Annotated in this window: 89 protein-coding genes, 2 tRNA genes and 1 other RNA gene; 49 read left to right on the plus strand and 43 right to left on the minus strand. The window is 73.2% G+C overall.

All coding sequences use genetic code 11. The annotated features are described in order from the left end of the window. The first annotated feature begins 117 nt into the window (after positions 1–117). Complete coding sequence (locus ACERUJ_RS15660) at positions 118–1,284, plus strand: ArsA family ATPase (RefSeq protein WP_370249706.1); 1,167 nt, start codon at positions 118–120, stop codon at positions 1,282–1,284. A 45-nt stretch (positions 1,285–1,329) separates the two neighbouring features. On the opposite strand, the gene ACERUJ_RS15665 is transcribed toward ACERUJ_RS15660, so the two are convergent. Then, entirely contained in the window at positions 1,330–1,653 is a 324-nt protein-coding gene (locus ACERUJ_RS15665) for a WhiB family transcriptional regulator (RefSeq protein ID WP_370039834.1), read from the minus strand. A 198-nt stretch (positions 1,654–1,851) separates the two neighbouring features. On the opposite strand from ACERUJ_RS15665, the gene ACERUJ_RS15670 reads away from it, so the two are divergent. Beyond that, positions 1,852–4,224, plus strand: coding sequence for a penicillin-binding protein (locus ACERUJ_RS15670; RefSeq protein WP_370039833.1), 2,373 nt, complete (start codon positions 1,852–1,854; stop codon positions 4,222–4,224). Between the two features lie 111 nt (positions 4,225–4,335). On the opposite strand, the gene ACERUJ_RS15675 is transcribed toward ACERUJ_RS15670, so the two are convergent. Continuing rightward, positions 4,336–4,797, minus strand: a complete 462-nt coding sequence (locus tag ACERUJ_RS15675; protein ID WP_300382974.1) for a GatB/YqeY domain-containing protein — start codon at positions 4,795–4,797, stop codon at positions 4,336–4,338. Between the two features lie 26 nt (positions 4,798–4,823). Between ACERUJ_RS15675 and ACERUJ_RS15680 the strand changes: the two genes are divergently transcribed. The 3 genes from ACERUJ_RS15680 to ACERUJ_RS15690 all read left to right on the plus strand — a co-directional run bounded on the left by ACERUJ_RS15680 (position 4,824) and on the right by ACERUJ_RS15690 (position 6,819). Next, positions 4,824–5,771, plus strand: a complete 948-nt coding sequence (locus tag ACERUJ_RS15680) for a metallophosphoesterase (protein WP_370249708.1) — start codon at positions 4,824–4,826, stop codon at positions 5,769–5,771. 52 nt (positions 5,772–5,823) lie between these two features. After that, positions 5,824–5,897 (plus strand) — tRNA-Pro (locus tag ACERUJ_RS15685). A 124-nt stretch (positions 5,898–6,021) separates the two neighbouring features. Further along, positions 6,022–6,819 carry a hypothetical protein gene (locus ACERUJ_RS15690; protein WP_370074653.1) on the plus strand — a complete coding sequence of 266 codons (798 nt, stop codon included), beginning with the start codon at positions 6,022–6,024 and terminating at the stop codon, positions 6,817–6,819. 184 nt (positions 6,820–7,003) lie between these two features. Here ACERUJ_RS15690 and ACERUJ_RS15695 read toward each other — a convergent pair whose 3' ends face one another. From ACERUJ_RS15695 to ffs, 7 genes are all read right to left on the minus strand, one after another. Beyond that, positions 7,004–8,053, minus strand: coding sequence for an aspartate-semialdehyde dehydrogenase (locus tag ACERUJ_RS15695; protein ID WP_370249710.1), 1,050 nt, complete (start codon positions 8,051–8,053; stop codon positions 7,004–7,006). Continuing rightward, positions 8,053–9,330 (minus strand): aspartate kinase, encoded by a 1,278-nt coding sequence (locus ACERUJ_RS15700; protein ID WP_370249711.1) that lies wholly within the window; start codon positions 9,328–9,330, stop codon positions 8,053–8,055. Before ACERUJ_RS15700 ends, ACERUJ_RS15695 begins: the two co-directional genes overlap by 1 nt. A 147-nt stretch (positions 9,331–9,477) precedes the next feature. Beyond that, positions 9,478–10,080 (minus strand): DUF5063 domain-containing protein, encoded by a 603-nt coding sequence (locus ACERUJ_RS15705; protein WP_370249713.1) that lies wholly within the window; start codon positions 10,078–10,080, stop codon positions 9,478–9,480. Further along, positions 10,077–10,673 carry a recombination mediator RecR gene (gene recR, locus ACERUJ_RS15710; RefSeq protein WP_370249714.1) on the minus strand — a complete coding sequence of 199 codons (597 nt, stop codon included), beginning with the start codon at positions 10,671–10,673 and terminating at the stop codon, positions 10,077–10,079. The genes ACERUJ_RS15705 and recR overlap by 4 nt, the downstream gene beginning before the upstream one ends. Positions 10,674–10,859: 186 nt before the next feature. Then, a complete protein-coding gene (locus ACERUJ_RS15715; protein WP_370249716.1) occupies positions 10,860–11,213 on the minus strand; it encodes a YbaB/EbfC family nucleoid-associated protein in 354 nt (117 codons plus the stop codon). Between the two features lie 10 nt (positions 11,214–11,223). Then, positions 11,224–13,491, minus strand: coding sequence for a DNA polymerase III subunit gamma and tau (locus ACERUJ_RS15720; protein WP_370249717.1), 2,268 nt, complete (start codon positions 13,489–13,491; stop codon positions 11,224–11,226). A 93-nt stretch (positions 13,492–13,584) separates the two neighbouring features. Next, an RNA gene (ffs, locus tag ACERUJ_RS15725) (signal recognition particle sRNA small type) lies at positions 13,585–13,675 on the minus strand. 56 nt (positions 13,676–13,731) lie between these two features. Here ffs and ACERUJ_RS15730 point away from each other — a divergent pair. The 6 genes from ACERUJ_RS15730 (at position 13,732) to ACERUJ_RS15755 (ending at position 18,432) form a co-directional block, all read left to right on the plus strand. Then, a tRNA-Ser gene (locus tag ACERUJ_RS15730) sits at positions 13,732–13,819 on the plus strand. Positions 13,820–13,885: 66 nt separating this feature from the next. After that, complete coding sequence (locus tag ACERUJ_RS15735; protein WP_370249719.1) at positions 13,886–14,722, plus strand: SDR family NAD(P)-dependent oxidoreductase; 837 nt, start codon at positions 13,886–13,888, stop codon at positions 14,720–14,722. 90 nt (positions 14,723–14,812) lie between these two features. Then, positions 14,813–15,907, plus strand: coding sequence for a ferredoxin reductase (locus ACERUJ_RS15740; protein WP_370249721.1), 1,095 nt, complete (start codon positions 14,813–14,815; stop codon positions 15,905–15,907). A gap of 36 nt (positions 15,908–15,943) precedes the next feature. After that, positions 15,944–17,152 carry a fatty acid desaturase gene (locus ACERUJ_RS15745; protein WP_370249723.1) on the plus strand — a complete coding sequence of 403 codons (1,209 nt, stop codon included), beginning with the start codon at positions 15,944–15,946 and terminating at the stop codon, positions 17,150–17,152. A gap of 8 nt (positions 17,153–17,160) precedes the next feature. Beyond that, the gene (locus tag ACERUJ_RS15750) at positions 17,161–17,481 is read left to right on the plus strand and encodes a hypothetical protein (RefSeq protein WP_370249725.1); all 321 of its coding nucleotides are present in this window, start codon (positions 17,161–17,163) and stop codon (positions 17,479–17,481) included. Between the two features lie 90 nt (positions 17,482–17,571). Further along, positions 17,572–18,432, plus strand: coding sequence for a hypothetical protein (locus ACERUJ_RS15755; RefSeq protein ID WP_370249726.1), 861 nt, complete (start codon positions 17,572–17,574; stop codon positions 18,430–18,432). A 33-nt stretch (positions 18,433–18,465) separates the two neighbouring features. On the opposite strand, the gene ACERUJ_RS15760 is transcribed toward ACERUJ_RS15755, so the two are convergent. Continuing rightward, on the minus strand, positions 18,466–18,912 hold the full coding sequence (locus ACERUJ_RS15760) for a lasso peptide biosynthesis B2 protein (protein WP_370249727.1): 447 nt from the start codon (positions 18,910–18,912) through the stop codon (positions 18,466–18,468). Positions 18,913–18,931: 19 nt separating this feature from the next. Between ACERUJ_RS15760 and ACERUJ_RS15765 the strand changes: the two genes are divergently transcribed. From ACERUJ_RS15765 to ACERUJ_RS15790, 6 genes are all read left to right on the plus strand, one after another. Continuing rightward, positions 18,932–19,216 (plus strand): PqqD family peptide modification chaperone, encoded by a 285-nt coding sequence (locus ACERUJ_RS15765; protein WP_370249729.1) that lies wholly within the window; start codon positions 18,932–18,934, stop codon positions 19,214–19,216. A 4-nt stretch (positions 19,217–19,220) separates the two neighbouring features. Next, on the plus strand, positions 19,221–21,125 hold the full coding sequence (locus ACERUJ_RS15770; protein WP_370249730.1) for an asparagine synthase-related protein: 1,905 nt from the start codon (positions 19,221–19,223) through the stop codon (positions 21,123–21,125). Positions 21,126–21,213: 88 nt separating this feature from the next. Beyond that, positions 21,214–21,336 carry a hypothetical protein gene (locus ACERUJ_RS15775; RefSeq protein WP_370249732.1) on the plus strand — a complete coding sequence of 41 codons (123 nt, stop codon included), beginning with the start codon at positions 21,214–21,216 and terminating at the stop codon, positions 21,334–21,336. A gap of 86 nt (positions 21,337–21,422) precedes the next feature. Next, a complete protein-coding gene (locus ACERUJ_RS15780; protein WP_370249733.1) occupies positions 21,423–21,551 on the plus strand; it encodes a hypothetical protein in 129 nt (42 codons plus the stop codon). 80 nt (positions 21,552–21,631) lie between these two features. After that, the gene (locus ACERUJ_RS15785) at positions 21,632–22,204 is read left to right on the plus strand and encodes a hypothetical protein (protein WP_370249734.1); all 573 of its coding nucleotides are present in this window, start codon (positions 21,632–21,634) and stop codon (positions 22,202–22,204) included. Then, on the plus strand, positions 22,201–23,022 hold the full coding sequence (locus ACERUJ_RS15790; RefSeq protein ID WP_370249736.1) for a sulfotransferase domain-containing protein: 822 nt from the start codon (positions 22,201–22,203) through the stop codon (positions 23,020–23,022). The genes ACERUJ_RS15785 and ACERUJ_RS15790 overlap by 4 nt, the downstream gene beginning before the upstream one ends. Before the next feature lie 103 nt (positions 23,023–23,125). Here ACERUJ_RS15790 and pntB read toward each other — a convergent pair whose 3' ends face one another. From pntB to ACERUJ_RS15810, 4 genes are all read right to left on the minus strand, one after another. After that, positions 23,126–24,544 carry a Re/Si-specific NAD(P)(+) transhydrogenase subunit beta gene (gene pntB, locus ACERUJ_RS15795; protein WP_370249737.1) on the minus strand — a complete coding sequence of 473 codons (1,419 nt, stop codon included), beginning with the start codon at positions 24,542–24,544 and terminating at the stop codon, positions 23,126–23,128. A gap of 3 nt (positions 24,545–24,547) precedes the next feature. Beyond that, entirely contained in the window at positions 24,548–26,071 is a 1,524-nt protein-coding gene (locus tag ACERUJ_RS15800) for a Re/Si-specific NAD(P)(+) transhydrogenase subunit alpha (RefSeq protein WP_370249739.1), read from the minus strand. A gap of 468 nt (positions 26,072–26,539) precedes the next feature. Then, positions 26,540–27,139, minus strand: coding sequence for a hypothetical protein (locus ACERUJ_RS15805; RefSeq protein WP_370249740.1), 600 nt, complete (start codon positions 27,137–27,139; stop codon positions 26,540–26,542). Positions 27,140–27,267: 128 nt separating this feature from the next. Then, on the minus strand, positions 27,268–28,782 hold the full coding sequence (locus ACERUJ_RS15810) for a fused MFS/spermidine synthase (RefSeq protein WP_370249741.1): 1,515 nt from the start codon (positions 28,780–28,782) through the stop codon (positions 27,268–27,270). A gap of 79 nt (positions 28,783–28,861) precedes the next feature. Here ACERUJ_RS15810 and ACERUJ_RS15815 point away from each other — a divergent pair, with 79 nt between their 5' ends. Next, the gene (locus ACERUJ_RS15815; RefSeq protein ID WP_370249742.1) at positions 28,862–29,545 is read left to right on the plus strand and encodes a tyrosine-protein phosphatase; all 684 of its coding nucleotides are present in this window, start codon (positions 28,862–28,864) and stop codon (positions 29,543–29,545) included. 15 nt (positions 29,546–29,560) lie between these two features. Here the strand turns inward: ACERUJ_RS15815 and ACERUJ_RS15820 are convergent, their stop codons facing one another. After that, positions 29,561–30,208: a 3-oxoacid CoA-transferase subunit B gene (locus tag ACERUJ_RS15820; RefSeq protein ID WP_370249815.1), complete on the minus strand. Its 648-nt coding sequence runs from the start codon at positions 30,206–30,208 to the stop codon at positions 29,561–29,563. Positions 30,209–30,246: 38 nt separating this feature from the next. Beyond that, positions 30,247–30,909: a 3-oxoacid CoA-transferase subunit A gene (locus ACERUJ_RS15825; protein WP_370249744.1), complete on the minus strand. Its 663-nt coding sequence runs from the start codon at positions 30,907–30,909 to the stop codon at positions 30,247–30,249. Between the two features lie 95 nt (positions 30,910–31,004). On the opposite strand from ACERUJ_RS15825, the gene ACERUJ_RS15830 reads away from it, so the two are divergent. Beyond that, complete coding sequence (locus ACERUJ_RS15830) at positions 31,005–31,577, plus strand: RNA polymerase sigma factor (protein WP_370249745.1); 573 nt, start codon at positions 31,005–31,007, stop codon at positions 31,575–31,577. Continuing rightward, positions 31,574–32,224, plus strand: a complete 651-nt coding sequence (locus ACERUJ_RS15835) for a hypothetical protein (protein WP_370249746.1) — start codon at positions 31,574–31,576, stop codon at positions 32,222–32,224. The genes ACERUJ_RS15830 and ACERUJ_RS15835 overlap by 4 nt, the downstream gene beginning before the upstream one ends. A 194-nt stretch (positions 32,225–32,418) precedes the next feature. Here ACERUJ_RS15835 and ACERUJ_RS15840 read toward each other — a convergent pair whose 3' ends face one another. From ACERUJ_RS15840 to ACERUJ_RS15855, 4 genes are all read right to left on the minus strand, one after another. Further along, positions 32,419–33,924 (minus strand): MFS transporter, encoded by a 1,506-nt coding sequence (locus tag ACERUJ_RS15840; RefSeq protein ID WP_370249747.1) that lies wholly within the window; start codon positions 33,922–33,924, stop codon positions 32,419–32,421. 92 nt (positions 33,925–34,016) lie between these two features. After that, positions 34,017–34,451 (minus strand): SRPBCC family protein, encoded by a 435-nt coding sequence (locus ACERUJ_RS15845; protein WP_370249748.1) that lies wholly within the window; start codon positions 34,449–34,451, stop codon positions 34,017–34,019. A 102-nt stretch (positions 34,452–34,553) separates the two neighbouring features. Then, entirely contained in the window at positions 34,554–35,240 is a 687-nt protein-coding gene (locus tag ACERUJ_RS15850; protein WP_370249749.1) for a cache domain-containing protein, read from the minus strand. Between the two features lie 102 nt (positions 35,241–35,342). Further along, positions 35,343–36,119: a FadR/GntR family transcriptional regulator gene (locus ACERUJ_RS15855; RefSeq protein ID WP_370249751.1), complete on the minus strand. Its 777-nt coding sequence runs from the start codon at positions 36,117–36,119 to the stop codon at positions 35,343–35,345. A 121-nt stretch (positions 36,120–36,240) separates the two neighbouring features. Between ACERUJ_RS15855 and ACERUJ_RS15860 the strand changes: the two genes are divergently transcribed. The 5 genes from ACERUJ_RS15860 (at position 36,241) to ACERUJ_RS15880 (ending at position 41,841) form a co-directional block, all read left to right on the plus strand. Continuing rightward, positions 36,241–37,341: an ABC transporter ATP-binding protein gene (locus tag ACERUJ_RS15860; RefSeq protein ID WP_370249752.1), complete on the plus strand. Its 1,101-nt coding sequence runs from the start codon at positions 36,241–36,243 to the stop codon at positions 37,339–37,341. Between the two features lie 67 nt (positions 37,342–37,408). After that, positions 37,409–38,584 carry an ABC transporter substrate-binding protein gene (locus ACERUJ_RS15865; RefSeq protein WP_370249754.1) on the plus strand — a complete coding sequence of 392 codons (1,176 nt, stop codon included), beginning with the start codon at positions 37,409–37,411 and terminating at the stop codon, positions 38,582–38,584. A gap of 78 nt (positions 38,585–38,662) precedes the next feature. Further along, entirely contained in the window at positions 38,663–39,514 is an 852-nt protein-coding gene (locus tag ACERUJ_RS15870; RefSeq protein WP_370249817.1) for an ABC transporter permease, read from the plus strand. Positions 39,515–39,577: 63 nt separating this feature from the next. Then, positions 39,578–40,378, plus strand: a complete 801-nt coding sequence (locus ACERUJ_RS15875; protein ID WP_370249755.1) for an ABC transporter permease — start codon at positions 39,578–39,580, stop codon at positions 40,376–40,378. Between the two features lie 104 nt (positions 40,379–40,482). Further along, positions 40,483–41,841, plus strand: coding sequence for an NAD-dependent succinate-semialdehyde dehydrogenase (locus ACERUJ_RS15880; RefSeq protein ID WP_370249756.1), 1,359 nt, complete (start codon positions 40,483–40,485; stop codon positions 41,839–41,841). A gap of 121 nt (positions 41,842–41,962) precedes the next feature. On the opposite strand, the gene ACERUJ_RS15885 is transcribed toward ACERUJ_RS15880, so the two are convergent. After that, on the minus strand, positions 41,963–42,844 hold the full coding sequence (locus ACERUJ_RS15885) for a LysR family transcriptional regulator (RefSeq protein WP_370249757.1): 882 nt from the start codon (positions 42,842–42,844) through the stop codon (positions 41,963–41,965). 131 nt (positions 42,845–42,975) lie between these two features. Here ACERUJ_RS15885 and gabT point away from each other — a divergent pair, with 131 nt between their 5' ends. From gabT to ACERUJ_RS15920, 7 genes are all read left to right on the plus strand, one after another. Beyond that, the gene (gene gabT / locus ACERUJ_RS15890; protein ID WP_370249758.1) at positions 42,976–44,343 is read left to right on the plus strand and encodes a 4-aminobutyrate--2-oxoglutarate transaminase; all 1,368 of its coding nucleotides are present in this window, start codon (positions 42,976–42,978) and stop codon (positions 44,341–44,343) included. A 134-nt stretch (positions 44,344–44,477) separates the two neighbouring features. Next, the gene (locus tag ACERUJ_RS15895) at positions 44,478–45,860 is read left to right on the plus strand and encodes an NAD-dependent succinate-semialdehyde dehydrogenase (RefSeq protein ID WP_370249759.1); all 1,383 of its coding nucleotides are present in this window, start codon (positions 44,478–44,480) and stop codon (positions 45,858–45,860) included. A 9-nt stretch (positions 45,861–45,869) separates the two neighbouring features. Beyond that, positions 45,870–46,256: a hypothetical protein gene (locus ACERUJ_RS15900; RefSeq protein WP_370249760.1), complete on the plus strand. Its 387-nt coding sequence runs from the start codon at positions 45,870–45,872 to the stop codon at positions 46,254–46,256. A gap of 91 nt (positions 46,257–46,347) precedes the next feature. After that, complete coding sequence (locus ACERUJ_RS15905; protein ID WP_370249761.1) at positions 46,348–47,400, plus strand: adenylate/guanylate cyclase domain-containing protein; 1,053 nt, start codon at positions 46,348–46,350, stop codon at positions 47,398–47,400. Positions 47,401–47,407: 7 nt separating this feature from the next. Continuing rightward, complete coding sequence (locus tag ACERUJ_RS15910) at positions 47,408–47,911, plus strand: hypothetical protein (RefSeq protein ID WP_370249762.1); 504 nt, start codon at positions 47,408–47,410, stop codon at positions 47,909–47,911. A gap of 89 nt (positions 47,912–48,000) precedes the next feature. Continuing rightward, on the plus strand, positions 48,001–48,570 hold the full coding sequence (locus ACERUJ_RS15915; RefSeq protein ID WP_370249763.1) for a hypothetical protein: 570 nt from the start codon (positions 48,001–48,003) through the stop codon (positions 48,568–48,570). 92 nt (positions 48,571–48,662) lie between these two features. Continuing rightward, on the plus strand, positions 48,663–49,979 hold the full coding sequence (locus ACERUJ_RS15920; RefSeq protein ID WP_370249765.1) for a hypothetical protein: 1,317 nt from the start codon (positions 48,663–48,665) through the stop codon (positions 49,977–49,979). A 41-nt stretch (positions 49,980–50,020) separates the two neighbouring features. Here the strand turns inward: ACERUJ_RS15920 and ACERUJ_RS15925 are convergent, their stop codons facing one another. Beyond that, positions 50,021–50,479, minus strand: coding sequence for a MarR family winged helix-turn-helix transcriptional regulator (locus ACERUJ_RS15925; RefSeq protein ID WP_370249766.1), 459 nt, complete (start codon positions 50,477–50,479; stop codon positions 50,021–50,023). A 134-nt stretch (positions 50,480–50,613) separates the two neighbouring features. Between ACERUJ_RS15925 and ACERUJ_RS15930 the strand changes: the two genes are divergently transcribed. After that, the gene (locus ACERUJ_RS15930; RefSeq protein ID WP_370249768.1) at positions 50,614–50,949 is read left to right on the plus strand and encodes a rhodanese-like domain-containing protein; all 336 of its coding nucleotides are present in this window, start codon (positions 50,614–50,616) and stop codon (positions 50,947–50,949) included. A 61-nt stretch (positions 50,950–51,010) separates the two neighbouring features. Here ACERUJ_RS15930 and ppc read toward each other — a convergent pair whose 3' ends face one another. Together ppc and ACERUJ_RS15940 are read right to left on the minus strand one after the other, a co-directional pair. Continuing rightward, positions 51,011–53,815 (minus strand): phosphoenolpyruvate carboxylase, encoded by a 2,805-nt coding sequence (gene ppc / locus ACERUJ_RS15935; protein ID WP_370249769.1) that lies wholly within the window; start codon positions 53,813–53,815, stop codon positions 51,011–51,013. 140 nt (positions 53,816–53,955) lie between these two features. After that, complete coding sequence (locus ACERUJ_RS15940; RefSeq protein ID WP_370249770.1) at positions 53,956–54,720, minus strand: hypothetical protein; 765 nt, start codon at positions 54,718–54,720, stop codon at positions 53,956–53,958. Positions 54,721–54,770: 50 nt separating this feature from the next. Here ACERUJ_RS15940 and ACERUJ_RS15945 point away from each other — a divergent pair, with 50 nt between their 5' ends. Next, a complete protein-coding gene (locus ACERUJ_RS15945; RefSeq protein ID WP_370249771.1) occupies positions 54,771–55,382 on the plus strand; it encodes a TetR/AcrR family transcriptional regulator in 612 nt (203 codons plus the stop codon). A gap of 22 nt (positions 55,383–55,404) precedes the next feature. On the opposite strand, the gene ACERUJ_RS15950 is transcribed toward ACERUJ_RS15945, so the two are convergent. Genes ACERUJ_RS15950 through ACERUJ_RS15960 form a run of 3 tightly spaced genes read right to left on the minus strand, consistent with a single transcriptional unit; the run spans position 55,405 to position 58,852 of the window. After that, positions 55,405–56,490 carry a lipase family alpha/beta hydrolase gene (locus ACERUJ_RS15950; RefSeq protein ID WP_370249772.1) on the minus strand — a complete coding sequence of 362 codons (1,086 nt, stop codon included), beginning with the start codon at positions 56,488–56,490 and terminating at the stop codon, positions 55,405–55,407. Further along, positions 56,487–57,380 carry an SDR family oxidoreductase gene (locus ACERUJ_RS15955; protein ID WP_370249774.1) on the minus strand — a complete coding sequence of 298 codons (894 nt, stop codon included), beginning with the start codon at positions 57,378–57,380 and terminating at the stop codon, positions 56,487–56,489. The genes ACERUJ_RS15950 and ACERUJ_RS15955 overlap by 4 nt, the downstream gene beginning before the upstream one ends. Next, positions 57,377–58,852, minus strand: a complete 1,476-nt coding sequence (locus ACERUJ_RS15960) for a flavin-containing monooxygenase (RefSeq protein WP_370249775.1) — start codon at positions 58,850–58,852, stop codon at positions 57,377–57,379. The genes ACERUJ_RS15955 and ACERUJ_RS15960 overlap by 4 nt, the downstream gene beginning before the upstream one ends. A gap of 80 nt (positions 58,853–58,932) precedes the next feature. Between ACERUJ_RS15960 and ACERUJ_RS15965 the strand changes: the two genes are divergently transcribed. Beyond that, on the plus strand, positions 58,933–59,547 hold the full coding sequence (locus ACERUJ_RS15965; RefSeq protein WP_370249777.1) for a TetR/AcrR family transcriptional regulator: 615 nt from the start codon (positions 58,933–58,935) through the stop codon (positions 59,545–59,547). Between the two features lie 211 nt (positions 59,548–59,758). Here ACERUJ_RS15965 and ACERUJ_RS15970 read toward each other — a convergent pair whose 3' ends face one another. Together ACERUJ_RS15970 and ACERUJ_RS15975 are read right to left on the minus strand one after the other, a co-directional pair. Continuing rightward, positions 59,759–60,958, minus strand: coding sequence for a DUF222 domain-containing protein (locus tag ACERUJ_RS15970; protein ID WP_370249779.1), 1,200 nt, complete (start codon positions 60,956–60,958; stop codon positions 59,759–59,761). 125 nt (positions 60,959–61,083) lie between these two features. Beyond that, a complete protein-coding gene (locus tag ACERUJ_RS15975) occupies positions 61,084–61,899 on the minus strand; it encodes a hypothetical protein (RefSeq protein ID WP_370249781.1) in 816 nt (271 codons plus the stop codon). Between the two features lie 185 nt (positions 61,900–62,084). On the opposite strand from ACERUJ_RS15975, the gene ACERUJ_RS15980 reads away from it, so the two are divergent. From ACERUJ_RS15980 to ACERUJ_RS15995, 4 genes are all read left to right on the plus strand, one after another. Beyond that, positions 62,085–64,211, plus strand: coding sequence for an MMPL family transporter (locus ACERUJ_RS15980; protein WP_370249782.1), 2,127 nt, complete (start codon positions 62,085–62,087; stop codon positions 64,209–64,211). 54 nt (positions 64,212–64,265) lie between these two features. Further along, positions 64,266–65,504: a sensor histidine kinase gene (locus ACERUJ_RS15985; protein ID WP_370249783.1), complete on the plus strand. Its 1,239-nt coding sequence runs from the start codon at positions 64,266–64,268 to the stop codon at positions 65,502–65,504. Continuing rightward, positions 65,501–66,193, plus strand: coding sequence for a response regulator (locus ACERUJ_RS15990; RefSeq protein WP_370249784.1), 693 nt, complete (start codon positions 65,501–65,503; stop codon positions 66,191–66,193). The genes ACERUJ_RS15985 and ACERUJ_RS15990 overlap by 4 nt, the downstream gene beginning before the upstream one ends. A gap of 116 nt (positions 66,194–66,309) precedes the next feature. After that, complete coding sequence (locus tag ACERUJ_RS15995; RefSeq protein ID WP_370249785.1) at positions 66,310–66,999, plus strand: response regulator; 690 nt, start codon at positions 66,310–66,312, stop codon at positions 66,997–66,999. Positions 67,000–67,094: 95 nt separating this feature from the next. On the opposite strand, the gene ACERUJ_RS16000 is transcribed toward ACERUJ_RS15995, so the two are convergent. Then, positions 67,095–69,446, minus strand: a complete 2,352-nt coding sequence (locus tag ACERUJ_RS16000; RefSeq protein ID WP_370249818.1) for a hypothetical protein — start codon at positions 69,444–69,446, stop codon at positions 67,095–67,097. Positions 69,447–69,769: 323 nt separating this feature from the next. On the opposite strand from ACERUJ_RS16000, the gene ACERUJ_RS16005 reads away from it, so the two are divergent. After that, complete coding sequence (locus ACERUJ_RS16005) at positions 69,770–72,118, plus strand: ATP-binding protein (protein WP_370249819.1); 2,349 nt, start codon at positions 69,770–69,772, stop codon at positions 72,116–72,118. 38 nt (positions 72,119–72,156) lie between these two features. Next, the gene (locus ACERUJ_RS16010) at positions 72,157–74,556 is read left to right on the plus strand and encodes a sensor histidine kinase (protein ID WP_370249786.1); all 2,400 of its coding nucleotides are present in this window, start codon (positions 72,157–72,159) and stop codon (positions 74,554–74,556) included. Between the two features lie 24 nt (positions 74,557–74,580). Here the strand turns inward: ACERUJ_RS16010 and ACERUJ_RS16015 are convergent, their stop codons facing one another. Next, the gene (locus ACERUJ_RS16015) at positions 74,581–75,357 is read right to left on the minus strand and encodes a hypothetical protein (RefSeq protein WP_372715313.1); all 777 of its coding nucleotides are present in this window, start codon (positions 75,355–75,357) and stop codon (positions 74,581–74,583) included. Between the two features lie 212 nt (positions 75,358–75,569). On the opposite strand from ACERUJ_RS16015, the gene ACERUJ_RS16020 reads away from it, so the two are divergent. Further along, positions 75,570–76,103 (plus strand): TetR/AcrR family transcriptional regulator, encoded by a 534-nt coding sequence (locus ACERUJ_RS16020; RefSeq protein WP_370249789.1) that lies wholly within the window; start codon positions 75,570–75,572, stop codon positions 76,101–76,103. 70 nt (positions 76,104–76,173) lie between these two features. Here the strand turns inward: ACERUJ_RS16020 and ACERUJ_RS16025 are convergent, their stop codons facing one another. From ACERUJ_RS16025 to ACERUJ_RS16040, 4 genes are all read right to left on the minus strand, one after another. Then, a complete protein-coding gene (locus ACERUJ_RS16025) occupies positions 76,174–77,358 on the minus strand; it encodes a sulfotransferase (RefSeq protein ID WP_370249791.1) in 1,185 nt (394 codons plus the stop codon). Then, positions 77,355–78,425 carry a DUF1214 domain-containing protein gene (locus ACERUJ_RS16030; protein WP_370249792.1) on the minus strand — a complete coding sequence of 357 codons (1,071 nt, stop codon included), beginning with the start codon at positions 78,423–78,425 and terminating at the stop codon, positions 77,355–77,357. The genes ACERUJ_RS16025 and ACERUJ_RS16030 overlap by 4 nt, the downstream gene beginning before the upstream one ends. A 145-nt stretch (positions 78,426–78,570) precedes the next feature. After that, positions 78,571–79,059, minus strand: a complete 489-nt coding sequence (locus ACERUJ_RS16035) for a hypothetical protein (protein ID WP_370249793.1) — start codon at positions 79,057–79,059, stop codon at positions 78,571–78,573. Positions 79,060–79,061: 2 nt separating this feature from the next. Then, positions 79,062–79,592 carry a polymorphic toxin-type HINT domain-containing protein gene (locus ACERUJ_RS16040; protein WP_370249821.1) on the minus strand — a complete coding sequence of 177 codons (531 nt, stop codon included), beginning with the start codon at positions 79,590–79,592 and terminating at the stop codon, positions 79,062–79,064. A 428-nt stretch (positions 79,593–80,020) separates the two neighbouring features. Here ACERUJ_RS16040 and ACERUJ_RS16045 point away from each other — a divergent pair, with 428 nt between their 5' ends. Continuing rightward, positions 80,021–80,272, plus strand: a complete 252-nt coding sequence (locus tag ACERUJ_RS16045) for a hypothetical protein (protein ID WP_370249795.1) — start codon at positions 80,021–80,023, stop codon at positions 80,270–80,272. A gap of 172 nt (positions 80,273–80,444) precedes the next feature. After that, positions 80,445–80,693 carry a hypothetical protein gene (locus tag ACERUJ_RS16050; RefSeq protein WP_370249796.1) on the plus strand — a complete coding sequence of 83 codons (249 nt, stop codon included), beginning with the start codon at positions 80,445–80,447 and terminating at the stop codon, positions 80,691–80,693. Here ACERUJ_RS16050 and ACERUJ_RS16055 read toward each other — a convergent pair. Genes ACERUJ_RS16055 through ACERUJ_RS16070 form a run of 4 tightly spaced genes read right to left on the minus strand, consistent with a single transcriptional unit; the run spans position 80,666 to position 83,906 of the window. After that, the gene (locus ACERUJ_RS16055) at positions 80,666–81,376 is read right to left on the minus strand and encodes an SDR family oxidoreductase (protein ID WP_370249797.1); all 711 of its coding nucleotides are present in this window, start codon (positions 81,374–81,376) and stop codon (positions 80,666–80,668) included. The two genes, ACERUJ_RS16050 and ACERUJ_RS16055, sit on opposite strands and share 28 nt — an antisense overlap. A 51-nt stretch (positions 81,377–81,427) precedes the next feature. Beyond that, the gene (locus ACERUJ_RS16060; protein WP_370249798.1) at positions 81,428–82,294 is read right to left on the minus strand and encodes an alpha/beta fold hydrolase; all 867 of its coding nucleotides are present in this window, start codon (positions 82,292–82,294) and stop codon (positions 81,428–81,430) included. Then, a complete protein-coding gene (locus tag ACERUJ_RS16065; protein ID WP_370249800.1) occupies positions 82,291–83,283 on the minus strand; it encodes an NADP-dependent oxidoreductase in 993 nt (330 codons plus the stop codon). The genes ACERUJ_RS16060 and ACERUJ_RS16065 overlap by 4 nt, the downstream gene beginning before the upstream one ends. Beyond that, the gene (locus ACERUJ_RS16070; RefSeq protein ID WP_370249801.1) at positions 83,280–83,906 is read right to left on the minus strand and encodes a TetR/AcrR family transcriptional regulator; all 627 of its coding nucleotides are present in this window, start codon (positions 83,904–83,906) and stop codon (positions 83,280–83,282) included. Before ACERUJ_RS16070 ends, ACERUJ_RS16065 begins: the two co-directional genes overlap by 4 nt. Positions 83,907–83,997: 91 nt before the next feature. Between ACERUJ_RS16070 and ACERUJ_RS16075 the strand changes: the two genes are divergently transcribed. After that, positions 83,998–84,162: a hypothetical protein gene (locus tag ACERUJ_RS16075; RefSeq protein ID WP_370249802.1), complete on the plus strand. Its 165-nt coding sequence runs from the start codon at positions 83,998–84,000 to the stop codon at positions 84,160–84,162. A gap of 709 nt (positions 84,163–84,871) precedes the next feature. Here ACERUJ_RS16075 and ACERUJ_RS16080 read toward each other — a convergent pair. The 3 genes from ACERUJ_RS16080 to ACERUJ_RS16090 are packed head-to-tail and all read right to left on the minus strand — an operon-like array spanning position 84,872 to position 87,885. Then, positions 84,872–86,107 (minus strand): NAD(P)/FAD-dependent oxidoreductase, encoded by a 1,236-nt coding sequence (locus tag ACERUJ_RS16080; protein ID WP_370249823.1) that lies wholly within the window; start codon positions 86,105–86,107, stop codon positions 84,872–84,874. Between the two features lie 16 nt (positions 86,108–86,123). Beyond that, positions 86,124–87,527: a cytochrome P450 gene (locus ACERUJ_RS16085; RefSeq protein ID WP_370249803.1), complete on the minus strand. Its 1,404-nt coding sequence runs from the start codon at positions 87,525–87,527 to the stop codon at positions 86,124–86,126. 37 nt (positions 87,528–87,564) lie between these two features. Further along, complete coding sequence (locus tag ACERUJ_RS16090; protein ID WP_370249805.1) at positions 87,565–87,885, minus strand: 2Fe-2S iron-sulfur cluster-binding protein; 321 nt, start codon at positions 87,883–87,885, stop codon at positions 87,565–87,567. A 310-nt stretch (positions 87,886–88,195) separates the two neighbouring features. Between ACERUJ_RS16090 and ACERUJ_RS16095 the strand changes: the two genes are divergently transcribed. The 4 genes from ACERUJ_RS16095 to phaZ are packed head-to-tail and all read left to right on the plus strand — an operon-like array spanning position 88,196 to position 94,064. Next, the gene (locus ACERUJ_RS16095; RefSeq protein ID WP_370249807.1) at positions 88,196–89,920 is read left to right on the plus strand and encodes an aldehyde dehydrogenase family protein; all 1,725 of its coding nucleotides are present in this window, start codon (positions 88,196–88,198) and stop codon (positions 89,918–89,920) included. 26 nt (positions 89,921–89,946) lie between these two features. Next, positions 89,947–91,491: a GMC family oxidoreductase gene (locus tag ACERUJ_RS16100; protein ID WP_370249809.1), complete on the plus strand. Its 1,545-nt coding sequence runs from the start codon at positions 89,947–89,949 to the stop codon at positions 91,489–91,491. A gap of 28 nt (positions 91,492–91,519) precedes the next feature. Then, on the plus strand, positions 91,520–93,253 hold the full coding sequence (locus ACERUJ_RS16105) for a PHA/PHB synthase family protein (protein ID WP_372715314.1): 1,734 nt from the start codon (positions 91,520–91,522) through the stop codon (positions 93,251–93,253). Then, positions 93,237–94,064: a poly(3-hydroxyalkanoate) depolymerase gene (gene phaZ, locus ACERUJ_RS16110; protein ID WP_370249811.1), complete on the plus strand. Its 828-nt coding sequence runs from the start codon at positions 93,237–93,239 to the stop codon at positions 94,062–94,064. Before ACERUJ_RS16105 ends, phaZ begins: the two co-directional genes overlap by 17 nt. A 65-nt stretch (positions 94,065–94,129) precedes the next feature. Here the strand turns inward: phaZ and ACERUJ_RS16115 are convergent. Further along, positions 94,130–94,478, minus strand: a 349-nt coding sequence (locus tag ACERUJ_RS16115) for an acyl-CoA dehydrogenase family protein (protein WP_370249813.1), incomplete at its 5' end; no start/stop codon positions are given.

Consider the following 94,478-nt stretch of genomic DNA (forward strand, 5'->3'; position numbering starts at 1 on the left):
GACGTACGAGCTCGAGCGGCTCGCCGGCGGCATCGACCTCGGCGGGCTCTACGACCTCGCGGCGACGCTGCGCGACCAGGGGCGGGCCTGAGCCCCGCGAGCCCCCGCCAGGGGCGGGTGGGGCCGCTGGCGGCCCACCCCGGCGAGTCGCCGGCGCTGGACGTCGACGCGCTCATCGACGACCCGCAGACGCGCATCATCGTCTGCTGCGGCTCCGGCGGGGTCGGCAAGACGACCACGTCGGCCGCGCTGGCCCTCCGGGCCGCCGAGCGCGGCCGCAAGGTCGTGGTGCTGACCATCGACCCGGCCCGCCGACTCGCGCAGTCGATGGGCATCGAGGAGCTCGACAACACCCCGCGCCCCGTCGCCGACGTCGACGCCACGGCCGGCGGCAGCCTCGACGCGATGATGCTGGACATGAAGTCGACCTTCGACGAGGTCGTGCTCAGCCAGGCCACGCCGGAGAAGGCGAGGGCCATCCTGGAGAACCCCTTCTACATCGTGCTCTCGACGTCCTTCGCGGGGACGCAGGAGTACATGGCGATGGAGAAGCTCGGCCAGATCCACGCCGACGCGCAGGAGCGGGGCAGCTACGACCTGATCGTCGTCGACACCCCACCGTCGCGCTCGGCCCTGGACTTCCTCGACGCCCCCGAGCGGCTCTCCAGCTTCCTCGACGGCCGCTTCATCCGGCTGATGCTGGCACCGGCCAAGGGGCCGGCCAAGCTGATGACCGCCGGGCTCGGCCTGGTCACCGGGGCACTGACCAAGGTGCTCGGCGCCCAGGTCCTCACCGACCTGCAGACCTTCGTCGCCGCGCTCGACACGGTCTTCGGTGGCTTCCGGACCCGCGCGCAGCGCACCTACGCGCTGCTGCAGGCCCCGGGCACGGCGTTCGTCGTCGTGGCGGCGCCGGAGCCGGACGCGCTGCGCGAGGCGGCGTACTTCGTCGAGCGGTTGAACGGCGACCGGATGCCGCTGGCCGGGCTCGTGGTGAACCGGGCCAGCCCCGAGCCGCGCGGGAAGCTCTCCGCCGAGGAGGCGCTGGCCGCCGCCGAGCGGATCGAGGCGCGCCGGGGGGCCGGTGCGACCGGCGAGCTCACCGCCGGACTGCTGCGGCTGCACGCCGACCGGATGCGCAGCCTGGCCCGTGAGGCCGCGCTGCGCGCCCGCTTCACCGCGGCGCACCCGGGGGTGGCCACGGCCGTGGTGCCGGCGCTGGCCAGCGACGTGCACGACCTGCGCGGTCTGCGCAGGGGCGGCGAACTGCTCGCGCGCCGCTGAGGCGGGCGAGCGTCAGCCGCCGATCAGGCGGTGATCAGCCTGCGATCAGGCGGAACGGACCGCGCGGACCGGCGCGGCGGCGGGCGCCGGGGCCTGCTGGCCCGGCGTCTGCGTGCGCGCGGTCTCGAGCACCTGGCGCCAGGAGGCGTTCGGGCGGCGACGCAGCAGCGCACGGCGCTCCCGCTCGGTCATGCCGCCCCAGACACCCCACTCGATCTGGTTGTCCAGTGCCTCCGCGAGACACTCGGTGCGCACCGGGCAGCCCTGACAGACCTGCTTGGCCTTGTTCTGCTCGGCACCTCGAACGAACAGCTGATCCGGCGACGCCGAATTGCACGCGGCGCGCGGAGTCCAGTCCTCAACCCACATGATGATGTCCCCACATCTTGTTGTGGAGGCAGGAAATGCGTCCCCATGACGTCTGCCCCCATGTCCCTGCAACAAAGTTAAGTCGTGTCACAGATCTCAGGCAGACACGTTCAGCCCAAGTCGTATGGCCCGAAATGACTAGTCCGGGCTGACCACGGCGGATCGGGGTGGTAGGGGCGCTCCCGTACCCTGGGCGCCATGTCGGAGCGTCCCACGAGCACCCGCGTCCTCTCCCACCTGGGGGTGATGGTCGTCGTCTCGGCCGTCCTCGGGGTGCTGGTGGCCGGTCTGGCCATCCCGTTCGCCGGAGTGGTGGGCGTCAGCGCCCGCAACGTCGCCGACACGATGGACAACCTGCCCGAGGAGCTGGAGACCGAGCAGCTCTCGCAGCGCTCGACGATCCTCGACGTCGACGGCAACGTGCTGGCCACCCTCTACGACCAGAACCGTGTCGAGGTCCCGCTGACGCAGGTCTCGCGCAAGATGGTCAAGGCGATCGTGGCCGTGGAGGACGCGCGGTTCTACCAGCACGGCGCCCTGGACCTGCAGGGCACGATCCGCGCCTTCATCACCAACACCGCCCAGAGCGGCACGGTGCAGGGTGGCTCCTCGATCACCCAGCAGCTGGTCAAGCAGACGTTGGTCAACCAGGCCGCCACCGACGAGGAGCGCGCCGCCGCCACCGACGACACCTACGCGCGCAAGCTCAAGGAGCTGCGCTACGCCGTGGCCCTGGAGCAGAACCACACCAAGGACTGGATCCTCGAGCGCTACCTCAACATCGCCTACTTCGGCGACGGCGCCTACGGCATCCAGTCCGCGGCCAAGCACTTCTTCAACACCAACGCCAGCAAGCTCAACGTCCTGCAGTCCGCGACGCTCGCCGGCCTGGTGCGCAACCCCGAGGGGTACGACCCCACCGACAACCCCGAGCGCGCGCTGCAGCGCCGCAACGTCGTGCTGCAGCGGATGAACGACGTCGGCATCCTCAACTCCAAGCGCGTCGAGCGCCTGCAGTCCAAGCCGCTGAAGCTGGACGTGCAGAAGTTCAGCAACGGCTGCGTGTTCTCCGCCGCGCCCTTCTTCTGCGACTACGTCATCCAGTGGCTGCTCAAGGACGACGCGCTCGGCAAGAACAAGAAGGAGCGCCGCAGCCTCCTCAACACCGGCGGCCTGACGATCCGCACCACCCTCGACCTCGACTACCAGCGGGGCGCTGACGCCGCGGTGCGCGACCGGGTCTACCAGCGCGACAACGCCATCGGCGCCCTGGCGATGGTCGAGCCCGGCACCGGCGACGTCCGCGCCCTGGCGCAGTCCCGGCCCATGGGCGCCGACAAGGCCGCGGGCCAGACCTACCTCAACTACACCGTGCCGAAGAAGTACGGCGACTCCGGCGGGTTCCAGCCGGGCTCGACGTTCAAGGCGTTCGTGCTGGCAGCCGCGGTGGAGCAGGGCATCCCGCTCAACACCCAGATCCAGGCGCCCGAGACCCGCACGTTCAAGCAGAACGAGTTCAAGGTCTGCAACGGGCAGAACTTCTCCAACCCCGCCGACTACCCGGTCAGCAACTCCACCAGCTCGGGCAACTTCAACCTCTACCAGGGCACCCAGCTCTCGGTGAACACCTTCTACATCGCCCTCTCGCAGCGGGTCGGGCTGTGCAAGCCCTTCACGCTCGCCAAGCAGATGGGCATCGTGGGGCTGAAGGGCAAGGAGGGCGCCGACCGCTGGATGGTGCCGTCCTTCGCACTGGGGGTCGCCTCGGTGAGCCCCTTGGAGATGGCCGAGGCCTACGCGACCTTCGCCGAGCGCGGCCTGCACTGCACCTCGCGACCGGTCACGTCGATCGAGGACATGGCCGGCAACACGCTCAAGGAGTACCCCACCAAGTGCCGCCAGGTGATGGAGAACTCCACCGCCGACGCCGTCAACGACGTGCTGCGCGGCGTCATCGAGCCCGGCGGCTTCGCCTCGTCCTGGCAGCTCGACAGCCCGGCCGCAGGCAAGACCGGCACCACCCAGGACGGCAAGTCCGTGTGGTTCGTCGGCTACACCCCGACCATGGCCGCCGCGGCGATGATCGCCGGCGCCAACCAGTCCGGCACCCCGATCAGCCTCACCGGCCAGACCGTCGGGCCCAACTACATCTCCTCGGCCTCCGGCTCGGGCTTCGCGGCGCCGATCTGGGGCACCGCGATGCGCAACGTCATGGGCGAGCTCCCGAACGAGGACTTCGTCGCCCCTGATGCCTCCGACGTGGCTGGCGTGCCCACCACGGTCCCGTCCGTGGCCGGGCTCAGCGTCGAGGGCGCCACCCGTCAGCTCGAGGACGCCGGGTTCGTCGTCTCCTACGGCGGCTACGTCAACAGCGGGTACGCCGAGGGGCTGGTCGCCTACTCCTCACCCGGTGGTGGCGCGGTCGTGCCCTCAAGCTCCTCGATCACGCTCTACCAGTCCAACGGGCGCCCGCCGAAGCCCCCGAAGACCAACAACAACGGCGGGAACAACAACGGCAACGGCAACGGGCGGGGCAACGGCCGCGGGAACGGCCGCGGCAACAACCGCTGACCGACCGGCCCTCCGCCCACCACGCGAGTGGAGTGCCACGCGTGAACCACGTTCACGCGTGCGCGCTCCAGCGAGCGGATCTCGGCAGGGAGGAGGGCCGTGTGACGCGCCTCAGGCGCCGAGCTGGCGGCGTACCTCCGCAGCGACGGCGCCGCCATCGGCGCGACCCTTCACCTGGGGCTGCACGACGCCCATGACCCTGCCCATCGCCTTCATGCCCTCGGCCTTCGCGCCGGTGGACTCGATGGCAGCGGTCACGATGTCGGCGACCTCGGCCTCGGAGAGCTGCTCGGGGAGGTACTCCGCGATCACCTCGGCCTCGGCCCGCTCCCGCTCGGCGCTCTCGGCGCGGCCGCCGTCGGCGAAGGCGGTCGCGGCCTCGCGACGCTTCTTGGTCTCGCTGGTGAGCACACCGATGACCTCGTCGTCGGAGAGGGTCTTGGCGGTCTTGCCGGCGACCTCGGCGTTGGTGACAGCGGCCAGCACCATCCGCAGCGTGGAGGAGCGCAGCTCGTCGCGGGCCTTCATGGCGGTGGTGAGGTCGGCGCGGAGTCGGTCCTTGAGGCTGCTCATGTGGGTCATTGTGGCAGCCTGAGGTCGTGGCCCTCACCCCGGTTTCCGCCCTCGGCAGGGCGACCACCCGCCTCGCGGCCGGTGCGCTGGTCGCGGGCGCCGCGACGACGGCGTACGCCGCGTGGGAGGCGCGCCACTACGTGCTGCGCGAGCGGACGCTGCCGGTGCTGCCGGCGGGGGCGCGGCCGCTGCGGGTGCTGCACCTGACCGACCTGCACATGACGCCCGGTCAGCGGGCCAAGCAGGAGTGGCTCGCAGGGCTGGCCGGACTGCGCCCCGACCTGGTGGTCGACACCGGTGACAACCTCGCCCACCGCGACGCCGTCCCGGTGGTCACCGACGCGCTCGGGCCGCTGCTGGACGTGCCCGGGGTCTTCGTCCACGGCAGCAACGACTACTTCGAGCCGTCCTTCCGCAACCCCTTCGCCTACCTGCTGCCCGACACCGGCAAACGGCACACCGACGTCCCCGAGCTGCCCTGGCGCGAGCTGTCGCGGACCTTCACCGACGCGGGCTGGCTGGACCTCACCAACACCCGTGGCCGGGTGCGCGTCGGCGACCTGGACCTCGCGTTCACCGGCGTCGACGACCCGCACCTGGGCTACGACCGGCTCGACGAGGTCGCCGGCCCGGCCGACCCGGAGGCGGACGTCCGGCTGGGGGTCACGCACGCGCCGTACCTGCGGGTGCTGGACGCGTTCGCCCAGGACGGGTACGACGCCGTCCTGGCCGGCCACACCCACGGCGGCCAGGTGTGCCTGCCGGGCGGGCGGGCCCTGGCCACCAACTGCGACCTGGAGCCGGCGAGGGCCCGTGGGGTGCACCGCCACCCGGCCGACTCGGCCCCCGGTGAGCCCGGCTCGACCTGGATGCACGTGGGCGCCGGGTTGGGCACGTCCCCCTACGCGCGCATCCGCGTCGCCTGCCGTCCGGAGGCGGTCCTGCTGACGCTGGTCCCGATTGGGGAGGGCTGAGGGGCCTCGGCTATGCTCCCTCGCGGACGTGGCCCCGTGGGGTCGCTCCGATCGGGCTGTGGCGCAGCTTGGTAGCGCGCCTCGTTCGGGACGAGGAGGCCGCAGGTTCAAATCCTGTCAGCCCGACAGCAGGGCCCGGATCCGCTCCAGGATCCGGGCCCTCGTGCTGTCCCGGGGGCGCCCGCGTCGGCGCCGGTCCAGGGTGTGCGTCCTGCTGGAATCGTGTGGCGGCCGTGACATGATTCGGCCCATGCCAGACGACCAGCGGCCCGACGACGCACCCTCCCTCGAGGCACCCAGCCTCGGGAGGCTGTTCGGTCGTCGCAAGGGCAAGGCGGCCGACGAGACGCCCGACGCCCAGCCGAGCGCCCACCACACGCCTGTCCCCGAGTCGCGCGCCGACGAGACGAGCACTCAGGCGGCGAGCACAGCGGCGACCAGCACTCGGGCGACCAGCACAGCGGCCCGGGACGACAGCCCGGAGGAGACCGTGGTCCTGGAGGCCGCTCCGGCCCCGACCCCGCCCGCCGCCCCGCCCGTCGAGGAGCCCGCCGTTGGTGCCCCCGCTCCTGCCGCGGCCGCTCCCGCCCCGGCGGCCACGGCGCCGGCACCCGAGCCGCAGCCCGTCCCCGCGCCGACCCCGAAGGCGCCCCGCGCCCCCCTGTCGATCGACGGTCGCGTCGCGGCCGGCATCACCGGTCTGGTGGTCGGTCTCCTGGTCGTCCTGCTCACCGCCGGCTCGCTGCGGCTGTGCGAGAGCGTCCGCGGGGTCTCCACCTGCGGCGGCGGTCCCGGTTTCACCCTGCTCGTGGCCGTGATGGTCGCCATGGTGCTGCTCGGCGGAACCCTGCTGCGCCTGGCGCGCGTGCCGGACCCGATGAGCACCAGCTTCCTGGCCGTGGGCCTGACCTGCGTGCTCTCGCTGCTGTTCCTGGTCGACGTGCTGCAGGAGTGGTGGATGGTCATCGTCATCCCCGTGATGACCGTCGCGACCTTCCTGCTCTCGCACTGGGTCACCACCAGCGTCATCGAGCCCGCGGAGGGCTGAGCACCGCCGAAGCGTCACTCGCGCACGGCCCTACCGTCACTCGCGCCCGGCCCAACCGTCCCTCACGCACGCGCGAGGAGTCGCTCGCGCACGCGCGCCAGCGCCCCGCGGCCAGGCGCCAGCGACCTCTCGGCCGTGCGCCAGCGACCTCTCGGCCGTGCGTGGGTGACGGCTCGGCGGTGGGTCAGGCCCGGGAGGCTGCCACGAGCTCGGCGATCTGCACGGTGTTGAGGGCGGCGCCCTTGCGCAGGTTGTCGTTGCTGATGAACAGCGCGAGACCGCGGCCGCCGTCGACGCCCTCGTCGGCGCGGATGCGACCGACGTACGACGGGTCCTTGCCGGCTGCCTGGAGCGGGGTCGGGATGTCGGTCAGCTCGACGCCGGGGGCGTCCGCGAGCAGCTCGGCAGCCCGCTCGGGCGAGATCGCCCGCTCGAACTCGGCGTTGATCGCCAGCGAGTGACCGGTGAACACCGGGACGCGCACGCAGATGCCGGACACCTTGAGCTCGGGGATGCCGAGGATCTTGCGGGACTCGTTGCGGAGCTTCTGCTCCTCGTCGGTCTCATTGAGTCCGTCGTCGACCAGGTTGCCGGCGAACGGCAGCACGTTGTGGGCGATCGTGCGCTGGTAGACCCCCGGCTCGGGGAAGGCGACGGCCTCGCCGTCGTAGGCCAGCTCGCGGGCCTTCTCCCCGGCGGCCTCGATGCCGGTGGCGAGCTCCTCGACGCCGGCGACGCCGGAGCCGGAGACGGCCTGGTACGTCGAGGCGACCAGGCGCACGAGCCCGGCCTCGTCGTGCAGCGGCTTGAGCACCGGCATCGCGGCCATGGTGGTGCAGTTGGGGTTGGCGATGATGTTCTGCTTCTCGCCGGTGAACGCCTGCCCGATGTGGTCGGGGTTCACCTCGGCCACGACGAGCGGGATGTCGGGGTCCTTGCGGAAGGCCGAGGAGTTGTCCACCACCACGACGCCGGCCTCGGCGAAGCGGGGCACCAGCGCGCGGGACGTGGTGGCGCCAGCGGAGAACAGCGCGATGTCCAGCCCGGACGGGTCGGCGGTGGCGGCGTCCTCGACGACGACGTCGCGCCCGGCGTAGGTCAGCACCGTGCCGGCCGAGCGGGCGGAGGCGAAGAACCGGATCTCGTCGGCCGGGAAGTCGCGCTGCTCCAGGATCTGACGCATCGCCACGCCCACCTGGCCCGTCGCTCCGACGATGCCGATACGCGCGCCCATCAGCGGCCGGTCCCGCCGTAGACGACGGCCTCGATCTCGTCCGAACCGAGGTCGAAGGCGGCGTGGGCGGCGTTGACCGCCTCCTGCACCTGCGACTCCGAGACGATGACGGAGACGCGGATCTCGGAGGTGGAGATCATCTCGATGTTCACCCCGGCCTCGGACAGCGCCTCGAAGAAGCGGGCGGAGATACCGGGCGCGGAGCTCATGCCGGCACCGACGATGGAGACCTTGCCGACGTTGTCGTCGTAGACCAGGCGCTCGAAGCCGACGGTCTCCTGCAGCGGGGAGAGGGCGGCCATGGCCCGCTGGCCCTCGCCCTGGGGCAGAGTGAAGGAGATGTCGGTGAGGCTCGTGGCGGCCGCGGAGACGTTCTGCACGATCATGTCGATGTTGATCTCGCCGTCGGCGACGGCGCGGAAGATCGCGGCCGCCTCGCCGACCTTGTCGGGCACGCCGACGACCGTGATCTTGGCCTGGCTGCGGTCGTGCGCGACGCCGGTGATGATGGCTGCTTCCATGGAACCCTCCAGGTTGACGTCCTCGCTGCGCACCACCCAGGTGCCCTCCTTGTCGGAGAAGGAGGAGCGGACGTGAATCGGCATGTCGTAGCGGCGGGCGTACTCCACGCACCGCAGGTGCAGGATCTTGGCGCCCTGCGCGGCCATCTCCAGAGTCTCCTCGTAGGAGATCCGCGGCACCTTGCGGGCGCGGGGCTCGATGCGCGGGTCGGCGGTGAAGATGCCGTCGACGTCGGAGTAGATCTCGCAGACGTCGGCCTTGAGCGCCACCGCGAGCGCGACGGCGGTGGTGTCGGAGCCGCCGCGGCCCAGGGTGGTGATGTCCTTGGTGGTCTGGCTGACGCCCTGGAAGCCGGCGACGATCGCGATCGCGCCCTCGTCGATGGCGGCCTCGATGCGACCCGGGGTCACGTCGATGATCTTGGCCCGGCCGTGGGCGGCGTCGGTGATGACGCCGGCCTGGGAGCCGGTGAACGAGCGGGCCTCGTGCCCCAGGCTCTGGATGGCCATCGCGAGCACCGCCATCGAGATGCGCTCACCGGCGGTGAGGAGCATGTCGAGCTCGCGGGCCGGCGGCAGCGGGGAGACCTCGTTGGCGAGGTCGATCAGCTCGTCGGTGGTGTCGCCCATCGCCGAGACCACGACCACCACCTGGTGGCCCTGCTTCTTGGTGGCGACGATGCGTTGGGCGACGCGCTTGACGCCGGCCGCATCGGCGACCGACGATCCGCCGTACTTCTGCACGACAATGCCCACCGGGCTCACTCCTGGGGTCTGTTCGACGACGTGGTGGTGCTGCGCGCCTCAGTCTAGGTGCGCGGGGTCACCCCGACGCGCCTGGTTTCCCGCGCTGGGACGCGGCCGAGGTGCTGCCGGGGTGCGGCCGGGGTGCTGCCGGCCGGCTCAGGCCGGGCGCTCCTCCAGCACGGCCTCGGCCACCTCGAGCTGCTCCAGCTCGGCCTGCTCCAGCTCCTGGGGGCGCTCGACGTCGAGCCGGTCGTGGGCCACGACCGAGAGCAGGGCGTTGAGGACGGCGCCGGCGAGGTTGCCCCACGAGCTGACGTAGGAGAACTGCCACCACCACAGCGCCTCGGCGACGTCGCCCTGCCGGAAGTGGCGCAGGCCGTTCTCGAGGTCGGTGGCGATGCTGGTGAGGTCGTCGGAGAGCTGGCTGGCCACGACCTCGGGCACGTAGGGGTCGAAGACGAAGCTGTAGGTGTCGACGTTGCCGAGCATCTCGGCCAGCCGCATCCGCATGTCGTCGACGTCGGCCTCGGGGCCGACGTCGGGCTGGTACTCCTGGCGCGGCGTGAAGTCCTGCTGCACGCCCAGCCGGGCGCCGGTGAGCAGGACCTGGCTGATCTCGAGCAGCAGCAGGCTGATGGCCCGCCCGGGCTCGGCCTCGCGGGCGATCTCGCGCAGGGACAGCAGGAAGGCCGCCACCGAGTCGGCGATCTGCTGTGCGAAGTCCTCGGCGTCGGATTGGAGCGCCTCGATCTGGGTCATCCCGCGGTCTGCCTTCCTGCGAACGCTCGGCCGAGCGTGACTTCGTCGGCGTACTCGAGGTCGCCGCCTACCGGGAGTCCACTCGCCAGACGCGTGACGCGCAAGCCCAGAGGGCTGAGCTGCCGCGTGAGATACGTCGCGGTGGCCTCGCCCTCGAGGTTGGGATCGGTGGCGAGGATGACCTCCGCGATCTGGGCGTCGGAGAGCCTGCCCATCAGCTCGCGGATGCGCAGCTGGTCCGGGCCGACGCCGTCGATCGGGCTGATCGCGCCCCCGAGGACGTGGTAGCGGCCCTTGAACTCACGGGTGCGCTCGATGGCCACGACGTCCTTGTACTCCTCCACCACGCACAGCACGGTGGGGTCGCGGCGCGGGTCGCGGCAGATGCGGCACTGCTCCTCGGAGGAGACGTTGAAGCAGATCGCGCAGAACTGGACCTTGGCCTTGACCTCGATCAGCACCTGCGCGAGCCGCTGCACGTCGGCCGGCTCGGCCTGCAGCAGGTGGAACGCGATGCGCTGGGCGCTCTTCGGACCGACGCCCGGGAGACGACCCAGCTCGTCGATCAGGTCCTGGACGACGCCTTCGTACACGCCCCCACCCTAGGGGCCCGCCCCGACAACGCGTGCTCACCCGGCCGGGGTGCACCGACGGTTTGCTCGGTTGGCCGAGCAAACCGTCGTTTCCGCGCCCCGGCAAGGGACTTCGGCGACAGTTTGCTCGGTTGGCCGAGCAAACTGTCGGTCCCGGAGCCGCGGGCGGGGTTGGGAAGGAGAACGTCAGCCGAGGCCGGGGAGACCGCCGCCGGCGAGGGGGCCGAGCGCCTGGGCGGCGGCGTCGTCGGCCTTGCCCTTGGCCTCGCGGTAGGCGGCCACGATCATGTCGCCGAGCTCGGCGAGGGACTCGGCATCGTCGCCGTCGACCGTGCCGGGGGTGACGTCGATGCCGAGCAGCTCGCCGGTGCCGTTGACCCGCACCGTGACCGCACCCGCGACCGAGCCCTCGAGGACGGCGTCGGCCAGGGCGTCCTGGGCGGCCTGCAGCTGCTCCTGCATGGCCTGGGCCTGCTGGAGGAGCGCGTTCATGTCGAGGCCGCCGGCACCGCCGAGGGCGTCGAAGGGGTTCTGGGTCATGGGGACATCCTCACTGGTGGGGGATCTCGTCGATCATCTGGGCCCCGAGCTCGCGCTGCAGCAGCTCGTCGACGCCGAGGGCGGCGGACTCGGCGTCGTCGTCGTCGGGGCTGGCGGCGGCGTCGGCAGCCGCCGCGAGGGCCGCGGGGTCGGCGACCTCGCCCGCCTGGTGGGCGCGGGCCGCGGCGCGCGCCGCGTCGGCCCGCGACGCCGCGCGGGGCGCCGACGGACCCGTGGCGTCGGGACCCTCCTCACTCATCCAGGCCGGGGGCTCGTCGGGCGGCGGCGGCGCGTCGTCGGCCCAGGAGGGTGCGGCCGGTGCGGCCGGGGCTGCCGGGGCGGGGGGTGCGGCCGGAGCAGGTGCGGCGGGGGCAGGTGCGGCGGGGGCGGCGGGGGCGGCGGGAGCCGTGCGGGCCGGCGGGGTGCGGGCGCCGGGGTCGGCGCCGGGATCGACGATCGCGACGATCCGCCAGCTGCGGCCGATCACGTCGATGGCCGCCTGCCGCACGATCTCGCCGCTGCCGCCGGCGTCGAAGGAGTCGCGCGCGCCGGAGTTGGCGAAGCCGAGGGTGAGCGTGGAGTCGTCGACCGCCACGACCTGCGCGTTCTGCGTGAGGTGGATCCAGGTCATCCGGCGCATCGCCTTGGTGGCCTCGATGACGTCGGGCCAGAGCCGGCGGACGTCGACCAGGCTCAGCGCCCCCGGCGCCCCGCTGGCCGCCGGCTGGGCTGGGGCCGCGGCCGCCGGCGCAGGGGCAGGCGCGGGCTGGACCGCAGGTGCGGCAGCAGGCGGCACGGGCGCCGGGGCGCTCGCCCCGGGACGTGGAGGCGCGGGGACGACGTCGTCGGCGGGCACCGAGGCCGCCGGACGCGGCGGGGCGGGCACGACGTCGTCGGCGACCGGCGCGACGGATGCGGCGGGCCGCGGGGGCGCGGGGACGGCGCCGTCGGCGGCCACGCTCGGCGCGACCGGGGCGGCCGCGGGAGCCGGCGCGACCGCGACCGGGGTGGGCTCGGGGGTGGCCGGCAGCACGGGGGCGGGTGCGGTGGCGGCCGAGGCGGGCACCGGGGGCGCCGCGACGGCGGGCGCGGCCGCGGACGGCACGCCGGTGATGGACATCCGCCGCTCGATCCGGTCGAGCCGGGCCAGTACGCCCTCGGTGGCGTGGTCGGCGCCGGGCAGCAGCACCCGGGCACAGATGAGTTCGAGCAGCAGCCGCGGGGCGGTGGCGCCGCGCATCTCGGTGAGCCCGGCGGCCACGAGGTCGGCGGCGCGGCTGAGGTCGGAGCGGCCGAAGCGGGCGGCCTGGGCGACCAACCGCTCCCCCTGGTCGACCGAGACGTCGATGAGGCCGGTGGTGGGAGCGTCCGGCACGGCCGCGACGATCACGAGGTCGCGCAGCCGACGGAGCAGGTCCTCGGTGAACCGGCGCGGGTCCTGACCGGTCTCGATGACCTTGTCGACCGCCCCGAACACCGCACCCCCGTCGCCGGCGGCGAAGGCGTCGACGACCTCGTCGAGCAGGGTGTCGGGGGTGTAGCCGAGCAGTCCACTGGCGAGGTCGTAGGTGACGCCGGCCGGTCCCGCGCCGCCGAGCAGCTGGTCGAGCACCGAGAGGGTGTCGCGGGCCGACCCCGCACCGGCACGCACCACCAGCGGCAGCGCGGCGGGCTCGATCTGCACACCCTCCCGCTGGCACAGCTCGGTGAGGTAGGACGACAGCAGCCGCGGCGGGATGAGGCGGAAGGGGTAGTGGTGGGTGCGGGAGCGGATGGTCGGGATGACCTTCTCCGGCTCGGTGGTCGCGAAGACGAACCGCAGGTGCGGCGGCGGCTCCTCGACCAGCTTGAGCAGGGCGTTGAAGCCCTGCGTGGTGACCATGTGGGCCTCGTCGATGATGTAGACCTTGTAGCGGCTGCGCACCGGGGCGAAGAACGCCTTCTCGCGCAGGTCGCGGGCGTCGTCGACACCGCCGTGGGAGGCGGCGTCGATCTCGATGACGTCGATCGAGCCGGGCCCGCCGCGGGCGAGGTCGCGGCAGGAGTCGCATTCCCCGCACGGGTCGGGCGCCGGCGCGCGCTCGCAGTTCAGGGCGCGGGCGAGGATGCGCGCGGAGGTGGTCTTGCCGCAGCCGCGCGGGCCGGAGAAGAGGTAGGCGTGGTTGACCCGGTTGTTGGCCAGCGCCGCGCGCAGCGGCTCGGTGACGTGCTCCTGCCCGATGACCTCGGCGAAGGTCTCCGGCCGGTACCGGCGGTAGAGCGCGAGCGGGGCTTCCACCTCACGAACCCTAGTCGTGCCCCCCGACAGCCGACGAGCGCGACCGCTCGGGGCGGGTGCTCGGGGCGAGGGCCCGACCGGCCCCGGGAAGCAGAAGGCCCCCCGCGCACCCGACAGAGCTCACTTACCCTTGCTGCCTTCCGGCCCTGGGGGAGTTGGGCGAGATGCCGCCACGCGGGGGGTTGACCAGAAGCATAGGCGATTGGTCGGCTCCCGAGCCGGGCGGGTAGGCTGCGCGGCGGAGGTATCGCCTAGTGGCCTATGGCGCTCGCTTGGAAAGCGGGTTGGGTGAAAGCCCTCGGGGGTTCGAATCCCCCTACCTCCGCCACCGGAAGCCCCGCCGCGTCTGCGGACGGGGCTTCTGCCGTCTCCGGGCCTGCCGCATCCTGGGGACATGAGCGGACGCGACCTCACCGGCACCACCATCGTCATCACCGGCGCCAGCGACGGCATCGGCGCGGAGTCGGCGCGCGTGCTGCACGCCCGCGGCGCCACCGTGCTGGTGACCGGCCGCTCGGCCACCAAGCTGGCCCCGATCGCGGCGGCGGTGGGCAGCGAGCCGCTGGTGGCCGACTTCGCGCATCTTGACGACGTCCGCGCCCTCGCGGCACGGATCGCCGAGCTCGCGCCCCGCATCGACGTGCTGATGAACAACGCCGGCGGCATGTTCCCGGTGAGCGCGACGACGGCCGAGGGCTTCGAGCCCAACATCGGGATCAACCACCTCGCGCCGTTCCTGCTCACCCACCTGCTCAAGCCGCAGCTCGCGGCCGACGGCGGGGCGCTGGTGCTCAACACCTCCAGCATCGCCAACCTCGCCGGCAGGATCGTGGTCGACGACGTCGCCCGCCGCCAGCGCATCGACTTCCCGGCCTACGGCACCGGCAAGCTGATGAACATCGTCTTCACCCGTGGGATCGCCCAGCGCTGGAAGGACGACGGCATCGTCTCGGCCGCCGTGCACCCCGGCCCGGCCGGCACCTCCTTCGGTCGCGACTCCCGGCTCGTCGGCCTGCTCTACCGCACCCCGCTCAAGAAGTTCGGCACGATCAGCGTGGCCGACGGCGCCGCCCCACTGGTCGCCCTCGCCGAGCGGGGCGCGGACCCGGAGCTGAACGGCCGCTACTGGAGCCGCTTCACCGCCGACGGCCGCGAGAACAAGCAGGCCCGCGACCAGCGCGTCATCGACGGGCTGTGGGAGCACTCGCTGCGGCTCACCGGGCTGACCTGATCCCGCACGGGGGCGGTCGAGCGGCACGCGCCGATCACGACTTCCCTCGAACCGGTTGACGCCGGCGGTGAACCCCCGTTCACTGAGCCCGTGAGCACTGTGACCGGCACCACACTGTCCTGGGAACGGGTCCGCAAGGCGGCGGACAAGCTGACCACTCCGCTGCTGCCCGACGACTACCTCACCCTGCTCAACCCGCTGTGGAGCTCGCGCGAGCTGCGCGGTCGGGTGGAGAAGGTCGTGAAGGAGACCGACGACGCCGCCACGCTCGTCATCCGGCCCGGCTGGGGGTGGCGCTACACCCACCGCCCCGGCCAGTACGTCGGCATCGGGGTGCAGATCGGCGGCAAGTTCCACTGGCGCTCCTACTCGATCTCCTCCCCGCCGAAGAAGGCCGGTCGCACGCTGGCCATCACCGTGCGCGCGATGCCCGACGGCTTCCTCTCCGACCACCTGGTCAACGGCCTGGAGCCGGGCACGATCGTGCGGCTGGCGCTGCCGAACGGCGACTTCGTGCTGCCCGACCCCCCGCCGGAGCGCTCGCTGTTCCTCGTGGGCGGCAGCGGGATCACACCGGTGATGTCGATGCTGCGCACCCTGGACCGGCGTCGCTCGGGCGCCGGCGTCGGCGACGCCGTGCTGCACTACTCCTCCACCACCGCCGAGCGGATGATCTTCCGCGCCGAGCTGGAGGCCCTGCACGAGCAGCACGCCGACTTCCGGTTCGTGCCCCGCTTCACCGACACCGAGGGCATGCTCGCCCTCGCCACGCTCGACGACGTCGTGCCCGACTGGCGGCAGCGCGAGACGTGGGCGTGCGGTCCGGCGCCGATGCTCGACGCCGTCGAGGCCCACTGGGAGGCCGCCGGGCTGGCCGAGAACCTGCACCTGGAGCGGTTCTCCCTCGCTCTCACCGGCGAGGCGGGCGAGGGCGGCACGATCAGCTTCCAGAACTCCGGCAAGGAGATCGAGGCCGACGGCGCGACGACGCTGCTGCAGGCCGGCGAGGCGGCCGGCGTCGGCATGCCCTACGGCTGCCGGGTCGGCATCTGCCACACCTGCACCATCACCAAGATCTCCGGGGTGGTGCGCGACCTGCGCAACGGCGCCGAGTTCGACCAGCCCAACGAGCAGGTGCAGAGCTGCGTCACCGTGCCCGTGGGCCCCTGCACGCTCAACATCTGATCCACCGCTCACCCACCACTCACGCGAGGAACCGACATGGCCATCTCCGACGTCGCCGCGTACGCCCACCTGACCCCCGAGGAGGTGGAGCAGATCGGCCGCGAGCTCGACGCGATCCGCACCGAGATCGAGGAGTCCCGCGGCGCCGCCGACGCGCTGTACATCCGGCGCGTCATCCGGGCCCAGCGCTGGATGGCGGCGAGCGCACGGATCGGGATGATCGTCAGCTCACCGATGGACAAGCGGGTGCGGCGGCCGGTCGTCGCGGCGTCGGGGGTGATGCTCGGGCTGGCCAAGATCCTGGAGAACATGGAGATCGGCCACAACGTGATGCACGGCCAGTGGGACTGGATGAACGACCCCGAGATCCACTCCTCCACCTGGGAGTGGGACACCGGGCAGCCGGCCGAGCAGTGGAAGCACTCCCACAACTACATCCACCACCAGTTCACCAACGTGCTCGGCTACGACAACGACATCGGCTACGGCGTGCTGCGGATGGCGCGGGAGCAGAAGTGGAGCCCCGCGCACCTGGGCCAGCCGGTGTACAACGCCCTGCTCGCCCTGCTCTTCCAGTGGGGCGTGGCGCTGCACGACCTCGACCTCGAGGCCATCCGCAAGGGCGAGAAGGACCCGAAGGAGATGAAGCGCCAGCTGCGTCAGATCGCGGAGAAGGGGCGCAACCAGTTCCTCAAGGACTACGTGCTCTACCCCGCGCTGTCGGGCAAGCACTGGAAGGACACCCTCAAGGCCAACGCCACGGCCAACCTGATGCGCAACGTGTGGGCCTACCTCATCATCTTCTGCGGCCACTTCCCCGACGGCGCCCTCCACTTCACCGAGGAGGAGCTGGAGGACGAGACCCGCGCGGAGTGGTACCTGCGCCAGATCTACGCCACCGCGAACTTCGAGGGCGGCCCGCTGCTGCACCTCATGAGCGGCAACCTCGGCTACCAGATCGAGCACCACGTGTTCCCCGACCTGCCCTCCAACCGCTACTCCCAGATCTCCGGGCGCATCCGGGCGCTGTGCGAGAAGTACGACATCCCCTACACCTCCGGCCCGCTGCACCGGCAGTACGGCCAGGTGCTGCGCACGGTGATGAAGCTGTCGCTGCCCAACCACATGACCAAGGACGACCGCCCGCCCACCGGCGACGATGTCGAGGTGGCCCACGGTCGGATCCGCCACGAGGACCGGCAGGTGCGGCGCACCGAGCTGGGCGCGTGGTCGCGCACGGGGTGAGTGCGCGGGTGAGCGGCGGCACTCCGGCCGAGGCGTTCGCCTGGGAGGACGGCGGCTGGAGCCGGCGCCTGGTCACGCGGTGCGCGCTGGCGCGGGTGTGCGGCGCGTGCGGCACCCCGCTCGGCCGCCCGATCGCCTTCCTCGGCGACGCCGAGGAGACCGCCCGCAACGCCTTCCACGCCCCGCCCATGCACCGCGCCTGCGCCGAGGGCCTGCAGGGCCCGGTGGGTGCCACGCACCTGGTGCTCACCGCCGGCTTCGAGTTCGTGCGCCCGGGCGCCGACGACCCCGACACCCGGGTGCGCTGCGCCCCCAACTCGCTGTTGTAGGTGGTCGCCGTCTCCCGTTGTCACCAGCGAAATGCACCTGATCCCGGGACGAATCGGTGCATTCCGCTGGTGACAACGGAGAATGGCGAGGTGAGGCGCACCCGGTACCGGCTGCTGGGGCTGGAGGTGGACTCCGCGCTCGACCTGCCCGCCACGCCCGGGGGTGATCCGACGACGCCGGCCGACGTCGTCGTCGAGCAGGGGCCCCTGGAGCCCCTGGCGGCGGGGCGCTGGGCCGAGCGTCGTGACGGCGGGCTGCGGGTGGACGTGCCGTCCGGGCGGGTGGCGGTGTGGCGGGACCGGGTGGTGGTGGACGTCGCCGCCGGCGCACCGATGCTGGCGGGCGCCGTCGCGGCCGGTGCCGGACTCGGAGCGCTGCACCTGCTGCGCGCGATCCCGCTGCTACACGTCGCCGCGGTGGACGTCGGGGGCCGGGCGCTCGCCATCGGGGGCCACGGGGGCCGAGGCAAGTCCACGATGGCGGCGGCGCTGGCAGCGGCCGGTGCCGTGCCGCTGTGCGACGACGCCGCCTCCGTCGTCGTCCGCGACGGGACGGCCGTGCTGAACCCGGGGCCCTCGTGGCTCAAGGTGACGACCGCGGCGGGTGCCCCCGCGGAGGCGGCGCCGGTGCCGACCCAGCGCGAGCGCGACCGCCGCTACCGCACGGCCGCGCCGGGCCCCGAGGCGCTCCCGGTGCGGGCGGTGCACCTGATCACGCTGCCCGAGGACGACCTCGGGACGCCGGGGGTGCCGCTGCGGGGCACGGCCCGCACCCGCGCACGGGCACTGCTCTTCCACGGCCTGCGCCTGACCCACCTCAGCGACGACCCGGAGGCGCTGGAGGCGCGGCGACTCGAGGTGCTCGGCGCGCTCGACCTGGTGCCACTGCCCCGCCCCGACGGGCTGGCCGCCGTCGCCGAGACGGCACGTCGGCTGCTCGCCGGGCCGTAGTCGGCACAGCGCCAGCCCAGGATCAGCCCAAGATCACCCCAGGGCGAACCGCTCGACCTCGACGAAGTCGGGCGCCTCCTCGCCCCCGATCACGACCACCCCGCCGTGGCGCACCCAGGCGTGGGCGCGCAACGCACCGGCGTCGTCACGTCCGACGCCGAGGTGCAGCGTCAGGTCGCGGGCGGCGCGGCGGGTGAGCAGGACCAGGGTGAGCGCCTGGGCGAGGCAGCGAGGGCGCCCGCCGAGCGTGCGCGCACCGGTCCGCACCAGCCTCGCGCGGCCCCGCACACGCAGCGTCGGCGTCGTCGCTGTCGGAGACTCCGGGGCGACCGGCACCGGTCGCAGACCGCACGCACGGATCACCCGGGGCACCGGCAGGGTACGGAGCGCGAGCTCGAGCAGCACCAGGAGCGGCAGCGTCACCGCCCGACCCAGGAGCCGGCGGGGCAGCCGGCGCGATCGACTGCCGGGCGGGGTCATGCTCCCTATGATCGAGCACGTGAGCCTGCCGCTGTCCTCCGACGTCCCGCTGCGCCGTCGCGCCGACCTCCACACCCAGGAGCTCGACGGTGACCTCGTGATGGCCGACCTCGCGGCGGGCAACTACTTCGGGCTCGGTGACGTCGCCCGCGTGGTGTGGGAGCGGCTGGCCGAGCCGGCGTCGCTCGACACCCTGGTGACCGAGCTGACCGCCCGCTACGACGTCGACGCCGAGACCTGCCGCCGCGAGGTGGGCGACTTCCTGGGCTCGCTGCACCAGCACGGCCTGCTCGTCACCGACTGATCCGGTGAGCGCCCTCTCGCTGCTGTTCCACCACGACGGCGGCCCGGCCGACGCCGGTACCGCTGCCGCGATGGCGGCCACCAGCCGTTTCGACGGCGACCGCGACGCGACCATCACCGACGGGCCCCTCGCCCTGCACGCCACCCTCACCGCCTGGACCCCCGAGCAGGTCGAGGAGGTGCAGCCGGCCCGCACCCCGGCCGGCGTGCTCGTCGTGCTCGACGGCCACCTGGACGACCGGGAGCGGCTGGCGCACGACCTGGGCCTGGTCGGGCCGCTGCCTGCCGACGTGGACCTCGCCGCCCACGCCGTGCACCGCTGGGGCGACGACGCCGCCCAGCACCTCGTGGGCTCGTTCGTGCTGCTCACGTGGGAGCCGCGCGCGCAGCGGCTCGTGGTGACGCGCGGCGCGCTCGCCTCACGTGGTGTCTACTGGCACCACGACGGCCGCACCACCCGGCTCGCCACCCGCCCCCGGGCACTGTGGGCCGCCGGGGTGCGGCGCGAGGTGGACCTGGAGACCCTCGCCGACTTCATGCTGCTGCTCCCTCCGGCCCCGGGGGCCGCGATGTACCGCGGGCTACGACTCCTCGAGCCGGGCTCGCGGTTGGTGCTCGACCATCACGGCGTCCGCGAGGAGGTCTGGTGGCAGTGGCCCGAGCAGCGCTCCGACCTGCACGGCGAGGAGCTGGTCGACGTCGTCGACGACCTGCTGCAGCGGTGCGTGGCGGATGCGATGCGCCGCACCGGCGGGCTCGGGGCGCTGCTGAGCGGCGGCCTGGACTCCTCCACGGTGACGGCGATGGCGCTGGGGATGCTGCCGGACGGGGTCCGGCTGCACTCCGCCACCGAGGTCGCCCCCGAGGGCAGCGGACCCAACCACGAGCAGCACTTCGTGGAGGCGCTGGCGGCGCGGTACCCGGCGCTCGACCCGGCGTTCGTCGTCAGCGACCGGCACCTGCTGGACGACTACGACGCCCAGCTGGACGCCGCCGAGATGCCGACCCGCAACACCATGAACGCCCCCTGGCTGGCCGACTGCGTGCGGTCCGCGGCCGCGCGCGGCGTCACGGTGATGCTCGTCGGCGATGCCGGCAACCTGACCTTCAGCCGCCCGGGCGACACCGGGGTGGCCGACGCGCTGCGCCGCGGGCGTGTCCTGAGCGCGCTGTCGGCGGCGCGGACCGTGGCCCGCGTCGAGGGCCGACGGGTGCCGCGCGTCCTGGCGGCCGAGGCGATCCCGCTGCTCGGGGCGGGGCCGGCGCGCGGGCTGCAGACCTTCCAGTACACCGGCCGCTGGCGCGACACCGACCCGGCAGGGGCACGGCTCGCCGTCGTGCGGGAGGAGTTCGTCCTGCGCACGCGCGTAGAGGAGCGCGCCCGAGCGCGGGGACTGTCGCTGGTCGCCCGCGACGTGCGCCCCGACCCGGACCGGTGGCGCCGCGTCCTCGCCACCAGCGTGCGCTGGCACGACCAGCGCTGGGCGACGGAGGCGCGGTTCGGCGTGCAGCAGCGCGACCCGACGGCCGACCGGCGGCTCGTCGAGCTGGCGGCCACCCTGCCGGACCGGGCCTTCCGCGTGGGCGAGCGCCCCCGCGGACTCGCACGCGAGGTGGCGGCGCGTCACAGCCCCCGGCCGATCTGGGACCGGCCCGGGCGCGGACTCCAGTCGGCGGGCTGGCTCACGGTCACCCGGGAGGGCCTCCCCGCGCTCCGAGCGGAACTCCAGGCACTGCGCCGCAGCGACCTGGCCGCGTCGACCTTCGACCTCGACGCCGCCGGCCGGCTGCTCGACCAGCTCGGCGCGGAGGACGGGCTGGACGTGCCGGTGCGCAACCGCGTGGAACGGGTCTTCGGCGTCGGCAGGTGGCTGCGCCGGCTGGACGACGGCGGCCCGGGATCGGCTTGAGGTTCTCCTCAGGCCCCGCCACCAGCGGCCGATCCTCCCCGGTGATGAGGTGCGCCCGCCGGCGCACTGCCGGAGGAGGAGCTGCGCCATGGAGGACCCCGACGTCCGCGAGACCTGGACGACCCCGCGCCTGGAGGTGCTGCCGCTGAGCGCCACCGCCAACAGTCCGACCCCGAGCATGAACGGCGACGGCGCCCTGGACTACAGCTGACCCCTTCCGCGGAACAGGCCGGAGGATGACCGAGGACCCGGTAACCTTCTCCCAGGTCACCCCCAGGACCCCGATCGAGGAGCACCATGACCGAGCACGTCGCCGACTCCCCCCGGCCGTGGACGACGCCCCGACTCGAGGTGCTGTCCCTCAGCGAGACCGCCACGGGCGGGACCTTCCCCGGCCCCCAGGACGGGAACGGGTCCTACAGCTGACCGTTCCGGGGACCGGCCCGCTCCAAGCGTCGATCCGTCCCTTGCTGAGCCGGGCCGGGGAAGCGACCTACTACCTCAAGGTGCCCGGAGTCGCTTCCTTCGACGTCACCGACGGTGCCATCGCTGTGCATTCACCGGCTGACGCGGACCCAGCACGCGTCGCGGCGCTGCTCCACGATCCCGTCGCCGCCGCCGCGTGCGCGCAGCGCGGCCACCACGTGCTCAGCGGCGACACCGTGCGCCTCGACGACGGCCGCGTCGTCGTGGTGGGTCGTGGGCCGAGCGTCGCCCTGCCGCCCGTGGCCGAGACCTTGGGTGAGGTCGTCGCCCCGCACTGGGTGGGGGTCGCGCAGCGCGACGGCACGTGGGTCGTCGCCGACAGCGGGGAGCCGATCGCCGCCGTCGTCGTGCTGCAGCCGATCCGGGGTGTCCTCGCCGAACCCACGCGGGGCACCGAGCGGATGCGGGTGCTGCACCAGCTCGACCACGTCGAGCGGTTCCGGCTGCTGCCGCCGACGCCCGAGGTGCGCGCGCGGGCGTTTACGACCGCGCTGGGGCTGGCGGGCGCCGTCCCGATCCTGCGGGTCCATGCCGCCGGCCGGTCGGCCCAGGACATCGCGTCCGCCGTGCGCGAGCTGCTGGACGCGCCATGACCGCCCGCTGGCTCTCCTCCTACCCCCGCTCGGGCAACACCTGGACCCGGCTGCTGCTCGCGCACCTGCGCCACGACCTCGCCGGCGGCGCCCGGTTCAACGAGCCCGACGACCTGATGGCCGCCGACAGCGGCCTGCTGGAGCGGCTCCTCGGCGTCCCGTTGCGGCTGCTGACCCGCGACGAGGTCGCCGCGTGGCGGCCCGCCGTCTACGAGGTCCTCTCCGACAGCGACCCGCAGGCGCCGATCAAGACCCACGACGCCGCGCGCGACCGCGCGGGCCGGCCGCTGCTGGGCGGCGGCGTGCACCGGATCGTGCAGCTGGTGCGCCACCCCGACGACGTCGCCGTGTCGTTCGCGGCCTTCAACGGGACCGACCTCGACGCCGCGATCGACCGGATGGCCGACCCCGACTTCGGGTACGGCGCCGGCGAGGGTCAGGTGCGCCAGTACCTCGGCACCTGGAGTAGCCACACCCTCGGCTGGGCCACCCGGACCGACCACCCCGTGCTCGTCGTGCGCTACGAGGACCTGCACGCCGACACCGAGGCGGCGCTCACCCGCATCGCCGAGCACCTGATGCTCCCCCACACCCCCGACGCCGTCGCCCGCGCCGTCGAGCGCGCCCGGTTCGAGAAGCTGCAGGCCGCCGAGGCCGAGCACGACTTCCTCGAACGCCCCACCTTCACCGACCGCTTCTTCCGGGAGGGCCGCGTGGGCCAAGGCCGCGAGGTGCTCACCGACGCCCAGCGCAACCGGATCCGCGAGGACCACCACGAGGCCATGGCCCGGCTCGGCTACCCCACCGACGACGTCTGACCGCTCCCGCCTCCCGTGGTCGCCGGGGGAACGTTGCAACTAGCGAAATGTGCAGGCACCCCGTCCCTCAGGACGCGGGTGCCTGCAACGGGAGACGGTGACCCTAGGCGAGCGCGCGGACGATGTCCTCGACCCGGTCCTTGGCGTCGCCGAAGAGCATCTGGGTGTTCTCGCGGAAGAACAGCGGGTTCTGGACGCCGGCGTAGCCCACGGCCATGGAGCGCTTGAACACGATGACGTCGCGGGCGTGCCAGACCTCGAGCACCGGCATGCCGGCGATCGGGGAGGTGGGGTCCTCCTCGGCGGCGGGGTTGACGGTGTCGTTGGCGCCGATCACCAGCACGACGTCGGTGGAGGAGAGGTCGTCGTTGATCTCCTCCATCTCCAGCACGATGTCGTAGGGCACCTTGGCCTCGGCGAGCAGCACGTTCATGTGCCCGGGCAGGCGGCCCGCCACCGGGTGGATGCCGAAGCGGACGTCGACGCCCTTGGCGCGCAGCTTGGCGGTGAGCTCGGCCACCGGGTACTGCGCATGCGCCACCGCCATGCCGTAGCCGGGGGTGATGACCACCGAGGAGGCGTTGGCGAGCAGCTCGGCGGCGGCGTCGGCCATGATCTCGCGGTGCTCGCCGTAGTCGGTGTCGCCGGAGGCGGCCACCTCGAGGCCGAAGCCGCCCGCGATCACCGAGAGGAAGGACCGGTTCATCGCCGCGCACATGATGTAGCTCAGGTAGGCACCCGAGGAGCCCACGAGCGCCCCGGTGACGATCAGCAGGTCGTTGGAGAGCAGGAAGCCCGAGGCGGCCGCGGCCCAGCCGGAGTAGCTGTTGAGCATCGAGACGACGACGGGCATGTCGCCGCCGCCGATCGAGGCCACCAGGTGCCAGCCCAGGAACAGCGCCAGCAGCGTGAGCACCGCGAGCACGACGTGCTGGCCGGCGCTGTCGGAGTCGAGCACCAGGTAGACGACGGTGAGCACGACGAACGCGCCGAGCGAGCCGAGGTTGATGGCGTTCTTGCCCGGCAGCATCAGCGGCTTGGAGTCGATGCGCGCCGAGAGCTTGAGGTTGGCCACGATCGAGCCGGTGAAGGTGACCGCACCGATGAAGATGCCGATCGCCACCTCGGCGTCGTGGATGTTGTCGAGGCTGCCGCCGCGGTAGCTCTCCTCGAGGTGGCCGTTGACGCCGATGAGCACCGCCGCCAGACCCACGAAGGAGTGCAGCAGCGCGATCAGCTCGGGCATGCCGGTCATCTCGACGATCCGGGCGCGCCACAGGCCGATGACGGCCCCGATGCCGATCGCGCCGAGCATGAGCACGACGGTGAGCGCGCCGTCGTCGATCTCGTCGGAGGCGTCGATCACCAGCGCGACCGTGGCGAGCAGCGCCACGCCCATGCCGACGATGCCGTAGGTGAGGCCGCTGGAGGCGGTCTCGTGCTTGGAGAGCCCCGCGAGGGAGAGGATGAAGAGCAGGGAGGCGACGATGTACGCCGCCACCGCGATCGAGACGGTGTCCATGGCTCAGGCCCCCTTGCTGAACATGCCGAGCATGCGTCGGGTGACCGCGAAGCCACCGAAGATGTTGATCGAGGCCAGCAGGATCGCCGCGGCCGCGCTGAGCTTGATGACCAGGTCGTCGTCGGCGATCTGCACCAGCGCACCGACCACGACGACGCCGGAGATCGCGTTGGTCACCGACATCAGCGGCGTGTGCAGGGCGTGGGCGACCTTGCCGATCACGTAGTAGCCGATCACGACCGAGAGCATGAGGGTGGTGAAGTGTCGCGGGATCGGGTCGGGCGCGGTGGCGTTGACCAGGCCGAACAGCGCGATCGCACCGAGTACCAGGCCCAGCTTCGTGCGGGCCGACATCGGCGGCTTGGGCGGCGCGACCGGTGCCGCGGCCTTCGGGGCCGCGCTGGGGGCGGCCGAGACCTGCACCGGCGGGGGCGGCCACATCAGCTCGCCCTCGCGCACCACGGTGATGCCGCGCTGCACGACGTCGTCCAGGTCCAGGACCAGCACGCCGTCCTTGCCCGGGGTGAGCAGTTTGAGCAGGTTCACCAGGTTGGTGCCGTACAGCTGCGAGGCCTGGGCGGGCAGCCGGCCGGCGAGGTCGGTGTAGCCCAGGATCGTGACGCCGTTCGCGGTGACGGTGCGCTCGCCGGTCACGGTGCCGGCGACGTTGCCGCCCTGGCTGGCGGCGAGGTCGACGACCACGGACCCGGAGCGCATCGCGGCCACGGTCTCGGGGCCCACGAGCTGCGGCGCCGGGCGGCCGGGGATCAGGGCGGTGGTGATGACGATGTCGGCGGCGCGCGCCTCCTCGTCGTACATCGCCGCGGTGGCGGCCACCTGCTCGGCGGTCATCTCCTTGGCGTAGCCGTCGGAGGACACCTCGGTCTCGACGTCGACCGACACGAAGCTCGCGCCCATCGACTCGACCTGCTCGGCCACCTCGGGGCGCACGTCGAAGGCGCGCACGATCGCGCCCATCGACGACGCCGCACCGATGGCGGCCAGACCGGCCACGCCGGCGCCGACGACGAAGACCCGCGCGGGCGGGATCTTGCCGGCGGCGGTGACCTGGCCGGTGAACATGCGCCCGAACTCGTGGGCGGCCTCCACCACCGCGCGGTAGCCGGCGACGTTGGCCATCGAGGACAGCACGTCCATCGACTGCGCGCGGGAGATGCGCGGCACGGCGTCCATCGCCAGGGCGGTGATGGGGCGGGCGGCGAGGTCGGCCACCATCGCCTCGTCGGTGCGCACGTCGAGCAGCGCGATGAGGGTGGCGCCCGGGCGCAGCGCGTCGCGCTGGGCGGGCGTGGGCGCGTTGACGCCGAGCACGACGTCGGCGCCCGTGGCCTCCCCCAGGCGGGCGCCGGCGGCCACGTAGGCGTCGTCGCCGAAGCTGGAGGCGACACCGGCTCCGGGCTCGACGACCACCTCGTAGCCGAGCGCGAGCAGTTGCGCGACGGTCGTCGGGGTGGCGGCGACCCGGGTCTCCCCGGGGGCGGCCTCCTTGAGGACTCCGATCAGCATGGCTCCACTTCCTGGTGGGGGTCAGTGGCGCTGATTCTGGCCTGTGCGGGCGCTGGAGCCGGTAGGACGTCCATCACGCCGCGCGCCGAACCGGCCGGTGCACGGGTGTCCACGCGGGAGACCGCGTCCCTCCCGAGACGCAGATCACAGGACACGGCGTCGCACACAACCGCACCGGGCGGGAACGAAGGTCGGGCGCGGCCACCTCCCCCAAGGAGCGGCCGCACCCGCGAGCGGTAGTCAATCGACTCCCCCGCGGACCCGCCAGAGGCGTGGGCCGATCGCGGACGTGATGGGGCGAACTCCCATCGCCCCTCGACGGCGCCCCGCGTGGAAACCCGATCCGGGCTGAACGATCGCTCAGGTCGCACGCCACGACATGGCGCCACCAGCGGCGGGACGCGGGTCCGGCGGACCCGACCCGCGCGCTGGTGACGCCCCGAGAGCCGCGGCGGACGAGGCCGGGGATCAGCTCGCGCAGACGGCGTAGTGGAAGGCGCTGCGGGCGGATCCGGTGTTGTTGACGATCGCGGTGCGCCACGCGACGGGGTCGACCGTGGCGTCGGCCACCGGCCCGGTGCCGACGAAGGGCGCGGTGAACTGGACCACCGGCAGGCTCTGCTGCAGGTCGCCCGCGGTGCTGCCCACCAGGACGAACCCGCTCGGGACCACGTAGGCCCCACCGCCGATCGCGACCTCGCCGGGTTCGCAGCCGACCGAGACCGTGGACGTCGCCCCGTCGGCGACGTCGGCGCGCTCCACGCGGCGCATCGTCACGCTGCGGAAGCCGACCGCTGCCGGATCGAGCTTGGAGACGTCCACCGCACCGGGCTTGATCTTGGCGCGGGTGACGGCGTTGGCCTTGATCTTCGGGGCCGTGACGGCGTTGGCCGCGAGGTCCTTGCTGGTGACCTTGCCCGCGGCCCACGCAGGCAGCGGGGAGACGCCGACGGCGAGGATCAGCGCGCAGTAGGCCACGGCGTTGCGGCGCAGGTGACGCCCCAGCCGGCCGGCGCGGGCCTCGGGGCGGGTCTCGGATCCGGTCTCGGACGGACGGACGACGGTCATGGCTGACTCCTGGGGGATGCGGGATGAGGGAGCGCGCCGCGCCCGAGCCGGCGCGGCACCCAGACTGGACCCGCCCGACCCCGATGCACAAGGTTCCGACAAGACGGGTGTCGGTCGTCGAGCGTCGCTCAGGGGAGCGGGGCGGGCTGGAGCAGCTGGTCCACCGGGGCCCGGTCGTCGGTGAGCACCTCGGCGTCGCGGAGCCAGGCGTCGAGGGCGGGGCCGGCGAGCGGCGCCCAGTCGACGTCGCGGGCGGCGAGGGCGGCGGTGAGCGCGGCGGGGTCGATCGGACGGCGACCGGCCAGCGCGACGAGGTTGCCGCCGTCGGGGTCGGGACCGCGGTCGGCGGCGTCGGCCAGCAGCACGACGTGGGGGAACACCGCGGCCAGCGTGGCCAGCTCGGCGCGGGCGAAGGCGAGGTCGCCGTAGTCGATGAGGTTGACGGCGTAGAGACCGTCGTCGGCGAGCACCCGGTCAACCTCGCGCACGACCTCGACGGTGGTGAGGTGCCAGGGCACCGCCACCCCGCCGAAGGCGTCGCCCACCACGAGGTCGTGCACGGCGTCCGGAAGCCGCGCCAGGCCGAGCCGGCCGTCCTCGACCCGGACCTCGAGCCCCGTCCCGGGACCGTCGTCGAGCCCGAGCAGCTCGCGGTCGAGGGCGACGACGCCCGGGTCGATCTCCGAGACCGTGCTGCGGGTGCCGGGCCGGACGACGTCGAGGAAGCGCGGCAGGGTGAGCCCGCCGCCGCCGAGGTGGTGGGCACGGAGCGCGACGCCGGCCGGGTACCGCGCGTCGACCGCGGCGGCGATCGCGCGCACGTAGGTGAACTCCAGGTGCGTCGGGTCGTCGACGTCGACGTAGGAGTGGCGCAGCCCGTCGAGCACGAGCGTGCGCCCGCCGGGCCGCTCGGGATCGGCCTCCACCCGCGCGCAGTGGTAGGTGGTCTCGCGGTCGCAGCCGCCGGGCGCGAGCGTCGTGACCGCCGTGGTGCCGCCGAGGACGAGCACGAGCGCCGCGCCGGGCCGTCCACCACGGCCGGGGAGGGACCCGAGCCCCAGGACCGGCAGGACCAGCGCCACGACGACGAGCAGCACGCCCAGGCCGAGCAGGATCCCGCTCACCGGCAGCCGCGAGATGAGCACGAACCCCGTGAGGACGGTGCCCGCGATGGCGCCGATCGTCCCGACTCCGGAGAGCCGGCCCACCACCGCACCGGTCTCCTCCAGCGTCGTCAGCTGGATCTTGGTGACCGCCGGGCTCACCGCCGAGAGCAGCGCGCCGGGCACCAGGATGGTGGCGGTGGCCACCGGCACGAGGAACACCTCGGCGGTCTCGGCGACGGTCCGCACCAGCAGCGGCGTCGCCGCGACGGCCACGCCCGAGACGCCGAGCAGGGGCGCCAGCAGCGCGCGGGGATCCCGCCGGTCCGCGGCCACACCCCCCACCCACGACCCCAGGGCGATGGCGGCGAGCGCGATGCCGATCACCAGCGTGCTGGTCTCCAGGGTGAGGCCGAGGTAGGGCGCGAGGAGACGCAGCGCCACCAGCTCGACGACGAGGACCGCGGCCGAGGACCCCGCCACGAGGGCGACCGCGACCCCCTGCGGGAGCGGTCCGGACGGGGCGGCGGGCGCGGTCACCGCTCCATCCTGACAACCGCACCCTCACCCGCCCGGGCCCGTCGCCTGCTGGCCCCGGGGGCCCTGGCAGGGTGGCGGGGTGCCTGCCTCCCCCGCCTGCCCGGTCAACGTCCGCGACCTCGGTGGCCTGCCGCTGCTCGACGGCGGTCGCACGGCGCCGGGCGTGCTGCTGCGCGGCGACGCGCCGTACGCCGGCGACGTCGCGCCGAGCGGGGTCGCGTGGCCGCCGGCGGCGGTGCTGGACCTGCGCGCCGCGCACGAGCGCCGCCGCTCGCCCTATCCCTGGCCCGCGACCACGACGGTCACCCCGTGGCCGCTGGGCTCGATCGCCGACCCCGCCCACCTCGGCACCCGTTCGATCCTCGACGTCTACGCCGAGCTGCTCGAGGTCGCGGCCCCGCGGATCGCCACGGTGCTGCCGCAGCTGAGCGCCGACGGCGCCACGTTCGTGCACTGCGCGGCCGGCAAGGACCGCACCGGGCTGGTGATCGGGGCGCTGCTGCTGCTCGCCGGCGTGACGCCCGAGGCGGTGGTGGCCGACTACGAGCGCACCCAGGAGCGGATGGACGCCGTCGTCGGGCGGCTCACCACCTTCGCCGACCTCCACCCCGACGGGATGCGCCCCGAGTGGCTCACCGCCCCCGCCGAGGCGATCGGGCTGCTGCTGGAGGCGGTCGGCGACGACCCCGCGGCGTGGTTCATCCGCCACGGGGCCGACGGCGGCGACGTCGACCGGTGGCGCGACCGGATCCGCGCCGGCTGACCCGTCCCGGCGGGATCAGCGCAATCGCGCGGCGAGCTCGGCCGCGGTGATCCCGAAGGTCTCCACGAGCACGGCCCCGGGCAGGTGCGGGCCGACGTCGAGGATCGCGGCGTCGGTGTAGACCCGCTGCACGCAGCCCACGCCGGTGAGGGGGTAGGTGCAGGAGGGCACCAGCTTCGGGCTGCCGTCCTTGGCGAACAGGGTCATCATCACCACCAGCCGTCGGGCGCCGACGGCGAGGTCCATCGCCCCTCCCACCCCCGGCACGGCGTCGGGGGCGCCGGTGTGCCAGTTCGCGAGGTCGCCGGCGACCGACACCTGGAACGCGCCCAGCACGCACACGTCGAGGTGGCCGCCGCGCATCATGGCGAAGGAGTCGGCCTGGTGGAAGTAGGAGGCCCCGGGCCGCTCGGTGACCGGCTGCTTGCCGGCGTTGGTGAGGTCGGGGTCGATCGGGTCCTCGGGCCCGCCCGTGGCGGCCGGGCCCATGTGGAGCATGCCGTTCTCGGTGTGCAGCACGATCCCGGCGTCGGGCGGCAGGTGGTCGGCCACCAGCGTCGGCTGCCCGATGCCGAGGTTCACGAACGAGCCGGGCTCGATGTCGCGCGCCACCCGCGCCGCGATCGCCGCGGGGGTGAGCGGTTCCGGTGCGGTGCACGGCACGGCGTCGAGGTCGGCGGCGGCGAGCAGGGGATGGTCGCTCACGGCACGCGCACGATCCGGTCGACGTAGATGCCGGGCGTCACGACCGTCTCCGGGTCGAGCGCACCGATCTCGACGACGTCGCCGACCTCCACCACGACCGTGCGGGCCGCGGTGGCCATGACGGGGCCGAAGTTGCGGGCGGTCTTGCGGTACACCAGGTTGCCCAGGCGGTCGGCGCGGTGGGCCCGGATGAGGGCGACGTCGCCGCGCAGCGGCAGCTCCAGCACGTGGGGCCGCCCGTCGAAGTCGCGCACCTCCTTGCCCTCGGCCAGCGGCGTGCCGGCCCCCGTGGGGCAGTAGAACGCGCCGATCCCGGCGCCGGCCGCGCGCATCCGCTCGGCCAGGGTGCCCTGCGGCACGAGCTCGAGCTCGACCTCCCCGGCCCGGTAGAGCCGGTCGAAGACCCAGGAGTCGGTCTGGCGCGGGTAGGAGCACACGACCTTGCGCACCCGCCCCGCCGCGAGCAGCGCGGCGATTCCGGTGTCGCCGTTGCCGGCGTTGTTGGACACGATCACCAGGTCCGAGGCGCCCTGCCGGATCAGGCCGTCCACCAGGGCCACCGGCATGCCGACCTTCCCGAAGCCCCCGATGAGCACGGTCGCGCCGTCGGGCACGTCGGCGAGGGCCGCGTCGACGTCGTCGCACACCCGGGCGGTCATGGGGGCGACGCTACGCCGTCGCCGGATCATGACGGCGCTCGGCGCGGTGGGCGCCGGGGTGAAAGAGTCCGGTCGAGGCCGGACAGAGGGGTGGTGTGGAGACGACCGGGCAGCGCGAGGAGGCCTTCGCCGCGCTCGTGCGCGCCGTCGCCGAGCCGCTGACCCGCTACGCCCACCGGCGCACCGACCCCGCCACCGCCGACGACGTGGTGGCCGAGACGCTGACGGTGCTGTGGCGCCGCTTCGACGACGTGCCCACCGACGACCCGCTGCCGTGGACCTACGCCGTCGCGCGCCGCTGCCTGGCCAACGCCCGGCGCGGCGGGGATCGGCGGCGGGCGCTGGAGGCACGGTTGCGCGCCACCGCGGTGGAACCGGCCGGCGAGGACGACGGCGACCGCGACGCCGACCGTCTGGCGGTCGCACTCCTCACCCTGCCCCCGCGCGATCAGGAGCTGCTGCGGCTGTGGGCCTGGGAGGGGCTCGAGGCCCGCGAGATCGCGACGGTGCTGGGCATCAGCGCCAACGCCGCCGCGATCCGGCTCCACCGCGCCAAGCGGCGGCTGTCGGAGCGGATGGGCGTCCGGGGCACCGGCGGATCCGCGAGCGGACGAAAGAGCGGGACGTCGGGCGGACAGACACCGGTCGAGAGGAGGGAGTCGCGATGACCGATCACGAGGACCTGCGGGCCCGCCTGCGCCGGCTCGACCCGGCCGCGGGCGTGCGTCCCGACACCCCCCGGCTCGAGCACCTGATCGTCCACCTGACCCAGACCCCCGGAGGCTCCGCCATGACCCCGACCCGCCCCGACACCGCCGTCAGCCCCGTCCGCCCGCACCGCGGTCTGCTCGCCGCAGCCGCCGCCGTCGTCGCCCTCGGCGTCGCCGGCGGCACCTGGCTCACCCTCGACGACGCCGACACGGCACCGACGGCCGCGGGAGGCGCCGACACCGCGGCGGGGAGCACGCTGGACCTGTCGCTCCCGGCCGCGGACGCCATGGCGTCGTGCGCGATGTTCGACCCGGCGCTCCTGGCCGCCGCCGACGTCGCCTTCCTCGGCACCGTCACCGATCTCACCGACGGCGAGGTGACCCTGGCCGTCGAGGACTGGTACACCGACGACGACGCCGCCCGGGTGCGGCTCGACACCCTCGAGGGTCCGGCCGGCTCCACCGTCTCGATCGACGGCGTGGACTTCGTGGCCGGGGAGCGGTTCCTGGTCTCCGCCAACGACGGTGCCGTGCTGAACTGCGGCTACTCCGGGCCGGCCACCCCCGCACTCACCGCGCTGTTCGACGACGCCTTCGGGCGCTGAGACCCCGCGGGGTGTCGAAAGAACATCGAGCCGATGGAGTCGATCGGACTTGTCGGCACCTTGTCGAAGGTCCGCTACGGTCGCCGAGGTCAGCCCACGCCTCCCCTCCGGGGGCTGACGTCGGGCCGCCCCGTCCGGTCACAAGGACGTGACCGTGCGGGGCGGCTCCCGAGTCGTCGGCACCGGGGCGGCGATCAGTCGCCGGCGCCCACCGGGAGGGAGCCGACCGTGGCGGCGTACTCCCGCTCGGCCGCCTGCTCGGCGAGCTCCTTGTGGTGGCGCACCGCGGCCGTGCCGGGCAGCAGCAGGCTGGCCACGGCCGCCACGGCGAGCCCCGCACCGGGCACCCACAGCCCGGCGAGCAGGCCCTCGCGCAGGCCGGCGGGGGTGAAGTCCGTGCCGACGGTCTCGAAGAACGCCACGCCCACCAGGGCCAGCAGCAACGCGGCGCCGACCTGCTGGGAGGTGCCGATCACCGCGGAGGCGGCGCCGGCGTCGGCGGGATCGGTGTTGGCCAGTGCGACGTCGATCAGCGGGATGGCGGCGAAGGCAAGACCGACACCGCCCAGCGCCATCGGGCCGATCATGTCGCGCACCTGCAGCGCGTCGCCGTGGAAGTCGACGGTCTGGGCGAACCACGCGATGGCCGCGATGAACAGCACCAGGCCGAGGGTGACGAGTCGGCGGCCGAGCTTGTCGACCAGCGGCACCGACACCCCGCTGGCCAGGAACGCCCCGATGCTGAAGGGCACGGTGGCCAGGCCGGCATCGATGGCGGAGTACTGCAGCCCGGACTGGAGGTAGAAGGTGATGCCGAAGAAGAAGGCGCCGATCGAGCCGAAGAAGGCCAGGGAGGTGAGGGCGCCCGCGGAGTAGCCGCGGTCGGAGAACAACCGCGGCGGGACCATCGGGAACCCGCCGGAGGCCTCGACCCGGCGCTGGTGGAGGGCGAAGACCACGACGAGCACGAGCGCGGTCGCGAGGAGCGCCCAGATCCACCAGACCCAGTCCTTGGGACGGCCCTCGATGAGAGCGAACGCCAGCAGGAACAGGGCGGCCGAGCTGAGCAGCGCGCCGGGGAGGTCGATGCGCGTGCGGTGGGGCGAGCGCGTCTCGGGGATCAACCGGGCGCCCCCGATCAGCAGCAGCACCCCGATCGGGATGTTGATGACGAAGATCGTGCGCCACTCCAGCCCGGCGACGTCGTTGGTGATCAGGACCCCGCCGAGCAGCGGGCCGGCGACCGCGGCCGTGCCCGTGACGGCACCGAAGGCCCCGAGCACGCCCGCGCGCTCCTTGGGCGCGTAGAGCACCTGCACGATGGAGAGGACCTGCGGCACCATCGTGGCGGCGAAGAAGCCCTGCACGAAGCGACCGATCACGAGCACCTCGGCGGTGGGCGCGAAGGCGCACAGCGCCGAGGCGACGGTGAACCCGGCGACGCCGACGAGGAAGACCCGCTTGCGGCCGTAGAGGTCGCCCAGCCGGCCGGTGGTGATGAGCACCGTGGCGAAGGCGAGCACGTAGCCCGACACCATCCACTCCAGCTGGGAGGGGGAGGCGTCGAGGTCGTCGCGGATCGCCGGCAGGGCGACGTTGACGATCGTGGTGTCGAGCAGGTCCATGAACGTCGCGACGAACAGCACCAGGACGGCGGTCGTGCGCACCCGTCCGGTGGGCAGCGCGGGGGCGGTGGGCATGCGGGGTCCTCGCAGAGGGGTGGAGAGGCGGGCCGGAGGGCGCCCGGTGGAGCGCCGTCAGCCATTCAAGCGAGGACCACCGACAACCCGATTCACCCCTTGCGGGCGGCCCGGGAGTACAGCGCGAGCAACGTGCGCGAGATCACGGCCAGGGCGCCCTGCTCGACCAGCGGGACGCGGGACCGCGCCGAGAGCGTCCACTCCACCCGGGTGCCGGAGCCCTGCGGGCTGAGCCGCACCTCGCCGCGGTAGTCGGCGAACGGGACGCCGGCCAGGCCGCGGTAGCCGAGCACGCGGGGCGCGTCGAAGGCGACGATCTCCTCCACGATCGCGGGCGCGGGGCCCGGGGCCGCGATCCGACGCACCGCGCCGACCCCGCCCGGGGTCTGCGCCTTCGCGTCGTCGACGCTCACCTTCATGCCGGGACCCCACGAGGCCATGCCCTCGTGGTGGGCGAGCACCGCCCAGGCCCGCTCCGGGCTGATCGGCAGGGTGGTGCGGGCGGTGGCCTGGGCGCGCTTCGACATCGGGGCTCCTGGAGGGTGCGGGCGATCGGTCCGAGGTTCCCAGCCGGCAACGTCGGGCTCGGCGCGGGTTCAGGTGCTGGACGGGGTCGCCGCGGGGGTCCGTCAGGCGAGCACCGTCAGCGGCAGTCCGGCACAGGGCAGCGCGAGGGCGAAGGCCGAGCGGTCGATCCGGTCGCCCGCGAACACGGTGGGGTCGCCCGAGACGGCGGCGCGCGAGTGGTGGTTGACCAGCGTGGCGCCGGCGGCGATGAAGGTGGGGGCCAGCACGCGCTCGAGGGTCTCGGCCAGCACGTCGACGCCCATCACCCCGAGCGGCCGGCCGGCCCGGACGACGGGGAGGGTGGTGGTGAGCACGAACTCGTCGGTGCAGACGTAGTCGACGTAGGGGCCGGTGACGTGCACCTCGCCGGTGCGCAACGGGGTGCGGAACCACTCCTGGTGGGCGTACTCGGCCGACTGCACCAGCGCCGCCGACTCCGCCATCCGCTCCCCGGCGTCGCCCTGCCACCAGGCGAGCAGGTGGGTGAGGTCGCTGAGCAGGCCCGGGATGACGACGAAGCCGGCGCCCACCGCGGGCCCCGCGGCCAGCACGTCGCGCGCCCGCGGCTCGACCTCGCGCAGCACGATGTCGGAGGCGATCGGCGGGCCGTCGAACAGCGGGGCGATGGCGTCGGCGCTGCGGGCCAACGAGGCGAGCAGCGGGGCGAAGAAGGTCTCGACGGCCTCGACGCACGTGGCAGCGGCCACCGGGGCGTCGGTGGGGGTGGCCGGACCGGGCGTGCGCGCCATGGGGCTCACGGTAACCCCACGCGGGGCCCGGGCGCTGCCCTGCCGGCGCACCGGATCACGCGCGTGAGGCGGACCGGGCCCTGGACCGGGTGGCCGGCAGGGTCACGCCTCGACCCCGCGCAGCGCGTCGGCCCGCATCCGCGCGAGCGCCCCGAGGGTCTCCTGCACCCGGCGACGCATCACCGCGCGCGCCGCCGCCGGGTCCTGGTGGCCGATCGCGGCGATCAGCTGCTGCTGCAGGTCGTGGATGCGGGTGCGGTGCTCGTCGAGGCCGAGCGGCAGGCGCAGCACGACGCCGAAGTCGGACTCCATCCGCACGACCTCGCGGGCCAGGCGGGCGGACTGGGTGAGCGCGGCGATCGCGAGGTGCAGCTCGGTGTCGGCGTGGCGGACCTCGCCGAGCGTGGGCTCCGGGGCGTCGTCGCGGGGGCGGCCGAGCGCCACGATCTCGCGCAGCTCGGCCACCTCCTCGGTGTCGGCGCGCTCGGCGGCGAGCTCGGCGCAGCCGGCCAGGACCGCGGAGTAGTGGGTGCCGTGATCACCGAGCTCGACCTTGGTCATGGCCGCCAGGCGCTGGCGGGTGACCCGCTCGTGCCCACCCTCGGGCCGGGTGACGAAGGAGCCGCCGCCGTGGCCCCGCACGGTGGTGACCAGTCCCTGGGCGCGCAACGAGACCAGCGCCTCGCGGGCGGTGACGGTGGCGACGCCGAGCATGCTGGCGAGCTCGGGCTCGCTGGGCAGCCGCTCGCCCTCGGCGAGGATCCCGGCCCGGATGGCCTGCTCGAGCCGCTGGGCCACGCGCACCGCGCGGCCGGCGTCGCCCAGGGGTGCGAAGACCGCGGTGCGGGCCCGCGTGGCGGGTCGGTGCACGGTGGCCATGGGCTCTCCTCGGGTGGCGAGTCACGAGTTTTACACGCGCGTCACAACCAGACCATAGACATCTAACATCTGATTCCATATGTTTCTCCGCATCCCACGAGCGAGCGGAGACGGTCACCCGATGTCGAGCCCCACCCCGAGCCCCCTCAGCACCGCGAAGGCGCCCCGCCCGACCAGCACCGGCGCCGACACCGGCGCGTCGGGCACCCCGGCGATCAGCCTGAGCGGCGTGACGCGGCACTTCGGCGACGTGCGCGCCGTCGACGGCGTCGACCTCGAGATCGCCGACGGCGAGTTCTTCTCGATGCTCGGCCCGTCCGGGTCGGGCAAGACCACGGTGCTGCGGCTCATCGCCGGCTTCGAGAAGCCCTCGGCCGGCCGGATCGCCCTGGCCGGCACCGACGTCACCCACCGCGCGCCGTTCGAGCGCGAGGTCAACACGGTCTTCCAGGACTACGCGCTCTTCCCGCACATGGACGTGCTCGACAACGTCGCCTACGGCCTGCGCGTGCGCGGCGTCGGGAGGACCGAGCGCCGCACCCGGGCCCGGGAGGCACTGGCCACCGTGCGCCTGGACCACCTCGCCGACCGCATGCCCACCCAGCTCTCCGGCGGGCAGCGGCAGCGGGTGGCCCTGGCGCGCGCGATCGTCGTGCAGCCCCGGGTGCTGCTGCTCGACGAGCCCCTGGGCGCCCTGGACCTCAAGCTGCGCGAGCAGATGCAGGTCGAGCTCAAGGCGCTCCAGCGCGACCTCGGCATCACCTTCGTCTTCGTGACCCACGACCAGGAGGAGGCGCTGACCCTCAGCGACCGCGTCGCGGTGTTCAACGAGGGCCGCATCGTGCAGCTCGGCACCCCGCAGGAGATCTACGAGCAGCCCGCCTCCGCCTACGTCGCGACGTTCGTGGGCACCTCCACGATCTTCGACGACGCCGCCTCGCGGGCGTTCCTCGGCCGCGGCGGCGCCCACGCGCTGCGGCCCGAGAAGGTCCGGGTCGAGCGCGGCGCCGATCCCGCGGGCGCCACCGACGGCTACCGCGTCCGCGCGCGCATCGCCGAGGTCATCTACCTCGGCGGCGGCCGCCGGATCGTGCTCGACCTCGAGGGCGGCGACGAGCCGCTGCGACTCGTGAGCGTCGAGCACGGCACCGGTTCCGACCTCGCCCGCGGCGACGACGTCGTCGCCAGCTGGGCCGCCGACGACCTCGTCGCCCTGCACTGACCCGCAGCACCGACCGGACCCACCGAACCCCCGCACCACCCTCACGCACCAGGAAAGAAGGACTCCGATGACGCGCACCACCCGCACCCGGCGGCTCGGGGCCGGCCTCACGGCCGCCCTCGCGCTCAGCCTGTCGCTCGCCGCCTGCGGCTCCGACGACACCGAGGCCACCACCGGCGCCCCCACCGAGCTCGGCGAGAACGAGGGCCAGGTCTCGATCCTGGCCTGGCCGGGCTACGTCGAGGACGGGTCCAACGACCCGGCCGTGGACTGGGTGTCCTCCTTCGAGGAGGAGACCGGCTGCGAGGTCACCACGAAGGTCTACGGCACCTCCGACGAGGCGTTCAACCTCGCCAAGTCCGGCGACTACGACGTCGTCGTCGCCTCCGGCGACCTCACGCTGCGCCTGATCGCCTCCGGCGAGGCCGCGGAGGTCAACACCGACCTGGTGCCGAACTACGAGAAGGTCTTCGACTTCCTCAAGGACAAGGAGTGGAACACCGTCGACGGCAAGAACTACGGCGTCCCGCACGGCTACGGCGCGAACCTGCTGATGTACAACGCCGACGTCATGGACGAGCCGACCTCGTGGGACGTCGTGTTCGAGAAGGGCTCGGCCTACCAGGGCAAGGTCACCGCCTACGACTCCCCGATCTACATCGCCGACGCCGCGATGTACCTGATGGCCACCCAGCCCGACCTCGGCATCACCAACCCCTACGCCCTGGACGAGGACCAGCTGGCCGCCGCGGTGGACCTGCTCAAGGCCCAGCGCGAGAACATCGGCGAGTACTGGTCGGACTACCTCAAGGAGGCCTCGGCCTTCAAGACCGGCGACTCGGTGGTGGGCACGACCTGGCAGGTGATCGCCAACGTCATCGACCAGCCCAACATCAAGGTCACGATCCCCTCCGAGGGCGTCACCGGCTGGAACGACACCTGGATGGTGTCCTCGCAGGCCGAGAACGTGAACTGCGCCTACGCCTGGCTCAACCACATCGAGGATCCGAAGATCAACGCCGCCGCCACCGAGTACTTCGGTGAGGCCCCGAACAGCGCCGAGGCCTGCGAGTACGCCAGCAGCCCCGACTTCTGCGCGACCTTCAAGGCCGGCGACGAGGAGTTCGCGAACAAGATCTGGTACTGGCGCACCCCCATCGCCGAGTGCCTGGACGGCCGGACCGACGTCGAGTGCACCGACTACTCCGACTGGACCAAGGCCTGGACCGAGATCAAGGGCTGATCCTTGACCCCCACCCCCGTCCGCACGGACCGCACGGCGCCCGCCCCCCCGACCTCCGGGGGGGCGGTCGCCCGCCGCATGTCCTCGGTGCTCACGCGTTTCGCGTGGATGCGCCTGATCCTGCTGCTCGCCGCGCCGCTGACCTGGCTGGTGCTGATCTACATCGTGGCCCTGGCCGCGCTGCTGGTGACGGCGCTGTGGTCGGTGGACAGCTTCACCGGGGAGCTCAGCCGCTCGCTCACCGTCGACAACCTGCGCGAGGTGGCCACCGAGCCGCTCTACCGCACCGTCGCCCTGCGCACGGTCGGCGTCGCCCTGCTGGTGACCCTCATCGACGTCGCGATCGCGCTGCCGATCGCCTTCTACATGGGCAAGGTCGCCAGCCCGCGCGCCCGCCGGCTGCTCGTCGTCGCCGTGCTGACGCCGCTGTGGGCCAGCTACCTGGTCAAGGCGTTCGCCTGGCGCTCCCTGCTGTCCCAGGACGGGCTGGTGGACTGGGCGCTGGGGCCGATCGGCCTGCACACGCCCGGCTACGGCCTCACCGGCGTCGTCATCACCCAGGCCTACATCTGGCTGCCCTACGTGATCCTGCCGATCTACGCGGGCATGGAGCGCGTGCCGGGCTCGCTGATCGAGGCCGCGGGCGACCTCGGCGCCTCCACCGCGACGACGCTGCGCACCGTGGTGCTGCCGCTGCTGGTGCCCTCGATCGTGGCCGGCTCGATCTTCAGCTTCTCCCTGACGCTGGGCGACTACATCACCGTCAACATCGTCGGCGGGGCGAGCCAGATGCTCGGCAACCTGGTCTTCACCAACGTCGGTGCGGCCAACAACCTGCCGCTGGCCGCCGCGATCGCGCTGATCCCGATCGTGATCATGCTCGGCTACCTCGCCGCCGTGCGCCGCACCGGCGCACTGGACCGGCTCTGACCCCCACACCCCCGCCACCCCCACCACCCCCACCGCTTCCGCCACCCTCCCGAGGAACCGACCGTGACCCTGAGTCCCCTCGCACGCCGCGCCCTGGTCGTCGTCACCGGCCTGGTGCTGCTGGTGATGTACGCGCCGCTGCTGCTGGTGGTGGTGAACTCCTTCAACACCGACCCGTCGATGACGTGGCCGCCCACCGGGTTGACCACCGAGTGGTGGGGCCGGGCCGCCGACAGCGTCGGCGCCCGCGACGCCGTGCTCACCAGCGTGAAGGTGGCGCTGGGGGCGACGGCGATCGCGCTCGTGCTCGGCACGATGCTGGCCCTGGCACTGCAGCGGTTCAGCTTCTACGGCAAGAACACCGTGAACCTGCTGGTGATCCTGCCGATCGCCCTGCCCGGCATCGTCACCGGCATCGCGTTGAACAACGCCTTCCGCGGCATCCTGGCCGTCGACCTCACGATCGGCACGGTGATCGTGGCGCACGCGACGTTCTGCATCGTCACGGTCTTCAACAACGCCATCGCCCGGCTGCGCCGGATGGGCGGCAACCTGGAGGAGGCTTCCGCCGACCTCGGGGCCGGGGTGTGGACGACGTTCCGGCTCGTCACGTTCCCGCAGCTGCGCTCGGCGCTGCTCGCCGGGGGTCTGCTGTCCTTCGCGCTGAGCTTCGACGAGATCATCGTGACCACGTTCACCGCCGGCAACGGCACCGAGACGCTGCCGATCTGGATCCTCAACAACCTCTTCCGGCCCAACCAGGCGCCGGTGGTGTCGGTGGTGGCCGTCGTGCTGATCCTGGTCTCGGTGGTGCCGATCTGGCTGGCCCAGCGCATCACCGGCGACACCGAGACCGCCCGGTGACCCCGGTGACACCCTCACCACCCACCTGCTCCACTGGTGCCACCTGATCCACTGGTGCCGGAGCACCCGCACCGAGTCCCACCCGCCGACCCCGAGAGGCACCGATGCCCGAGATCGCCTACCAGTCCGTGAACCCCGCCACCGGCGAGGTCCTCGACCGCTTCGACACCGCGACCGACGCCGAGGTGCAGGACGCGCTGACCGCCGCCACCGAGGCCGCGGCGGCCTGGGCCGCCCGCCCGATGGCCGAGCGGGTGGCGATCGTCCACGAGGTCGCCCGGCTCTTCGGCGAGCGCGCCGACGAGCTCGCCGAGATCGCCCGCCGCGAGATGGGCAAGCCGCTCTCGGAGGGCGTGGAGGAGGCGGAGTTCTGCCAGGGGATCTTCGGCTACTACGCCACCCACGGGCCCGACTTCACCGCCGACCAGCCGATCCCGGCCCCCGACGGCGGTCGCGCGGTGATCCAGCGCCGCCCGCTCGGCGCGATCCTCGGGATCATGCCGTGGAACTTCCCCTACTACCAGGTGGCCCGGTTCGCCGCGCCCAACCTGGTGCTCGGCAACGTCGTGCTGGTCAAGCACGCCGAGTCGGTGCCGGCCTCGGCGCTGGCCATCGTGCAGGTGCTCGCCGACGCCGGTGTGCCCGAGGGCGTCTACCAGAACCTGTTCGCCGACCACGACCAGATCGCGACGATGATCGCCGACCCGCGCATCGCCGGCGTCTCGCTCACCGGCTCGGAGCGGGCGGGCGCCGCCGTGGCCTCCCTCGCCGGGCAGCACCTGAAGAAGTGCGTGCTCGAGCTCGGCGGCTCCGACCCCATGGTCGTGCTCGACACCGACGACCTGCCCGGTCTGGTCGACGCCGCCTGGGACTTCCGGGTCTACAACACAGGCCAGGCCTGCAACTCCAACAAGCGCATCATCGCCCTCGACGACGTCTTCGACGACCTGGTCGCCGGCCTGGCGGCCAAGGCGCAGGCGCTCGGCCCCGACGACCTCTCGCCCCTGTCCTCCCGCGCGGCCGCCGAGACCCTGGACGCCCAGGTGCAGGACGCCGTCGCGAAGGGCGCCACCCTCCACGCCGGCGGCGTGCTGGGCGAGGCGCCGACGGCGTTCTACTCCCCCGCGGTGCTCACCGGCGTCACCCCCGACATGCGGGCCTACCACGAGGAGCTCTTCGGACCCGTGGCCGTGGTCTACCGCGTGAGCAGCGACGACGACGCCCTCGCGCTGGCCAACGACACCCCCTACGGCCTCGGCGGCTCGGTGTTCGCCCGCGACACCGCCCGCGCCCAGGCCGTCGCCGAGCGCCTCTCCGTGGGCATGTCCAACGTCAACACCATCGCCGGCGAGGGCCCCGAGATCCCCTTCGGCGGCGTCAAGCGCTCCGGCTTCGGGCGCGAGCTCGGCCCCCTCGGCATGGACGAGTTCGCCAACAAGCGGCTGCTCTACGTCGCCGACTGAGGCGGCCCGCGGCCCGCACTGGGTCGCGGGCCTCCGTCGTCACAAGCGAACGGCAGGTCGAATCGTGCATTCGGCCTGCCGTCTGCTTGTGACAACGCCCAACCGCGACCACCGACGGCGGTCAGGGGGCGCCGTAGACCTGCTCGACGTAGGCGGCGAGGCGGGTGGCCAGCGACTCGACGGTGGCGGCGGTGATGGCGGTGGGGTTCCAGGACGCCGAGAGGCGCACCGCCAGCCGCTGGCCGCCGTCGGTGCGGATCGCGAGCGGGACGACGTCGAAGCGGGGGTCGTCCGAGACCACTGCGACGCCCCGACCGCTGGCCGCCAGGGCCTGCGCGATCGTGCCGTTGCCGGCCTCGACGAGCTCGCCGACACCGAGCTCCTCGCGGGTGAGGGCGGCGTCGAGGGAGCTGCGGGCGGTGTAGGTGGCGGGCAGCACCACCAGCGGTCGGCCCACGAGCTCGCGCAGGGTGACGTCGGTGCGCGAGGCCCACGGGTCGTCGGGGGCGACGTAGGCCCACACCGGGAGCACCGCCAGCCGGCGGGAGGTGAACGGGCGCGGCGGCCGGTCGGTGCCGATGGCGAGGTCCACGCCCTCGCGCAGCAGCGTGCCGACCGACACCCCGTCGGCGGTGCGGACGTCGATCACCGGGTCGTCGGCGGCCATCGTGGCCACGAAGGGCGCGACGACGTCGGTGAGCGTCACCCCCGGGGCGGCGATGAGCAGCCGCTCCACGCCGCCCGCCGCGTGCACCGCGGCCGCGCGGGTGAGCTCGCCGACGGCGTCGAGCACCGCGATCGCGCGGGGAAGCAGCTCGCGGCCGGTGCGGCTCAGGCGCAGCCGTCCGCCGGCGCGGTCGAAGAGGTCGACGCCGAGCTCGCGCTCGAGGTCGCGCAGTTGGCGTGAGAGCCCGGGCTGGGTGACGTGGAGGTCCTGGGCGGCGGCGCTGACAGACCCGGCGTCGGCGGTGGCGACGAGGTAGCGCAGGTGGCGCAGCTCCACGGTCGCTCCCCTCGCCGGCCGTTCCATGCTCTTGTGGCATGGATTCGATGTCACACAGGTATTCGACAGCATAGATCGCGCTGTCCACACTGGAAGGACGCCAGCCCGACGCGCCCGCCCAGGAGGACCCCGTGACCGCGACGCTCGACCCGACCGACACCCTCACCGCGGCGCAGGAGCCGATCGCCCAGGAGCGCCGGCTCGTGACCGACCTGCCGGGCCCCCGCTCGGTGGAGCTGATGGCCCGCAAGACCGGCGCCGTCGCGGCCGGTGTCGGCACCACGCTGCCGGTCTTCGCCGCGCGCGCCGGCGGCGGCATCGTCGTCGACATCGACGGCAACCACCTCATCGACCTCGGCTCCGGCATCGCCGTGACGACGGTCGGCAACGCCGCGCCGCGCGTCGTGGAGGCCGTGCAGGCCCAGGTCGCGGCCTTCACCCACACCTGCTTCATGGTCACCCCCTACGCCGGCTACGTGGAGGTGGCCGAGGCGCTCAACCGCCTCACCCCCGGCGACCACGAGAAGCGCAGCGCCCTGTTCAACTCCGGTGCGGAGGCGGTGGAGAACGCGGTGAAGATCGCCCGCGCCCACACCAAGCGCACCGCCGTGGTCGTGTTCGACCACGGCTACCACGGCCGCACCAACCTCACGATGGCGATGACGGCCAAGAACATGCCGTACAAGCACGGCTTCGGTCCGTTCGCCTCCGAGGTCTACCGCGCGCCGCTGTCCTACCCCTTCCGCGACTCCGGGGTCGACGGCGCCGCGGCCGCCGCCCGCGCGATCGACGTCATCGAGAAGCAGGTGGGGGCCGAGAACCTCGCCTGCGTGGTGATCGAGCCGATCCAGGGCGAGGGTGGCTTCATCGAGCCGGCCGAGGGCTTCCTGCCGGCGCTGGTGGACTGGTGCCGCGCGAACGGCGTGGTGTTCGTGGCCGACGAGGTGCAGACCGGGTTCGCCCGCACCGGCGCGATGTTCGCCTGCGACCACGAGGGAGTGGTGCCCGACCTCATCGTCACCGCCAAGGGGATCGCCGGCGGCCTCCCGCTCTCGGCGGTCACCGGGCGCGCCGAGATCATGGACGCCGCCCACGTCGGCGGCCTCGGCGGCACCTACGGCGGCAACCCGCTGGCCTGCGCCGCCGCGCTGGCCGCGATCGAGACCATCGAGTCCGAGGACCTCACCGCCCGCGCCCGCGAGATCGAGGCGCTGATGAAGGACCGGCTGCGCGCCCTGCAGGCCGCCGACGACCGCATCGGCGACATCCGCGGCCGCGGCGCGATGATCGCCGTCGAGCTGGTGAAGGCCGGCACCACCGAGCCCGACCCGGTGCTCACCAAGCAGGTCGCCTCCGCCGCCCACGCCCAGGGCGTCATCGTGCTCACCTGCGGCACCCACGGCAACGTGCTGCGCTTCCTGCCCCCGCTCGCCATCGGCGACGCCCTGCTGCACGACGGCCTCGACGTCCTCGAGGCCGCCTTCGCCGCCTCCCGCTGACCCCCGACCGGCGACAGTTTGCTCGGTCAGCCGAGCAAACTGTCGCTCTCGCCGGCCAGGGACCCCCGAAAGCGACGGTTTGCTCGGCCAACCGAGGAAACCGTCGCTCACCCCGCACCCCGAAGGACCACCTGATGACCAGCACCATCCGGGTCGAGGACCCCGCCACGCTCGAGCTCGTGGGGGAGGTGCCCGACCACACCGTCGCCGAGGGCCTGGCGGCGGTGGAGCGGGCGGCGGCAGCCTTCCCGGCCTGGGCGGCGACGTCGCCGCGGGCGCGTTCGGAGGTGCTGCGGCGCGCGTTCGAGCTGATGCTCGAGCGGCGCGAGGAGCTGGCCGAGCTGATCGCGCGCGAGAACGGCAAGTCGCTCTCCGACGCCGCCGGTGAGGTCGTGTACGCCGCGGAGTTCTTCCGCTGGTTCTCCGAGGAGGCGGTGCGCACCGGCGGCGACTACGGCTCCTCCCCCGCGGGCGGCACGCGGACCGTCGTGCACCACCGCCCGGTCGGGGTGGCCGCGCTCGTCACGCCGTGGAACTTCCCGGCCGCGATGGCCACGCGCAAGATCGGGCCGGCGCTCGCGGCGGGCTGCACCGCGGTGCTCAAGCCGGCCGCCGAGACGCCGCTGACCGCCCTCGCGGTCGCGGAGATCCTGCGCGAGGCCGGACTGCCCGAGGGCGCGTTGGAGGTCGTCACCACCACCGACGCCGCCGGCGTGGTCTCGGCATGGCTGGCCGACTCGCGGGTGCGCAAGGTGTCCTTCACCGGGTCGACCAACGTGGGCCGCACGCTGCTGCGCCAGGCCGCCGACCGGGTGCTCACCACCTCGATGGAGCTGGGCGGCAACGCGCCGTTCATCGTGACCGCCGACGCCGACCTCGACGCCGCCCTGGCCGGGGTGATGGTCGCCAAGTTCCGCAACGCCGGCCAGGCCTGCACCGCCGCCAACCGTCTCCACCTCCACGCCGACATCGCCGAGGAGTTCACCGCACGGCTCACCGCCGAGGTCGAGAAGCTCACCGTGGGGGCCGCCCGCGACGGCGCCGCCATCGGGCCGATGATCAGCGCGGCCGCGGTGAAGCGCATCACCCGCGTCGTCGACGACGCCGTCGCCGCCGGCGCCCGGATCGCCGGCCGCGCGGCGCTGCCCGACCTGCCGGGCCACTTCTACGCCCCCACCGTGGTGACCGACGTGCCCGCCGACGCGGTGCTCGTCACCGAGGAGGTCTTCGGCCCGGTCGCGCCGGTGCGCACCTGGACCGACGAGGCCGCGATGCTCGCCGAGGTCAACGCCAGCGAGTACGGCCTGGCCGCCTACGTCTACGCCGGCGACCTGCAGCAGGGCATGCGGATCGCCGAACGGCTCGACGCCGGCATGGTCGGCATCAACCGCGGTCTGGTGTCCGACCCCGCCGCCCCCTTCGGCGGTGTGAAGCAGAGCGGGCTGGGGCGCGAGGGCGCCCGCGAGGGCCTGCTGGAGTACACCGAGACCCAGTACTTCTCGATCGACTGGAGCTGAGGAGCACCCGTGGACACCCAGGAACTGCGACTCGGGGACGCGCGCGAGGAGGGGCTCGGTCCCGACGGCGCGCGGTTCTGGACCCTCGCCGCGCCGGGTGAGCCCGGCACCTCGGCCCGCACCGCCGGCCTGCAGCTGGTGGAGCGGCTGCGCCGCGTCGTCGGCACCGACCTGCACGGCGACGCCGGCCTGTTCCTCGGCTTCGACGACCTCACGTGGGCGGCCACCGGCCCGACCCTGCTGGTGGACGACGACGTCGTGGAGGCCGACGCCCGTGCCGAGCGCGCGGCGGACGACCGCGAGCGGGTGGCCTACCGGGTGCGGGTGCACACCGTCGACGGCCCGATCGACCTGTTCCGCGGCGTCGCCGTGACGCTGCACCCGCGCCGCGCCTGAGTCGCCGCGGCTGAGGTCGCCCGCGCGGGCCCGCGGCAGGGGACGACGCCTCCGGGCGCCGAGCACTAGGGTCGCGCCCGAGGAGGTCCCTATGCCCGAGGAACCCGCAGCCGACCAGTCGCACGAGGACGGCGCGTTCGAGCCGTCGGCACTGGCGGAGGCGGTGGAGGCGCTGCTGCTCGGAGGACCCCGCACGCTCAGCACCCGACAGCTCGCCGACGCCGCCGGGATGGACCTCGAGGCCGGGCAGCGGCTGTGGCGCTCGATGGGCTTCGCCGTGGTGGAGGACGAGGACGAGGTCGCGCTCACCGCTCAGGACCTGCACGCGATGGTGCGGGTCAAGGGGGCGATGGAGCGCGGGGTGATCGCCCCCGACGAGGTGGTGGGGATGGCCCGCCTCGCGGGGCAGGTCTTCGCCCAGCTGGCCGAGACGGAGGGGGCGGCGATGTACCTGCACGCCCTCGACCGCGCCGGCGACTCCGACGTCCCGACGGCGCTGGCGGAGGTCGCTGAGGAGGTGATCCCGCTGCTGGAGGAGGTGCACTCCTACGTCTGGCGGCGCCAGCTCGCCGCGTACGCCGCCCGGCGCGCGGCGGCCGCCGGCCCGGGGCCGGCCGTGCCGGGCGCACCGACGCCGGTGGACGAGGTCGCCAGTGTCGCCTTCGCCGACATCTCGGGCTTCACGAGCCTGTCCCGTGACCTCACGGAGCAGCAGCTGGCCGATCTGTTGGAGGCCTTCGAGACCGTGGCGGTGGAGGCCGTGGGGGCACACCAGGGTCGGGTCGTGAAGCTGATCGGCGACGCCGTCCTGTTCGTCGCCGCCGAACCGGGGCAGGCGCTGGCGATCGCCGACGAGCTGCTGGCCAGCTGGCCCGCCCACCGGCCGCCGCTGCGGATCGGGATCGCCACCGGCCCGGTGCTGCGCCGGCTCGGCGACGTGTTCGGACCGACGGTCAACCTCGCCAGTCGGCTCACCTCCCTGGCGCGACCGCGCGAGGTGCGGGTCGACGCCACCACCCGCGCCCTCACCGCACCCGCGCGCGACTACGACGAGCAGCCGCCCACCGACGTCCGCGGCTACCCCGCGCTGGCCTCCTGGGCCCTGCGTCCCCCGGCGGCGGCCGTCGGACGGGACCGGGCATGATCGGTCCATGCTGCTCGGAGCGGCCGCCTGGACCGGGCGGAGTCTGTCGGTCCTGCTGGGTCTGCTGTGCATCCTGGTGCCGGAGCACGGCGCGGAGCGGCCGCTGAGCTGGTGCGGGATCGGCCTCGGCGCCTTCTTCATCGGCGTCGCCGCGCTGTCCTGGCCCCGCACCGAGCGGATCGGGGCGGTGCTCGCCCTCGGCGGCCTGTGGGCGGCGCTCACCGGCTTCGCCCTGATCGCCTTCCTCGACCCCCAGGCGGTGATCGCCGACAGCCGGCTCGGCTCAGGTCGACGCGAGATCGGCTCGGAGACCGGGGCCTACGTCTGGGGCACGATCATGCTGCTGCTGGGCAACGCCCCCCTGGTGTTCTGGCTGCTCCTGCGCCGGGTGGACCGGCGGCCCGATCCCACCGCGACGCTGCTGACCGAGCTCGGTCACCGGGGCGGCCGGGCCCGCGACCGGCGGCCGACAAGGAGTCGCCGACGCCGACGCGGCGGCCGTCGTCCCTGATCCACCGGGGCCGACCGCGCGACTCCCGGCGACGGAGCCCTCACCCCGAGGAGGGGTTGGCCGCACGCGACCCGGGGCAGCGTGGCGCCATGCGTCCTCGTCCCGCCGCGGGCTCCCTCGTCCCGACGGTCCTGCTCACCCTGGTGCTCCCCCTCACGGTGACCCTGGCCGCGGTGCTGGTCCTGCTCGCCCCACCGGCCGAGGCCCAGGGCGGCTCGGTGCGCTACGTGCGGGGCGACGCGATCGCCCGGCTCGACAACGTGGCGCTGAAGGTGGTCAACGGCGGGCGGGCCGTCACCTGGACCACCACCGTGCGCGACCTGGGTCGGCGCGGACTGTTCGAGTTCGTCTACTACGCCGGCCGGGACGAGAAGGATTCCTCGACCGTCCTCAACCTCAAGGTGCGCCGCACGGGGGCCGGCCTCGCCACGAAGATCGTGATCTTCCAGGACGGCGACGGCGCGCAGTACCCGTGCGACGGCGTCAGCGCGCGCTGGGACCGGCGCCGCAGCACCGTGTCGGCCACGATGCCGCAGCGCTGCTTCCTCGGCGACCCGCCCGACGGGGGCCGGTTCGCGGTGTTCTCGCGCGACAAGGTGCGCGGGGAGTTCGTGGGCGACAACGTCGCCCCCGCGTCCCTCTCACTGCGCCGGGGCTGATCCCGCCCGCCCCTCTGGACGCCGCCGACGTCGTGGGGTGGGATGGGGCGACCCCGCCGGTTCCGCGCGCGGGACCACCGAAGGACTCCCCGATGTCGTTGCGGCCCCTGCTCCTCCCCCCGACCACCGCCCTGGCGCTGTGCACCGTCCTCGCGGGGACCGTCGTTCCGGCGGGCGCGGTCGACGCCGACCGGGCGGTCACCTGCCAGGGGAAGCGGGCCACCATCGTCGGCACCGGCCGCCCGATCGTCGGCACCCCGGGCCCCGACGTCGTGATCACCGGCGGCGCCCGCCGCGTCGAGACCGGCGACGGCGCCGACCTGGTGTGCGTCACCGGCGCCGCGGCCACCGTCACGCTGACGACCGGCGCCGGTCCGGACCGCGTGGAGGTCGCGGCCGGCGCGACCCCGCGGGTGACGGCACGACTCGGCTCCGGCGACGACACCTACCGCGGCGGCGCGGGCGTCGACCGGGTTTTCGGCGACGACGAGCGCGTCGACGGCGCCGGGCGCGGACTCGACCGCGGCACCGACCGGATCACGACCGGGGCGGGCGCCGACGTCGTGACGATCGGCGGTCGCGTGGCCACCCGCGACGTCGTCGACCTCGGCCCCGACGCCGACGTCCTCGTGCTCGCCGGCACGCGCACCGCCCCCGAGGCGGACCTGCGCGGGGGCGCCGGTGCGGACCGGGTGACCCTGCCCGCCGGCCTCGGCGCCGCGGCGGTCACCGTCAGCAACCGCGGGCTCTCGACGCCCGCGGGAGTGCGCACCGGCGGGATGGAGGAGTTCACCGCCACCCGGGCGCCCGCAGCGGCGGAGGGCCTGGCCGTCACCTTCCTGGGGGGCGCCGCCGGCGAGCGGGTGGACCTGCCCGCGCTGGCCGGCGCTGCGGCCGCAGGTGGGGACGACGTCGTGGTCCTCGACCCGCGCTCCGACGCCACCGTGCGCGGTGGCGCGGGCACCGACCTGCTCGAGCTGCTCACCCCGGACGCGGTCGAGGCCACCCTGGCCGACGGCTCGGTGCTCACCTACGACGCCACCGAGGACACCCTGCGCCAGGCCTACGACGTCCGCGAGATCGAGCGGTACCGCCTCGGCGGCGCAGCCGTCGGGGTGACCGGCAGCGACGACGCCGACGTCGTGGTGGCGCAGAGCTGCTTCGTGACCGTCGACGGCCGCGGCGGTCCCGACGTGCTCGCTGTGGGCGCGCCGACCGACGGCGAGCTGTGCTTCACCTCCCGCATCGCCCTGCGCGGCGGCGAGGGCGACGACGTGCTGGTGGGCGGGGACACGAACGACACCCTGATCGGCGAGGGTGGCACCGACACCGCCGACGGCCGGGAGGGCTCGGACAGCTGCGACGCCGAGACGGAGACCGCCTGCGAGCTGGAGCCGACCCTCCCCTGACCCGAGGGTCCGCGTCGCGTCGGCCCGTCCCGGGGAGGGCGTCAGGCCCGCGGTGACGGGTCGGCTGCGCCGTCGACGACCCGACCGAGGGCGTCGCGGATCGTGGTGAGCTCGGCGTCGTCGAGGTCGCCGGCGAACAGGCCCCTGATCAGCCCGCGGTACACGGGTGCGGCGCCGACGAAGGCGGCGCGGCCGGCGGGGGTCAGCACGGCGAAGGCGGAGCGCCGGTCCTGCGCGTTGGTCTCCCGCGCGACCAGACCCGCCCCGGCCAGCTCGTCCACCACCCGGCTCACGCGGGTCCGGCTGAGGACCACCCGGTCGGCGAGCTGCGTCATCGTCAGTCGACCCTCCGGGGCCGCGTCGAGCTCGAGCAGCACGTCGAACCAGCGCAGCGGCAGGCCGGTCTGCGCCTGAAGCTCGCGATCCATCCGCGGCACCAGCAGGGCGTGGGCCCGCAGCACCGATCCCCAGGCGTCGCCCGCCAGCTTCGTCCTCGACACACCGCCAGCCTAGTGCGTGCGCGCGCACGCGAGTGACCCGGATCACCACGGACTGGGAACAATTGCGTGCGCGCGCACCTTATGGTGCTGTCATTCCGTGCTCACGCACATGAACCGATCCGAAGGAGACCACCATGACCGTCACCATCACCCGCGACGAGCTCCGCGACGCCCTGGCCGCCGGGACCGTCGTGCTGCTCGACACCCTGCCCGCCGGCTACTACGAGCAGGCCCACCTGCCGGGGGCGCTCAACCTCGTGGAGTCCGACGTCGCCCGGCGCGCCGCCGAGCTGGTGCCCGACCTCGCCACCCCGGTGGTGACCTACTGCTCCAACGCCGCCTGCGGCAACAGCAAGGCCGTGGCGGCGCTGCTGGAGCGCGCGGGCTACACCGACGTCCGCACGTACCGCGACGGCATCCAGGACTGGGTGGAGGCCGGGCTGCCCGTGGAGACCGGCGTCCCCGCCTGAGCGGCCGCACGACCGGTCGGCGGGCCGCCCGGCAGGCGGCTCGTCGACCGGCGCGCCGGCGTCAGCCGGTGTTGCGCAGCCCGGCGGCGATGCCGTTGATGGTGAGCAGCATGGCCCGGGCGACGTCCTCGGGCACCTCCCCCTGCTCGGCCGCGGCGCGCGAGCGACGCAGCAGCGAGACCTGCAGCGCATGCAGGGGGGCGAGGTAGGAGTCGCGCAGGGCGAGGGTGCGTCGCAGCACCGGCGAGCCCACGAGCAGGTCCTCGTGGCCGGTGAGGTCGCGCATCCGCTCCACCGTGCGGGCGTGCTCGGCACGGACGGTGTCGAAGACGTGGTGGTGGGCGGGGTCCACCAGCGCCTGCACGTAGTGCTCCGCGATGGTGAGGTCGGTCTTGGCCAGCGTCATCGAGACGTTGGACAGGAACGTCCGGAAGAACGGCCAGGAGCGGTACATCTCGCGCAGCACGGCGTCGTGGCCGGCGTCCTGGGCCGCGGCCAGGCCCGAGCCCACGCCGAACCAGCCGGGCAGGATGATCCGCGCCTGGGTCCACCCGAAGACCCACGGGATCGCGCGCAGGTCGGCGATGCCGCCCGCGCCGCCGGGGCGCTTGGCCGGCCGCGAGCCGAGGTTGAGCTGCCCGAACTCGCTCACCGGCGTGGCGGCGAGGAAGAACGGCACGAGGGAGTCCTGCGCCATCAGCCCGCGGTAGGCCGACTGGCCGGCGTCGGCGACGGCGTCCATCGCGACGTTCCAGCCCTCCAGCAGTTCGGGCGGCAGCAGCGAGGTGCGGTGCAGGGTGGCGGCCTCGACCACCGCGGCGAGCGCGCTCTCGAGGTTGAGCCGCCCGAGCCCGGGCAGCGCGTACTTGTCGGAGATGACCTCGCCCTGCTCGGTGATCTTGATCGGACCCACCAGCGAGCCGTTGGGCTGGCTCAGGATCGCCTCGGCCGTGGGGCCGCCGCCCCGACCGACCGACCCGCCGCGGCCGTGGAAGAGACGCAGCCGCACGCCGTGGCGACGTGCGACGTCGCGCAGCGCGCGCTGGGCGCGGTGGATCTGCCACTGCGAGGAGGCGATCCCGGCGTCCTTGCAGGAGTCGGAGTAGCCCAGCATGATCTCCTGCACGTCCCCGCGCGCGGCGACGACGCGGCGGTACCCGGCGTCGGAGAGCAGGGCGTCGAGCAGGGGGCCGGCCGCGGAGAGCTCGGCGACGGTCTCGAAGAGCGGGGCGAACCCGATCCGGGCCGTGGCGGGCTGCGTCGGGGAGCCGACGTCGACCAGCCCGGCCTCGCGGGCCAGCACGACCACCGCCAGCAGGTCGTCGATGTCGTGGGTCATCGAGACGAGGTAGGTCTCGATCGCGCGGTCGCCGAAGGTGTCCAGTCCGCGCGCGATCGCCGCCATGAGCGACAGCGACGCCGCGGCGGCCGGACCGGCCTCTGCGCCGCGCGGTCCGGCGAGCGGACGGCGCGAGCCGAGCTCGCGCGAGAGCAGCGCGATGCGCTCGGGCCGGGTGAGGGTGGCGTAGGGGACGTCGAGCTCGCCGGTGCGGTCCACCAGCTCGGCGACCGCGTCGTGGTGCTTGGCGGAGTGCTCGCGGACGTCGAGGGTGGCCAGGCCCGCCCCGAGGGCGACGGCCGTGCGCAGCGCCCGTAGCAGCGCACCGTCGGCCTGCAACGGCTGGCCGTGGGCGAGCATCGAGTCGCGCACGAGCGTGAGGTCGGCGATCAGCTCCTCGACGTCGGCGTAGTCGCGGCCGGGCTCGTGGGGCAGGTCGTGCACCAACCGGTCGCGGGTGCGCTGCAGGCGCACGCGCACGAAGCTGAGCTTGCAGCGGTAGGGCTCCTCGGCGTTGAGGCGCCGGATGTTGCTCCACGTGGTGGGCAGGGCGGCGGCGTCGCGCTCGAGGCTGGCGCGCAGGTCGTCGGACACCGCGATCACCCGGGTGGTCTGGGTCATCTCGGTGAGCAGGTCGGCGATGTGCGCCTCCAGCTCCTTCAGCCCGGCCAGGTACTGCAGCGCGAGCACGCGCAGGGTGACCTCGGGGGTGACGTTGGGGTTGCCGTCGCGGTCGCCGCCGGCCCAGGTGCCGAACCGCAGCGGCCGCGCGGTCGCCGGCAGGGCGACGCCGATGCGCTCCAGCTGCTGGTGCAGCTCGTCGAGCAGGTCGGGCACGACCTCGTCGGCCAGCGAGCGCAGGTAGTAGACCGCCGTGCGGGCCTCGTCGATCGGCTCGGGGTGGGCGATCCGCAGCTCGTCGGTCTGCCAGAGCAGGTCCACCAGCTCGGCGAGGCGACGCTCGCGCGCGGGCCCGGCCGGCTCCTGCGCGACGTCGGTGATGCGGCGCAGCAGGCGCAGCACCGTGCGGCGCGAGGACTCGGTGGGGTGGGCGGTGAACACCGGGCGGTACTCCACCCCGGCCAGGATCGCGTCGAGGTCGGCGCGCGTGAGGCTGCCCTCGGCGAGCGCCGCCCCGAGGCGATCGGCCAGCGCCTCGAGCGGCCCCTGCTCGGCGGCGGACAGCTCGCGCCACCGGTGCAGCTGCTCGGTCGCGTTCACCAGCTGGAAGTAGCCGGTGAAGGCCCGGGCCAGGACCACCGCGGTCGCGGGGTCGACGCCGTCGAGCAGCTGCGACAGCTCGGTGTCCCCGCCCGCGCCGTGGGCGCGCGCCAGGCCGCGCACCTGCTCCACCAGGGCCAGCAGCTCGGGGCCCTCGTGGCGGGCGATGGACTCCCCGAGCAGGGTGCTGAGCCGGCGCACCGAGGTACGCAGGGCGAGGTGCTGCTCGTCCGAGCTCACCCCGCCGCTGAACACCGCCGGGTCGGGCTCGCGACTCTCGGAGGCGAGCAGCTGGTCGGTGTCCATGGGGCATCTCCTCGGCAGGCGCGAGCCTCCACGATCCCGGATGCGCGAGTCGGGCGTCGAATCGCTCCGCTACCGGCCGGTTAACCATCGCCGCGCGCCGACCGCGGCGGCCCTCGGGCACGACGGCCCCGTCCGTGCCGTCAGCGCAGCGGTGCGAACCTCGCCGCGAAGGCGAACCCGGTGGTGCGGTGGACCTGCGCCGCCCGACCGGCCGGCACGGCGCGCGCCTCGGCGCGCCAGGTGCGGGCCAGCAGCCGGGCGAAGTCGCCGCGCGGACGGCGGGCGGTGACGGCGGCCACGAACGCCGGATCGACCTGTTCCAACCGCTTCCCGAGCACGTCCACCAGCGCGCCTGCGGCCACGAGGTAGGGCAGCGGGTGGGTGGCCGGGTCGAGGTCGGCGGTGGCATGCCGGGCGACGGCGTCGCCGAGCAGCCGCGCGGTCGCGGCGTCGGCCCCCGCGTCGAGCGCGACCTGCTCGGCGAGCTCGCCGCCACGCACGGCGAAGCAGTGCCCGGCCACCGGCTGCTCCAGGGCGACGTCGTGCAGGAGCGAGGCGCACCAGAGCAGCTCGGGGTCGGGCCGGACGCCGTCGAGGGTGCCGAGCGCGTGGGCGTAGGCGACGGTGCGGTAGCCGTGGGCCAGCATCGTGGCGGACTGGTGACGGGCGGCCGCCTCCTCCACCGCCCGGCACAGGGCGGAGTCGGGCAGGTCCATGACCGCGAGGTCGGCGGTGGCCGAGCGGGCACCGCCCCGGACGGCGAGGAGCATCCGGGAGCGCGCGTAGACGCGGGTGTCGCGCAGGACGCCGCGGCGCAGGGCGCGGCGCTCGGACGCGCTCAGCGTGCCGCGCGTGCGGCGGCCCCAGTCGAGCGAGCCGACGTCAAGTGCATGAGATTCCTCCATAAACGTGATGGTATCTCACGTATGAACGACATGGCCTAGTCTCTGTTCCGATGAGCACCGAGTCCACCGCCCGCCGCACGCCGCGGCAGGACCGCGCACGCGAGCGCGTCGAACGCATCCTCGATGCGGCGATGGGACTGCTGCGCGAGCACGGCCTCACCGGCTTCACGATGTCGGCGGTGGCCGAGCGTTCGGAGATGTCGCTCGGCTCCCTCTACCGCTACTTCGCCGACCGCGAGGCGCTGATCGGAGCGCTCGCCGAGCGCTACTTCGAGGTCCTCCACGAGCAGCTCGCCGCCGGGCTCACCGGTCTGCGCACCCGCGAGCAGGCCCGTGACGCCCTGCGCGAGGTGCTCACCGGCTACTACGCGGCCTTCCGCGACGACGCCGCCCTCGCCGCCCTGTGGACCGGATCGCTCACCGATCAACGCCTGCTCGCCCTCAACGCCGCCGACTCCCACCGCAACGGCGCACTGCTGGCCGACCGGCTCGGGCCGTTCTCCACCCTCGACGACGCCACCCTGCTGCGCCGCTGCACCCTGGCCAGTCACCTCACCCTGGCCACGGTCTGCTTCGCGCTGACGATGGAGGCGAGCGAGGGCGAGGCCCACGTGGCGGAGTTCGGCAGCTGGGCCGACGAGCTCCTGCTCGCCGACCGCTGAGCCACTCCGTCGCGCCGCGACGTCAGCGGGCGAACACGTACGCCGGCAGCGGCGCCTCCGCGGCCGCTCGGGGGGTGGTGGCGAGTGCTCGGGCGATCTGGCCGGGCGCCCCCGCCGCCCCGGCCGCGGCCTCGAGCGAGTCGATGCGCGGGTCCAGCAGCTGCCCGCACACGCCCCGGTCCAGCCGCGCGGGGTCGACCGGCCCCCGGTGGGTGACGGCGTCGAGCAGCAGCGCCAGCGCGACGGCGTCGGTGGTGCCGTTGGTGAGGTGGTCGGCGATCCGTGCGGGGCACACGTCCTGCACCGCGACCCGCCGGTAGGAGGTGCCGGGCGCCGGGCGGAGCACCGTGTCGCGCGGCATGACCGCCCCGTCGGTGCGGCTGTAGATCACCGAGTAGTCGATGCCGGCGAAGGTCTCGCGCCGGGAGTTGAGGGCGGTGAGGAACCGCGACCCGGCGAACTGCTGCCACAGTCCCTGGGGACAGCGGGCGGCGAGGCACGCCAGTCCGCCGAGCGGTCCGATCGCCCCGTCGGGGGTCCCGAGGGTGATCCCCCGGTTGTCCGGCGCCACGCCCACCATGTCGGCGACCATCGCCCGGACGTCGGGCCAGAACCGCAGCGCGAACCGGGGCCGCATCCCGCCCTGGCTGTGCCCGACGATCGCGATCGGGCGCCCGCCCGAGCGGCGGAACGTGTGGCGGATGGCGTGCACGTCGTACTCGCCCGCCACGGTGAGGTCGCCGAGGCTGTTCTGCGGCGGCGTCACGCCGCACCACGGGATACCGGCGCGCGAGAGCACCCGGCCCCAGCTCCAGCGGAACTGCGTGGCCACCGTGAAGGCGGTGCCCGGCACGATCAGGACGGCCTGTCGCCCCCGCGTGAAGTCGCCGTGACAGCGCACCGAACGACGCAGCTGCGCGGGCGAGGGCCGCAGGGCGGGTCCGGGGCGGTCGACCGGCGCGAAGCGGGGGTCGCCGGTGGGGGCGGCGCGCTCGACGACGGGCGCCGGGGGCACGGGGGTGGACCCCTGCGCCGGGGCGAGTGCGCCGAGAGCAGCGGCAAGCCCCAGCAGCGGGACGAGCAGTGCGGCGGGGACCGGGTGGTTCACACCCGCGCGTCCGAGGCCAGGATCCGGTCGAGGTAGCGCTGGCGCACCGTCGGGTCGACGCCGGTGATCGCGGCGTCGTCGCGCAGGAGTCGCCGGCCGATCCGCATCATGCCCTCGGGCACGAGGGTGCTGAGCACCTGCATCGCGCCGACGTACCCGGGCACGGCGATCTCGGCGGCCCGGCTGCGCACCGAACCGACGATGGCGGCGGCGACGTCCTCGGGGTCGCAGTCGGGGAGCACGCCGTAGTCGATGCCCGAGGACAGCTCGGTGCGCACGGCACTGGGCAGCACGGCGCTGACGCTCACGCCGTGCCGCTCGACCTCGAGCCGGGTGGCGGCGGTGAGGCCGACGGCGGCGAACTTGCTGGCGTTGTAGACCGCGAGGCCCTGCAGCGGGAACTTGCCGGCCAGCGAGCACACGTTGACGACGTGGCCGCGCTCGCGCTCGATCATCCCCGGCAGCGCGGCGCGCATGCCGTGGATGACGCCGTAGACGTTGACGTCCATCGTGAGCCGGTCGACGTCGTCGCGCTGGTCGAGGAAGGGCCCGTTGGGCATGACGCCGGCGTTGTTGACCAGCACGTCGAGCGGGCGGCCGTGGTGCTGCTCGGCCGCGGCGAGGAAGGCGTCGACGCTGGCGCGGTCGGTGACGTCGAGCGCGTGGCCGGAGGCCTGCGGGCCGAGCTCGGCGGCCGCGGCCGCCGCCCGGTCGGCGTCGAGGTCGCCGAGGGCCACCCGCGCGCCGCGGGCCGCGAACGCCGTCGCGGTCTGCAGGCCGATGCCACGGGCCGCGCCGGTGACCGCCACCAGGGCGCCGTCGAGGTCGATGCGGCCGTAGCGGCTGCCCGTGAGGGGCAGGGCGAGGGGCAAACGGGGCAGCAGCGTCATGCGGGGATCTCCTCGGGGAGTCGGGTGGTGAGGGTGTAGTCGGCGGGGTCGAAGGTGCTCACCCGGCGCATGAGCGCGCCGGTGGACCAGGGCCAGTTGAAGCTGTTGCGGCCGTTGACGTCGCGGTAGTAGCTGGCGCAGCCGCCGGTGTTGTAGACGGTGCCGGCGAGCGCGGCCTGGACATCGTCGACGTAGCGCTGCTGCACGGGCGGGCGCACGTCCAGCACGCCGTCGTGGCGCCGGGCGTGACCCACGGCGGCGACGATGAGCGCCACCTGGGCCTCGAGGATCGCGAAGGCCGAGGAGTGACCGGTGCCCAGGCTCGGCCCGAGCACGAGGAAGGCGTTGGGGAAGCCGGCCACGGCGGTGCCGAGGTAGGCCTCGGGCGAGCCCTGCCAGACCTCGGCCAGCGAGCGGCCGGCCGCGCCGCGGATGAGGTCGGCCACCGGCATGTCGAGGATGTGGAAGCCGGTGCCCAGGATGATCGTGTCGACCTCGGCGCGGGTGCCGTCGGCACCGACGACGGTCGATCCCTCGATGCGCGCCACCGCGGTGCCGTGCACCTCGACGTTGGGGCGGGTGAGGGAGGGCAGGTAGGAGTTGGAGAACAGGATCCGCTTGCAGCCGATCGTGTAGTCGGGGGTGAGGGTGGCCCGCAGCCGCGGGTCGCGCACCGTCAGCCGCAGGTGGGCGCGGCCGACGGCCTGCACGGCGTCGAGCACCGGGTGCGGGTGGCGGAACCCGACCCCCAGGGCCTCCATGAGGCCGTACTCCGCCAGCTTCAGGGCGCGCTGGGCGCCCGGGACACGCCGCATGACCCACCGCTCGAGGCCCGGCACGGCGTGGTCGGGCTTGGGCAGCACCCACTGGGCGGTGCGCTGGAACAGGTGCAGCGCCTCGACGCGGGGCTGGATCTGCCGCACGAACTGCACCGCGGAGGCTCCGGTGCCGATGACGGCCACGCGCGCGCCGTCGAGGTCGTGGTCGTGGTTCCAGCGGGCGGAGTGGAACACCTCGCCCGGGAACTCGCTCAGGCCGGGCAGGTCGGGCACCGCCGGCTCGTTCCACGGGCCCGCGCAGCCGATGAGGAAGCGGGCGGTGATCTCCCCGGCGGTGGTGGCCAGGCGCCAGTGGCCGGCGGCGTCGTCCCAGTCGGCGCCGAGCATCTCGACCCCGAAGCGGGCGTGCTGCTCGAGGTCGTGGTCGCGGGCGACCCGCTCGACGTAGGCGAGGATCTCGGGCTGCCCGGCGAACAGGCGCGACCAGTCGGGGTTGGGTGCGAAGGAGAAGGAGTACAGCGCCGACGGCACGTCGCAGGCGCAGCCGGGATAGGTGTTGGCGCGCCAGGTGCCGCCCCACGTGTCGGCCTTCTCCAGGATCACCAGATCGGTGACTCCGGCCTTGCGCAGCTGCACCGCGGCCGCGATGCCGGACACCCCGGCACCCACGATCACGACCTCGTGATGGCTCATCGCTCCTCCAGATCGAATTCAAATTCAGAAACCGTTGGTATCTGGATGCTGACGGTAGCCGGAGCAGTAGCCTGCTGTCCATGGCCCGGCTCACGCGCAAGGAGACCCAGGAGCTCACGCGCGCCCGGCTCATCGACACCGCCAAGGTCCTGTTCCTCGCCGAGGGCTACAACGCCACCTCGCTCGGTCAGGTGGCCGACGCCGCCGGCTACACCAAGGGCGCGGTGTACTCGAACTTCGCCGACAAGCAGGAGCTCGGCCTCGCGGTGCTCGACGTCGTCCTGACCGAGCGGGTCGAGGCGCTGCTCACCGAGATCGCGCCCGCCGAGTCCGACGAGCAGGTGCTGGCCGCGTTCACCCGCTGGGCCGAGCAGCACATCGGCGACGTCGGCTGGACGGCGCTGGAGGTCGAGTTCGCCATCAGCACCCGGCACCAGGAGGACGTCCGGCTGCGGCTGGCCGAGCGACGTCGCGGCATCACGCTGCTGCTGGCCGAGCTGCTGCGCGACCGCTCCGAGGCACTGGGCCTGGCCCTCGACGGCACCCCCGAGGACGTCGCAACCCACCTGCTCGCCCTCGGCATCGGTCTGGGCGTGCAGCGCGCCTTCGACCCCGACCTCCCGATCGACGTGCTGGTCGACCACCTCGCCCAACTCTCCGGGGGCGGCGCTCCCTCGGGTGCGCGCGTCTCGTGACGCTCGCTTGCGCTCGCTCCTCGACGACCGGTGGCGGGCACGGTCGTCGAGGAAGCGCAGCGTCGCGAGGGACCGCGTCGGGACGGGCCGGTCTGCCAGGTGCGCGCGTCTCGTGACGCTCGCTGGCGCTCGCTCCTCGACGACCGGTGGCGGGCACGGTCGTCGAGGAGGCGCCCCGGCGCCGTCACGAGACGCAGCGAGGTCGGCGCGGTCAGTCGTCGGGTGGGTCGGTGCCCCGGTCCCGATGTCGTGCTCGATGGTGCCTCGGACATCGTGGCTTGCCGGTGAGGTCGGTGCCTCCGCCAGATTCCCAGGGTGGGTCGTGGTCGATCTCGCAGTGACTGGCCGGCACGTCGCAGCCGGGCTCGACGCAGCTGCGGTGCATCGTCGCGATCGCCATCCGCTGCGCCCTGGTGTGGAAGCGGCGGGTGCGTCCCCAGTCCAGGACCATGCCGGTGCCGTCGAGCACGGCGGGGATGATCCCGGCCCTCGCAGCGAGCCGGCGGGCAGCGGTCGCGGAGATCCTCTCCCCGGTGTCCAGCAGTCCGGCCTGCTCCAGCTGGGCGGTCAGGTTCTCGATCGTCATCGTCACGACGACCGTGGCGCCGCAGCCCGCGCGGTCGGGGAGGTCCGTGTGATCGATGCGCTCGAGCAGGTCGCAGAACGCCTGCCCCCACCGCGCCGGAGTCTTGATGGTCGGGTCGTAGGAACCAGCACCCTCCGCCGCCCGCTTCGCCTTCGGGGCCCCGATCGCGACCAACATCTTGCGCAGCATCGCGCCGTGCAGCACGGGGACCCGGAACCAGCCCTCCATCGTGCCGTCGTCGTGCTCGACCATCGAGAACCGGACCCGTTGCGCCGCCCGGGCCTCCTGCCGCTCCAAGGCGGCGGACTCCCGGGCATCCGCCGCCACCGGATCCAGGACCTCCCAGATACGCCGCCCCAGCACCCGCAGATCCTTCGCGTGATGCGACGCGGCCTTCTCCAACAGATACGCCGAAGCCTGCTCACGGTCCTCCTCCGGCACCTCGGCCACCGCATCGACGATCACCTTCGCCTGCGCAGCGTTGATGCCGGCGCTCGCGCGCGCCGACGCGACGTCAGGCCGGCCCTCCAGCGCCACCGCCTCCCGCACCGCAGCCCGCCCCTGCGCGACCGTCGTGCGCGTCGCCCGGGCGTGCCACACCGCGACGGTCTCGGCCCCCGACTCCTGATGCGCCCCGAGCTCCTCGGCCTGCACGAGCAGCCGCGCCTTCAGTGCCGCCGCCCGCGCCTCGATCCGCGCGAGCTCCAGCAACGCCTCCCGCGTGTCCTCCGCCCCGGTCGACCACACCGGCGCCGCCAGGGCATGGGCCAGCGCGTCGTCGGCGACCCGCGCCCACTCCCGCACCCCACCCGCACCCATCTGCATGTGACCACTCAACACGAGGGCACCGACAATCCCGAGCAAGGACGGAGGACCCTGTGGACGACCTCCGATCTCCGACGACGGTGGAGGTCAGCGGGACGCCGCAGTCCGCGCCCCGACGGCTGGGCTCACCGTCCGCCCGCGGGCGGACGACGCCGACCGCGCGGCCACAACCGCTCGTCGTCGGAGGTGAACTCCCGCCATCCGGTGATCCTCAGCTCCAGGATGCGACGACGCTCGGCGTCGTCGACGTCGTCGAGCTCCTCCCAGTAGCCCAGGGGCATCTCGGACACCCGCTGCCGGTCCGCCTCGTCCAACCTCACCAGGCGCCGCTGGATCAGGATGTCGAGGACCTCGTCCCGGGTGGCGTGGTACCGCGCGCGCAGCGCCCCGCTGCGCGGTCCGCGACGGGGCGGCCGGCGCACCGAGACGCGTCGCCGCGGCGAGGAGACGACGACGAGGAGGACGGGGAGGGCGAGCAGCCCGCCGATCGCCGCGTAGATCCACAACCCGTCGGACTCGTCCAACCTGGCGCGACCGACCACGACGGAGGCCGCGCTCGCGAGGACAGCCACCACGCTCGTCACGACCAGCTCGGGATCCCGTCGCCGGTGTCCCGCCCACCACAGCCGCAGGACGCCGACCTGGGTCGCCCAGGTGATCAGGAAGGCGATCCGGGCGACGTCGCGCCACCCGCTGTCCAACCCCGGCCCGGAAGCGACGACGAGGAGCCCGACCACGGGAGCACCGACCGTGAGGATCACGCCGACGAGCAAGGAGGAGAACCCCGCGGCCACCATCAGCCGGTACTCCAGGGTGGGCTTCTCGGCCTCCATCGGCGCCCGAGCCAGCACCTGCGCCTCGATCTCGCCCCACCGCACCGGCTCCCGCAGGTCCACCCGCCGGGCCCACTCCAGGACCGGGGTCTCGACGTCCGGCGTCATCACCTCTCCCGTCGACGAGTGGCACAGGTCGGCACGCCGGGATCGTACGCACGCCACGTGACGCGGGAGGCGACGCCCACGACCCACGGACTACATCCCCGGGCGTACTCCGGCTGCGTGGGCGCTCCCACATCACCTCCCCGGGACGACGCGCCGACCCCACCGCGACGGACATCGTCGGAGCCATGGACACCACCGACACCACCACCCGGCCGCACGGCCCGCTCCAGCGGCTGCTGCGGGTGCTGCACGACTCCCCACGGCGCGCCCTCGTGGCCGTCCTGTTCGTCATCGTCGCCGCCGGCGCGATCGGCGGTCCCGTCGCCGGCGCGCTGGACTCCTCCGGCGGGTTCGCCCCGCCCGACGCCGACTCCGCCCGGGCCTACGAGCGCCTGGAGGACGCCACCGGCCGCCAGTCCTCGCCCGGCCTCGTGCTGCTGGTCGACGGCACCGACGCCGCCCGCCTCGACATCGTCGCCGACCGCCTGGCCGCGGTGCCCGGCGTCGTCGAGGCGACCCTGGGCGGATCGGCGCCTGACGGCTCCAGCTCGCTGGTGCTCGGCACGATCGCGGCCGGGGTCGACGACGAGGCCGTGGCCGAGGAGACCCTCGACGCCTTCGCCGACGACGCCGACGTCACGGTCGGCGGCGGGTCCGTGATCGGCTTCCAGATCGGCTCCCAGGTGGGTGAGGACCTCGCCCGGGCGGAGACGCTGGCGTTCCCGGTCCTGGCGCTGCTCGCGCTGCTCGTCTTCGGCGGCCGGGCGAGCCTGCTGCCACTGGCGGTCGGCGTCGCCACCGTGCTCGGCACCTTCCTCGCCCTGACCGGGGTCAACCAGGTGTACGGCCTGAGCATCTTCGCCCTCAACCTCGTGATCGGCCTCGGCCTCGGCCTGGCCATCGACTACACCCTGTTCCTGCTCACCCGCTACCGCGAGGAGCTGCAGCGGCAGGGCCCGACCTTCGCCGCACTCGCCACCACGATGAGCACCGCGGGGCGCACCGTGGCCTTCTCCGCCGCCACCGTCGCGGTCGCGCTCATCACCCTGACGGTCTTCCCGATGGGCTTCCTGACGTCGATGGGCATCGCCGGCGCCACGGTCGCGGTGGTCGCCGCCCTCGCCTCCCTGCTCATCACCCCGCTGCTGCTGAGCATCTGGGGCGCGAAGGTCGCCCGTCGCCGCGACGACGCCGGCGCCGCGGGCCGCTGGCACCGGCTGGCCCACGCCGTGATGCGCCGCCCCGGCACGATCGCCGCCGCCACCGCCGCGGTCATGGTGCTACTGGCCCTGCCCGCGCTGCGCGTCGAGTGGTCGCCGGTGGACGCCTCGGTCGTGCCGCGCGACCAGAGCAGCCGGATCGTCGCCGACACCCTCACCGGCTCCTACGGAGGCACCGGCAGCACGCCGGTCACGATCGCGCTGGACGGCACGGCCCGGCAGGCCGACGACCTGGCCCGCACGGCGTCGGCCCTGCCCGGGGTGGTGAGCCCGGCCGAGCCCCGGGAGGTCGCCGCCGGCGTGTGGCAGCTGGATCTGAGCGTGACCGGCGACCCGGCCAGAGACGCCGCCCGCGACGTGGTCGCACAGGTGCGCGACGTCGTCGCTGCGACCGACGTCGACGCGCTCGTGACCGGCCCGGCCGCGGAGTTCATCGACCAGCAGCAGGCCATCGCCGACGGGCTGCCGCTCGCGATCGCCCTGCTGGTGCTGCTCACCCTGCTCGTGCTGTGGCTGATGACCGGCTCGGTGGTGCTGCCGGTGAAGGCGGTGGTCATGAACGTGCTCACCGTGGGGGTCTCGCTCGGGGCGCTCACCTGGGTCTACCAGGACGGCCGGTTCACCGACCTGCTCGGCTACACGCCCAACGGCGGCATCGAGCCCACCGACTTCCTGGTGGCGGCCGCCCTCGTGTTCGCCCTCTCCACCGACTACGGCGTGTTCCTGCTCGGTCGGATCAAGGAGGCGCGGGAGAGCGGGCTGAGCGAGCGCGAGGCCGTGGCCACCGGCCTGGGCCGCACCGGCAGCGTCGTCACCGCCGCCGCGATCCTGCTGGCGGTCGCGATCGGCGCCTTCAGCACCAGCGAGATCTCCTTCATCCAGCAGATCGGCATCGCCACCGCGGTCGGCGTGCTCGTGGACGCCTTCATCGTCCGCTCGCTCCTGGTGCCCTCCCTGATGGGCCTGATGGGCAAGTGGAACTGGTGGGCCCCGATGTGGCTGCGCCGCGTCCACGACAAGGTCGGACTGCGTGAGGACGCGGCCCCGGCGCAGGTCGTCGTCGCCCCCGCCGGCGAGCCCGTCGCGTCGTAGAGATACATCCCCAGGACGACGCCGGACCGGGTCGCCCGTCGCTACCGTCGACGGGTGATCCGGTCCTCGTCGTCGCGCCCCGGGCGCGACCTGCTCCTCGACGTCGCGGCGTTCGCGGTGTGCGTGGCCGCGATGCTGATCGAGCTCGGCCGCTCGCCGAAGTCCGACCCGACGGCGGCCGCCCCGGTGGCGATCGTCCTCATCGCCCTGCCGGCGCTGCTCCGTCGCCGCTTCCCGATCGCCGCGTTCGGGGCATCGCTGGCGCTGATCTTCGCGCTGGTGACCCTGGCCTGCGTCTACAACACGGTGGGGCTGGCAGCGGTGCTGTGCGGCTACACCCTCGCCGAGAGGTTCGGGCGCACCGCCGCCCTGGCCGGGGCGGCGGTGGGCATCCCGGTGGTGCTCTCGATCCTGCAGATCTTCAGCCCCCACGGCCTGTTCACGATGGAGACGCTGCGCAACATGGCGCTGGTGGTCGTGCCGCTCGCCCTCGGCGTCGCCGCCCACGAGCGCCGGGCTGCCACCGCCGCGCTGCTGGCCCGCGCCGAGGCCGCCGAGCACGTGCGCGAGGAGGAGACCCGGCGCCGGATCGGGGAGGAGCGGCTGCGCATCGCCCGCGACGTGCACGACGTCGTGGCGCACGCGATGGTCGCCATCAACATCCAGGCCGGCGTCGGCGCCCACCTGCTCGACCGCGATCCCGAGCAGGCCCGCCGCACGCTGCGCGAGATCAAGCAGGTCAGCGGGGAGGCGCTGGGCGACCTGCGCGCGATGCTCGGCCTGCTGCGCCGCGACGACGACGGTGCCCCCGTCGTGCCGACCCTGGGCCTGGCCGAGATCGAGGACCTGCGCGGCAGCCTCGGCGCCGTGGGCGTCGACCTCGCCGTGGAGGTCGACCCCGCCGCGGCGGAGCTGCCCGCCACCGTGGGCGTGGCCGGCTACCGGATCGTGCAGGAGGCCCTCACCAACGTCATCCGCCACGCCGGCCGCACCTGCGCGCAGGTGCGGGTGTCGCTGCACGGCGCCGACGCCGATCGCGTCGTGCGGATCGTGGTGGAGGACGACGGCGGCGAGGGCACCGCCCACCTCGGCGACACCGGGTCGGGCAACGGCCTGCGCGGGATGCGCGAGCGCGCGATCGCGATGGGCGGCTCGTTCGAGGCGGGCCCCCGCGCCGAGGGCGGCTGGCGCGTCACCGCCACGCTGCCGGTCCCGACCCAGGCCGACCTCACGGCCAGCGCCGATCTGCGTCCCGACGTCCTCGACCTGCACCCGACCGGAGGCCTGCCGTGATCCGCGTCCTGCTGGTGGACGACCAGACCCTCGTGCGCGCCGGCTTCCGGGCACTGCTCGACGCCGAGCCCGACATCGAGGTGGTCGGTGAGGCCGTGAACGGCGCCGACGCCGTCGAGATCGCGGCCGCACTGCGCCCCGACGTCGTGCTGATGGACATCCGGATGCCGCGGATGGACGGCCTGGAGGCGACCTCGCGGATCGTGCGCGAGCCGGGTCTGGACGGCGTGCGGGTGCTGGTGCTCACCACCTTCGAGCTCGACGAGTACGTCTTCGGCGCGCTCAAGGCCGGCGCCGCCGGGTTCCTGCTCAAGGACGTCGAGCCCACCGCCCTGGTCGACGCCGTGCGCGTGGTGCACGAGGGCGAGGCGCTGCTCGCGCCCCGCATCACCCGCCGGCTCATCGAGGCCTACCTCGCCGAACCCGCGCCCGGTCCGGCCGCCTCGGAGGCCGCGGCCGCACCGCCCGCGGCCGCCCTCCTCTCCGGCCTCACTCCCCGGGAGCGCGAGGTGCTCACCCTGGTCGGCCGGGGGCTGTCCAACCACGAGATCGCCACCGAGCTGGTGCTCTCCCCGCTCACGGTGAAGACCCACGTCTCCCGCCTGTTCCTCAAGCTCGGCGCCCGCGACCGCGCCCAGCTCGTCGTGCTCGCCTACGAGACCGGGCTGGTGAGCAGCCGGGGGGCGTGAAGGCCGGGATCTCGCCCGGGTCGGCGACGCAACGACGCCACAAGGGTTCGGCAAGGTGTCGACAACGCCCAGGCTAGGGTGAGCCGAGTCGTGTCCCCCATGATGAGGAGCAGACCGTGCCCGACGACATGTTCCGCCGCGGCTACTACCGCGTGGCCATCGTGGAGGACCACGCCCTGCAGCGCGAGCGCACCGAGGAGGTCCTCCACGAGCGTGCCGGCGTGCGGGTCGTGGCGCGGTGCGAGACGCTGCCCCAGTTCCTCGCCTGGGTGCGCACCGCCCCCAGCGCCACCCACCCGCACCTGCTGGTGCTCGACCTCAGCGTCGACCGCGGCCCCGACGTCGACCCGGAGGTCGTCGCCCGGCTCGTGAGGTCGGGGTTGAAGGTCATCGTGCTGTCCGCGATGGCCTCGCCCGCGCTGGTCCGCCGGGTCCTGCGGGCCAACGTCTCCGGGGTGGTCGGCAAGCGCGACTCCGCCGACGACCTCGCCCGTGCCGTGCGCACGGTGCTGATGGGCGGGGAGTGGATGACGGCCGAGATGGCGTCGGTCATCGCCCACGACCCCGCGCGCCCCTCGCTCAGCGACCAGGAGGAGCGGGCCCTGGTGCTCTACGCCTCGGGACTGACGACGGAGGCCGTCGCCGCGCGGATCGGCGTCAAGCGCGACACCGCCAAGAAGTACATCGACGGCGTGAAGCGCAAGTACGCCACGGTGGGCCGGGAGGTCCGCACCAAGACCGACCTCTACCGGGCGGCGATCGCCGACGGCTACCTCGACGCCCCCGGCACCGCCCGCGTGCCCTGACCGGACACACGGGCCCGGTCAGGGCGGAGACGGGCGGGCTCCCGCACGCAGACGCGGGCGGGACGCCGTCCGAGGACGACGTCCCGCCCCCGGTCTCAGGGCTTGCCCGGGCGGGAGGTGCTGCGCGCCGGGTCGGCGCCGGCGGCCACCTCGCGGCCGTCGTTCACACCGCCCTTGTCGGTGTCGTAGTCCACCGGGCTGCTGCGACGCACGCCGTAGCGCTTGGTGGCGGAGCCGCGCACCTCGCGCTTGTCGTCGAGCCCGTCACGGTCGGTGTCGGCCGTGGTGGGGTCGGTGTAGACCTTGCCGATCGTGTAGGTGCGGTCGCCCGAGAGGAACACCTTCTGGTTGATCCGGAAGCCGGCGCGCTCGCGCGCGTCGGTCCAGCCGTCGCCGTCGGTGTCGGCCTTGCAGGGGTTGGTGGAGACCACGCCGATCGGCCGGGTCACCGTGCGGCTGAGGCGCACCTGGTCCTTGATGCGGAACCCGGCCACCTCGACGCCGTCGCCCAGGGTGTCGCCGTCGGTGTCCTTGACGAGCGGGTTCGTCCCGCCGACGCACAGGCCCGGACCGGCGACCTCGTCGCCGTCGCTGATCCCGTCGCCGTCGGTGTCGGCCACGTCCGGGTCGGTCCCGAGCTCGGCCTCCTCGTCGTCGGTGAGGCCGTCGCCGTCGGAGTCACCGGCCTGGATGACCGCCAGACCGGAGTACTGCGAGGTGTAGCCGGAGGCACCGCCCTCGGTCTGGATCCGGATGAAGCCGTCGGTGTGGTCGGTCGCGATGCTGACGCGGCCGGGGGTGAGCACGTCCTCGATCGCACCGAGGTACTCCTCGGCGTTGTCGTCGGCGGTCCAGTAGACGTGCAGGGTCAGCGGCGGGGTGGGCTGGGGGTTGCCCGCGACACCCGGCACGACCGGGGCGACGTCGAAGCTGACCCGGCCGTCGCCGTACTCGGCGTTGCTCGGCCGCCAGGTCTGGATCCGGGAGTTGGCCTGGCCGTTGTTGGCGACGAAGAACCCGATCGAGCCCTCGCTCGCGGCGGCGTCGGTGGTGCCCTGGGTGTTCTGCCCGAAGGTGTTGCCGAAGATCTTGGTGCGGGTCAGGTCCGGCCCGACGATGATCGGCGCCTGCGAGCCCGGGATGCCGTAGCCGTCCACCGAGTTGTCGGTGAAGCTCCACCCGGAATCGGCGCCGGGCGCCTCGGAGGCCATCTCGGCGTAGATCGCCCACCGGTCGTGCGCCACGCCCTCGGCGTCGGTCTGCACGAAGGTGTTCTCGGTGATCAGGTTGCCGCTGTCGCCGCGGTTGGCCTGGCGGGTGAGGAAGATCGTGCTCTGGCTGTTGCCGCGCTGGTCGGTGAAGGTGTTGCCCTTGATGAGGTTGTCGACGTGCTGGGCGTTGCGCATCACCAGGGAGTGCAGCAGCTGGCCGGTGAACCGGTTGTCGAGGATCTGGGTGCCGGCGTGGGTCGCGGAACCCTCCTCCTCCCAGACGTACCCGGTGCCGGTGAAGTCGTTGTCCTCCAGGGTCAGACCGGTGGTGGAGCTGAGGTCCGCGGTGTAGACGACCGACTCGTCGGCGCCGTCGAAGGTCGAGCCGGTGAAGGTCAGCCCCGTGGTGGCGCTGAACGACTGCAGCAGCACGGTGGAGAAGATCCCGGTGCTGGAGAAGGTGGAGTCGACGACGTCGAAGCCGTCCACCGTCGTCTGGTCCATCAGCCCACAGCCGGTGTCCATCCGGATGTCGGAGAAGCCACCGTTGTTGGTGAACGTGCTGTCGCTGACCGTCGTGTCGGTCACCGTCGCACAGTCGTCGACGTACACGCCGAAGAAGAGGCTGTCGAAGGTGACGTCGTCGATCACCGTGCCGTCGGCGCCGTCGGTGAGCCCGATGCCCGTCTCGGCGATGACCGAGTCCGGATCCGAGAGCGTGACGTCGCGCACGGTCGCGTCGGCAGCGCCGATCACGATGTCGCCCTCGCCCGCCCGCAGGTTCGGGATGCGGGTGAGGGTGACGTTCGGGGACACGATCTGGAAGCCGGCGTAGGCGGCGTCGTTCTGCGAGATCAGCGACACGCGGTTGTCGAGGTCGATGGTGACCGGCCGCGCGGCGTCCACGCGGAAGTAGGCGCCGAAGGCGTCGAGGTAGTCCAGCCCGGCGCCACCGGTGCCGGTGTTGATGGGCTCGGTGCTCATCACCGGGCCCGCACCCGGCAGCGTGATCGTGCCGGTCAGCTCGGGCGCGACGGTGATCGTGATGGTGTCGCCCGCCGACGCCGGCAGCGCGTTGGCCTCCTGGATCGCGGCGAGCAGGGTGCACTCGTCGGCGGCCGTGGCACAGGTGCCGTCGATCGTGGCGTCGGCGACGTGGGCCAAGGAGTCCACCGTGAAGGTGGTGACGGCCGCCTGGGCGGCAGTGATCGTCAGGGCCGAGACCGAGGTGGCCATGAGGCTCACCGCGAGGAACCGACCGCCGACCGACCGCCACCTCGGGCGGCGGGAGAGCTGGTGGAGAGTCATTCGTCTGCCTTCTGTCGCGGGCTGGATCGCAGAACGGGCGGGCGCCCGGGAGGTCGCGACGACGGTCCCGGACGCCCGATCTGCGGGCACAGCGTCGCCGCGGGCGGGGCCGCCGCCGAGCGGCAGCGGCCCCCCGCGGGGGCTTTCCCCCCCGTTCGGGGGCGGGGGCCCACCCCCGTTCGGGGGGGAATCGGGCCCCGTCCGATCGCGCGCCGGATCAGCGGCCGGGCCGGTGGGCTGTCGTGACCCCGATGCTCACCGAGAACCCCTCTGCCACGACACCGGGGACGATGTCGGGCGCCGTCGGGTCGGGCGGCGTCGGGTCGGGCGCCGTCGGGTCGGGAGCCCGGTCGAGTCTCGACGGGGCGATCTGGACGTCGGCGGCGTCGGGACTCGCCCTGTGGCAGTGCGCCCTCGGGGTGCTGATCACCGCCACCGACGCCGTCCCGGTGTGGCTGCCGCTCCTCCACGTGGCCCTCGCCCTCCTCAGCGTGCCGGCGATCCGCAGCGCCCGTGTGCTCGCCCCCCGGATGCTGTTCTCCGTCGGGTTCGTGGCACTGCTCGGCGCCGACTTGGCGCTCACCGCCGACCGGCTCGCACAGACGGTCCTGGCGATGTCGTTCGTGGTGGTCGCGACGCCGTACCTCTGCCTGCCGCCGATCGCCGCGACCGTCGCGGTCCTCCCGCCGGTCCTGGCGAACGCCGCGTGGGTCGGCACGCGCCACGACGACAGCCTGGTGCTCGCGATGCTGCTCCCACCGGCGTGCTTCGCCGTCGCGGCCGCCGTCCTGGCCCGGGGGATCGACCGCCACGCGCGCACGATCGACCGACGCCTGAGCGAGGCGGCCGAGGCCCACGAGCGGTTGGTGCGCGCCCGCGCGACCGAGCGCGCCGCCTCCGAGCAGAACCGCGTCCTGCACGACACGGTCATCAACACCCTGGGCGTCCTCGCGGCCGGAGGGCGGGCGCTGAGCGACGTCGCCCGCGTGCGGCGCCGGTGCCGCGACGACGTCGCACGCCTGGAGTCGCTGCTGCCCACGACGCTGCGACCGGCGCGGGATCGCGCAGCGCCGGCGGTGGACCCCGTCCCGGTGGTGGTGCCGCTGGGGCTCAGCGTCACCTGGATCGGCGAGGCCGAGCAGGCGGTGGCCGCGGCGGTCGGGGCCGAACGGTGGCCGGCGATGGCGGCAGCGATCAGCGAGCTGCTGCGCAACGTCGCGAAGCACGCCGGCGTGGCGTCGGCGACGGTCGCGACGCGGATCGGCGACGCAGGTGCGCACGTGAGCGTCGTGGTGAGCGACACCGGCGTCGGGTTCCGCCCCGAGGCCGTCACCGGTCGCCGCACCGGCGGCCTCGCGCAGTCGGTGGTCGCCCGCTGCGAGGAGCACGGCATCGAGGTGACCGTCACCGCGGCCCCCGGACGCGGCACCCGGGTCCTGCTCACCGTGGGCGAGGACCGGGAGGGCCGGGCGCGACCGGAGGAGGCCGCGGAGCTCGCCCGGGCGCGCGCCGCCGTGGCCCGGTTCGGGGCGTGGGGCTGGGCCATCGCCGTCGCGCTGGCGACCCTCCTGACCGTGGCGATCGGCGGCCTCCCCACCGCGAGTGCGGTCTCGGCGGTGCTCGTGGCGGTGCTCACCCTGGTCGCGGCCGGCACCGTGCGGCGCGACCGGCTGCCCCGGACGACCGCGGCCCTGCTGACGATCGGAGTGCCGGTCGGCTGGGCGTGCGCGGCCTACGGGGCTCTGGCACCGGCGGGCCGGCCCGCGCTCTGGCTCGGCATCGGCGTCACCCCGCTGCTCCTGCTGCTGCTCGTCGTCCTCGACCGGCCTCGGCTGGTCCTCGCGGCGATCAGCACCCTGCTGGCCACCGCGGTCGTGGTGGCCGTGGACGTCGCCGACTCCGGGTCCGAGGCCGGGATCGTGCTGGCCAACGCCGGCCTCCAGGTCGGCCAGCTGGGGATCTGGGCGATCTTCCTCCTCGCGCTGCGGCGTCTCACCGAGGACGCCGAGCAGGCCCGGCGTCGCCAGGTCGCCGACCGACTCGCGCTCGCCGAGCTGCAGGGCGCAGCGCGGATCCAGCGCTTCTGGCGCGAGGCGCAGGTGTCGGCGGCCCTCGACGTGCTGCGGGACGTCGCCGACGGGCACCTCGCCCCCGACGCACCGGCCCTGTCCGCGCGCGCCGCGACCGAGGAGCACCACCTGCGCCAGCTCCTCCTCCTCCCACCCACGCTCGTCCACCTCGGACCGTGGTTGGCCCGCGCGCTCGGGGCGGCCCGGACCCGCGGGATGGAGCTGACCCTGCGGGTCGGACCGGAGGACGTCGCCGATGCCACGGTCGCCCGGGGGCTCGGTGAGGTGCTGGCCGACTGCGTGCGGGCGGCCGGACGCGGCGAGGGTCTGGTGGTCGCCCGCTTCGGTGACGGGGCCGCACCCCTGCTCACCGTCGTGGGTCCCGAGGGCTGGGGGGAGCAGGTGATGGCGCGGCGCGCCGGGGCGGACGGACCGGTGCTGCACCTGACCTCGATCCGGGGACAGGACCTCCTCGAGGTCGGTGGGGCGACCCCCCGTTCGGGGGTGAATCCGGTGTCCGCGGGCGCCTGACGGGGCGCCGGACGCCCGGGAACGCCTATCGATGGGACGTGATCGCAGGCTGGAGGCGGTGGCGCGCCTGGGCGCGCGCCGGGATGCGCCCGAGCGGCACGGTGGCCCGCAGCATGGCCGTGTCCCTCCAGCGCACCCTGCTGCTCGGCCTGCTGGGCTGGCACGTGGTGATGGTGCTCGTCGTCGTCGCGGCCCCGACGCGCCTCCCGACGGCCGCGATCGCCGCGGTCCACCTGCTGGCGGTCGCCGGCACCCTGGCGGCGCTGCGGGGGCGGGTCCCCTACGTCGCCCTGCTGATCGGCACCTATCCCGTCTGGCTGCTCGACTACCTCGCCGCGCGCACGGTCGACGACGCCATCGCGCTGGCCGCCTGTTGGCTGGGCAACCTGCTCTACCTCGCCTCCGCCCTCGGGAGCGTCGATCGCTCCCGCACCTGGGTGCCGGTGCTGGGCTCGGTCGCGGTGGTGGCGGCCCTCGTCCTCGACGACGGGATCTGGACCTTCCCCGTGGCGTCGGCGTTCACGGTGACGGCGGTGGTGGTCGCCGGCGTCGTCCGCACCGCGATGCCGTCGCTGTGGAGTCTCGCGGACACCGCCGACCGGTACCGGCAGGACCTGGAGACGCAGCGGGCCGCGCGACTGGCCGGCCGGATGGCCGGCGTCGAGGCGGCCGAGGACGCACGGGTGCTGCACGACACCGTCATCAACACCCTCGCCGCGATCGCCGCCGGCGGGGGCGGCGACGAGGAGCGGGACCTCCGCATCCGGGACCGCTGCCGCCAGGACCTCGAGACGGCCCGGACCCTGCTCGAACGCCGACCTCGCGGCACCGCCCGGCTGCGCGACGTCGCGGTGACCGAGGAGCCGATCTCGGTCACCCGGATCGGTCCAGACGACGCCGCGCTGGACCGGCTGCAGGAGTCGCTGCCCCCGGGGGTCGCGGCGGCGCTCGGCGGGGCGGTCGGCGAGGCGCTGCGCAACGTCTCCAAGCACGCGCAGGTGCCGGAGGCCCGCGTCGTGATCAGCCTCTCGGCCGAGGAGGTGGCGATCGAGGTGACGGATGCGGGCCTGGGGTTCGACCCGGCGCGGGTCGCGCGGGGCTCGGGGCTCCTGGAGTCCATCGGGCGGCGGATGGCGGCGGTCGGCGGTGAGGCGCAGGTCCTGTCACGCCCCGGGGAAGGCACCCGGGTCCGGATCAGCTACCGGCTCGTGGGAAGCGAGGGCCCCTCCGCGGAGCCGGAGGCGGGGCCCGACCCGACGCCGGAGTGCGTGGCGGAGGACCTGGTCCGGCGCGCGTGCTGGCTGCTCGGGGGCGGGATCGTCGCCGTCGGCGTACTCATCGAGGCTGCCAACCGGCCCGGACGGGTCACCTGGACCTACGCGATGCTGCTCCTCGTCGGGCTCGGCCTGCTCGCCGCCTGGCGCAGCGCCCGGCGGTACGGACGCGTGTCGCCACGGGCGGTCGCGCTCCTGGTGGTGCTCCTGCCGCTGGCCTCCCTCGCCGCGCTGGCGGGGGTGGACCTCGGCCGCAGCGAGGTGATCTACCTCCAGGCGATCGGCGTCGCCCCGCTGCTGATGGTGCTCGTCCTGGCCGCTCCCCGGCGAGCGGTGGCCGTCGCCGTCGGACTCCACCTCGCCACCGCCCTGACGGTGGCGGCGGTCGTCGGGCGCGACGACGTCCAGTACGCCGCCGTCGTGCTGGTCGGCACCGCGCCCTCCCTGCTGCTGGCGTTGGCGTGGTGGGGCTTCACCCGCCTCGTGCGGCGCATCGTCACCGAGTCCGAGCAGGTGCGCGCCCTCGCCGCGGCCACCGAGCACGAGACCCTGGTCGAGCGGGAGGTCGCCGAGGGACGGCGGGTGTGGGAGGTGGCCGGCCTCGAACGCACCGTCGACCTGCTCGAGCGCCTCGCCACCGGGCAGGCGCGTCCTGACGACGCGGAGGTGCGCGCCGCGTGTGCGGCCGAGGAGACCTACCTGCGCCAGCTGCTGCTGCTCAGCCCCTCGGCCTACCGGCTCGGCGTCTGGTTCGCACGCGCGCTGGCGCAGGCACGTCGTCGCGGGGTGGATCTCGTGCTGCGCTGCGGCGACCACGACGCCGCCGACCGCCTCGAGGCCGCACGGGTGGGCGGCCTGGTGCTGCGCGCCGTCGACCTCGCGCCGCCGGGCGGATCGCTGACGGTGAGCTGGTTCCTCACCCAGGGCCAGGCCCACCTCTTCCTCGTCGGCCCGCGCGGCGTGCTGACCGGTGACGACGACGCCGGCGACGCCGGCCCGACCGATCTGGAGCAGCTGGTCCCGGCCGGCTGGCCCCACGAGTTCCGTGCCGTCGGGGAGCAGGAGTTCCTCGAGGTGCGGGTGCCCACCGTGCCCACCGGGCCCGCGGCGGCGGGCGACGGGACCGCGACGTGGCGGATGGAGCCCGCGCTGCCCGGTCGTTGACCGGGCGCGGTCCTGCTCGACCGGTCAGTCCCGCGGCAGGGCCTGCCAGCCCGGCAGGTCGTGCACGGCGAGGCCGGCGAACCCGGGGGCGTCGGCCAACGCCTCGCGCAGCCGCCCCAGCGCCGCGTCCAGCTCGGCCGCGGGCCGGCCGAAGAAGGTCTGCTTGGTCTGCACCGGCCCGGGTCCGAGGTCGAGGGTCTCCTGACCGACCCGGAACGCGCTGCCGGTCTCGGCGACGGCCCGCGCCGTGGGACGCGTCAGCTCGATCGAGCCGTCGGCCCCCGACGTGCGTCGCCGGTAACTCATGATGCTCAGGCAGTCGGCCGGCCCGCACAGGGCCCGCGCGAGGTCGGTGTCCCCCAGGCGCACCGAGGGGTACCAGAAGCGCACGTCGACCTCGAGCGGAGTCGCCGCCGGCAGCTGCGCGCGCACGGTCTCAGCGACGTCGACCAGGCCGCGCGCCGCCCGCGCCCGGTCCTGCCCGAAGTCCGGCTCGACGTCGAGGTGCACCCCGTCGAAGGGAGCGGCCTCCAGCGCCGGGCGCAACCACCGGCGCACGACCTCCCCCGGTCGGTGGATCCAGTCCGGTGTCCCGCCCAGCGCACTCACCCGGATCCCGGCGCGGTGGGCCCGCGCCACGGCGTCGGCGATGCGGGCGCGCTCGTCGCGGCGTCGTCGCACCTCCCACGGCACGTGGAGGAACAGCTCGGTGACCCGACGGCGCTCCAGGAACCCCCACGCGCCGTCGAGGTCCCGGGCGCTCCAGACCCACACCGCTCGCCCCGACCCCCGTGCCGCCATCCGGCCATGCTGCCCCACGGCGAGCCCCGGCGCCGCCGGATCCTCAGGACCCGGGAGGGCCGCGCGATCGAGCGGACCGCGCCGGGCAGTACAGCCCTGACTACGCTGAGCGCATCATGGCCGGCACCGCTCCTCCCCCACGTCCGCCGGTTCCGGCCGCGGGGAGGACGTCGGGCGCGACCAGCGAGGCGGGCCCGGGCCGTCCCCGGTCGGTGGAGCGGCACGAGGCCGTGCTGGCCGCCACCCGGGAGCTGTTGGCGGAGGAGGGCTACACCGCCCTGAGCTTCAGCCAGGTCGCGCGACGCGCGGGGGTGACCCGCCAGCTCGTGCACCGGTGGTGGCCCCTGAAGGCCTCGCTCGTCTCCGAGGCCCTGTTCGGCTCGGGGGTCGAGCCGTGGCCGACCGGCTACACCGGTGCCCTGCGGGCGGACCTGCACACCTTCATCGGCGCGATCGTGGCCTACGGCAGCCGCCCCGACGTGCGGGCCGGCGTGGCGGGGCTGACCGCCGACGCCGATGCCGACACCCCGCTGCCGGGGTTGGTCGAGGGGTTCCTGGTGCCGTTGCACGCCTCGCTGGTGGCGCTGCTCGAGGCGAACGCGACGCGTGACTCGATCGACCCGGTCCTGACGCTGAACACCATCCGCGGCGCCGTCGTCATGCACCTCATCGCCGACCGGACGCCGCCCGACGTCGTCGTCGCGCACCTGACCGAGACGATGTTCTGGGCCCTGAGCCCCCGGTGATCCGCCCCCGCTGATCCACCCGGGCGGCCCGGCCGCCCGTACGGCCCGGCCGCCGGTGCGGCCCGGCCGTTCAGTGCTGTTCGATCGGGACCTGGAAGTGCTCGCGGTAGCGGGCCGTGCGCTCGCGCACCGCCGAGAGCGTCAGCCCCGTGGCGGCGAAGGTGTAGGAGTGGCCGCCGCCCTCGCGGGGGTGGGTCTCCAGGAAGGTGCGCATGGCCTGCTCGACGTCGGGGGTCAGGGGCCAGCCGAAGCGGTCGTAGACCTGCCGCACCGCGGGGATCGGGTCGCGCATCAGGTCGCCGAAGCGGACGTCGACGACCTGCGCGGCGGGCACGGTGCCGTCGAGCCGAGCCACGGCGCTCCGGTCCAGGCCGTCGAGGATGATCTCCTCGAACTCCCGGGCCAGGGTCGGGGTGTCGATGTCGTCGGTACCGAGCCGCCGCAGGGTGGCGAGCAGGCTGGTGGTCGACGCCATCACGGTGGCGGGGTCGCGGTGGGTCTGCACCAGCAGGGCGCCGGGGTACTCCGCCATCAGCTCGGGCAGGGTCCAGCAGTGGATCGGGGTCTTGATCAGCCACCGGGTGCCCGGGGCCTCGCTCTGCAGCAGCTCGAGGAAGCGCCGGTGCCAGGTGTAGGCGCCTGCGAGGTGGCCCTGCTCCTGCGCGGTGTGGATCAGCCAGTCCAGGTAGGTCGGCACCTGGTACTGGGTCGGGAAGATCGCGGAGACGAAGTGGCTGGCCGTGATCCGCACGCACTCCTGGGCCAGCTGCGCGCCGAGCTGGTGCACCGCCCGGAACTCGGGGATCACGCTGTCGACAAGCGCGAAGGTCGCGTCGGCGGCGGCGATCCGCTCGTCGGTGAGGTAGGTCTCCGTCCGCGGGGGCGGCAGCGGCTGGTCGACCTCCCAGGTCTGGGGCACGCGGTGGTCGGGGTCCTGCGCGAGCAGGTCGAACAGCATCGTCGTGCCGGTGCGCGCCTGCCCTATGATCACCAGGGGCGGGGTGATATCGCGCTCGCGGATCTCGGGGTGACGACGGTGGTGCTCGACGATGCGCAGCCGGTTGATCAGGTACTGGGTCAGCTCGCCCTGCACGACCATCTCGCCCATCGTGTGGAGGTTCGCCTCCCGCTCGATTGACTCCAGGAGCACGGCGAGCCCGGTGCGCCAGCCGTCGCCGCCAAAGAGCGCGTCGTCGCCGAAGTCGGTGAGGCCGGTCGCCTCGGTCGCGGCGTCGAGGAACTGCTGGGGGTTCATGCGGTGACCTCCGGGAGCGGCGTGACGGTGAGTTGGACGCGGGGCGGGGCCGGCGTGTCGAGCCAGCGCAGGACGATGAACCCGCGGCCGCGGCCACCCGTGTCCAGCCAGTTCGGGACGCCGGGGTCCTCGGCGGCGATGACGACGCGCACCGTCCCGTCGGCGCGCCGCACGAAGCCCGCGTTCGTGCCCGAGCTGACGGTGCGCAACGGGTCCAGGCACTCGTGCCAGACGTTCTCCAGCGTGATCGACCAGTACCGGGTGTCCGGCGGTTCGAGGTCGACCACCAGCGCCTCGCCGGACGCGAGGTCGAACATGCCGAGCATGTAGAGGTTGTCGGGGGTGGTGTTCTCCGAGCCCAACGCGGCGGCCTCGGCGGTGACCAGCCGGTTGGTCTCGGTCATCAGCTCGGGGAGCACGGTGCGGTGCAGCGTCATCAGCTTGAACGCGGTCCACATGAACGCCCCGAGCTGGTCGGCCAGCGCGGCGTCGGTGAGCTCGGCGACGGGTCCGGCGGGTTCGAGCTGCTCGATGTCGTAGGTGGCGACGCGCTCGGTGGCGCGGTCGACGAGGTACTGGCGCACCACGATCGCGGAGGCGTCGTCGGGGATCGGGACGCAGTGCTCACCGGTGCCGGGGTCGCGCGGGGCGAGGACGAACGTGAACCGGCCGTCGGCGTCGAGCACCAGATCGCTGTCGGAGACGTAGCCGGCCTGCCGACGCGGGGTCAGCCCAACACCCGCCATCACCTGGAAGCCGAGGTAGGTGACGCTCTCCCGGGAGCCGGTGACGCGGTAGGACCGCCCGGGGGTCAGGGCGCACAGGTCGTACTCGCCGTCGGGGTTGGGGCCGGCGACCTGGCGCATCGGCGTCGTCATCGGGAAGAACCGGGGCACCTCCGGATCGACGTCGAGGGACAGCTCGCTGCACAGGGCCATCACCCGCGCCAGCACCCGGTAGCCCTCCAGCCGTTCGCGGTCGTCGCGCGCATCGGCGCGCACCACGTCGGCGAGGTCGGAGAACATCGCGAGGAGGGCGTCCCACGCGGCGTCGCTGAGCTGGGTCATCGGCGTCCCTGTCGGTGAGGAGGGCGAACGCCGCGGAACTTATCATACAGAGTGTCACTTAATTAGCAGACTGCGACAGACCGCCGGAGCGCCACCGGGGAACACGGCCGGGCATGCGATAGGACCCCTGGCTGCGTGACCGGGCTCAGGCCCCGAGCTCGACCAGGCCGGCATCTAGTGCCACGGCCGCAGCGGGGCCGACCAAACGACGTCGCCTGCTCACCAGCCAACCACGCAGCCATGCCTCAACCGACGCAGCAAACGTCAGCAACTCCTCCGGCTTTCGTACGAACCGATCCCCCGTGCTGTAGTCAGCGATGAAGTACAGGCGCCCGTGCATGAGCAACCTGCCGTCGAACGGGGACGTCGACAACTCCACGACGGCATCGCTGCCGGCCGTCAGCACCCAGACGCTGTGGTTCGGCATGAATCTCGGCTCAAGGTGATCCACAAGCTCTTCGTTCGCGATCAGCGTCGTTGAACCGGGCCGAAGATCCTTCAACTCGTGCGTCGCGAGGTGCTGCTCCAGCGTGCGGTCGTCAACAGCCAACGCGCCGAGTTGGGCAAGCCCCCGCGCCAAATCTGGCAAGTCGTCCGGATGCGTGTAGAACCGAAGCTGATGGCCGCGCGTCATGGCTAGTTATACGCCCGGAAGATGATCGAGATCCCCGACGACTCGCTCCATAGATCCCAGATCGCCCGGCTCTCGCGCATGACCCGCAGACCGCCCATGGTCTGGCGACCCACCTGGTAACAGGCGACCGGAATGCCAGCTTGGTCGAGAGCCGCCACATCCACGGACCGCGACTGCTTGAAGCCTCCCGGCGTCGGGACGTGATCCGCGAACTTCGGCGTCAAACCCGACGCCGTGATCTCGTCGGCAATGTTCTGCACCTCCGCGCGGTGCGCAGGACTACCCAAACGCCCATACGGATTCGGGAAGGTGTTGTGGACAAGGATGCCCGCTTGGCCGACGTGGTAGGCGTGGATGCCCTCGACGCTGAGGTTGTAAGCCGACGCCCCGCGCCTCGTGCCGAGCCTCAGGCCGGACACCGTGATCACGCGACCATCGGCGCCGAGCACCTGCCCCCCACGGCTGAACTCATCAGCCCGCTCGAAGCGCTCGTCGGTCACCGACCGGAAGGGGTGGTCCTCTGTGGTGGTGATGACCTCCCGTTGATGTCAACTCCGATCGGTCGCCTCGCGCCGATGATGTACTCAACGACATCCTGGTCCCAAACAGCTGCTGGATCGCGCGGAGGCGGACCTTCGAAATCTCGTCGAGGACGTCATCGAAGGCACTGAAGAGTGAGTTCACCTCACGCGCACGCTCGGCGGGATCACCGATCGCCTCGAGGCGATGGATCTCTGCGTCCAGCGCGGCTCGCAGGTCGGGCTCAAAGGTCTGGTTGGGCCGGTAGCCGCTCCGTCGGTTGCGATGTGGCATGAATCGAACCGTCCGCAGGCTCGCGATCGGGGCAATCGGCACACAGACCTTTACGAGGCTTGGAAATCTCCGCTCGTTATGTGGGCCATAGAGCGTGGACACGGGTCTCCAGGGGCTTACAACGCGATCCACGCCAATGGGAAGACCCATGGCCCGCCAACTCGGCTTCGTCGTCGGCGTCAGCCTCCTGTTCACCCTGCTCGGCGACGCCGCCGGCACCGCCGCCCTTACCGACGTCCGCACCGCGTGGTGGGTCGCGGCCGCCGTCCTGCTCACCGCCGCCGTCACCGCCACCGCCACCGCCACCGCCACCGCCACCGGCATGCACGCACGCACCACAGCGCCCGCGACGACGAGCGGGCAGTCCACGGGCGCATCGCAGAACTCTGCGCAGTCCTAGGCTTCCCCGGTCCTGTCAGGCGACACCACGGCTCCGAGCCGCGACGCGGGAGCGGACCGCGTTCGCCCCCAGCACGGAGGGCCGCGAGATCACCCGGGCGCTCATCGAGGCCTTCGGCGCGCGCTACCTGCCGGCTCCGCTGCGCGGGCACGCACCGGGGCTGGTCTCCGCGGTGTGCCCACCCCACCTGCGCCACGTGCACGACCTCCCCGCACCCGGTCCGGTGGCGCACGGCGCTCTCGCCGCGATGCTGCGCCTCTACGCGGCCACCGTCGACGTGCGCCCTGCCGATCCCCGACGATCGCTGGCCGCCGACTTCGGGGCGCGCTACGGTCCGCGCGATCCCGACGACGTCGGCTACCAGCGACGACGACCGACGGCGGCGCACGAGGCTCAGGACGGGGCGACCAGGCCGGGGTAGAGGGCCTCGACCGGACCGCTCAGGCCGGCCTTGACGGCTCTCGTGGTGTCGTCGGCGAGCACCTCGAACTCGTCGCGCCCGAGGGCGTCGAGCACCTGGGACACGAGGTCGGTCGGGGACATCTTGGGCCCGGAGGCGTGGGCGGCCATGGCGGTGTCGACGTACCCCATGTGCACCCCCAGCACGTGCACGCCACGGGGGGCGAGCTCCAGGCGCAGGGAGTTCGTGGCCGACCACATCGCGGCCTTGGAGGCGCTGTAGACGCCACCGAACGCGTACCAGCTCGCCACGGAGTGCACGTTGACCAGCGCGGCGCCCGGGCGGCCGGCCAGGGTCGGGGCGAAGGCGCGGGTGAGGGCGACGGGACCGAAGAAGTTGGTCTCCATGCCCGCGCGGAACTCCTCGTCGCTGAGGTCGAGGATGCTCGCACCCGCCGGGAGGGAGCCGGCGTTGTTGACCAGGACGGTGACGTCGCGGGCCGTGGTCGCGGCCGCGGCCACGGAGGCGGGGTCGTTGACGTCGAGGGCCAGCGGGACGACGCGGTCGTCGTCCCAGTCGCGCGGGGTGCGCGCGGTGGCATAGACCCTGCGGGCACCACGGGCGAGCGCCTGCTCGACGAACTGCGCACCGATGCCTCCGTTCGCGCCGGTCACGAGCACGACGGCTCCCTCGAGGTGGGGCATGGCTGTCTCGCTTCCTGTCGATGGTGGGGGGCCGGGCCGGGACCGGGTCGGTCAGGCCAGGTGGGCCAGGACCTCGGGGACGAACCGGTCGTGGTGCTGGAAGACGCCGCCGTGTCCGGCGTCGGGGTAGACGACGAGGCGGGCGTCGGGGATGCGGTGGGCCAGGTCGAAGGAGCCGCGGGTGGCGAGCATCCGGTCGTCCTCGCCGTTGGCCACGAGCGTGGGCTGACCGATCGCGCCCAGGTCCATCGGCTCGGCGGCGCCCCAGCGGACGATGGCGACCAGCTGTCGCGCGGCGCCTCGCAGCGAGGTCGCCGGCACGCGGTCCTCGGTGCGCTCGGCGAGGCGCGCCATGTAGTCGCGGGCGGCGGCCCGGCCGGTCGGGGTGCGGGTGAAGAACAGCAGCGGCTTGGGGTCCCGCAGCCGGACCGCGCCCTGTGCGGAGTCGGTGAGCAGCCGCCGGTTCAGGCGCCCGACGCCGGGGAATCCGGCGGGCCCGGTGCCGGTGAGCACCAGGCGCCGCACCAGCGAGGGCTCGCGCAGCGCCACGACCTGGGCCACGAAGCCGCCGAGGGAGAAGCCGAACAGGTCCACCTCGGTGAGGCCGAGGGCCGCGATGAACGCGACGGCGTCTTGGGCCATCGCCTCCACGGTGGTGGGCACGCGGCCGGCGGTGCCGCCGACCCCCCGGTTGTCGACCACCACGACCCGCCGGTGGGCGGCGAGGCCGTCGAGGAGGCGTGGGTCCCAGTCGTCGATCGTGGCGGTGAAGTGGTGCAGGAACACGACCGGCACCCCGGTCGCGGGCCCCAGCTCGCGGTAGGCGAACCGGGTGCCCGCCGCGTCGACGTACCGCGTCGGCGCGGTGGCACTGGTGGCACTGGTGACGGGTGCGGCCGCGGCAGGACGGGACGTCATCGGGTCACCACGATCTTGCCCTTGGCGCGCCCCTGCTCGACGTAGGCGACCGCCTCGAGCGTCTCCTCGAAGCCGAAGGTCCGGTCGAGCACCGGGCGCAGCACGCCGGTGTCGTACAGGCGGGCGAGCTCGGCCAGCCGGGCGCCGTCGGCGCGCATGAACAGGAACGCGTAGCGCACTCCGAGCCTGCGGGCCCGGCGCCGCACGGTGCGGCTCATCAGGCCCATCACCGGCACGAGCAGCGGCTTGCCGAGGTGGCGCGCCAGCGCCGGGTCCGGAGGACCGACGACGCTGACGACCACACCGCCGGGCCGCGCCACGGTCAGGGACTTCGCGACGCTCTCGGGGCCGAGGGAGTCGAGCACGACGTCCATGCCGGAGAGCACCTCGGCGAAGTCCTGGCTGCGGTAGTCGACGACCTCGTCGGCGCCGAGCTCGCGGACCTTGGCGGCGTCGGCGCCGCTGGCGGTGGTCACGACGTGGGCCCCGAGGTGCCGGGCGAACTGGATGACGGTCGACCCGAGCCCGCCGGCACCGGCGTGCACCAGCACCCGCTGCCCGGGCTGCACGTCGGCGATCTCGACGAGCGCCTGCCAGGCGGTGAGCGCCACCAGCGGAACGGCGGCGGCCTCGGCGAAGGAGAGGCCGGCCGGCTTGGGCGCGACGTCGGCGGCGTCCATGACGATGCGCTCAGCGAAGGCGCCGATCCGCAGGTCGCGGGGGCGGGCGAACACCTCGTCGCCGACCCGGAACCCGCGCACGTCGCCGCCCACCGCCGTGACCACCCCGGACACGTCGTGACCGATCACGAAGGGGGTCTTGTAGGGCAGCAGCAGCTTGAAGTCGCCGTTGCGGACGAGCTTGTCGAGCGGGTTGATGCCCGCCGCTCGGACCTCGACCAGCACGTCGCCCGCCCCGGGGACGGGATCGGCGACGTCGACGGCGCGCAGGCCGTCGGGTCCGTAGCGGGTGACGGCGAAGGCCTTCATGGCTGCTCCTGGCGGGGCTGGTCGGGCTGATGCTGCTGGGGGCCGAGGTCGGCCGTGGCGAGGGTGAGGGCGGTGCGGTAGGCATCGGCGAGCACGCGGTCGGCGAGCTCGGGGTCGGTCACCGCGCGGGCGAGCTGCAGCGAGCCCACGAGCAGGGTGAACATCCCGACCGCGCGATCGGGCGCGCCCGGGATCCCGGCCTCCTCCAGACGACGGGTGATCGCCCCGATCATCGAGCGCGCCCCGTGCGTGTAGGCCTCGCGGGTGCCGAGGTCGCGTCGGCCGATCTCGTCCAGCAGCGCCGCCGAGGGGCAGCCGCCGGCCCGGTCGTCGCGGTGGGCGGGTGAGAGGTAGTCCCGCAGGTACCGGTCGATCGCGTCCAGGCCCGGGGGCAGCGCCTCGACGACGTCGACCTGGCGCGCCAGCTGGTCGCCGACGACGCAGGCGACGAGGTCGTCCTTGGACTCGAAGTGGCCGTAGAAGGCGCCGTTGGTCAGGCCCGCCTCGGCGACGACGGCCGAGATCCCGGCACCGTCGATGCCGTCGTCCTTGAACCGGCGGCCCGCGGCCTCGATCAGGCGACGCCGGGTCGCGTCCTTGTGGTCCGGCCCGTACCGCGCCATCGGGACTCCTCTGCAGGATCGGGGGTTGCCTCCGCGATGATATTACGATCATACTATTACGAACGTACTTCAATCACAACCGGGAGCCCCCATGACCGCCCTCGACGCGAGGCTGGACCAGCCGCTCGACCTTCCCTGCGGCCTCCGGCTGCCCAACCGGCTCGCCAAGGCGGCACTGAGCGAGGCGCTCGCCGACGGCGGGAACGACCCCGACGAGCGCCTCGTCACGCTCTGCGCAGGCTCGCAGCCGCCATGACGTCCGGCGCGGATGCCGTGGCCACCGGAGTCGATCCCGGAACCGATGCCCTCGCCCGGTGACGGCGGTGGGTCGCGGATACGTGCACGTCGCTCCCGAGGAGAGCGGTCTCTTCGCCGCGGGCCTGCGTCACGTCACCGCTCGCGAGGAGTCCGCACCCGGGACGACGATCCCCGCGAGTGTCGTCCTCGACGCAGACCCCGATACCGTGCCCGCCGGCTGTTCAAGGTCTGGTGGACGCCGGCCTCCTGCCACCGGAGAGGCGAGCAGCGGCCGAGGTGCTGTGTTGGTCCTCGGGTCCTCGGTCCTCTGTACGGACGGCCCCGGGCAATGGCTCGCACCGACGGACAGGGAGGCCCTCCTCGAACAGCTCCTCGTCAGCATCGAGCGCGGCCTCGTTGGAGATGCCCATGCCCCTCGCATGATCGGCGCACCGGTCCTGCACAGACTCGCGCAGCGCGGTCTGGACGGCGCCCACCACGTCGACGACCGCGAGCACGGACTCTCCGGCTTCGGTTCGGGACGATCGCCACGCCTGTTGGCGTCCAGTCAGCGACGGAGGAACGAGGACCCCCCGATCACTCGTCGCCCTTCGCTGACTGGACGCCGACAGGCGGGGCGCGATGGAAGGGGCATCGCGCCCCGCCCGGTCTGAATTCACCGCGGCGTCCGGTCCCGCCGCAGCCGAAGGCCCTCGTCGACGCTTCGTTCAGGGGCGGCTTCCGGCTGCGAGCAGCGGGGCGAGCGGCGCCGCGGAATCTGCCAGGACCTCACGTGGCGGGGTGATGCCCTCGACGATGGCGCGCTTGCTGAACATGAACTCCTGCGGCCGGTTGACGCAATCGGCGGCGATGAGCCGGCCGCCCTGGAGGTAGAAGCACACGAAGTCGTCGTCCACGCTCGGATCGCCCCGGAGTACGACATCGTCGTACCCGTCGCTGAGTCCCGCGATCTGCAGCTTGAGATCGAACTGGTCCGACCAGAACCACGGGAGCGCGGTGATGGTCTTGTCCTTGCCACAGATCGTGGCGGCCACCACCTTCGCCTGCTCCACCGCACTCGGCACCGACTCGAGGCGGAGCCGATCTCCAGTCCGCGGATCCTCGTAGTTCGCGCAGTCGCCCGCCGCATAGATGTCGGCGTGGGACGTGCGACCGTTCGCATCGATCCTGATCCCGTTGGCGACCTCGATTCCCGCGGCTTCGGCCAGCTCGGTCTCCGGAACGACACCGATCCCGGCCACGACGAGGTCCGCCGGCAGCGTCTCGCCATCGGCCAGTCGGACGGCCCGCACGCGACCGTCACCCTCGAGTGCGACGACCTCGACGCCGGTGCGGACGATCACGCCGGCGCGGCGATGGATGCGCTCGTAGAACGCCGACACCTCCGGCGCCGTGACCCGGTTGAGCACGCGTTCCCCCGCTTCCAGGACGGTCACCTCGTGCCCCAGGCTCCGCAGAGAGGCCGCCGTCTCCAGACCGACATACCCACCCCCCACCACGACGACGTTCTTGCTGGTCGGGAGGTCGGCGCGGATGCCACCGACGTCCGTGGCCTGCCGCAGGACATGGACGCCGTCCAGGTTGCTCCCGAGGATCGGGAGTCGGCGGGCACGGGCTCCCGTGCAGAGCACGAGGTGGTCGTAGGTGACGTCCGCTCCTCCGACCAGCTCCACCCAGTGTTCGTCCGGGTGGAGCCGCTCGACTCGGGCGTGGACTGCGGTGATCGCCTGCTTGTCGTAGAAGTCCGGGGTCCGGATCAGGAGCTCGTCGGCACCGATCTTGCCCGCGAGATAGCCCTTGGACAACGGCGGACGCTGGTAGGGCAGGCTCGGCTCGTCCCCAATCAGGAGGATCTCACCTGCCCACGCGTGCTGCCGGAGGCTCGCGCACAACTGCACGCTCGCGTGCCCGGCGCCGACGATCACGACGCGTGGGGTGTCCATGACCGCCACGACCCCGTCAGATGTCGCGCTTCGGCGTCAGACGCACCATCATGCGGCTGTAGCCCTTGACGAAGTTCGACTGCACGATCTCCGGCTCCTCGAGGACCTCGATGTCCTCGAAGCGGGCGAGGAGCTCCTCCCACAGGATGCGCAGCTGCATCTCGGCGAGCCGGTTGCCCATGCAGCGGTGCACACCGAAACCGAACGACATGTGGTTGCGCGCGTTCGCGCGGTCGATGACGAGGGCCTCCGCGTCGTCGAACTGACGCTCGTCGCGGTTGCCCGAGGCGTACCACATCAGGAGCTTGTCTCCCTTGCGGATGAACTGCCCCCCGAAGTGCACGTCGCGGGTGGCGACGCGGCGCATGTAGGCCAGCGGGGTCTGCCACCGGATGATCTCCGAGACCATGTTGGGGATCAGGTCGGGGTTGGCCTTGAGCTTCTCGAACTGGTCGGGGTACCGGTTCAGCGCGAGCACGCCGCCCGTCATCGAGTTCCGGGTGGTGTCGTTGCCACCGACGATGAGCAGCGTGAGGTTGCCCAGGAACTCCAGCGGGCGGTTGATGAGGTCCTTGGTGTCCTCCGACGTCTGCATCAAGGTGATCAGGTCGAAGCCCGGAGCCTCGCCCGCCTCGCGGCGCGCGGCCTTGTCGTGCCACAGCGCGATGAACTCCCGGGCCAGCTCGGCGGTCGCGGTGTAGAACTCATCCTGGTGGGTCGTGCCCCCGGTGCCCTCGGTCGTGCCGCTGATGGTGTCGGACCAGTAGGTGAGCTTGCGGCGCTGCTCGTAGGGGAAGTCCAGCAGGGTCGCCAGCATGCGACCGGTCAGTTCGATCGACACCCGGTCGACCCAGTCGAAGGGGCGACCGGTCGGGAGGCCGTCGAGCACCTCCTGAATCCGCTCGCGGATGAGCGACTCCATCTCCTTGAGGTTCTTCGGCGCCACCACTCCCTGCACAGCCTTGCGCTGCTGGTCGTGCTTCGGCGGGTCCATGGCGATGAACATCGCGATGTCCAGCGGCGCCTCGCCCAGGATGATGAAGGGCTCGGCCGAGAACAGCTCCGGGTCCGTGTCGACGGCGCGGATGTCCTCGTATCGGGTGATCGACCAGAACGGACCGAAGGGGCTCTCCGCCTGGTAGTGCACCGGGGCCTCGTCGCGTAGGCGCTTGAAGTACGACTCCCACTTGTCCTGACGGAACAGGAAGGGGTTGCTGACGTCGATGTCGGTGAGCGCGACGTCCTCCGCGTCCGGGAGCGGCGTCTCCTTCAGCACCAGCGGCTTGCTGACGCCGGCGAGACGCTTGGCCTTCTCGACCAGGTGGGCGGCCTGGACCTGCCGTTCGGCAGGGATCGTCGACTGCACCTTGTCCTGCATCGCGGACATCGTGCGCTCGAGCACTCCGTGCTTCGCCTTCATGGGGATCACCTCTCGCTCGTCGGCAGGGGCCGCGTGGTCACATCTGGAATTCGGGCAGACGGAGCGTGAGCCCGTCCATGTCGTCGGACGGCGTCATCTGGCAGGCGAGGCGGGAGTTCGCCTCACACTCCGGCGACATCTCGATCATCTGGCTCTCGCGCTCACTCCGGCGGCCCGTCACACCGATCCACTCATCGCTGACGATGACGTGGCAGGTGCCGCAGGCGGCCTCGCCGCCGCAGTCGCCCTCGATACCGGGGACAGCGCTGTTGGTCGCGATCTCCATCACCGACTGACCTGCGGTGAAGTCGACGTGGTGGGGCGTGCCGTCGTGCTCGACGAAGGTGACGGTGGGCATCGATTCAGACCTTTCGCAAACGGGAGGGGGGTCGGTGCGGGACGCGACAGCGCCGCTGATGGATCGGCAGTCAACATGACCGCCGGCGCGGGCGTCTTATGCAGCGGCGCCAGACATCCGCGTCGTCTTTGTCAGCGCGACCAACGACCCTTCCGCGAGCGCCGGGACACGGCTTCGACGCTTCCGCTGGCCCGCCTGATTGGAACGCCGCACAATCCCCGCAGTGATTTCTGACCCACCGCCCCTAGGCGCGGTCGCATGCTCCGATCGATCCTTCAGGCCACCCAGCACGCCTGATCAAGGAGAGAGCATGACCCTCGCCGCGCACGTGGACACCGTGGACACCGAGGGGTTGGACAACGCCATCGCCTGTCTGACCGCCGGAGCCCGAGCGTGGGCCGCGACCTCGCTGGGCGAGCGCGCCCAACTCATCGCTCGCACCCACGCCTCGATCGCACGCGTCGCCGATCGCTGGACCCGCACCGCGGTCGACCTCAAGGGCCTCGACCCGGACTCGCCGGCTGCCGGCGAGGAGTGGCTCTCGGGTCCGTACGCGACCCTGGCCGGCTTCGCCACCGTCGCCCACTCCCTCGAGGCGTTGGCCCGCGGAGCCTCCCCGATCGCGCCCATCACGCCGACGACCGTCCCGGGTGGCCGGCTGGCCTGGCCCGTCCTTCCGCTCCACGCCCGCGAGGCGCTCCTCTTCCACGGCTTCAGCGCCGAGGTGTGGACCGCTCCCGGGGTCGACGAGGCGACCGTGCGAGCCGACTGCGGCGCGGATGCCCGTCGAACCGGCTACTCCGGCGGGGTCGGCCTCGTTCTCGGCGCCGGCAACATCAGTTCCATCGGCCCGCTGGACGTCCTCACCGAACTCGTCGTCCACCACCGCGCGACCATCCTGAAGATCAACCCCACGTTCGCGAACCTGCTCACGGTCTACCGCCAGGCACTCGCCCCGCTGATCCAGGCCGACCTGGTCCGGGTCGTGCAGGGCGGCGCCGCCGAGGGCACCTACCTCAGCAACCACGACGGCATCGCGCACGTGCACATCACCGGCAGCGCCAGCACGCACGACGCCATCGTGTGGGGGCGAGGCGCGGACGCCGAGAAGCGGCGGCGGACGAACAAGCCGCAGTTGAAGAAGCCCATCACCAGCGAGCTCGGGGGCGTGGCCCCCGTGATCGTCGTCCCCGGCCGCTGGTCGCGCTCGGACCTGCGCTTCCAGGCGGAGAACGTCGCCTCGATGCGGCTTCACAACGCCGGGCACAACTGCTGCGCAGCGCAGATCGTGGTCCTCGACGCCGGGTGGCCGCAGCGGGAGGACTTCATCAAGGAGATGCGCCGCGCGCTCTCCAACATCCCGGCCAGGGACCCGTGGTACCCGGGATCGCAGGAGCGCTTGCGCGATGCCGAACTCGCCCACGAGGGCGTGGAGGTCTGCTCGACCAGCGGGCGGCTCCTCGTCCGAGTCCCTGCCCATGACGCTGCTCCCGTTCTGACCACCGAGTACTTCGCTCCGGTCCTGGGTGTCGTGGAGCTCGACGGATCCGGCGACCAGAAGACCTTCCTCGACCGAGCCGTGGACTACTCCAACACCGAGCTGACCGGGACGCTTAGCGCCAACGTGCTCGTGGCGCCGGCCGATCGGCGCCGACTCGGGGCCTCCTTCCAGGAGTCGATCGCCCGCCTCCGGTACGGGGCGATCGCCATCAACACCTGGACCGGTCTGGCCTTCCTGGCGCCGACCGCGACCTGGGGCGCCTTCCCCGGCCACACCCTCGACGACGCGCAGAGCGGCATCGGGATCGTGCACAACGGGCTGCTCTTCGAGCACGTCGAGCGCACTGTCGTCACGGGACCGTTCCGCCCCTTCCCCCGCTCCGTCCTGCGCGGCGAGCTGACCTTGTTCCCCAAGCCCCCGTGGTTCGTCACCGCACGCAGTGCGGCGAGCACCGGACGCAAGCTGAGCGGCTACGCCAGCAAGCCCTCGTGGTCGAAGCTGCCCAGCATCTTCGCCTCCGCATTCCGCGCCTGAACCCCGCCAACCCGAACGGACACCCGATGACTGACACCTTCGACTACGTGATCGTCGGAGCCGGCTCCTCCGGCTCCCCCCTGGCCAACCGGCTCTCGGCCGACCCCTCCGTCAGCGTCCTCCTCCTCGAGGCGGGCGGGGAGGCCAAGAGCCCGAACATCGCCATCCCGGCCGGATTCTCGGAGCTCTTCAAGTCCAAGTACGACTGGAACTACGAGACGACACCTCAGCCCGGCCTCGACGGCCGGACGGTCTACTGGCCCCGGGGCAAGGTGCTGGGCGGATCCTCGGCGCTGAACGCGATGATGTGGGTGCCCGGCTTCGCGGCCGACTACGACACCTGGGGGGAGCTGGCAGGTCCGCAGTGGAACTACCGCTCTCTCGCCTCGACCCTGGGGTCGACGCAGATCAGCGTCGAGGAGCAGCGCGATCCCCGTGCACTCACCGACGTCTTCCTCGACGCCGTCCGCCAGGCCGGCTACGAGGTCGAGATGGCCAACAGTGATGAGCCCCGCGGCTTCACCCGGACGCGGGTGACCCAGGCGAAGGGCACGCGCCACAGTGCCGCGCGCGCCTACCTCACGCCCGTCCGCAAGAGCCGCAAGAACCTCACCGTCCGCACGGAGGCACAGGCCACCAAGGTCGTCATGACCGGACGGACGGCGACCGGCGTGGAGTACATCGCGGCTGATGGTTCGCGGCGCACCGCCCACGCGACCCGCGAGGTCGTCCTGTGCGGCGGGGCCGTGAACACCCCGCAGCTGCTGATGCTCTCCGGCATCGGGGACGCCGAGCAGCTGCGCCGTCACGGGATCGACGTCGTGGTCGACTCACCGGAGGTCGGCGCCAACATGCGCGACCACCTGGTCAGTCTCTTCGCCATCTCGGTGGAGGGTGGCACGCTGCTCGACGCGACCAAGCCGAGCCAGCTCGCGTCGTTCCTGCTCAAGAAGCGCGGCATGCTCACCTCCAACATCGCGGAGGCCTACGGCTTCGTCCGGACCGACCCCTCGCTCGCGCTGCCTGATGTGGAGATCATCTTCGCGCCCGCGGCCTACGTGGAGGAGGGCCTCAACGGCATCCCCGCCCACGGGATCTCGGCGGGGCCGATCCTTCTCCAGCCCAAGAGCCACGGTGAGGTGCGGCTCGCCTCCGCCGACCCGCGCGCCAAGCCCGTCGTCGATCCTCGCTACCTCTCCGACCCGGACGGCCACGACCGCGCCACGCTGCTCCGCGGCCTCCAGATCGTGCTCGACGTGTTCGGCACCCCCGCGATCAAGGAGGTCGCCACCGGCACGTACCTGGCGCCGGCCGGTGGGGAGCGCATGACCCACGACGATCTCCTCGTCGCAGCGCTCGAGCAGGTCTCCCACACGCTCTACCACCCCACCTCGACGGCGCGGATGGGCCTGGACGAGAAGTCCGTCGTCGATCCCGACCTGCGGGTGCGCGGCGTGGAGCGGCTCCGGGTCGCGGACGCCTCCGTCATGCCCGAGATCATCCGCGGTCACACGCACGCGCCCTCGGTCGTCATCGGCGAGCGGGCTGCGCAGCTCATCATGCGCGGCTGAGCGAGCGCAACCGATCGGGAGGACGACCGTGACCAGTACTCCGGGCGGGCACGCCCGCACCGAGCGTGTCGGCCCGAGAGCGGTCGGCGAACCTCTCCCCCTCGAGGTCGAGCAGGGAGTGCCTCTGGACATGATGCTGACCCGGGCCGGCAGCCGGGCGGGTCTGCGCGGCATTCTCCCTGCCCGTCCACTGGCCGCGTGGGCGGCGGCCCTGGCCCGCCGCCCCGTCACGGTCGCCAAGCGCGGGAGGGACCTGACGACGGAGATCATCGACATCGTCGCCGGTCACGGCCCTCCGCTACCGCGCGATCGTCGCTTCAACGACCGCGCGTGGACGGAGAACGGTGCGTACCGGCGATGGGCCCAGACGCACCTCGCGATCCACAGCACCGCGCGCCTCCTGCTTCAGGACGCCGAACTCGACGAGCGCACCGAGAGCATGCTGCGGCTGCTCATCGACAACGCTGCGAGCGCTGCCTCTCCGTCGAACACCCTGCTCAACCCCGCCGCGGTGAAGGAGGCGTTCGACACCGGGGGCGTCTCGCTGTGGCGCGGGCTCCGCAATCTGCTGGACGACATGTCGGCCGCGCCGCGCATCCCCACCATGGTGGACCGCTCGGCGTTCACGGTGGGCGAGGACGTCGCAGCGACGCCGGGCACCGTGGTGCAGCGACACGAGATGTACGAGCTCATCGAGTACACCCCGACCACCCCTCAGGTGCGCGCGACACCGCTGCTCATGGTCCCGCCGATGATCAACAAGTACTACGCGTTGGATCTCGCACCGGGACGCAGTGTGGTCGAACACCTGGTCGGGGCGGGGCACCGCGTCTTCGTCATCTCCTGGCGCAACCCCACCGCGCAGCATGCCTCCTGGGGACTCGATGCCTACGTCGGTGCGGTTCTCGCTGCCGTCGGAGCCGTCCTCGACGTCACGCGTTCGCCGAGGACGTCGCTGTGGGGAACCTGTTCCGGCGGGATCATCGCGGCCGTGACGGCAGCGCACCTGGCCTCCCGGGGACAGGACCTCGTCGCCTCGCTCGCCCTCACCGTCACCCTGCTCGACCAGGACGTCCAGGGCGCGACAGGGGCCCTGCTGGATCCCGACCAGGCACGCCGCGCCATCCGTCGATCCGCCCGGCGCGGCTTCCTCGACGGCGCCTCCCTGGCGGAGTTGTTCGCCTGGCTACGGCCCGACGACCTCGTGTGGAACTACTGGGTGAGCAACTACCTGATGGGCCGGCAGCCGCCGGCGTTCGATCTGCTCTTCTGGAACGCCGACTCGACGCGCCTCACCGCCGCCCTCCACCGCGACTTCATCGACTTGGCGATCCACAACCGCCTGCTGAATCCGGGGTCCCTCACCGTCCGCGATGGCCCCGTCGACCTGGGCGACATCGAGGTCGACTCCTTCGTCGTGGCAGGCAAGGCGGACCACATCACCCCCTGGCGCACGTGCTACCGCAGCACCCGGATGCTCGGCGGTCGCTGCGAGTTCGTGCTGTCCAACAGCGGGCACGTCGCGGCCATGGTCAATCCGCCCGGGAACCCCCGGGCGGAGTTCCAGCACGGGACGAGCACGCCGGAGGATCCGGAGGAGTTCCTGGCTCAGGCCACCACGGTGTCGGGATCCTGGTGGCCGGCCTACGTGGAGTGGTTGGACTCCCGCAGCGGAGACCTCGTGCCTGCGCCATCGCAGCCCGGCTCGGACGCCTACCCGCCGCTCCACCCGGCTCCGGGGACCTATGTCCACGCCACCTGAGACGTCGGCGAGCACGTTCGATCTGACCGTCCTGACGCACCGTATCAGGGTCGCCCATCGTGCGGGCACGTCGACGATGCAACCACCACTCGTCCTGCTCAACGGGATCGGTGCGCGACTGGAACTGCTCCAACCCTTCGTCGATCAGGTCGACCCCGCGATCCCGGTCATTCGGTTCGACGTGCCCGGCGTCGGCGGCTCGGGCCGGCCTCGGTTCCCGTACCGACTCAGTGGCTTGGCCGTGCTCGCCCAGCGCTTGGTGACGCGCCTGGGCTATCGCCACGCCGACGTCCTCGGCATCTCCTGGGGCGGCGGGCTCGCTCAGCAGTGGGCGCTCCAGAGCCCGAGGTTCTGCCGCCGTGTCGTCCTCTGCGCGACCGCCACCGGCTCGGTCATGGTCCCGGCTCGTCTCGATGTCTTGTCCAAGATGATCACGCCCCATCGGTACAAGGATCCCCTCTACGCGCAGAAGGTGGCCGCCAACCTGTATGGCGGAGCGTTGAGGGAACAGCCGGAGCTGGCGGGCCGACTCCTCGGCGCGCTGCCATCGTCCGGGCAGCGCTGGGGGTATTGCTGCCAGCTCACCTCCGGGGCCGGCTGGACCAGCCTGCCGTTCCTGCCGCTCCTGCGACAGCGGACGCTGATCCTGGCCGGGGAGGACGATCCGATCATCCCTCCCGTAAATGCTCGCATCATGGCCTCCCTCATCCCTCATGCCACGTTGCGCTCGTACCCCGACGGACATCTTGGTCTGGTCACGCTGGCGGACGTCCTGGGGCCCGAGGTGAGCGACTTCCTGCTCGCGGACTGACGACGCTCGACGGAACGCCGCAGCCCCCGGTGGCGGACCACCGGGGGCTGCGGGAGGAGGGTCGCTCAGAGGCCGAGCTCGCGGCCGATGAGCTCCTTCATGATCTCGTTCGAGCCGGCCCAGATCTTGCTCACGCGGGCGTCGCGCCACGCACGCGCCACGCGGTACTCGTTCATGAAGCCGTAGCCGCCGTGCAGCTGCACGCAGTGGTCGAGCACGTCGTTCTGGATCTGGCTGGTCCACCACTTGGCCTTGGCGGCGTCGACCGGGGTCAGCTCGCCCTTGTCGTGGGCGATGACGCACTGGTCGAGGTAGGCCTCGGAGACCTCGATCTGGGTGAACAGCTCGGCCAGCAGGAACTTGGAGTGCTGGAAGGTGCCGATCGGCACACCGAAGGCCTGACGGTCCTTGGTG

Origin of the sequence: Nocardioides sp., assembly GCF_964228225.1 — a bacterium.
Taxonomy (GTDB): Bacteria; Actinomycetota; Actinomycetes; order Propionibacteriales; family Nocardioidaceae; genus Nocardioides.

Excerpts from the sequence above, each read along its gene's own strand:
- ACERUJ_RS15665 (WP_370039834.1), bottom strand. The coding sequence starts at position 1,653 with ATGTGGGTTGAGGACTGGACTCCGCGCGCCGCGTGCAATTCGGCGTCG.
- ACERUJ_RS15670 (WP_370039833.1), top strand. The coding sequence starts at position 1,852 with ATGTCGGAGCGTCCCACGAGCACCCGCGTCCTCTCCCACCTGGGGGTG.
- ACERUJ_RS15675 (WP_300382974.1), bottom strand. The coding sequence starts at position 4,797 with ATGAGCAGCCTCAAGGACCGACTCCGCGCCGACCTCACCACCGCCATG.
- ACERUJ_RS15690 (WP_370074653.1), top strand. The coding sequence starts at position 6,022 with ATGCCAGACGACCAGCGGCCCGACGACGCACCCTCCCTCGAGGCACCC.
- ACERUJ_RS15695 (WP_370249710.1), bottom strand. The coding sequence starts at position 8,053 with ATGGGCGCGCGTATCGGCATCGTCGGAGCGACGGGCCAGGTGGGCGTG.
- ACERUJ_RS15705 (WP_370249713.1), bottom strand. The coding sequence starts at position 10,080 with ATGACCCAGATCGAGGCGCTCCAATCCGACGCCGAGGACTTCGCACAG.
- ACERUJ_RS15715 (WP_370249716.1), bottom strand. The coding sequence starts at position 11,213 with ATGACCCAGAACCCCTTCGACGCCCTCGGCGGTGCCGGCGGCCTCGAC.
- ACERUJ_RS15735 (WP_370249719.1), top strand. The coding sequence starts at position 13,886 with ATGAGCGGACGCGACCTCACCGGCACCACCATCGTCATCACCGGCGCC.
- ACERUJ_RS15745 (WP_370249723.1), top strand. The coding sequence starts at position 15,944 with ATGGCCATCTCCGACGTCGCCGCGTACGCCCACCTGACCCCCGAGGAG.
- ACERUJ_RS15760 (WP_370249727.1), bottom strand. The coding sequence starts at position 18,912 with ATGACCCCGCCCGGCAGTCGATCGCGCCGGCTGCCCCGCCGGCTCCTG.
- ACERUJ_RS15775 (WP_370249732.1), top strand. The coding sequence starts at position 21,214 with ATGGAGGACCCCGACGTCCGCGAGACCTGGACGACCCCGCGCCTGGAG.
- ACERUJ_RS15780 (WP_370249733.1), top strand. The coding sequence starts at position 21,423 with ATGACCGAGCACGTCGCCGACTCCCCCCGGCCGTGGACGACGCCCCGA.
- ACERUJ_RS15790 (WP_370249736.1), top strand. The coding sequence starts at position 22,201 with ATGACCGCCCGCTGGCTCTCCTCCTACCCCCGCTCGGGCAACACCTGG.
- pntB (WP_370249737.1), bottom strand. The coding sequence starts at position 24,544 with ATGGACACCGTCTCGATCGCGGTGGCGGCGTACATCGTCGCCTCCCTG.
- ACERUJ_RS15800 (WP_370249739.1), bottom strand. The coding sequence starts at position 26,071 with ATGCTGATCGGAGTCCTCAAGGAGGCCGCCCCCGGGGAGACCCGGGTC.
- ACERUJ_RS15805 (WP_370249740.1), bottom strand. The coding sequence starts at position 27,139 with ATGACCGTCGTCCGTCCGTCCGAGACCGGATCCGAGACCCGCCCCGAG.
- ACERUJ_RS15825 (WP_370249744.1), bottom strand. The coding sequence starts at position 30,909 with ATGACCGCCCGGGTGTGCGACGACGTCGACGCGGCCCTCGCCGACGTG.
- ACERUJ_RS15835 (WP_370249746.1), top strand. The coding sequence starts at position 31,574 with ATGACCGATCACGAGGACCTGCGGGCCCGCCTGCGCCGGCTCGACCCG.
- ACERUJ_RS15840 (WP_370249747.1), bottom strand. The coding sequence starts at position 33,924 with ATGCCCACCGCCCCCGCGCTGCCCACCGGACGGGTGCGCACGACCGCC.
- ACERUJ_RS15845 (WP_370249748.1), bottom strand. The coding sequence starts at position 34,451 with ATGTCGAAGCGCGCCCAGGCCACCGCCCGCACCACCCTGCCGATCAGC.
- ACERUJ_RS15850 (WP_370249749.1), bottom strand. The coding sequence starts at position 35,240 with ATGGCGCGCACGCCCGGTCCGGCCACCCCCACCGACGCCCCGGTGGCC.
- ACERUJ_RS15855 (WP_370249751.1), bottom strand. The coding sequence starts at position 36,119 with ATGGCCACCGTGCACCGACCCGCCACGCGGGCCCGCACCGCGGTCTTC.
- ACERUJ_RS15860 (WP_370249752.1), top strand. The coding sequence starts at position 36,241 with ATGTCGAGCCCCACCCCGAGCCCCCTCAGCACCGCGAAGGCGCCCCGC.
- ACERUJ_RS15865 (WP_370249754.1), top strand. The coding sequence starts at position 37,409 with ATGACGCGCACCACCCGCACCCGGCGGCTCGGGGCCGGCCTCACGGCC.
- ACERUJ_RS15870 (WP_370249817.1), top strand. The coding sequence starts at position 38,663 with ATGTCCTCGGTGCTCACGCGTTTCGCGTGGATGCGCCTGATCCTGCTG.
- ACERUJ_RS15880 (WP_370249756.1), top strand. The coding sequence starts at position 40,483 with ATGCCCGAGATCGCCTACCAGTCCGTGAACCCCGCCACCGGCGAGGTC.
- ACERUJ_RS15895 (WP_370249759.1), top strand. The coding sequence starts at position 44,478 with ATGACCAGCACCATCCGGGTCGAGGACCCCGCCACGCTCGAGCTCGTG.
- ACERUJ_RS15905 (WP_370249761.1), top strand. The coding sequence starts at position 46,348 with ATGCCCGAGGAACCCGCAGCCGACCAGTCGCACGAGGACGGCGCGTTC.
- ACERUJ_RS15910 (WP_370249762.1), top strand. The coding sequence starts at position 47,408 with ATGCTGCTCGGAGCGGCCGCCTGGACCGGGCGGAGTCTGTCGGTCCTG.
- ACERUJ_RS15915 (WP_370249763.1), top strand. The coding sequence starts at position 48,001 with ATGCGTCCTCGTCCCGCCGCGGGCTCCCTCGTCCCGACGGTCCTGCTC.
- ACERUJ_RS15920 (WP_370249765.1), top strand. The coding sequence starts at position 48,663 with ATGTCGTTGCGGCCCCTGCTCCTCCCCCCGACCACCGCCCTGGCGCTG.
- ACERUJ_RS15930 (WP_370249768.1), top strand. The coding sequence starts at position 50,614 with ATGACCGTCACCATCACCCGCGACGAGCTCCGCGACGCCCTGGCCGCC.
- ppc (WP_370249769.1), bottom strand. The coding sequence starts at position 53,815 with ATGGACACCGACCAGCTGCTCGCCTCCGAGAGTCGCGAGCCCGACCCG.
- ACERUJ_RS15940 (WP_370249770.1), bottom strand. The coding sequence starts at position 54,720 with ATGGAGGAATCTCATGCACTTGACGTCGGCTCGCTCGACTGGGGCCGC.
- ACERUJ_RS15945 (WP_370249771.1), top strand. The coding sequence starts at position 54,771 with ATGAGCACCGAGTCCACCGCCCGCCGCACGCCGCGGCAGGACCGCGCA.
- ACERUJ_RS15955 (WP_370249774.1), bottom strand. The coding sequence starts at position 57,380 with ATGACGCTGCTGCCCCGTTTGCCCCTCGCCCTGCCCCTCACGGGCAGC.
- ACERUJ_RS15960 (WP_370249775.1), bottom strand. The coding sequence starts at position 58,852 with ATGAGCCATCACGAGGTCGTGATCGTGGGTGCCGGGGTGTCCGGCATC.
- ACERUJ_RS15965 (WP_370249777.1), top strand. The coding sequence starts at position 58,933 with ATGGCCCGGCTCACGCGCAAGGAGACCCAGGAGCTCACGCGCGCCCGG.
- ACERUJ_RS15970 (WP_370249779.1), bottom strand. The coding sequence starts at position 60,958 with ATGCAGATGGGTGCGGGTGGGGTGCGGGAGTGGGCGCGGGTCGCCGAC.
- ACERUJ_RS15975 (WP_370249781.1), bottom strand. The coding sequence starts at position 61,899 with ATGACGCCGGACGTCGAGACCCCGGTCCTGGAGTGGGCCCGGCGGGTG.
- ACERUJ_RS15980 (WP_370249782.1), top strand. The coding sequence starts at position 62,085 with ATGGACACCACCGACACCACCACCCGGCCGCACGGCCCGCTCCAGCGG.
- ACERUJ_RS16000 (WP_370249818.1), bottom strand. The coding sequence starts at position 69,446 with ATGGCCACCTCGGTCTCGGCCCTGACGATCACTGCCGCCCAGGCGGCC.
- ACERUJ_RS16005 (WP_370249819.1), top strand. The coding sequence starts at position 69,770 with ATGCTCACCGAGAACCCCTCTGCCACGACACCGGGGACGATGTCGGGC.
- ACERUJ_RS16015 (WP_372715313.1), bottom strand. The coding sequence starts at position 75,357 with ATGGCGGCACGGGGGTCGGGGCGAGCGGTGTGGGTCTGGAGCGCCCGG.
- ACERUJ_RS16025 (WP_370249791.1), bottom strand. The coding sequence starts at position 77,358 with ATGAACCCCCAGCAGTTCCTCGACGCCGCGACCGAGGCGACCGGCCTC.
- ACERUJ_RS16030 (WP_370249792.1), bottom strand. The coding sequence starts at position 78,425 with ATGACCCAGCTCAGCGACGCCGCGTGGGACGCCCTCCTCGCGATGTTC.
- ACERUJ_RS16035 (WP_370249793.1), bottom strand. The coding sequence starts at position 79,059 with ATGACGCGCGGCCATCAGCTTCGGTTCTACACGCATCCGGACGACTTG.
- ACERUJ_RS16045 (WP_370249795.1), top strand. The coding sequence starts at position 80,021 with ATGGCCCGCCAACTCGGCTTCGTCGTCGGCGTCAGCCTCCTGTTCACC.
- ACERUJ_RS16055 (WP_370249797.1), bottom strand. The coding sequence starts at position 81,376 with ATGCCCCACCTCGAGGGAGCCGTCGTGCTCGTGACCGGCGCGAACGGA.
- ACERUJ_RS16060 (WP_370249798.1), bottom strand. The coding sequence starts at position 82,294 with ATGACGTCCCGTCCTGCCGCGGCCGCACCCGTCACCAGTGCCACCAGT.
- ACERUJ_RS16065 (WP_370249800.1), bottom strand. The coding sequence starts at position 83,283 with ATGAAGGCCTTCGCCGTCACCCGCTACGGACCCGACGGCCTGCGCGCC.
- ACERUJ_RS16070 (WP_370249801.1), bottom strand. The coding sequence starts at position 83,906 with ATGGCGCGGTACGGGCCGGACCACAAGGACGCGACCCGGCGTCGCCTG.
- ACERUJ_RS16075 (WP_370249802.1), top strand. The coding sequence starts at position 83,998 with ATGACCGCCCTCGACGCGAGGCTGGACCAGCCGCTCGACCTTCCCTGC.
- ACERUJ_RS16080 (WP_370249823.1), bottom strand. The coding sequence starts at position 86,107 with ATGGACACCCCACGCGTCGTGATCGTCGGCGCCGGGCACGCGAGCGTG.
- ACERUJ_RS16085 (WP_370249803.1), bottom strand. The coding sequence starts at position 87,527 with ATGAAGGCGAAGCACGGAGTGCTCGAGCGCACGATGTCCGCGATGCAG.
- ACERUJ_RS16090 (WP_370249805.1), bottom strand. The coding sequence starts at position 87,885 with ATGCCCACCGTCACCTTCGTCGAGCACGACGGCACGCCCCACCACGTC.
- ACERUJ_RS16095 (WP_370249807.1), top strand. The coding sequence starts at position 88,196 with ATGACCCTCGCCGCGCACGTGGACACCGTGGACACCGAGGGGTTGGAC.
- ACERUJ_RS16100 (WP_370249809.1), top strand. The coding sequence starts at position 89,947 with ATGACTGACACCTTCGACTACGTGATCGTCGGAGCCGGCTCCTCCGGC.
- phaZ (WP_370249811.1), top strand. The coding sequence starts at position 93,237 with ATGTCCACGCCACCTGAGACGTCGGCGAGCACGTTCGATCTGACCGTC.